We start from the raw sequence: 115343 nt of genomic DNA, 5'->3' as shown, positions 1-115343 counted from the left end.
GTGGGCACCCAGTACAAGGAGTGGCAGGACATGATGCGCCGCGTGGACGCGGGCCTCGACCCCGCCGACACCTCCGTGGAGATCCCCGAGCCCCAGGCCTCGGACACCGAGCTGGGTGCGGCCACCAACGCCCGGTCCCCCCAGGACTACGAGGGCCTGCTCGAAGGCGCCATGACCACCGACGACGTGAAGACCGCCGAGTAGGGCTGCCGGAAGTCATCCGCGAATCCCGACACACCAAAGGCCCCGACCGCATATGCAGCCGGGGCCTTTTCTATGGAGAATCTTAGCCACCCGCGCCCAATCCGTAGGGCAAGGGCCATGCCCTTGCCGCGGCGAAGGCATGACCTTCGCCCTACGGATCGGCCCCGACGGCTCGTCCGGCTCGTCCGGCTCGATTAAGCCTCGCTCACCGCCTCGTCCCCTTAGGCGGCCTCGCACTCATCGGGGGCACCGCCATCGCGCTCAGGGGATGTTGCCCGGGCACGGGCGATCAGGCGCCAGGCGGCGGCGCCATCGAGGGCCAGGTGCACGACGATGAGCGCAAGGAGCACTTTGGCCGCGGCCGCATGGAGGGGAGCCCAGAAAAAGTAGCCCTCCGCGTACCAGCCGAGGGCCGGCAGGATCGCACCCGACTCCATGAGCCCCGACAGCACCACCACGGCCAAGGCGAGCAGCAGTGTCGCATCCAACACCAACCGCGCCCACGCGCCGGCGCGACGAGGGCGCGCGAACCGCAAGGTGCGGTCGTCCGCAGACTGCGCACCCCTGTCCCCGGCAGCCTCAGCGACACCAACGGCCCTGGCGCCGGTCGCCCCATCGGCGTTGGCGACCTCAGCAGCGGCGGCATTGCGGGAACTTCCCGACGATCTGGCCGGCCGCAGCACGGCGGCCACGAAATCGTAGTGCTGCACCCCATGGACGAACAGCACGACGAGCACCGCCAGACCCAGCCACTCATGGGCGGTCACGCCGGTCAGCGTCGGCAGCGACACAACGGCGTATAGGGCGAGCGCCACCCCGTCGACAATGATCTTCCTCATGGGCGACCTCCCTTCTTCACCAGGGCCACCAGGGCCACGACGAGGGCCACGGGCATGAGGATCCACAGGTTCAGGCTGGCGTCGCTCGCCTGATGGTAGCGGCCCGTGAGCGCCTCCCAGGCGTGGCACTCCACCGAGACGCACCCCGCCTCGGGGCACGTCATCTCGGTCACGCCATCGGGCTCGGGCACATCGTCGAACCCGTGGCACGCCCCGGAGGCGCACCCGACCACGGGACACGGCGCCTCGGCGGTCACGGGGCGCACGGCCAGGACATCCGGCCGCGTCATCCCCACAGCGCCCACGACCACCACCGCCGCCACGAGGAACACCACCAACGAGGCAATGATCTTCTTCATGAAACCCCTCTCTGCAAATAAGGGCCGCCCGCCCTGTGGCAGACGGCCCATACGGAAGAGACCGAGAACCGAATTGGAGGGGTTCGGCCCTCGCTTCTCGCGCCTACTGATCCGACGGACGCAGGGGCAGGAACTTCAGGCCCAGGAAGAAGATGAGGCATCCCAAGGCCACCACGCCCAGGGTCACACCGAACTCGAGCGGCGTCGGCCAGTACACCATGCCGGCGTAGGCCTCGGTCAGGGTGCCCTCCCAGTTCGTGACGCTCATGGAGTTCATGGCGAAGGGCAAATCGAGGTTGGCGATCTGGAAGCCGCCGACTAGCAGCTGCACGCGCTTGCAGAAGATGCCGGCGATGGCGAGCAGCGAGGCGGCCACGAGCAGGCCGTTTCGGCGCAGCGACGGCGTGAGGCAGATGACGGCGCAGGCCGCGCAGCCGACGACCTCCACCCAGAAGAAGGGCGCGAGCGGGCCGGACACCAGCATGGCCACCACCTCGGCGCCCGCGCCGCCGGGGAAGGCCTCGGTCAAGAGATCGCAGCCGAAGAAGTACAGGTCCACCAGCACGAAGGCGCCGAGCAGCTTCGCGAGCTTCACCACATTGGCCTGGTCGAGGGCCAGGTACCCCGCCGCCCGCAGGCCGATGACGACGGCCATCACCAAAGCCGTGCCGCACACGAGCGCCGAGGACACGAACCAGGGGGCCAGAAGCGCGGTGTGCCACATCTCGTGGCCCTGCTGCAGGCCGAAGATCCAGGCGGTCACCGAGTGCACGAGCACCGCGCACACGAGCGCCACCACCGAGATCACGCGCAGCGCCACGGCGCTCATCTGCCCGCGCTCGGCCCTCAGCTGGGCCCACAGGTACACGCACGACAGGATGAGGTAGGTGGCCAGCACGATGATGTCCCACATGAGCGGGCTTCCCATGTTGGAGTACACGAACAGCTCCCACACGCGGAAGGGCTGGCCCATGTCCACGACCACGAGGCCAATGGCGCACACCGTGCAGGCGATGGACGAGAACACGGCCACCTTGGAAATGCCGCCGAAGCCCGCAATGCCGAAGGCCTTGGGCACCGAGGAGATGATGAGGCCGCCGGCCGACAGGCCGACGAAGAACATGAAGCCGGTGATGTAGAGGCCCCAGCTATCCAGGTTGCGCATGGCCGTCTGCACCATGCCGCCGGACAGCTGCATGGCCCACAGCACCAGGCCGATCACCGTCACCACAGCGCTCACGCCAATGGCGATGTTCAGCGCCGGGCTCTTCACGGCCGCCCGCGCACCGACCGCCTCATGGGCACGCTCGCGCTGGCGGGGCGCCGAGAAATCGAGATCGTCGTCGGCGATGACGCCGCCCTGCATATACTCAGACATAGTTCAACTCCCTTCCCGTTACACGAGGAAATACACGGACGGCTCGGTCTCGCGATCTTCCAGAAGACGCATGGAAGATCGCTCCCTCAGCTTCTGGGAGACCTCGGAATCGGGATCGTTCGCATCGCCGAAGATGCGGGCCCGCGCCGAGCAAACCTCGACGCACGCCGGCGCCAGCCCCTTCGCAAGGCGGTGCCAACAGAACGTGCACTTCTCCACCACGTGCTTCTGATGCGGCGCCACGTCTTGATCGCCAACGGGGAAATCGAGGTGATAGCTGGGTTCTTCCCAGTTGAACGAACGCACGCCGTTGTAGGGGCAGGCGCTCATGCACATGCGGCAGCCGATGCACTTGTCGTAGTCCTGGCGCACCACGCCGGTTTCGGGATCTTTGTAGGTGGCGCCCACAGGGCATACCTTCACGCAAGCCGGGTTCTCGCAGTGCTGGCAGGCCACAGTCACGTTATACATCTCCAGGTTAGGATACGTGCCAGCGGGGGCGTCCATATGCGGGCCACCGACGGTCATCACACGGTTCCACCAGATATCCTTCGGAAGGTTGTTTTCCACTTTGCAGGCGACAGCACAGGAGTTGCAGGCAATGCATCGCTTGGTGTCCACCAGCATAACCAATTTGCTCTCAGCCATGGCTATTCCTCATTCCAGACACGAACCTCGACAAGATTGTCGAAATAGCTCTCGTTTACACCGACGGGATCGTACTCGCTGGTCAAAAGCTCCGACCAGCAGCCTGCCTTATGCTGATGCTGCTGCCAGCTCTTGGGGTACACCATGCACCCGGGGCGAATACCGTCGTTGAGGACCGCACGGGCCACGCAATGGCCGCGGTCGTTGTACACCTCGACGTAATCGCCGTCGGCAATACCGCGGACCTCGGCATCGGCGGGGTTCATCTTGATAGTCGGTTCCGGATCGAGCTCGCGCAGGTAGGCGTTGTCCGACCACATGGAGTGCACGCGGAAGCGCGGACGCTCAGACAGCAGGATGAGTTTGTACTTATCCCAGGTGGGGCTGCCCTCGTAGGCCTCGGTGGGATTGAAGTAACGGGGCAGGTGCTCGCGATCCTCATCAAATTCCTGACCCACGTCGAACTGCACGGTGGGATTCTCGACATAGAACTCCATGCGGCCCGATTCGGTGCGGAATTCGGCGTTCTTCCAAGGAATCCAGGGCTTGTCCGCATACCAATACATGTCCTCGTTTTCTTTGATGGCATCGTAGGTGATGCCAAGGGCGCCAAGGCCCGGCGTGTCCACCACCTGGGACATGTACTCGTCCTCGGAAAGATCGATGAGATCCGGATGACCCATGCCAGCAGCCAAAAGCTTCAGAATCTCGAAATCGCTCTTCGACTCGTACAGAGGGTCGATGGCCTTCTCACTGTGGAGGAAGCACTGAGTGGCGGAAATGGGCACCAACTCCTGCTGCTCGAACCAATGGGCCGCCGGCAGCACGATATCGGCGTACTTCACCGTATCGGTGAAGGTGTAGTCGGCCACCACGTACAAATCCATGTTTCCAACGACGTCGTTGATGTACTCGTTAGTGTTTACCTGGTTGGATACGGGATTACCAGCGTACACATAGAGCGAGCGGATGGGATAATCCTGCCCTTTCCACTTGTCGGTACGCATAATCTCCGGAAGGGCGAGGGCCGAAATCATGGGATATTTCGCCGCAGTCATGCCCTTCACGACCGCGTTGATGCCCCAACAGGCCTTGAAGTCACCCACGCCGGTGCCCGCGCCCGGATAACCGATCTGGCCCGTCAGCGCCGCCATGGTGATGTTGGCATGGGCCGCGTGCACACCGTTGGTGTAGGAGTTGGAGCCCCAGCCCAATCGATGGGTGCAGGGGCCGTCGAGGGCAAGATGCGCCAGCTCCACAATGGTCTCGGCGGGAATGTCGCAGATCTCCTGGGCCTTCTCGGGAGCATACTCCATGATGTCTTCCAGCAGCAGATCATAGGCGGTGTTACAGGGAACGCCGTTGAAGTCGTAGGTGCCGTTCAGCTGCGGATCGACGGCTTCAGCCAAACTCTTCACCGCGCCATCGGCATCGAGCACCGCGGGATGGTCGATGATCTTCTGGACGGTCTTGGCCTTGCCCACCTGGGCGCCCTTGTTCTCGCTAGAAGCAGCGGACACCTGACCCGCCTCAACCTCAATTACCTCCGGCTCCACACCCAAGTCGCTCATGCGCAAAAACTTGCCGGTGTCGCTGCGCACGAGGAACGGAGCGCAGGTGTGATCGCGCAGGAAGGGCTTGTTCACAGCGTCCTCGTTCACCATGACGTACATCATGGAGAGCGCCAAGGCGGCATCGGTGGCGGGCTTGATTGGAATCCACAGGTCGGCGCGGGCGGCCAGCTGGGTCATAATGGGATCGATGACCACCAGCTTGGTGCCAGCATCCTGAGCATCGGCCACGAAATGCCAGTCGTGGAGTTGGGCATCGGTGATATTGGCGCCCCACACGAACAGCGTCTTCGCATTCTTGAAATCGGAGGGATCATTGAGCACCCAGTCGCCCAGGTTGCCCACCACGCGGTTGATGCCCCGGGTGTTGGCCTGGTCGCGGGCGATCTTGATCATACTCGCGTTGATCTTGTTGAAGAAGACGTTGTACATGGGCGAGGCCACACCGCTGATGGCGCCCAAGTTGCCCGATCCGCGCGTATAGGCGATGGCCTGCTCGCCATACTCTGCCTGAATACGCTTCCACTCATCGGTGATTTCCTTGATGGCCTCTTCCCAGGTAATGCGCTCCCACTCGCCGGAGCCGCGCTCGCCTACACGGCGCATGGGATACTGGATGCGGTTGGGCCCGTACACGTTGTAGACATGGCTCAGGCCTCGCAGGCAGATACGGTCGACGCGGCCGTCGGGGAACGAATTGAACTGCCGCTTCGACGTTTTGACGATCTTGCCGTCGACGACGTGCAGGTTCAGCTTGCAGGTGCCGGAGCAGTTGCCGCGGCACACGCCGCAGAATATCTGCTCACCGTCGCCCTCGGTCTGTCCTGCCTCATAGGTCGCAGCCTGGGCGAGCCCGCCCGCCGCGAAGGCACCCGCGCCTCCGGCGGCCACAGCGGCGGCAGCAACACCCGTTGATTTGAGAAAGTTTCGACGCGTGAGCCCACCGACGGGGCTGTATGCCTCTGTCATCTTTCCTCCTCGATTCGCACAGGAGTCCCGATTCGCGCTCACACTGAGCGCCATCGCGGAAACTCCCCTTCTCATGCGGGCGGATGGTTGCATCCGCCTCCCTCTCGGTAAGAATTGGCCAAATTCTCCTGGTTGTCATTTTATCGCAATGTATTGTGACAATCAAGACATTGTCGCAACTTTTTGCGACAAGTTTGCTCAGGTTTGGGCTTCATGCCAGCTTTCGCCGCACCTGCTTGAGAAAATTCTGCCTGAAGTTGCGATTGGGTCCAAAGAAACGCTAATAGGTCAAACTGACATTTTCAGTGGCATAGCGCTTCTCGGCCAATTCGATCGTACACAAGTAATCAGCTGCTTGGGCGAGGCGTTTATCTTGATGCGAAAGAGACTTGTAGACGGCTGCGTTTCGAGCGAGAGCATAATCAAAGGCATCGTGAAGGGCGGCGGTCACCGCCTCTTGTCCTCCATCGTAGTAAATTGCCACCTGATCAAAAGTTTGGAACTTCTCGAGACGGTCGAAAATGAAATCAACAATGTCCTTTCGCAGTTGCGATTGTAGTTGATCGCTATTTTTGAAAAACGCTTTGTCGTAGAAAAAAGTATGGTAGCTGATGGGAAGAGTGCGCACGAACATTGAGAACGCTACGAGCAGTCGCTTCCGCTTCTCGACGGAAAGACCCTCGTAGTCTTCGTGACCGTGTAACAAATCAACACTGTGAAAAGGAATGTCGTGTAAATCTTCTAGCTGCAAACGAGCAACATAGGAATCTATGAAGCGCTCGAACCTCTTCGACTGATCATGAAACACCAACGTTGCCATGTAATAGCCGGCATCCATATTTTGCTCGCCAGCCTCGTCGGTAAAACAGCTCAGTGTAAGCATCCCCAATTCCTCCCCAATAACAAGAACGGCGAGGGAACACCCTCGCCAATCTGGAGCCCTCGCGCTTTACGGCGTTCCGGCACATTGTTTATATCACACTGTATCAGTTTTGGGAAGATGGAACCGAAGTGAAGCAGAAAGCGTTACTTCCGGGCGCCATACCCCAGAGCGCAAAGAACACTACCCGTCTCTCGCGCTTTGCAAAGAGGCGACCTGCGGTTTCACACTTTTCCAAGGGAACTTTGCTGATAATTTAACACTTTTCTAAGGGAGTTTGTTGCCATAGTGCACACTTTTTCAAGGGAACTTTGGTGCCGCTTTCAGTTTGGGCGACTACTCCCGCATGAAGTCGCGGTGGGCGAGGCGGGCTTCTACCATGGCGACGATGTCGTCGTCGGCGAGGCCGGCGTTGGTGCAGACGCGGATCATGTCGTCGATGACGAGTTCGATGGGGGAATCGGATACCGTGTGCGCCCCCAGGTCGTGGCGCTCGGCCACGAAGGTGCCCCTCCCCTTCCGCGTGGTGATGTAGCCCTCGCGTTCCAAATCCATATAGGCGCGATTCACCGTGTTGTAGCTGATATCCAGATCCACCGCCAAGGCGCGCACCGTAGGAAGCCTATCGCCGGGGACAAAGGCTCCCGAGCCAATAAGATAGGCAATGCGGTTCTTAATCTGTATCCACACCGGAAGGCCGGAGTTGTGGTCTATAGCGAAAGATTCAAGGACGCCCATGATGCTTCTTTCTCGCGAAACGGTACTTATATCCTATCAGAGTCCTCGCCCCTCGCGTTGGACGCCTTCAGCAAAACCATCGCTTACGGCCGTGGGCACCGTGACAACAGCGCTACCGGATCCCTTCACCGTCTCGTATTGCATGAGCATGGTACGCAGCTTCAGGGCCGCGTCCTCATCCCCGTAGATGCGGGCAGCCTCAGAAAGCATCTCCGCCAAATCGGCTTCGACACTCGCCACCGTCATGCGAGCATTGCGTTCGCGGTCGGCCTGAGCCTCCAAGGACATGACGTTTTGCAGCTCCGCCGGGATCACGATGTCGCGGACCTTTACGGAGATGATGTCAACGCCCCACCCCGAGGCCTCTTTCTCGATATCGGCCTTGATCTCCTCATCCAGCTGATCGCGACGCAAGGCCACCTCCCCCACCGTTGAGCGCCCCACTGCCTCGCGCAGCGACGTCTGAGCAAGATACGATATGGCCGCGTAATAGTCCTCCACTTCCACGCAGGCCTTTTCCGCATCCCACACCACCCAGAACAGCACTGCGTCGATGTTCACAGGCACAAGATCGGCCGTCAACGTACGCTCAGCACGGAAGGGGGTGGCGATAATGCGCTGATCGACGCGAATGGTCCCATGCTCCAAAATGGGAATGGTGGCATAGAAACCAGGTCCCACCACGCGGTTCAACTTGCCGAGCCGCAGCACGACCACCTTTTCCCACCCCAGAGCAATATGCAACGAAGAAGAGGCCGCAAGTGCCGCGAGCAGAGCCGCAAGAATGCCCACGAGCGAGATGCGCCCCTCCAAAAGAAGATCGCAGACAAGCGCCGCAGCGGCCGCGGCCACGAACACGGCGACGCTGAATACGAGAGCGCCGTTGCGCGACGATTTCTTGGGCACATAGGAGGTTGCCGCCAGCATTTCCGCTTCGCTGTCGCTCCACGGGCCCAGCGCAGCTTCCCATTCAGTGCGGCGCGCTTTGCGACCCCTTGCGCTTTTCGTCATCGGTCGATCCTTCCTCTCATCTTGCTTAGCAAGTTGCCTTATTGTTCATCGTATTCCAGCGTTCCCGCTGCGACGGCACAGCTCAGCCTCCAGCTACCGCGAACGCCATACGCATCGCGAGCTCGGGGTTCTGGGAAACGTCGAAAGAGGCGAGCCCTGTCACGCAGACCCTCAGGGCCGCCCCGCCAAGGAGCACACAGACGGCAATCCAGAGGCCCTTTGTGCGCCGATCTCCTCCAGGGTAACGACACTCCAAGATAAAGGGAGCGACCAAACCGGCTAGCACGAGCACCACCCAAAACATAATCGCCTCATCACCCGTCAGAAGGGCGCAGCCCCCCGCCTCTGTTCGGATGTCAGTCAGCAAAAACGTCGCAAAGAGGGCCAGAGCCACTGCCTCTGCAATGATTATCGCACGGTCCATGTGGCTTAAGCATCGCAGCGCTGAACCGAACGGCACGCGAGAATCAACGAAAGACGCAACGCCGAAGGCCACGGCCACCCCGCATGACAGCGACGAGAGACAAAAGAGTGCCGGCACAAGCCACGACCCAAAGGCGACAACCGAGGGCAGCTGCATGAGGAGCACTCCCGTGTAGACCGCTGTGACAACTCCTGCGATCACAGCGGCAACGGAGGCGACGAGCACTACGAAGAGAGGCAATCGCGCGCCAATACCATTCGAGGCAAGAGCGAAGAAAGTCGCCAAAGCGCCCGAGGCCAGAAGCGCCCACGCACCCACCGTCACGACCGTGAAGCGAGGGGCCAGCCACAGAGAGAGCACCCGCTCGGGACGGCCGGCATCGGCCATGAGGCAAAGCGATCCCACCGCCAGCAGCACCAGGCAGAGCACCCAGCCGCGGGATAACAGCTCATGGGGCACTCGCAAGTTACTTCGCACCCACCGAATCAAACGGGGCTGCGATTTCTTTGTAGTGCGATAGGTCGCTCTCGTACCGTAGCGTCCTAAATTGGCGCATTCCAATACGCCCATAACAGCACAGGTGCCAGCCCCCGCTCCCCCGAAAAACAAGTAGGCTACGGCAAGTTCGCTGAACAACATTCTCCCCTGCCTTCCAACGCCGCCCCTACATTTCGCGAATCATCACGTGCAAGTGTATCCCCTCAATCACTTTATCGCAAGTTATTACGATAATCATTTCAAGAGCGGAATCTCCCCGTCAAGCGTCAGGATCTCAGAGCCGCGCTGCAGAAAGTCGACGACGCCGCAGTGGGTGTGGTAGATGGCGACGCGGATGTCCAGGTCGTGCTCGGCGGCAAGGCGCGCCAGCTCCGGCGAGGCGGCCAGCTCGGCTGCCGCGGCCCGGGCGTTCGCCACGCTGGCCTCGTAGGGGTCGCGCACGTCGCCCAGGGCCGCGACGATGCGCTCGGTGATGGCGGCCACCGGCCCCGCTTCCCCATCGAGGGCCGCCTTGATGGCGCCGCAGTGGGTGTGCCCCAGCACCAGCAGAAGACGGGTGTGCAAGTGCTCGCAGGCATACACGGCGCTGGCCAGTTCGATGGGCCCCACCACATTGCCCGCCACGCGGATGACGAACAGCTCGCCCAACCCGGTCATGAAGACGTGTTCGGGCACCACCCGCGAGTCGGCGCACGTGATGACGCAGGCGAAGGGGCGCTGACCGTTCTCGAACAGGTCGGCAATGCGCTCCTGGGACAGATCGCGCTCATGGTCGAGCGCCTCCACGTAGATGCGGTTGCCCTCCACAAGCCGCCGCAGCGCCTCCTCGGCTGGCACATGGGCATCCCCGTCGTAGTCGTCAGCGGTATAGCCCGCCGTCGTCAATTTCACAGCTTCATCCTCGCTCATACCGTCTCCCATCTTCCCGCGCGATTCTTTCTGATGGCTCTATAATGGCCCGAAGAGAGAATTTGGGCAAAGGGGCACATCCATGAGCGGGCCGAAGACGAGTCAATTGGAAATCGAGCGGATGATCCGGGCGCAGCTTGAGGCGCTGCGCTCCGACGTGGATCACAGTCGGGCCCGGGCGCGGCGGCGCATCGCGGCGCTCCTGAACGAGCTTCTGGACGAGGCCGAAGGTTGTGCCGAAGCCGAGGAGGCCGCTGCCTCCCTGCGGCAGCTCGCCGAGGCGGCCCTCGCGCAGCTGACAGCGGAATGCGCTTTTACGCCGGCAACGGCCATGGCGGAATCCGTCGCCCGGACCGAGCGCTGCTCGTCGCGAGCCGTAGCCATCGCTGATGCCTTCGAGCGCGAGGCGCACCCCCTGGCCGAACGCATCCAGCGAGCCCGCGCCCAAGCCGCAGCCGCGTCCGAAGCACGCGACTTCACCGCCGTGCTGGCCAAGGCCGCCAAAGAGAGCGCCACAGCGGCCGCTGTGGAGGCCGCCCGCTCTTTCATGGCCGATGAGCATTGTCTGCCGTCGGAATCATCGGCCGTCGAAGCCCAGGGCGGATCAAGATCCGCCCCTATGGAGAAGGCTGCTGCAGAGGGGACGGCCATGCAGGTTGAGCCCGTAGGGGGCAACCTCGGTCGCCCCTCGCCCGCTGCTGTGGACGAAAGCGGGACATTGATCGCCCGCAACCATGTGCAAGAGGTCGCCCGTCGGGCGCTCGCGCTCATCGCCTCCCCCTGCACCCTGCCTGCCGATCGCGCCCTGCTCCTGGAAACGACGCGCGAGCTGGGCCCGCAGGCCGCCGCGCAGCTGGCGCTTCTGCTCCCCACCATGGAATCGAACGCCGCAGCCATGGCCGATCTTATCGCCCTCATCGAGGACGCCGAGGCCGACCTGCGCGCCCAGAGCGTCCCCTTCGCGGAAGCGTTCGGCACCTTCGCTACCTTGGAGGAGGCCGTCGGCCGCCTGGAGACGCTGCGGGCCCTCCAGCTTCAAGTCGATCGCAACGCCTACCTGAAGGCCTGCATCGACACCGTTATGGCACGCCACGGCTACACCATCGCCCGCTCGGTCACTATGGGGCGCGACCTCATGGGCACCCATCGGCTCTTCGGCCGAGAAGACGCCACCGAGGGGCTGCACGCCTTCGTGTCGGATGCGGGCGACCTCATGCTGCAGGTGGCAGGGCTGCCTGGCGGCATCGAGGCAGTGGAAGACGGCGAGGTCGTGACCATGGAGGCGGCTCCTGGCGGGGCGCGCACCGAGCGACTCCTCGCCGACCAGCACGACTTCTGCGCCGTCTACGACGAGATCGCGGAGGATCTGGCCGCCTTCGGCATCACCAACACTGTGCGCTACAAGGCCGCACCCGATACCGCCTTCTGCCGCGAGATGCGAGCCGTCGCAGACGTCGAGGCGCGGGCGGGAATGGCGGAGCGCGACGGAATCCGCGCCTCCAACGAATCTCGCGGGCCAGGGCTGACCGAGGTCAGCCCCTACGGAGAAGATGCGGCGGCGAGGCGCGAAGCGCGGAAGCGCAGGCGCAGCGGCAACGCGACAAGGGAGATGAGATAGCATGCGCCTGTGCTCCTGCGGCTTCGCCAACCCCGACGATGCGATGCGCTGCGCCGCTTGCGGAGGCGCTTTTTCGCACGAAAGCGCAGGTGATACCCTGCTTTTGGAAGACGTGCGGAGCGGGGAGGTCGTCCGCATACCGGTCCCAGGCGGCATCCTTGGGCGCGCCGGCGACTTCTCGCCCGACCTCTTCTCGCCGAGGGTGTCCGGCGTCCATGCCGTGGTGGCCGTCGACAGCGAAGGGCGCTGGACCATCGAGCACACGGGCCGCAACGCGTCGGCCGTGGAGCGTGGTGGCGTCTGGTCGGATCTGCGCTGCGGCGCGCCCCAACCGCTGTTCGGCGGCGAGATGCTGAAGCTGGCCGACATGGTGTTCCGCGTGCAGGTGGGCACCCAGGCGGCCGTGGCGGACGGGGCCGCCGTGGAATCGGACGCGCAGGACGCTCCCGCCGAAACTGCCTGGTCCGTGCGATGTCCCGTGTGCGGGACCGAATATGCCGTGGAAGGCCCCGAAGGTCGCGTTGCCGCCTGCACGTTCTGCAAGGATCCGCTGGATGCCCGGCAGATCGCGCGCGTCGCGGCGCGGGCCATGTCCGGCCGGTAGGCCGCCATGTTCGTCGACCGCATCTACTTCCCCGTCACCACCTTAGGTCCCGGCGAGCGCGTCGTCGTGTGGACCTGTGGCTGCACGAAGCGATGCCCCGGCTGCGCCAATCCCGAGCTGTGGGAGACGCGCCCCGAGGCCGCCATCGAGCCCGCGCGCCTCGCTGCCGTTCTGAACGACCTTGCCGGGCGCACCGGTGCCCATCGCATCACCTTCACCGGCGGCGATCCGCTGGAACAGGCGCCGGCCCTCGCCTCCGTGCTCGCGGCTATCCGCTCCACCTTCGACGACATCCTCATCTACACCGGCTACACCTTCGGGGAGCTCACCGCCATGCCCAAATTACCGAAAGGCCTGCTTCCCCTCCCCTCCTCCCCGCAACCAAGCAGCGGCGGCCTTCCCAACGAAGGAAGCGCCGGGGCCGCCCCCAGCGCGCACCCGGAGGATGCGCCGCTCATCGACGTGCTCATCGACGGGCCCTATGTCGAGGCGGAAAACGACGGCGTCTGCGCGCTGCGCGGTTCCACCAACCAACGGGTCATCGCGCTCAATCCGGCACTGGAAACCCTGTATCATGAGGAGATGCAGAAACCGCGCTCGGTGCAGAACGCGGTGTTCGACGGCCGGGCGATATCCATCGGCATCCACGGCCGGCCCCAAACGACCCGCGAGAAGGAGTAGCCCCGTGAACATGCCTACCTGGCAGCGCGAGCTGGAGAACTTCATCGGCATCAAGCCGCTCTTCGTGCTGGAGGGCAACGTGTCCGACCTCTACCCGTGGGACTGCGAAGGGCAGACCCAGTTCCTTCCCCTCGCCCACATCCTGCCGGAGCTGTTCGCCGCGCCGGACGGCACACGGCCCTACCGGTTCCTCTACGTGGATCCGCTGCGGGGCGTGCACGATCCCCTCGGCACCGGCGAGGTGCGCGCGCTCGCCCAGGCGGCCCAGCGCGAAGCGGAACGCCTCACCGCCGAGGCCGAGGCCTTGAACCCCGGCGCCGACCCGGCGAGCCGCCAGCAGCCCTTTGCCGCCAACCGCCTCGTCCACGACTCCCTGCTCGTGCGCGCGGCCCTCTCGCGGCGGCTCGGAGAGGAAGAACCCCGCTCCGTCGCCTGCGTGTTCGACTTCGCGAGCCGGCTCGCCTCCTCGCCGGAGGACCTCACTCCCGAGGAGAACGCCGTGTTCATGAACCTGCTCCTCGGCGCGAAAGACGCCATTCGCGGGGATGGCGAGCACGTGAACACCCTCGTCCTTGTCGCCAACAAGGCCACCGACCTGCCCTCCTGGCTTGTGCGCGGCAACCCCGACGTGCGCGTCATCGCACTGCCCAGCCCCGATCGCCCGGCCCGCGAGGCCTATCTCGACATCGCCTTCCCCGACCTTGCCGCGCCCGAGCTCGACCGCCCTCGCGAGAAACTCGTCGACACCACCGACCGCATGCTGCTCACCGAGCTGGACGAGCTGCGGCGTCTGTACGCCCGCGGCGGCACGGCGCCGGAGCATGTCACCGAGCTCGTGGACCTCTACAAGTACGGCATCCGCGAGAACCGCTGGAGCGCCATGATGGACAAGCTGCGCGACGACCCCGCGGCCGCCCTGCGCCGCCGCGTGAAGGGCCAAGAGCCCGCCATCGCCAAGATCGTCTCGGTGCTCAAGCGCTCGGTGCTGGGCTTCTCCGGCATGCAGCACTCATCGGGCACCAAGCCCAAAGGCGTGCTCTTCCTCGCCGGCCCCACGGGCACGGGCAAGACGGAGATCGTGAAGGCGGTCACCGAGCTTCTGTTCGGCGACGAGCGCAGCTACCTGCGCTTCGACATGTCCGAGTACGCCGCCGACGCCTCCGACCAGAAGCTCTTCGGAGCCCCGCCGGGCTACGTGGGCTACGAGGCCGGCGGCCAGCTCACCAACGCCGTGCGCGCCAACCCCTTCTCGGTGCTCCTGTTCGACGAGGTGGAGAAGGCCCATCCCTCCATCATGGACAAGTTCCTTCAAATCCTGGAGGACGGCCGCATGACCGACGGCCAGGGCCAGACGGTGTACTTCGGAGAGACCCTCATCTTCTTCACGAGCAACGTCGGCATCTCCGAAGAGCTCCTCGACGAGCACGGGCGCACCATCGGCCGCCGCAACATCGTGCAGCCCGGCGAGCCCTACGACGTCATCTGCGCCCGGGTCCAGCAGGCCATGGCCACGCACTTCAAGCCCGAGGTCTTGAACCGCATCGGCGACAACATCGTCGTGTTCGACTACATCTCGTCTGAGGCCTCGCGCCTCATCCTGGAATCGCAGATCCGGAAGATCAACGGGAACGTGCGGAACCGCTGCGGCATCACCGTGGCCGCCGCCCAGGCCACACTCGACCTTCTGGCCGAGCGCGCGCTAGCCCCCGAGGTGCGCGAGAACGGCGGCCGCGGCATCGGCAACCTGGTGGAGGATGCGTACCTGAACCCGCTGTCCACCTTCATCTTCGACGAAAACGTGGAAGCTGGCGAAGCCGTAGAAGCCGTCGCCAGCGCCGGCGCTGTCACGTTCCGCAGGGCCGATGGGGGGGCCGGAGCCACTGATGGCTGCTAGCCCGAACATCTCGCGGGAGCCGCGGCGGGACGTGGCACCCACCATCGTGGACGCCGCTCCCACGCTCGTGGACATCGACTCCACCGCCCCCGTCCTCTCCGGTGCCGACCTTCCCTTCCAAGGCGACGGAGACCGCACCTTCACCCTGCACACCGCCGACGTCATCGGAGCCGGCGGCCAGGGCACGGTCGTCGCCGCCACCGATGAGGAGGGCCGCACCTTCGTCGCTAAGATCGCCTACCAGCCCCACGCCGTGCGCGACCGCCTCGCACGCCGGGCCGTGCTCGGCTACCTGCGGCGCCTCATGGCCGAACACCCCCTCGGTGAGGAGCACTTCCGCGAGACGCACCTCATGCCCCTGTACGCCACGGGCCAGATCAGCGACGAGGTGCCGGGGCTCGGCGAGTCCACCTACGATGTGGTCGTCATGCCCCTGTGCGACGACGCCTTCACCCGCGACGGCGCCTCCTTCGAAGAGCTGCGCGACAGGATCATTCCACAGGCCGCCAGCGCGCTTGCGCACCTGCACGACGAGGGCATTGTGCACCGCGACGTGAAGCCGAAGAACCTCTATCTTCTAGAAGGCGAGGTGGTGCTCGGCGACTTCGGCATCTCCTCGGTGCTGGAAGAGGGCCGCGATACCGGCGCCACCAAGGTGGACCGCCGCACGCCGGGCTACTCGCCCCATTCCTCGGTGGTGCAGCGCGAGAACGACTGGTACGCGCTCGGCTACACCATCTGGACGCTGTACAACGGCGGCCGTCACCCGCACCAGACGCTCATCGACGGCGACGACCTGTCGGCGGTGCTCGCCGGCGGCCGTCCCGTAGCCTTCGAGGCCCGCGCGCCCGAGCATGAGACGCTGGGCCAGCTCATCTACGGGCTCACCTACGCCCATCCCCAGGGGCGCCTCGGTTACGAGGACATCCAGCGCTGGCTGGCCGACCCGGACGCGTTTCGCTACCGCGACCCGCTGGACGCCGCCGCCATGGCGGGGCCAGCGGGCTATCAGTTCGAAGGCAAGGTCTACGAGAGTCGTGCCACCCTGGTCACGGCGCTGGCGAATAATTGGGAGAAAGCCAAGCGCCACCTGTACACCCACGGGTTGGAAGACTACTTCCGCAAACTCGGCGAGACAGATCTGGCCGTGGCTCTGAACGACATCACCGACCGCGATCCGGACACGCTGCCCGAGGACGAGAACGGCGACGAGGATCTGGGGCTTTCCCGGGCGCTTACGCTCATCGACCCGGCGCGCGGCGCTGTCTTCTGGAAGGGCGAGGCCGTCGTGCCCGGGGCCTCCGCCGTAGATGCCCTGTTTGCGCGAGCCTCGGCCACGCCGCTCGGCTTCTACCGCCTTATCGCCGACGAGGAAGCGGTGCGCGACCTTCTGGGCATCGTGGCCGTGGCCGGCTTTTCGGGCCCGGCCCGCGCCGGACTTAAGTGGCTGCGCGAGCACGAGGACGCGAATTTGGGCGAGAAGGTGGATCGCGTGTTGGCGGTACTGGAGGCCACGGCGGCCAACAAAAGCGCCGTGCGCTCCTTCGCCGCACGCTACGGAAGCGACGGCTGGGCGTTCTGGGTGCAGCGGAACCTGAAGGCCTACCACGGACGCACCGGCGCGGGCGATAGGCTTATCCGGGCCGTGGGCTCCGCGACCGTGAACACCTCGGCACCCCTGGCTGATACCGTCGAGGCCCGCGCGCGCTTGGTTCAGCGTGCCGACGATATGGCCGCCCACACCGAGGGGAGCCCGCACATCCACCACTTCGGTATTATCCGCGAGAGCGAGACGGTGGTGCCCGCCACAGCCGCCGGCTACTTCACCGCCGAGCTGTTCGGGCGCCCCGTGCCCCGGGGCTTCGCCACCGAGCTCATGGAAGCCTCCGCCGCCGATAAGGCCGCCGTGGCCTGGGCCCGCAAGCATCTGCGCGGTGCCCGCAGCGACACCCTTGCCGAGGACGCCGTCGCGGCCCTGGAGGAGGCCGCTTCCCAGATAGATGCGCTGGCCGACGCCGAGGGAAAGCACGCTCCTGTGGACGGCCTTTCCAAACCCGCCTTTTTCGGACGGCTCGTCCTCGCGGTCGCCTTCGTCCTTTTGGTGTGCTTCGTCACGCCCCGCTTCACCTTCGGAAGCTGGAAGAACGGCGTCGTGAACGCCGGCGAGCCGCTCGCCACGGCGGCCACGGTGCTCATCTCCCCCACCGGCATGGGAGAAAACTCGGTGTACCCGGACGCGCTCTGGGACATCTCGGCCGTGCCCACGGCCACCTTCACCGGAGCGGCGCTCCTCGGTTTTCTGGCGGCGGCCGCCACCGTGCTCGCCCCCAAGTTCGCCAGCGCCGCCTTCGCCATCCGCGGCGTGCGCACCCGCGGGCAGACGCGCCGGCGCGCCACGGCCCTGCGCAAGGAGGCGGCCCGCATTGCGGAAGGAGGCGGCGAGGCCGCCTGCTGGATCACCGGCAACGAGGAAGGGCCCGTCCCGGTGGCCCGAGACACGAGCGCGTTCATCGCGAAGGCCCGGGCGCGCCGGCACCCCGAGGCCACCGCCACGGCCCTTTCCAAAGGGTTTTTCTGGGGCGGGGCGCTCATCGCGGCGGCCGGCGTCACCATCGTCACCGCCTCGGGACTGGGCTATGGCGCCTGGGCCGACCTGGCCAGCGAGACCGGTTGGTACTTCCTGCAGGACCAGCTCATCTGGGGTATCGCCTACTGCGGCCTGGCCGCCCTCTCCTTCGCCGTCATCGCCGTCGCGCGGCGCGAGCATCCCACCATGGTCACGCTGACGCTTCTGACCATCGCCTGCGTCATCCCCTTCCTCGTCCTGTTCGCAGGCACCATCGGCATCTTCATCGTCGTCCTGTACTTCATCTTCTCCCTCTTCCGCCGCTAGGAGCGCCCCATGAGCACCGATACGCCTTCAACCGACACTGCCGACATAAGCTCCGCCGCCTCTCTGGCCACCCTGGTGCACCGTCGCCAGAACCTGCAGATCCTCGCCACCTTCGCCGCCCTCGTGGCGCTTGTGCTGCTGCTCAACCTCACGCCGGTGCCGGGCTGGGTGTGCTCGTTCATCGAGCTGGAGCCCGACGTTCCCGCCGACCTGCTCGGCGAGGCCTACTGGGACGACTGCTTCGGCGGCCCTCTGGGCGATTTCGCCGCCGGGTCGCTTCCCCGCCCCGAGCATTTGAGCTACGCCCCCGAGGCCGACCAGTTCCTCGCCGAACTGGAAAAGCTCGCCGCCCAAGAAGAGACCGTAGAAGCCGTAGAAGCCGTAGAAGCCGTAGAAGCCGAGCAAGCGGAGGCGGAACAGAGTGAAAAGGAGTCTTGAGAGATTCGCCCTAGTTACGCGCCTTTTATGCCCAGCCGATCAATCTGCGCCCGCGCGAACACCTCGATATCTCGCAGCTTCGAAAGGGACGCTCCCAGAGCGTCTTCCGTATCGCGCAGCACGTCGGACGCCGCCCCGCCAACACCTTCGCAAACTTCCTCGATGAGCCGCCTCACCATGCGCGGCGAAACGTCTAGCTCCTTCGCCAAAGCGAGAAAATCGTCCCGGCCAACCTCGTCGATCTTGTTGGTCGACCCGATGCGCATGGCCATACGACGGTCGAGGCCCCCATATACCACCGTCGAGGCGATGTCGTACACAGGCGCCAACGCAAACGACGACCAGTCGACGCCCCGAAGCACAGTGAGGTTCTTGAGGTGCCCGTCGCAATTTCCGAGAACGGCGTTCACCACCAGCAGGCGCACGAACGCCTCGATATCGCGCACCGGATCCGAAGAGCACTCGTAAAGCACATCCCGCACCTTCTTCGCATAGCGCACGCCCCCCTTCTCGTACTTGCGCTCCGGCAGAAGGCCGAGCACCTGGCAAAAATCCTCCTGGTGAAGCCGTTGAACCCGCTGCACTCCGCCACCAGCCCGCCGATCATCTTCGGGAAGCACCATGCGATCGAAGCGCTCAATGACGAAGAGCGGTTGACCCCCGATGGTGTCGAGGTAGCACTCGGGCACAGAAAGTCCCGCGGCCTCAGCCAGACGCAAGCAGTAGTACTCGTTCTCGCTCAACTGCCCGAACCGCCGATTCGCCGCCTTCACGATGTGCGTCGAGGCAGCAGTTCCCTGGGGTAGAAAATACTGCGGAAGAGAACCAGATGACCGATCCACGTACAGACCCATCTTCGACTGGGCACCCGCCAGTGAGAGCTTAGCTTCCTCTTGCAACTTGGCGACTCCCTCCGCCCCTGCCTCGAACGCGCGGCCCAGCTCCTCACGCGATAAAGGCTCATAACCATAGGAGTCATCTTCGCGTTCGTCCGCACTCTCCAGGACAAGGGCGCCAATGCACTCACTGCCGAGAGCATTCAGCACTTTGAGGTACGACGAGCTTTTTACCTCCAGCGTTTTCGCCACAGCGGCAAGCGCGCCCCCTTCCGGAAGGAGATTCCGGAAGAACACTCTCGTTTGACGAGCAGGAAAGGGTCCTTCCCGAAGGGGAAGCAGGACAGAGAGAGGCTGGGCGACCTCGCTTTCAAGATAGGACTCGGCGTAAGAGAACTGCTCTTCCCGTCCGGGAATCGTCTCCAAGGTTCCGACGAGGTGGCGCTCGCCAGATATCTCGCCCCACACCTTCATGCGCATGGCCTACCTCCTCTCTTGCAAAACGATATTGAGTCCGACCATGTTCGCTACGCGAATCGCCTTGTCCAGCTGGGCCGTCGGCTTTCCGTTCTCCAGCTGGGAGACGAACATCACGCCCACGTCGCACATCTCGGCAAGCTCTCCCTGGGTGTATCCGAGCCGCTTGCGTCGCTCGCGAATCGCTGTTCCAAAGTCCTTCGCGTTCCGAATAGCCATAGCCGTCCTTGCTCTTTGTATTATCTCGATCGCGATAATACCACGACTATCTCTCGCGATTATTGCGAACGCGATAATTTGTCGGGTTTTCCATCTGATTATCGCGATCAAGATAATCATCTCTAGCTCATCCTAAAAACACCGGCATCCCTTTCCTCAGCAAGCAGCGATTAGGGCCGTCCGCGCCTGTACGGCAGCGAGAGCGAGTGCGATTTGGTAGACTGAGCCGGAACAATTACCGGAGCGCGAACCCGCGCCCTGCCGACCGTCGCGAGCGAGGAGCCGCCATGCAGATCACCCCTGCCGAAGTTGCCGAGACCCTAGCCATGGTGTCCAAGCAGAACTTGGACATCCGCACCATCACGTTGGGCATCAACCTGCGTGGCTGCGTGGACGCCGATGTGGACAAGCTGGCCTCGAAGGTCTACGACCGCATGACCTCGACCGCCGAGAAGCTCGTGCCCACCGCCGAGCAGCTCGAGCGCGAGTTCGGCATCCCCATCGTGAACAAGCGCATCTCGGTCACCCCCATCGCGGAGATCTGCGCCGCGGTGACCGCCGACGACCTCACGCCCGTGGCCGTGGCCATGGACCGCGCCGGCAAGGAGGTGGGCGTCGATTTCGTCGGCGGCTTCTCGGCGCTCGTGCACAAGGGTGCCACCCGCGCCGACCACAAGCTCATGGACTCCATCCCCGCGGCGCTCGCCGCCACCGACCGCGTCTGCGCCTCGGTGAATGTGGGCAGCACGCGGGCCGGCATCAACATGGACGCCGCCTTCAAGATGGCCGGCATCATCAAGCGGGCCGCCGAGCTCACTGCCGATAAGCAGTGCATCGGCGCCGGCAAGCTCGTCGTGTTCTGCAACGCCGTGGAGGACAACCCCTTCATGGCCGGCGCCTTCCACGGCTCCGGCGAGGCCGACGAGGTGGTGAACGTGGGCGTGTCGGGCCCCGGCGTGGTGCGCGCGGTACTCGCCGACCTGCCCAAGGACGCCGACATCACTACCGTGGCCGAGGCCATCAAGGCCACCGCCTTCAAGATCACCCGCGCCGGCGAGCTCATGGCCCGGGAGGCCTCGCGCCGCCTCGGCGTGCAGCAGGGCATCCTGGATCTGTCGCTCGCCCCCACCCCGGCCGAAGGCGATTCCGTGGCCGAAATCCTGGAGGCCATCGGTGTCGGCCAGTGCGGAGGCCCCGGCACCACGGCGGCGCTCGCCATGCTGAACGACGCCGTGAAGAAGGGCGGCGTCATGGCGTCGTCTTCGGTGGGCGGCCTGTCCGGCGCCTTCATCCCCGTGTCTGAGGACGCCGGCATGATCCGCGCCGCTGAGGACGGAGCGCTTTCCATCGAGAAGCTGGAGGCCATGACGTGCGTGTGCTCCGTGGGCCTCGACATGATCGCCGTGCCGGGAGATACCACCCAAGAGGCCATCTTCGGCATCATCGCCGACGAGTGCGCCATCGGCATGATCAACAACAAGACCACCGCCGTGCGCCTCATTCCCGCCATCGGTTGCCAGGTGGGCGACCAACTGGACTTCGGGGGGCTGCTCGGCTACGCCCCGGTCATGCCCGTGAACCCCTACGCCGGCACCGTCTTCGCCCACCGCGGCGGCCGCATGCCCGCCCCCTTGAACTCGCTGAAGAACTAGCGGCTCGAAAACCATGATCTGCGCTTCCCTCGCGTCAAAATGCACCACGAATCGAGGACGGAAAATCGCCTAACCGGGGTGCGTGATTTTGTTGCCGACTATTTCCCGGTAGGTAGCTCCAAAAGACTAGCCGTGCAACTATAATAGAGGCGTACCAGCAAAGCCCGCTTCCTTCGTCATCCAAAACTCAGGTAGCACGGGCGGCGCAGGTGCAGTTGAATTAGAAGGGCCAGTTAGCGCTGGCCCTTTCTCTTTATCAACTTCAAACTGTCACTTTTTCATTTTCGTCGCAAAGTACCCTGGACACTTTCTCATTTTCGTCGCATACTAACGATAAGCTATAATCAGCGGCGAAGGAGGCATCATGCTGAAGCGAGCTGCCTACGAGCGACTTGTAAGTTGGAAGAAAGATCCCCACCACCGCGCTCTGCTTGTGGACGGCGCGCGACAGGTGGGAAAGACCTACCTCGTCCGCGCCTTCGCCCAGAGGCACTACGGCACCACCATTGAGATCAACTTCGTTGAGTCCCCCGAAGCGAAAGCCATCTTCGCGGGGAACCTCGATGCCGATACCCTCATCCCCCAGCTCTCCGCATTCAGCGGCACCGCCCTCACGCCGGGAGACACGCTCATTTTCCTCGACGAGATCCAGGAGTGCCCGCGGGCGCGCACGGCCATCAAGTTCCTCGTGGAGGACGGCCGTTTCGATTACATCGAGTCCGGCTCTCTCCTCGGCGTCACCTACGAAAACGTACCCTCCCTCCCCGTCGGCTACGAGAGCGAGCTGACGCTTTATCCCCTTTCCTTCGAGGAATTCTGCTGGGCCCTCGGAGAAAACGAGACAGCCCTCGAGATGGCGCGCGCGTGTTTCAAGGAAGAAGCCGCCGTGCCCGCCGTCATCCACCAGAAGCTCATGGAGCTGTTCAAGTACTACTTGATAGTGGGCGGCATGCCGGCCGCCGTGGCCCGATTCGCCCAGACCCGCGACATCGCCCAAGTGCAGAGCGTCCAGAAGGACATCTTAAAGCTGTACCGGGCCGACATCGTGAAGTACGCCCGCAACAAGGCCCACGTCGGCGCTATCTTCGATGCTATCCCTGCTGAGCTCAGCAAGAAGAACAAGCGCTTCAAGCTCTCCGACCTCGCAAAGTCGGCACGCAGCGAGCGCTACGAGAGCGACTTCATCTGGCTGGCCGACGCCGGCGTGGCGATCCCCTGTTACAACGTGACCGAGCTCGTGGCACCGCTGCGCCTCAACCGCCAGCACAGCGTCTTCAAGCTGTTTTTGTGCGACACGGGACTCCTCGTCGCCATGCTCGGCGACGGCGTGCCGTTCAAGGTACTCCAGGGAGAGCTTGACATCAACTGGGGCGCCATATTGGAGAACGCCTTCGCCCAAATGCTCACAGCCAACGGATTCGACGCGCTCTACTACGAGAAGGCCAAGCACGGAGAGATAGATTTCGTCGTGCAGAAGAGCGGTAAGGTGGTGCCCATCGAGGCGAAATCCGGCCGGATATTCCGCGCCCACGTCGCCCTCGACAACGTCCTGCGCGTCAAGGAGTGGGGGCTCGATTTCGCCTACGTCTTCTGCCGTGAGAACACGACGGTGGAAGTGGAAATTCCCGAGGGGCGCGACATCCAATGCGCCATCGCCTACATGCCCTGGTATATGCTCGCTTTCCTCAAACCCGACACCCTTCCCGATTCCTTCGTCGTGGAGCTTCCCTGACGGAAGGCGACCTAGGTGCTGCGCCCATTGCAGCTTCAGGACTTTGCATTTTTGCCATTTCGCCTCTTTTCAACTTTGCATTTTTGCCATATTGGCCATATCCACTTTGTCAGTTTCATCGCAAGGCACGCTCGCCCTCGGTTTTCCCGGAGCAACGCGCTAGCATAGCCCCCAGAAAGCGCCCGCTGCATGCGGGCCCAACCCCCTTCGCCCAAGGAGCACCCGATGATCAAGACGTTCAAGATGAAGCTGTACCCCGGCATGGAAGAGGAGTACGAGCGGCGGCACAACGAGCTGTGGCCCGAGATGATCGACATGATCCACGCCCACGGCGGCCGCAACTACACCATCGCGCTGGACCCGGACACGCTGACGCTGTTCGGCTACATCGAGATCGACGATCCCGAGCGGTGGGCCGCCGGCGCCGATACGGCCATCAACCGGAAGTGGTGGGACTTCATGGCCGACATCATGGAGACCAACGAGGACAACTCGCCGGTCTCGATGGACTTGCCCGTGCTCTTCCATTTGGACTAGCCTGTCGCGGGAAATGGCCAAAAGAGGGCAACCTTCACTATAATGCGTGCTGGAACCTAAGCGAAACGGCGAAAGCGAGCGAAGAGATGCATGTGCACACCCCCATCAAGGTACGGTACGGCGAGACGGACATGATGGGGGTGGTCTACCATGCGAACTACCTGCTGTACTTCGAGGACGCCCGCATCGACTTCCTGGACGCGCTGGGCTTCTCCTATGCGGAGCGCATCGAGGGGGCCGGCTACATGAGCCCCATCCACGACATCGAGATCCACTACAAGGCGCCGCTGCGCTACGGCGAGGCGGGCGTCGTGCGCACGTCGGTCGCGAAGAACCTGCCCATGCGCACGGTCTACCGCCAGCAGGTGTACCGGGCGGAAGATGTTTCGGAAGGCGAGGCGGCTGACGGGATCGAGGGCGATCCGGGCACGGAGGGCACTGCGGCAGCTTCCTGCCACGAGCCCCACCTGCGCGAGGGCGCGACCCCGCTCGTGGACGCGCTCGTCACCGTGTGCGTCGTCGAGCGCGACACCTTCAAGCCCGTGAGTCTGCGCCGCACCTTCCCCGACCTCTACGCCAAGTACGCCGAGATCGTGGAAGAAGACTAGGGAGCACAACGGCTACCGCTCGTCGATGAGGTGGATGAGTTCCTCGCGCTTGTTGACGTTGAGCTTGCGGTAGATGTTGCGGACGTGGGTGCACACCGTCGAGATGGAGAGGACGAGGGACTTCGCGATGTAGGCCGGCGTGAAGCCGCGGGCCAGAAACACGAGCACCTCGGCCTCGCGGGGAGAGAGGCCCCGGGCCGCCGCCACCTCGGCGCAGCGGGCCTCCAGAGTGCTTTGCATGCTCGACTCGGCCAGTTCGAAGGCATCGCCGGGCGCATCCGCGCGGCCGGAGGGCTCAAAGCCATCGGGAGCGCCTGCGCCCTCGGGCTCTTCTCCGCGAGCCGCGCCGGCGGTACCCCCGCCAGCGGCGTCGCCAGCACCCGATCCTGCGGCCAGAACCGACTCCTCCGCGGCAGCCGACTCGCGAGGCGCCACCAGCTCGTTCCACGACGTGCGGCCGAGAAACACCAGGAGCACCGCCACAAATGCGCCAGAGAGTACCGCAAGCCACGGGGCGAAGTCGTCGGTCACCGCGAGCACTTGGGAGAGAATCTGTCCCAAAAGCGCCGCACCCGCAGCCACGCCGCAGGCGAAGCCCGACGCCACGTTTGCCGGCAACTCGCGATTGCGCACCACGGCGAGCAGCACCGCGCACCCCAGCAGGGCGAGGACGATGTAGAACACGTAGAGGGCCACCACCGAGGCGTCCCGCGGGAACGTGCCCGCGGGAAACGCGCCCAATACCACAAACGCCGCCGCCATAAGGGGCACGAGGATGCGGTAGGACCAGGGCAGCAGGGGCGTGCGTCCCCACAAAAAGCAGACGCCGAACATCACGAGCGCCGCAACAGCTCCACCGAGAAACGACGCCTGCACGACGCCGAAGGCGCTATGGGCCATCACGTCGGTCATGAACGCGTACACGGCGAACCCCAAAAGAGGCAGCCAGGTCACCGACACGAGGCGGCGCATCGTGTCGGCGGGGCGGGCGAGGGGAAGCGCCGGGTCGCCCACGCGGGCGGCCACCGGCGGCACGACGACTCCCGCCACGAGCAGCAGGCAGAACACGGGAACGAGCACCAAAAGCGGCAGCAGCGCGAGAATCCAACCGACGAAGGATGCCTTCAGCACGACGAAAGCGCACAGGACAAGGGCCTGATCGATGGGGACGGCCACAGCGCGGGCCCATTCGGCCACCAGCAGGGGCAGCGCCGCCCCTGCCAAAAGCCCCGCGCCCACGGCTGCCGCCGGCAGCGGCGCAGGGGCGAACAGAAGCCCCAGAACGCCCATCGTGCCGAGCAGATAGGCCACCGCCGCAATGGTGGTGACCCGGGCGCGCGAGAACACCTTGCGCGGGCGCTGCAAACCGCGCAGGAGCACCACGGCAGACGAGGTAACGGCGGCGAGAAACAGCGCGAACAGAAACACGTCGGCGACTGCCTCGAACTGAGGGGCCTCGGCAAAAGCCCCCATGGTCGGCGCATAGGCGGGCAGCGTGACCACGAAAGCGACGAGGGCGAGGTGCACCGGGCGCAGGGCAAGCGGGGCGCGCGCCTCGTCGCCCGCATCGCGCAACGCAAAACCTTCCATGGCCTTTCCGCCTCCTTTCTTCGCTCAAGTGCACAGACGAGATGTGCGCACATCGCCGAGCGATCGTGCGACACAGCGCACCGAACAGGTGCGTTCCCTTCCAAACGCCGATTCTAGCATCGCCGCGAGATAGCGCCCGACGATCCGGGAACTCGTGGCCGACCTGTGATAATGCACCTGCCGGCAGTCTTTTCCGGCTCCGGCGCCGCAATACCTAAAAAGCGCGATGCCCTTACCTATAAGCGGCGATGGCGCCCGACGGCCGCGCCCCCTATAGTAGACGTCGTTCCTCTTGGAGGCGGACTCCCACAGCTTGGTCTTCTGGGGCCATTGAGACCAGGCCGCTCCGCCTTCACCAAGGGCTATGCGGGAACCCGGCGCAGCGCGCCGGGAACTCGAGGGGCGGCGGTTCTCCTTTCTGGCCGCCGCCCGCTTTCTTTACCTCGTGCTAACTCGGAACGGCTGCGTATCATCAGGGGGACCGCAGCCGGAATCGCAGGGCCGCCGCGTCGGAGAGAGGCGCAGCGGCCCTTCTTTTTTTCGGCGAGGTCGCTTTAGAACGGGCTCGCATAGAGGCGGAAGCCGTCGGGGAGGCGCACGAGCCCGGCGCCCTGAAGCCACGAAGCGGCCGGAGTGGCCAGCACGTCGCGGCCGTTGAAGTGCTCGACGACGATCTTGCGACGCGCGGCAGAGGCGCCCTCGCGCTTGAGGGCGGCGCGCACCGAGGCGACCAGGGCGGCAACGGCCGCCTCCAGCAGTTTTTCATCGGCAGAAAACGCCAGCAGCGATTTCAGGCGCGGTGCGGCCCACAGCACCGGCGCCCCGTCGGCAACGACCACGAGCGCCCCCTCGCGGCGGGACGGCCGCGCGGCCACGAGGGCGGAATCGGCCGCAGGGGCCTCGCCCGCCGCGTCCCATGCCACATCGGGCCAGGGAATGCCGGCACCGAAGAGGCATGCCGGGTCGTCGGCGGGAAGCGCGACGAGGGAGGCGGGCGCCGATGCGTCCGCAGGCTGGGCGGAGGCGCGCAGGGCCTCCACCGTCTCGCGCTGGGCGAACTGGGCCGGCCCCATGCCCTCTACGAACATGCCGCGCGCGAGATCGCCTGCCTCTTCCATGGCCCTGAGCACCGGGTACAGCGTCGAAAGGCCGCCGGGCACGCCCGCCGCTAGCGCGATGTCGCGCGTCACGACGCCGTAGCGGTCGAGCAGCGACTCCACCAGAGCCACCGCTTGCACCGTGGAACTCTGGCCACTCGGCGCCAAGGCCGACCAGCGCCCGGCGAGAGCGGCGTCGAAGGCGGTCGACGCAACCTGGCGGCCCACCACGGCCGCACGGGCGGCCCTGCGGGCCTCGCTGTGGAGCGACCGACCCCGCCGGCTGCTCGCCCGCCGCCGCGAGGGCGGCGGCGTCTGGCCGCCGGCTGCGGACACCGATGCTGCCGCGGCCAGCCCTCCGGCGCGGGGAAAGCCCAGCCCGTCGCTGGTCGCCTCCCCCTTCCACACGAGCCGCTGCAGCGCCTCGGCCACCTCGCGATCCGTGCGTGCCGCAGGCCCGGCGAGCTGCGCGGCGCCATCCGTCAAAGCACGGAACGTGAGCGGCCCTTGGGCGACCAGCACGTGGCGCACGATGGCGTCCAGCGAAGGATCCTCCAACTCCCCCGGCTCGGCCGCGGAGGCCTCCGCCACCCCGGCCTGGGCGTCAACGGGCAGCGGCGCCAGGGGCGAGTCCGTCGGGAAGAACGAGATGGGATGCGCCTCCCCCACAGTAGAGGCCGCCCACAGCACCTCGCCGGCGGCGATGAGCTCGTCCAGCATGGCCGGCCGATAGTCGGGCACGCGCGCGGGCAGCACCTCTCTCTCCCACTGTTCCATGGGAAGGGCCGCGCCCTCGAACTGCGCGATGACCTGGGCTACGCCGTCGATGCCCGCAAGCGTCGGCTCACCGGTGCGCGCGACGTCCTGGCGATCCAGCAGAAAGCGCACATAGGCGTCGGCGGGAACGGGGCGCACCGCCTCGCGGGCCCGGGCGAGGGATCGGCTGCGCAAGCGGGCGAGCACGGTGCCGTCCGCCCAGCGGTCGGGCCCGAGGCGCACGAGACGCCCCTCGGCGGCCAACCGCTCCAATGACTCCGCCGCAAGCGCCACGCCGACCCCCAGGCTAAAAGCGGCCTCTTCGCTATCGAAAGGCCCGTGGGTGCGGGCGAAGCGGGCCGCGAGGCCATCCAGGGGGCGGGACAGCTTTCCCTCCCTCTGAGCCCAGGAGGGAACCGCAATGCCGAGCACCGCGCTCAAACGCGGGCCGTCATCGGCGGCGACCCATCTTTCCGCTCCGCCGATGACGGCGGGGAAAGCCCGCCGGTCCGCTTCCAAATTAGCAAGAAGAGCAGCCGCATCAGCGCCCGCGGAAAGAGCGCCCGCCTCGCCGTTCTCAGTGCGCGCAGCGACCTCCTCCACCGTGAGCGGCCCCAACTCCCGCAGAAGATCGGCCACGCCTTCCGCGCCCCGCGCCTTCCAACCATCGGCCGTCCGCTGCAGCTCGGCCACGGTGCGCGCCACCACCTCTGTATCCAGCATATCTTCCACAGCACCGGTGCCCAGAAGCTCGCTCAGAAGCGTCGGATCCACGGACAGAAGCGACGCCTGCCGCTCGGCATGGGGCAGATCGCCCTCGTAGAGGTGCTCGCCCAAATACCCGAACACGAGCGGCGCCGCGAACGGTGACGGGGCGGCCGTGCGAACTTCGCTCATCTTGATGGAACCCGAGGCAAGACCGTCCATCACCTCGCACAGGGCCGACAGGTCGAACACGTCCTGCAGACACTCGCGCAAAGCTTCCAAGATAATGGGGAAATCCTCCTCGCGCCGGGCCGCCTCCAAAAGCTGTCCGCCCTTGAGACGCTGCTGCCATAAAGGCGCCCGCTTGCCCGGGGCCGTCGGCGACATGAGCAGGGCCCGGGCCGCGCATTCGCGGAAACGGGCGGCGAACAGGGCCGTGAACCCCACGCGTTCGCGCACGATGGATTCCAGCTCGTCGGAATCGAAACGGAACAGATCGCTTCCTGGCAGGGCGTCCTCGGCGGCGGGCACGCGCAGCACGATGCCGTCGTCAGAGGCCACCGCCTGCGGGTCGAAGCCCAGCGCAGTGGTAACGCGATGGGCCACGGCCAGCGCCCAGGGCTCGTGCACGCGGCGACCGAAGGGGGAATGCAGAATAACGCGCATATCGCCCGTTTCATCGGGGCAGGTCTCCACCACGAGTCGCCGATCCGTGGGCACCGCCCCGGTACAGGCGCGCTGGGCCTCTATGAGGGCCGCCAGGTTGCACCGGGCGTCCTCGTCCAGCCCGTCGGCCGTCAGGCGATCGCGCAGCGCCGGGGCCATGGCGCCCTCTTCCACATGCTCGACCAAGGCCTCATCCCGCTCGGCAGTGCGCGCAATACCGCCGTCGAGGGCGCGCACAAGGGCCCCCCGGGCGCGGCCCGTCTCGTAGGGGCGACCAATGGCCTCGCCGTGCCAGAAAGGCAGTCGCGCAGCGCGTCCCGGCGCCGCTTCCACGATAACCCGGTCGGCGCCGATCTCCTTGATGCGCCAGGTGCTCGTGCCCAGAGCGATGATGTCGCCCACCCGCGACTCCATCACCATCTCCTCGTCCAACTCGCCCACACGCCGACGCCCCTGACGGGCGTCGCCCTCGGGCAGTACCACCGAGAACATGCCGCGGTCGGGAATGGTGCCCGCCGCCGTTACGGCCAGGCGCTGGGAACCGGGACGCGGCGTGAGCAGCCCCGTCTCGCGATCCCACAGGATGCGCGGCGCGAACTCGGCCACCTCGCCCGAACCGTAGCGCCCGGCGAGCATGTCGAGCACCCCCTCGAAGGAGCGTCGGCCCAAATCGGCATAGCAGGCCGACCGTCGCACGCAGGCGAGCCACCCGTCGGCCGCCAAACCGTCCGGCGCCATGGCCACGGCGGCCACGGTCTGCTGGGCCAGCACGTCCAGCGCGTTGCGCACGAGACGCGTGCTCTCGATGGCACCGGCCTCCATACCCTCGGCCATGACGGCGGCATCGATGACCTCCACCCGGGTGCGCGGGAAGATGAAGCCCTGGGAGCGGCCGCCCACCCGGTGGTTCGCCCGTCCCACGCGCTGCAGCCCGCTGGCCACCGAGGGAGGAGCGGCCACCTGCAGTACCAAATCGATGGAACCCATATCGATGCCCAATTCCAAGCTGGAAGTGGCCACCACGCAGGGCAGCTCTCCTGCCTTCAGCTCCCGTTCCACCTGCAGCCGCTTCTCCTTGGAGACCGAGCCGTGGTGGGCCTTCGCGATGACCACCGCGGGCTCGGTCACCAACGCCGTGGTAGAGCCGATGTCGGAACGGAAGCTCGCCCCCGGTGCCCCCCGCATGGCATCGGAGCCCGTGGGCACGCCGCGCACCGCATCATCGCCGAAAGCCGTCGCTTCCCCGCTGCCCGCGGCCGCCCAGAAGCCGGCCACCTCGGAATGGGGCGCGTCCAGACCGAGGCGCTTCGCGTACAGCTCGTTCAGCCGCGCCGTCAGCTTCTCGCACAAACCGCGCGAGTTCACGAAGACGATGGTGGATTTATGGGCCAGCACCTCGTCGAGAATGGCCGCCTCGATATGAGGCCAGATAGAGGAGCTGCCCAGGCGGCTGTCAGGATGCGGCGCGGGCGAGGCGCCCTCGGCCATGACGGCCCGAAGCGCCCGGTCGGACTTCCACGCGTTCTCGACGGGCGCCCGGCGCGGACCGGCGCCCCGCTGCCGCGTGCCGTCGCCGGCGCCGGCAAATCCCCCGAAGGCGGGGACGGCCGTCATGTCGCGCACGGGCACGCGCACCGAAAGGTCGAGGCTCGGGGGCGCTTCGGTGGCCACCACGGTCACCGGATGCGCACCGCCGAGGAACCGGGCTACTTCGTCGCGCGGGCGCACCGTGGCCGACAGCCCGATGCGCTGGGCCGGAGCCTCCAGCAAATCGTCCAGCCGCTCCAACGAAAGCGACAGATGCGCCCCTCGCTTGTCGCCGGCCAGGGCGTGCACCTCGTCCACGATGACCGTCTCAACTGTGCGCAGCGCCTCTCGGGCCGCCGACGTGAGCATGAGGTACAGCGACTCCGGTGTCGTGATGAGAATATCAGGCGGATTACGAGCGATCTTGCGACGCTCGTCGGCGGGGGTGTCGCCGGTGCGCATGGCCGTGCGGATTTCGGGGGCCTTCGCGCCACGGCGCGCGCTCTCGACGGCCGCCAGCTCGGAGATAGCCGAAAGCGGCCCCTGCAAGTTGCGATCCACATCGGCGCCAAGGGCCTTCAGGGGCGACACGTACAGCACGCGCACGCCGCGGACCCACTTCTCGCCCGCTTCAGCGACCCGCGCCTTCTCGCCCATGAGCGCGTCGATCGCCCACAGAAACGCCGCCAACGTCTTGCCCGAGCCCGTCGGCGCTATCACGAGCGCATTCTCGCCCCGAGCGATAGCCTGCCATGCCTCGGCCTGCACCGCCGTGGGTGCCCCGAAGGCATCGGCGAACCAGCGGTGCACCGAACGGGAAAACAGCTCAAGACCGTTCTCCTCTAAGCCTTCGACGGCCCCCCTCTCAGCATCTATGCCCGCGACGGCTCTTCCCCGCGCATCCAGCGCCGCACTCACAGAAGCCCCTGCTCCTCGAAGGCGCCCAGCATCGATTTCAGCGCCAGCTTGCGCGCCGTCAGCTGCTGGTAGGTGGCCGTGCGCGTCTTGTCTTGGGCCCGCAAGCCCTCAAGAGTCGCACACACCGACTCCTGCTCTGCCAGCAGAGCGGCCAGCACCGCCTCGAACCGCGCGAGGCGCTCGCTATCGTCCATTCCCATTCCCATTCCCCTTCCACGCACGCGAAAACTTAGGCGACATCGGCAGCGGCGAGATCTTTGTCGACGAGCCATCGCAAATAGTCGGAGCGCTTCATGCCCAAGCTATCCGCCCGCTTATCCATGCGCTCGATCTTCTGCTCGGTCTCCTTAAAGCCCACGAGCCTCAAATGCTCCCCGAACTTAAGGGGTCGCCCGACGATCACCTCCCCCACCGACACGCCATCAACGCCTCCGGCATCCCATGGAGCAGCAAGAGCCTCAATCTCCTCCCGGGTTACTCCAAAATAGTCTTCAATTTCTTTTTGGGACATGTTCTCAAAATCCTTTTTGGACATTACTGCCTCCTTGCAAGTCCGAGTTCCCGGAGAACACTTTTTGTAGGCGGCGTGAAAGCATGGTATATCAGCAGTACAGCTACCTACTTTCGTTAAACGAAATTATACTGCAGGGCGAACGGCTCGGCAACAGCCATCAACAAGCGTTGCCTCGCTGAAACCGTCTGAGAAAATGTGAGGGAAAACGGCCCATGACAGCCTCCTTTACATCGGACGGCTGTCCTTCGAGCACAGAAGTTAGGGATATACCCAGCCTTTAGAACATTTGTTTTCGTTCATTATAAGGGAACGGATGTTCTTGTCAAGAGTGAGTTTTGCCAACTTGCCTATGAAGCCGAGCCGAAGTCTCTCCGGGGCGCCGCTTCTCCTTTCCGAGGACAGGCGCCCGAAGAGCCATTACAATGGAGGCGTCTAATGAAACGTGAACGACCGCAAGGGGGAAATCGGTGCATAGCAACGAGGTGGCGAAATTGGCGGGCGTGACCGTGCGCACGCTGCGGCACTACCACCAGCTGGGGCTTCTGTCCGAGCCGCCGCGGCGGGCCAACGGGTACCGCGACTACTCCCCCGCCGACGTGGCCCGCGTGCTGCGCATCAAGCGCCTGGCCGGCCTGGGCTTTCCCCTTTCGCGCATCGGAGATGTTCTGGACGAGATGGATGTCGAGGGGAACGCGACATCCGCGAGCGCCTTGGACGAGCTCGACCGCGAACTGGCCTTGGAGATCGAGCGTCTGCAAGAGCAGCGGCGCACCATCGCCGAGCTGCGCGCGGAGCACCTCGACCCCGACCTGCCCGTGCGCTTCGCCCGCATCCTGCGCATGCTCTCCGGCGTGGACACCCTCGTCGACGCCCGAGCTGCCGACCGCACCGCTCTCATCGTCGCCGGGCACCTGTACGACGACGAGGCGCTCGGCGAGCTGGAGCGCGTGGTGGAACGCATTTCAAGCGAGAACCTCGTGGAAGCCATGGAAGAGCTCGATCGCAGGCTGGACGCTCTTACGCCCGATGCCCCCGAGCGGGAGCGGGCGGCCCTCGCCGAGGATTCCCTCGCGGCACTCGCCCCCGTCATCGCCTGCTTCGACGCCGCCAACTGGCTGCGGCCCCCAACCGACCGCGAGCGGTTCCTGGACGAGATCGCCTTCGCGGACTACAACGAGGCCCAGCAGGACGTGTACGGGCGCATCGAACGCGGCATCGAGGCCGTCATGGCCGAGCGGGCGCAAAGGGAGAAGGCGGCCGCCGCCCCTTCACAAGTCATCCACGAGCCGCTTGACCCCAACGTAACGTCATAGTTTTAACTGGCCTCTCGAACCCGCGATCCCCCGTTCGAGAAAGGCCCCGCCATGACCCTCGCGTCCCCGAAATTCCGTCGGCCCCGCAAACCGTACCGGCCGCGCAAGACCGCCCCCTGCTACCTGCTTTCCTGCGCCTGTTCGCTTCTCGGCAACTCCGTGGCCGGCGTCATCTTGCCGCTTGTGCTGCTCGCCACCACGGGCGACGCCCTGGCAGCCGGCACCCTCGCGCTCATCTGCGCCGTGCCCCAGTTCGTCATCGGCCTTATCGGCGGCGCGCTCACCGATCGCTTCAACCGCCGCAACGTCTCCATCGTCTCCGACATTCTGTCGGCGGCCAGCGTGGCCCTGCTTCCCGTGGTCGACATGGTGTGGGGCCTCTCCTTCGGCTGGTTCGTGGCCCTCGGCCTTCTCGGCGCCATCGGCGACATCCCCGGCATGACGGCCCGCGACTCCCTCGTACCGGCCGTCTGCGAGCGCGACGGGCGCAGCCTGCAGAAGTTCATGGGTCTCACCCAGTCCCTCGATTCCCTCGTGGTCATTGTCGGCCCGGCCCTGGCCGCCTTCCTCATGGGCGCAGCGGGAAGCGTGAACGCCCTGTGGTTCACGGCCGCCATGTCGCTTTCCGCAGCGCTCATCACCCTCACGCTGCCCCGCTCCCTCGGCGCCGTCTGCGGCGCGGCCGCCTACGCTGCCAACCCGGCCGCCACACGCATCGGCACTGCGGGCACGCAGCCCCGACGCAGCCTTTTGCCCGGCGCGTGGAACGCCCTGCGCGACGGGGTGCGCGTGCTGTTCGCGAGCGACACGCTTCTGCGCTCGTCCATGCTCATCAGTTTCGGCGTGGTCATGGTCATGGGCTCCTTCCAAGGCCTCGTCCTGCCGGTGCACTTCACTGCCGCGAACAGCCCCGAGCTGCTCGGCTACGTGCTGTCGGCCATGTCCGCCGGCATGCTCGCTAGCTCGCTCGGCTACGCGGCGCTCGCCCACAAGCTGCGTCGCCGCACCTGGTACATCCTATCGCTCACCGGCATGGCCTTGGGAATCTTGGGGCTGGGCCTTCTGCCGTCGCTCCCGCTGCTCATCGCGAGCGCGCTCATGCTGGGTCTTTCGGCCGGCCCCATCTCGGCCCTGCTCGGCTTCTTCATCTTCGACCGCATTCCCGCCGAAAATCGAGGAAGCACCCTCGGCACGCAGAATTCGCTCACCCTGGCCGCCGCGCCCGTGGCCGTCTTCGCCACCTCGCTCGTCGTGGAGGGCGCCGGAGTGTCCGTGGCCGCCCTGGCCCTCGCCGGCTGCTGGATGCTCATCACCGTGTGGGCCCTCAACACCCACAGCCTGAAGTACCTGGACGACAAGGAGAGCCATCCCGACCCCATTCCCTTCGTTCCCGACGCCGAGCGCATCTAGCACCTCACATCGCCCGAAAGCCAGCAGTACGACCAGCTGGCTTTCGGCGTCGCAGCCATCTGGCAACGGTCTCCGAACAAGTTGCCCGCGAGCTGCGGGCGGGCGTTTTGCAGGGCCACCATGAGATCAGGAACTATCCCTCAACCAAGGAGACACCATGGCTTGCACAACGCTTCTCGTGGGCCGCCGCGCCACCAACGACGGCTCCACCATCGTCGCCCGCAACGAGGACGGCGAGGACTTCTCGTTCGATCCGAAAAAGATGATCGTGGTCATGCCGGAAGACCAGCCGCGCACCTACACCGGCGTGGCCAGCCACCTGACCATCGATCTGCCCGACAACCCTCTGCGCTACACCTGCACGCCCAACGCCGACCCGGCAAATGGCGTGTGGGCCGAAACCGGCATCAACGCGGCGAACGTGTCCATGTCGGCCACCGAGACCATCTCGGCCAACGCCCGCGTGCTCGGCGCCGACCCGCTCGTCACCTACCAGCCCGCTGTCGGAAAGCCCGGCGACGCCAACTACAAGTCCGAGGTGCCCGGCGGCATTGGCGAGGAGAACCTGCCCACCATCACGCTGCCCTATATCAAAAGCGCCCGCGAAGGCGTTGCGCGCCTCGGCATGCTCGTGGAGAAGTACGGCACCTACGAGACCAACGGCGTGGCCTTCGGCGACGCGGACGAGGTCTGGTACTGGGAGAACATCGGCGGCCACCATTGGATCGCACGGCGCGTGCCCGACGACTGCTACGTGGTGCAGCCCAACCGCCAAGGCATCGATCACTTCGATTTGGCCGACGCGCTGGGCGATCAGCACGACTACATGTGCAGCGCCGATCTGGCCCAGTGGATCCGCGAGAACGACCTGCTCATGGATATGCCCTCCCACGAGGACGATGCCGGCGAGACCGTCGAGGGACTGCCGCGCTACTTCAACGCCCGCATCGCGTTTTCCACCTACACCTGGCTCGACCAGCTGTACAACGCCCCGCGCAAGTGGTACCTGTGCAGCCGCCTGACGCCCTCCGACCCGCGCTTTGCCGGGCCCGCGCCCGAATTCGGCCCCGAGAGTCTCGACATCCCCTGGGCCATGCGCCCCGACAAGAAGCTGTCGGCGTCGGATGTGAAGGACCTGCTCGCCACCACCTACGACGGCACCGAGTACGATCCCTACGGCACCAAGGGCACGCCAGAGACGCGCCACCAGTACCGCTACGTCGGCATCGACCGCACCTCCGAGTGCTCCATCCTGTGCATTCGCCCGAACGCACCCAAGGCGCTGCGCGGCGTGCACTGGTTCGCCCCGGCGTCGGGCCCCTTCAACACCGCCGTGGCCCTGTACGCGAACGTGAAGGAGCTCCCCGCCTACCTGGACACCCCCACGGAAGTGACCACCGACAGCCTCTACTGGAACAACCGCCTGTTGGCAGGTCTTTCCGACCCGCAGTTCTTCGAGAGCTACGAGGCCATCCAGGGCTACCGCCTGAACACCATGGCCCAGGGCTACCAGTCGCTGCGCGAGACCGACGCCGCGCTTGAGAAGCTCGCCGCCGAAGGCAAGGCGAACCTGGACGATATGGACGATCCGACGGTGATCGCCGAGCTCGAGCGCGCGAATCAGGCGCTCGTCGATAGCGTGCAAACGCAGACCCGTGCCCTGCTCGGCACCGTGCTCGACCAGCGCACGGTCACGATGAAGAACGCCTTCAACATGAACGACCACTGAGAGCGCGCCGTTGCGCCCCCGAGCGCAACGCCAATGCCTGATTGGGGCCGGCCCCGGCGCCTCGCCATTCGCTGGCGACGCCGAGGCCGGCCTTTTCGCATTCACGGTTCTTTCGCATTCACGGTTCTTTCGCATTCACGACCCTTTTCGCATTCACGACCCACTCGCTCCCCTCTCCCTGCAACACAGGGCTCTTCTCGTGCAAGTGAAGCGGCGCCCCCTTGCCGTCGCTGCCCCGTCGAGGCACACTAGCGCTACGGACAGGAGACGGAAAGGAGCGCCCGTGAAGCTGACCGTGGAAGAGCGGCCCGACTTAGAAGAGGCGGAGGTCACCATCCGCTGCCCGGCCATCGACCGGCGGGTGCGGGCCATCATGGCGACCGCGAACGCAGTGGATTGCCGGCTTCTCGGCACCGACGGCACAGGCACGTTCATCGTGGAACCGTCGGAAGTGCTGTACGCGGAAACCGTCGACGGCCGCACCTTCCTCTACGGCCGCGACCGCGTGCTGGAGAGCCCGCTGCGCCTCTACGAGCTGGAAGAGGCCCTCGCCGGCACCGAGTTCGTGCGGGCCTCGAAATCTCTCATCGTGAACTTCGACCACGTGCGGGCGCTTCGCCCCTACCTGAACGCCCGGCTGGAGCTGGTACTCGATAACGGCGAATCCGTCATCGCCTCGCGCCAGTACGCCCCGGCCATCAAGCAGAAGATCGGGCTGTAGAAAGGATTCGCCATGAGAAACATCGTCAAGAGCGCCTTTGTCCGCGCCTGCATCACCTTCACCGTCGCCATGGCCCTCTGGTGCACAGCCGGCCTCATCTTCGCCGGGCCCGTCGAGGGCATCGTCATCACGCTCTCGCTGCTCGCCGCCGCCTTGGCCCTGTGCGCCCTGCAGGCATTCTGGTTTACCGAGGCGGTCATCGGGCGATTGAGCTACCCCGCACGCATCGCCGGGTTCGGCCTGACGGGCCTTCCGGCGCTCGTCCTGTGCGCCGCGCTCGGCGGTTGGTTCCCCCTGGACAACATCGGCGCCTGGGTCAGCTTCGTTGCCATCTACCTGGTCACCCTGGCCGCCATCACCGCCGGCTACACTATCTACTACCGTCGCACCGCCGGCAGCTTCGACGCCGCCCTCGCCCGCTACCGCGAAGGCCGGAAAGAGTAGGCCATCGCGACGAGAAGCGATTACGTCGGTCCTCGTCCGCGCTTTCCCCGCCCGGAAGGCCGAGTGCGCCGATTTAGTAGGAAATCTGCACTTATCAGCGTCTGGAAGGCTCCTACAGTCAATTACTATATTGTTCTACGTTAATTTCGACGGCTTTTTTCAATCCAGGACGCTGATAAGTGCAGATTTTGATACAAATTCTGACAACTCGGCGTCCGACCAATTTCGCATACTGGCTCTTAGCGGATCCAAGCGCGTCGACCCGCCACAATATAACAAGCTTGGCCAACGCGTCCGTCTCTTCCCTAGAAAGAGCTGCGGCATCGCCTCATTCCAGGCAAGTGCTGAGGCCGATTCTCCTGTACAAGCGGTACTAGTTTTGTATAGTTACGTTTATTATAATCGTGACTATACAAAACCCTTATCGGGAGCGCCGACAAACAGCGGCTGTTCCTCTTCTCGAAAAGCGGCTTTACCGACGCCTGCCGAGCCGAAGCCGCCGCCTGCGGGTGCCGCCTCGTAGCGCTTGCAGATATGGGGCTGGGGCAATAGAACCGATCCGCTTGGCCGCCCGCGCTTGGCCTAACGCAGCCGCTTCTCCCCCAGAAACGGGCTCGGTTCGTCGCGGTAGAGGACGGTCAGGGCGTGCATGGCGCGGGTGACGGCCACGTAGAGCAGGTTGCGATCGGCCTCGGTGGCGTACTGGCGGCCGTCGGCGTCCAGCAGCACCGCCTCGTCGAACTCGAGGCCCTTGGCTAGGCGCACCGAGCTGACGACGATACCGCCCGGGTAGGCGTCCGTTTCATCGGTGAGCAGCGTAAGGTCGTGATCGCGCGCAATGAGCTCAGCGTAGCGGGCGGCGAGGAAGTCCGATTTCGCGATGACTCCCAAGGTGCGCCGCCCCGAGGCACGCCACCGCTCGATGGCTTCGTCCACCGCCGCGAGCACCCCCACGGTGTCGCCGCAGCGCGCAAAGCGCACCGCCTCCCCATGGCGCTGGACGGCGACGAGACCCGCAACGGGCATCACCCGGGCGGCCAGCTCGGTGATCTCGCTGGTCGAACGGTAACTCGTCATGAGCCGCACCACCCGCGCGCCCGGATAATGGGCCGCCACCGCCTCGGGCGCCGACACCGCACGGCCGTCCACGAGCTGGTTCACATCCCCCAGGATAGTGCGATCGCAGCGGAACAGGCGGGAGATGGCCTCGTGCTGCACCGGCGTCAGATCCTGCATCTCGTCGATGACCAGATGGCGCATGGCAGAAGTGGGGGCGAATCCGTCGGGGCCCGCGAAGGCCAGGGCGCACAGCACGACGGGGAAGGCGTCCTCCCATTCCACCACGCCCTTGGCCGGCGCCTTAAACAGGGCGCTCTGGCCCGTGTCGGCTAAAAAGCGCTTGTACAGCGCCAGCGGGTTCTTGGCCCGCATCATGCGCAGGAGCCGCCCGCGCAGCTCGCGGCGCGTCGGCATGGTGTGGACATAGCGGCCGAAGGTCTTGCCATGGGCCAACTCCAACGCGTCGCCGGCGATAAGGTCGAGGCGCTCATCGAAGGGCACCGGCGCGTAAGCCGCAAAGCGCTCGGCGAGCCAGGACGCCTCGGCCACGTCGCCCCCGACGGCCAAGTCGCGCGGCTCGAAGAGCTCCGATGCCGCCACCTTCCCATCGCCGGAGCCCTTCTCCCCCAGCTGAGCGCCGAGCCACGCCGTCAACGAGGCAGCGAACGCCTCGGTGCCCTTGGCGGCAGCACGGGCCGCCCGAACCGGGTCGGCCTCATCGGCAGCCGACACCGGGAGCGCCACTTTCGTGATCCCTTCCAAAAGGAGGGCCGCCAAGTCGTGCAGGCTCCACTGCCGCACTGGCTCCTCGCCCAGCTCCGGCAGCACCCCGGAAATGTAGTCGGAGAACACCCGGCTCGGCGAGAGGATGGCCACCGACTGCGAGGTCAGCCGCTCTTTCTGGCGATACAACAGGTAGGCAACCCGGTGCAGCGCGATGGAAGTCTTGCCCGAGCCGGCCACGCCCTGAATGATAAGCGTGCCGGGCGCCTCATCGCGAATGACGGCGTTCTGCTCGCGCTGGATGGAGGAGACGATATCATGCATCTTCGCGTCAGACGTGCGCCCGAGAACCGTCGCGAGTACCTCGTCGCGCACGCTGGAGCTGGAGTCCACCGCGTAGCGCAGCTGCCCCTCCTCGATGGAGATCTGCCGCTTGAGCGCGAGCGTTCCCTCCCGGCGCCCGGCCGGTGCCTCGAAGGCGGCCGGCCCCGGCTCGAAGTCGTAGAACAGCGCGGCCACCGGGCTTCGCCAATCGGAGATGAGCGCCTGGTTCTCCCAGGTGAGGGCGAAGCGCCCGAGGTAGGTGATCTGGCGTGCGGCCGCCGTCTCGCCTTCGGCCGAACCGGCAGATGAGGACGCCCCTTCCTCGCCTTCGACGAAATCGACCCGGGCGAAGTAGGGCGAATCGAGCAGCTTCTCCAACCGGCCTCGGGAGCGATGGGCCAAAGCGGCCTGGGCGTCCATGCGGTTCAGCTCATAGGCAGAAAGATGCGCCTCCTCCGGCGCCAATTCGCCACGCGAGGCCGCCAGCTGCGCCCCCGCCTCGCGATGGCTCGCCTCCGTACGCTCGGCCAACCCGCGCGCTCGATCGACGGCCGCGCGCACCGCACCCAACACCTCGTCAAGGTGGGCTTGCTCTTCCGCTTCTATGCTAGGGGATCCTCCATCGGTGTCCGCATCGGCATCTGCGTCTGCAGACCGAAGCAGGGCTTCGTCATGTTCCGCATCCACAGCCTTCTCCTTCCTCGTCCAGATTTCGCGAAACGCGGACGGCTCGGCCCTCGCTGAGCCCCGTCCGGGAAACCTGAGAGGTCGAAGCCGTGAGATGCGCCGACGTCAAGGGGAAACGCTATGCTAGCGGCCCCGCGCCTGAGCACCAGTCGCCACCGCACCGACCTCCACAAAATTCGCGCAACTTCGCTTCCCATGCTAAGACGGTATGGCTGTAGCGAGTCGTTTACCGTTTGATGCCAAGGGGCAGCAGCCAGACGTCAGCAGGGACAACTTCCCTTAGCATGGAACTCAGCGTTTACGTGGCGTCAAAAGCGTCGCCGACTGCGGCGCCCGATGCCGCTGTCGACCGCGGCGCTCGACGCCGCCGACCCCGAGACAAGGAGCGCTCATGCCCATGAACCCCGCCGTCCAAGCGGTCATCAAGGCCATCACGCGCCTGCAGCCCGACGTGGCCAATTCCTGGAACTCCCAGCGCAAGGTGGAGGACGCCGCCGGCAAACTCACCATTGCCGACCCGCGCTGCCGCATCGACAAGATCACCGCCACAGCCGACGACGGCTACGAGATTCCCTTGCGCGTGTTCACGCCCCTCGACATCGACTTCTCCCTGAAGCGGGGCCTGCACGTGAACGAGGATCACCGCGGCACCATCCTGTACTTGCACGGCGGCGGCTGGGCCAACGGCGACGTGGAATTCTACAGCGACGCCTGCATGCGCACGGCGCTGAAGCTCGAGCGCCGCGTCATCGCCGTCGACTACCGGCGCAGCCCCGAGCACCGCTTCCCCACCGCGCTTGAGGACTGCTACGCCGTGGCGCGGCAGCTGTTCGCCGGCACGCTTATCCGCGACGCCGATCCCGGGCGCATCGTGCTCATGGGCGACTCGGCCGGCGGCAACCTCACGGCGGCCGTGAGCCTTCTCGCCCGCGAGCGCGGCGACTTCCGCCCGCGCACCCAGATCCTCTTGTACCCGCTCGTGTACAACGACCACTCCGAAACGACGCTGTTCGATTCCGTGCGCGACAACGGCGAGGACTACATTCTCACCCGCCAGGCCATCGTCGACTACATCGAACTGTACCTGCGCACGCCCGCCGATTTCCACGACTCCCGCTTCGCGCCGCTCATCGCGACGTCGCTGGCCGACCTGCCCCGCACGCTCGTCATCACCGCCGAGTACGACCCTTTGCGCGACGAGGGCGAGGCTTTCGCTGCGCGCCTGGATGCGGAGGGCAACGAAGTGGCCTGCTTCCGCATGAACGACGGCGTCCACGGCTACTTTTTGTACCCCTCCGTGCTCTCGCTCGTGCGCGACACCTACCGCCTCATCGCGCACTTCCTCGATGGCGACCCGCTCCCGAAACCCGGTGACCGGCCATGGCTGACGCTTCTTGGTACCGACTAGACAACGTCGGCAAGTTCTACGCCGCCCAGGCGGGAAGCCCGAACCAGACCATCTTCCGCTTGGCGGCCACCATGGCCGACGAAGTGGATGAGCAGGCACTGCAGCGCGCGCTGGATGCCACTGTAGCGCAGTTTCCCGGTTTCAATGTGTCGCTGCGAAGCGGCATGTTCTGGCATTACCTGGAACCTTCCGGCACCTCGCCGCGCGTGATTCCCGAAAACCTGCCCATCTGCTACGGCCTGCATGCCGGGCCCCAAAGCGTGCTCTTCCGCGTGAGCTACTATCGCCGGCGCATCAACGTCGAAGTGTCCCACATGATCTCCGACGGGCGCGGGGCCCTGGAGTTCCTAAAAGCGCTGCTCGGCGCTTACGTGGCCGAGCGCTACGGGTTGCCCGAAGCCGCCGCCTGCGCTTATGCGGGCACCGAGGCGCAGAAGACCGAGGACAGCTTCACGACCAACTACGACCGCTCCGCGGCGGGAAAGGCGAAAAAGCCGCGCGTCTTCCATCTGACGGGCCTGAAGACCGACGCCGACCCGCTTTACCTGGAATACCACCTATCGGCCAGCGCCGTGCATGCCGCCGCCAAAGACGCCGGAGTCAGCGTCACCTCCTACCTCATCGCGGCGGTCATCTGCGCCGTGCGCGCCACGATGACCGCCCGCGACCGGCGCCGGGCCATCCACCTGGACGTCCCCGTCGACCTGCGCAGCCTCTTCGGCTCGGCCACCCTGCGCAACTTCTTCGGGCTCGCCTTTATCACCTACACCCCCGGCGATGCCAATGCGCCCCTGGTTGAAGTGGCCGCCGAGGTGCAGCGCCAGCTGACCGCCGGATGCGAGCCCGCCTCCCTGAAGCGCCGCATGATGGCCATGATCAAGCTGGAGAAGAACCCACTTCTGCGCGCGGCGCCCCTCATCGTGAAGGATGCGGCGCTGGCCGTCGCCGACGCGCGCGCCGCCCGCGAGGTCACCACTACCGTCTCGAGCCTCGGCCGCGTGGCGCTGGACGAATGCACGGCCCCCTACGTGGAAGGCATCAGCGCGCTCACGTCCACCTCCGGCCTCAACTTCATCGTGTGCACCTACGGCGACGATCTATCCATCGGCATCTCCAGCCGCTTCCTCGGCCAGAAGGTGACCCGCGCCCTGGCAGAGGTTTTGGAAGACGAGGGGATGCGCGGATATCTGAACGCAAACCGCGACGCGCCGGCGTTCCACCGCCCCGGTCCGCTGGCGGCCGCCCGCAAGGCGGCTCCCGTGCCATCGGTGTTCCCGCCGAACTCCTTCGAGCGCAAGAGCACCCGCGTCCGCACGGTTCTGGCGGTGCTCACCCTTATCTGCATCGCACTTATCGCGCTTTTGGGCGGCACTGCGGGCGGCAGCGCGCTGGCCGTGGGGGCGCCGTGTGCGGCCGTGGCCCTGAACTGGCTGTTCGTGCGGAACATGATCGTGCACGCCCCCGACTTCATCCGCGTGGTTGAGCGCTACTTCCTCGTGCTTTTGGCCGTGGCGGGGCTGTGGTTCGCATCCACGGGAAACCTCATCGTCACCACCTACGTGGTGCCGGGCCTGTGCATGCTGGCCCTCGCGTTCAACGCGGTGCTCCTCATCGCCTTCAGAGGATCGTTCGTCACCGGCTACGCGAAGTACCTCATCTACGAGATGCTGCTCGGTCTCGTTCCTTTGGCGCTTCTAGCCGCGGGCCTTATCACCTGGCCTCCCTTGGCCATAGCCGCCGGCACCGCCGCTGCGGCCCTGCTGGCCATCCTGCTCCTGGTCGGCCGCAAGCAACTGGCCGCCGAAGCCCGCAAGCTGTTCTCGCTGCGGTAGGCCACCCGCCTCCAGTCCCTACCCCACCACTGCCAGCGCGATGGCGGCGGCCAGCACCGCCACGCACACGGCCAGGGCCACGAAGTCCTCGGCATGCAGCGGGTAGTCCCTATAGCCGCTCGTGCGCGTACGCAGGTTGAAGCCGCGCACTTCGGCGGCGATGGCGGCGGAGTTCGTCTTGCGCACCGAGCTCACCAGAAGCGGCACGCACAGCGGAATCATGAGCCGCACCTTCTTCGCAAAGGAGCCGTCGAATTCCACGCCGCGAGCCGTCTGGGCCTCCATGATGCCGGCCATGTCGTTCATGAACACGGGGATGAAGTGCACCGTGCTCGTGAACGTGAACGCGTACTTGTAGGGCACGTGCAGCTGCTTGACGGCCGCGTTCGTCAGGTCGTTCATCTTCGTGACGTAGAACACGAGGAACAACGGGATGGCCGCCGCCATGAGGCGCACGACAACCGTGAGGGCCGCCAGCAGGCTGCCGGTGCCGATGTATCCCCAGGGCAGAGGCACGAGCGGCATACCGTGGGGCGTCGTGAGCAGGATGACCACGGCCAGAATGAGCGAGAACGCGAACACCGCCTTGCACAGCCCCGCTGTCTCGCGGCCCAACCCGCACGAGGCGGCCATGACGAGCGCGGCGGCCAGAAGGATCAGCAGAAACACCAGGTTGCTCGTCACGAAGCAGGCAATGGCGATGAGTACCGCGCCGACGAGCTTCACGCAGGGGTTCATGCGATGCAGGAAGCTCTCCCCCGGCACATATTCCAGAAACTTGGCCATTAGTCGATCGCCTCCACTTCCACGTCTTCGACCTCCCTATCGCATGCCTGAGCTACCGCCGTCACCATTTGGGCCACGGTGTTCGCCTCGGCCACCGCCGCCGGGCAGCCTGCCTCGCGCCCGAGAATGAGCGACACCTCAGTCACCTGGGGCGGCAGGATGTGCGCCTCCTTCAGCACGCGCCCGTCGCGCAGCACCTCGAAGGTGGGGCCGTCGGCCACCACGCGCCCGGCCGTCATGGCAATGACGCGGCGAGCGAAGTCTCCCACCACTTCCATGTCGTGGCAGACCATAATGACCGTGGTGCCGTTCTCGTTCAGCTCGCGCACCACGTCCATCACCTTCACGCACTCGCGGAAGTCGAGGCCCGTGGTCGGCTCGTCCAGAATGATGGTGGGCGGCGCCAGCACGATGATAGAGGCCAGGGCGAGCAGCTGCCGCGTACCGCGGTTCAGCAGGTAGGGCTCGGCATCCGCGTCGAAGCCGAAGCGCTCGATCATGGCGTCCACCCGCGCCTCAGCTTCGGGCCCTTTCTCGCCGAGGGCCGCAAATCCGAACATGAGCTCCTCGCGCACGGTGTTGCAACAGATCTGCCGATCGGGGTTCTGAAAGAGGAAGCCGATGCGCCGGGCCAGCTCGCTCGTCTTCAGAGAGGTCGTGGGCACGCCATCGATGAGCACCTCCCCGGAGGTGGGCTTCAGAAGCCCGTTGGCCAGGCGCATCGTGGTGGACTTCCCCGCCCCGTTGGTGCCGACAAAGGCCACGAAGTCGCCATCGTTCACCGTGAAGCTCACGTCGGCGAGCACCGCCAGCTCGCCGTCGTAGGACGCCGATACGTTCTTGAACTCGATCATGCGAGCACCTCCTTCAGCGCTGCGGCCGCCCCGGCCACGTTGCGCACCGTGGGACCGGCGTACAGGCCCTGGGCGGAAAGCGCGTTCATGAGCGTCGTCGAGCGCGGCACGTTCACACCGAGCGCCAGCAGCTCCTCGGAGTGGGCCAGCACCGCATCCGGCGTATCGGCGAAGCGGATGCGGCCCTCGTCCACGATGACGAGCATGTCAGCATAATCGGATAGAAGCGCGATCTTCTGCTCCACCACGACGACCGTGGTGCCGTGTTCCCGGGCGTAGCGGGCCAGCAGATCGAACACCGTCACCGACGAGGCCGGGTCCAGCTCGGCGGTAGGCTCGTCCAGCACGAGCACCTTGGGATGCAGCGCCAGCACCGAGGCCACGGCCACCTTCTGCTTCTGGCCGCCGGACAGGCTGTCGATGGTGCGGTCGCGCAAATCAGCGATGCCCATGGCGTCAAGCGCCTCGTCCACGCGCGCGGGAATCTCCTCACGTGGCACCGCGAAGTTCTCCAGGCCGTAGAGAATCTCGTCTTCCACCACCGTGGACACCATCTGCGAGTCGATGTCCTGACACACACTGCCCACCAGCCGCGACAGGTCGGTGAGCGAGGCGTCCACCGTGTCGAGGCCCTCCACCGTGACCGAGCCGTAGAAATCGCCCGGATAGCAGTGCGGAATGATGCCATTGATGGCGTAGGTGAGCGTGGACTTTCCGCTGCCCGCCGCCCCGGTGATGCCGACGAAGCAGCCATCGGGAATGGCGAGCGTGATGTCACGCACCACGGGCTCGACCCCTTCCCGATACCGAAAACTGAACTCATTGAACTCGATCATGATGACCTTTCTTGCTCGCGCCGAACCAGCAGTTTAGCGCTTCAGTACCTTCTTCAGGGGCGTCGCCAGCACCTCGACGAAGATGCAGTTGAAGGTGGCGGTGCCCAGCACGATGGCCACGTAGGCCGCCATGGCCACGGCGAAGTCGCCGCCCACGGACACGACGTTGATGTAGGCGGACAGCGCCGCGAAGGTGAAGCCGGACACGCAGGTGGAGACGAAGGTGTTCACAAGCGGGTTCACATCCAGCTTGCCGATCTTCATGGGCACGCGGATGAGCAGGCCACACACCAGAGCACCCAGCAGCTCCGAGGGGATGTTGAGCAGCGGCGTGGCGTTCAGCATCGGAATCTGGCACACGAGCCCGGCGATAAGGCCGATGACGAGCGACTGGGCGATCGTCGGGCGAATGAGAATGATAGCCAAGCAGTAGGCGGCGATGATGAAGTTCGGCTTCATGCCGAAGGAGGCGAGAAGGCTGCCCACCGTGAGCTTCAGCACGGCACCGGCAGCCAAAAGCACCGCTACCAGAATGAGATCCTGAATGGCCAGCCCCTTCTTCTCGGATGCGGCCACGGTGCGCTTGGCGCCAGCGGCGGGGGTCGCGGCTTCAGCGTCGGCGGTCATACGGAGTTCTGCCATGTCGATCAGTCCTTTCTCGGGCGGTTCCTCACCGCCCCTCGTGCCCGCGCCTGCGGGCGTCCTCTTCCGTAGCAATTGCTCCTTCGCCGACGCCTTTCGAGAGGTTCCCAGCCGACCCCAACAAAAAAGGGATCTGTCCTTCGCTTAAAGGACAGATCCCTTGATCTGCGGTGCCACCTTTAATTGATTCGCACGATGCGAACCCTCTCATGAACGGGCCATCACCCATTCTGCCTTTAACGCAGGCTCACGGTCCAGATACTCGGCCTCATCGGAACAAACGACGGCGGGCCTTTCCCCTTTCCCTCGGCGATCCATTTACCCTCTGGCGTTCTGCGGGAATCTCAGCTGCGCCCGCTCTCTGTGAGTGCCCGGATGGCTTGACTTTCGCCTCATCGGTTTAAGGTATATTCAATTGCTGGTTGCGTACTTTAGCACAGAATCCCGATCGCGCAACCCCTCAATTCGGCAACCTGCCAACGAACCGGCACATCGGGCTCTAGTTTTCACCCGTTGCGCCGACAAAGAACTTTGCCCAAGCAGTAGAGCGAAAAATGTGCAAAACGGGGTACTTCTCGTAGTTTTACCAGACTCCAGGATCAGCTCAACTTCAAAACGGAACCATTTTCCCAGGTCGAAATTGTCCGCGTCGCCCCATCTAGTCCAAATGGCTACGAGAAGTGGGGCATTTTGCACAAAACGAGGCACCTCCTCGCAATGCGAGTACCGCTTCGCAGATCGTCGCCGCCCGAAACCGACAAGCCATCGCGGTTCGCAGCCAACAGATCGCCTCGGTCGCGCTCGACAAGAACACCCCGAGACAGCCGCCGCTCAATCCCAGGCAGATCCGTCCCAGATACAATCTTCCAATCCGCTTTCGGAGTTCTGGACGCACTCCTTCAACCCGCCTTCGGAAACCTCCCCCTTCAGCCATTCGCGACGATGGTAGGCCCTCAGAGACCATCCTGTCGCATACAGTTTCCTCTGAGCGTTCCCGAAACTCTTGGCGCGAATTTGAATGCGCCTGCTCATGCGAGATCCCGCCTCGTGGGCCACGCTGCGCATCTCACTGCGATCGCACAGCTGTCGTGTCGTCACCGATATCACCTTGTAGCCATCGGCCTCCAACGCCAACCGCTTCGAGGAATCCTTCGCGATCTGTCGCGAAGTAAGATGCTCGGCATTCGAATCGTACTCGATCGCCAGGCGCGACTCGCTGTGACAGAGGTCGGGGACGAGTGTTTCCCTTTTGGCGATCTTGCGCGCTTTTTTGCTCGGCCTCACGCGTCGATTCATTTCCAATCCGGGGAGGGCATAGCCGCCATAACGATGGGGAATGCTCAGCACGGACCAAAGAAACGCCTCTGGCGGTGAAGCGGCATTATCCGCCACGAATCGCAGCGCCGACTTCGCTGCCGCCGATCCACGCAGCCCAGCGTTGCGGCGGACAAACGACTCGATGCGACGTTTCGAGGTCAAAGGCGTTCTACTGCCCAGTCCGTTGCGCGATGACGGGTCGACGAAGAACGTCCCGCACAGGGCATCGCCCGCTTTTAAAAGCTCGTGCAAAGGAAGAACAAGTGCGAGCTGCACGAAGCACAACTCGGGGCAACTTGCATACACGCCGTCAGCGATGCGAACGAACGGCTTTTCCCGATAGGGATAAATCGACACATGAGTTACTGCCTGGGGAACGGTGCTTTTGCGATGATCGGGTACGAGCGCGTGATAAGGCTGCGGAATCTGAGGGAAAATCTTCTCCAGATAAGCAACCGTCCGCGCCGTCGGGACACACCGCTTCAATGCATTTGTTCCCACAGCGCTCTTTGACGACGGCCGGCAAGGGGCCGACAGCCAATACGAGAATGAGGATGTGCCGTAGAGAACGAATCGCATGCAGGGCAGTTTAACGGCCCAGGCGTATCGAGGACGCACGAACGGCAGATTCACCAACTCTCCGCTGTGCCAACCGTTTCACTCATGGTTGCGGCCTCTGGGGTTGCACCTCCGCAGTCGGCTCGCCCGCGTCTGCAACCGCCCTATGCGCTGTCGGCTCCAAATGTGCAAAATGGGGCACTTCTCGTAGCCCAAAAGTGGACGCTTTATCCTCGCGATGACACTGAACAGGGATTTCTCGTTCAGTCCGTCGAAGGAGAGCACCCTTGCTTCCTCGAAAACTACGATAAGTGCCCCGTTTTGCCCATTTCGCACACGAAGCACCGAGGGGCTTGGCGCAGGCCCTCGCAAAAAAAAATGCGCGCAGAACCTCTCGCCCGTCCCCGCAACGCTCTCGTGACAGACGAGGGCAGCGACTCTTTCGACCTCCTCGCTCCCCTATACTCGAAGATGCGCGGCGCTCTGCGGCGCCGTCGCATTGCCCGCCGGCCGTGCCGCCCATGCGACGCGCGCAGCACGGCGGCCCATTCGCAGCGAGACAAAGGAGCGCTCATGGATAACGTGGTTTTGGTCACCTTCGAAGACGAGGGGAAGGCCTACGAGGAGTTCAACCGACTGAAAGACAACGAGGCGACCGCCGACTTCACCATTTTGGAGATGGCCGTGGTGAAGAACGTCGACGGGGCCATCATGGTGCCCGACGGATACCAGGACGGCTACGACGAGACCGACAACACGGCCTTCGGTGGGGTCATCGGCGCCGTGGTCGGCCTGCTCGGCGGCCCGGTCGGCGTGCTTCTGGGCGCCGGCATCGGTCTTGTAGCCGGCATGGCCATGGATGACAAGGACATCGATGACGACGATTCCCTCATGGAATACTGCGCGAGCGAGCTTACGCCGGGCGCGACGGCGCTCGTGATGCTCGCCAAGGAGGACAGCGAGGACGCTCTGGACGCCCAGTTCGACGAGACCTGCATCATCTACCGCTGGGACGCCGACGAGGTGAACGCGGAGGTGGAACGCGGGGAGGCTCTGCGCGACTCGTTGGCCGCCGAGACTCGCAAGCAGCTCCGCGAGGCCCGCAAGGAGGCTCGGAAGGCCCGTCGCGAAGCTCGCAAAGACAAGTAGCGCGCCGAGCCCGCTCAATGCGCTCGGCCCACGTCGAGCCCCTAAGCACAAAGCGGCCGCCCTCCACTCGGAAGGGCGGCCGCTTCCATTCCAGAAGGCGGTCGAAGCGTCTTAGACGATCTTCTTGCCCAGGCAAGCCGCCAACTCGCGCAGCTCGGCGACAAGCTCGCGGAACTGGGCCGGCGTCAGCTGCTGGGGACCGTCGGAAAGCGCCACCGGCGGGTTGGGGTGCACCTCGATCATGAGCGAGTCGGCTCCGGCAGCCACGGCGGCCTTCGCCAAGGCCGGCACCAAATCGCGCTGGCCGGCCGGATGCGACACGTCGATGCACACCGGGTACAGCGACTGCTTGTGGATGACCGGCACGGCGGCGATGTCCAGCGTGAAGCGCGTGGCCGTCTCGAAGGTGCGGATACCGCGCTCGCAGAGCACCACGTTGTCGTTGCCGCAATCGGTGATGTAGTCGGTGGCGGCGAGCCACTCGGCAATGGTGCCGGCGAAACCGCGTTTGTACAGCACCATCTGATGCGTATCAGCGGTCACCTGGCCGATCTTCTTCAGCAGGCTGAAGTTCTGGAAGTTGCGGGCGCCCACCTGCAGGCCGTCCACATAATCGCTCACGAGCTGGCAATGGGCCGAGTCCATCACCTCGGTGAGCGTCTTCAGGTTGTACTTATCGCCGGCGGCCTTCATGATCTTCAGGGCCTCTTCGCCGAGACCTTGGAAAGAATGCGGGTTGGTGCGCGGCTTGAACGCGCCGCCGCGAATCCAGTGCAAGCCCAAATCGGCCACGCACTCGGCCACTTCCTCGAACTGCTCGGCAGATTCCACCGAGCAGGGCCCGGCGTAAATGGTGATCTCGTCCGTGCGCTGGCCGAGATCGGGGATGGGGGCAATCTTCACTTCGCTCATACGGACGGCGTCTCCTTCATGATCTTCAAGATGGTAGCGTAAATCTCCCGGAGGTTCTCGTTATAGAGCGGCCCCTCGTTGTAGCTATCCACCCGCGCGAAGATTTCCTCCTCGCGGCGCGCGTCGTACAGACCCAGATGCGCACCGGGTTTCAGACCACGGATGACCAGCGAATGACCGGCGCGCTTGTTCAGAAGCGCGACGATCTCGCGGTCGATCTCATCGATCTGCTCACGATGCTTCTGAATCTCGGCAAGATTGCTGTTCTCTTCAGACATCGCTTTTCCTTTCGTGTACCAAAAACTTGAACGAGCCTGGCCGCACCGCCCTAAAGCGCCGCCGCCCTCGCGTGGCGTTCATGATAGCAAAGACCCCCGTCCGCACGGGGGTCGCAAGGGAAAACGGATATAGAAGCCCTTAATGGGCAGGCATCGGCAAAAACGAAGGGCGTGTCCAACGCGTCGGCGCCGAGGGTGTAGACGATCCCGACCTGCGCGATTTGCCACGCTGCACGGCGCCGAGGCGGCCCAGGGGCGCGCTGTCCCGCGAGGTGCTCGCCCCGCAGCAGAGACGTCTACCGGCGCGAAATCCCGCCGGCCTTCTTCTCAGAATCGCGGGTGTACCACTCGATGAACAGATCTACCGCGCCGTTGACGATGAACGTCGCGCCCAGCACGAGCACGAAGGTCATGGAGGCGCCCCACGGGTTCACCACGATGAGCACGCCGCCGATACCCACCAGCACCGCCGTCGCCAGCACGGCAATCCAGATGCTGCTGCCGAAAGCGCGCAGCCCGAAGGCGCGCACCACGTTCACGATAGCGAGCAAAATGAGCACCACGCCGAGCACCACCGAAAAGAACCCGGCGATCACTTTCGGAAAGATAAACGCAATGAGCGCGATGATGACGTAGAACACCGCCGACATAAGGGTGCCCGAATCGCGGTAGCGCACACTGCGCTGACGGAAGTACGACACAAGCCCCGCCGCGCCCATGACCGCGAGCGCCACGCCGAACAGCAAGATGATACCCTGCACGGTAATGGACGGATAGATCATCAGAAACAGACCGAATGCGATGCAAAGCACCGCCTGCACCATGTTATTCGATCGCACCAAGTTCAGAAACTTCTCCATGACGCTGCTCCTATCGCCCGACCCGTACGGCGTTCTCGCCTCGATCCGATACCGACGGGCGCCGGCCCCTCCCATGGCGCACTCGACATCGAAGCTATCTCCTATGGGCGTCATGGTAAAGCGAGCGCACAAAACCAAGCCCGTCGGGGGCTCCTTGAAAACAATCGGTTGAACAGAGATGAAGCTTGCCACCATTCCGTCAACAAGAGCACCCGCGCGAAATAATGCTGTTGCCATCTTGTTAACAGCGGGGATAGCTCTAGCGTCGCGCAGACTCCAGCTCCAGACCCAAGTCATCGCAGTACGCCTGACAACCTTCTAGCAACTTGGGAAAGTCCCCTTGCACCACATCCCAGACAATATCGGTGTCTACATCACCATAGGCGTGGGCAAGCCGATTGCGAACGCCCTTGATAGCCCGGCGCTCGAATTCGTAGTGCGCAAGGGCTTCGTCGCTGAGCGAACCGGCTTCCTCAGTCACCCGGAGCACCCGATTCATGATGGCCTCCGAGAAAAGCCGATCCGCATCAGTAGCGGGCCTTTTGAAGCGCTCCTCGGTGATGCCCAAACGCTCAATTTGCCCTTGGGTCTCCGTGATGAGATCGAACATTTCCTGAATGCGGGCGAGATCAGTGGCCTTAGCGCTCATAGACCAGCACCTTCTCCCGCTCGATGGCCGCGGCGAGGTTGGGATTCTTTATCTGCTTGGCCGTCACCACGTCGACGGCGCGCCCGCAGGCACGTTCGAGGTGCTTTTGGAACTGGGACACCTCGAACAGGGTGAAGGGGGCCGCCCCATCGTACTCGAGGCGAACATCCACGTCGCTTTCGGCAGCGAAATCCCCGCGGGCGAACGAGCCAAACACGTAGCCCTTCGTGATGGCGGCGAAACGGGCACACTCAGAGGCGACAGCTTCAAGCACATGCGCCCTTTCGGTCTCGCAGACCTCGCGCGCCATGCCAAAATGGGACACGCAGTCCTTATTCGCGGCCTCGTTCAACCGCTTAGCCTCGCTCGCGTCGCCCCCGTCCACGGCCGTGCACGCCCGTGCGTCTTCGAACTTAATCACATGAGGGCACACGGCAGCGTAGCGCTCGACCAGCGCCTCACCCTCGTAGCCTTCGGCGATAAGCCGGCGCAGCACGTCAAGGGACATTCCCTCGTCCTCCACGTTCAGCGGCTTGATGAGCAGTCCCTCGTCGGTTTGCTCGATGAGAGCGTACTCGGTGAAGCCCATATCCTTGTAAGCTTTTGCCGGAATAGTGATCTGCCGCTTGCTGGACACCTTGATCCGCTGCGGCGCCATGCGAGCCGCCTCCGCCATGCTTTCCTCCTCACCAAGCGCTTGGTACCAAGCTTCCAAGCGAGTATAGCACAAGGAGACCCGCCAGCTATTGACGGGTCGCCCAAGATTAATGCTGCTATCTACTTGTGGCTTATGCGGTCAGCGGCTCGAAGTCGCTATCGGGCTCGACCGCTGCAGCGGCGCGAGAGGAGACGCGCTCGGTCTCGGTCGCGGGCACGAGCAGCTTCGAGCCCAGGGCCATGAATCCCAGCGTGCCCACCGACACGACGCCCAGCACGATCAGCACTTCGGGCACCGTCGGTGCGTAGGAGCCGAGAAGCGCCCAGCCGCCGTCGGACATGATGCCCGGGGCGCCCTCCACGTTCGGCACGATGAACGAGGTGAACAAAAGCCACAGGCGCTTGCAGAGCACGCCGGCGATGACGAGCACGCTCGCCCCCACCACGAGCCCCGTGCGCTCGCGGTTCTTTGCGAACACCAGCACAAGGAACGGGACAACCAAGCCGCCGACGATCTCGAACCAGAAGAACGGCGACGTAGGCCCGCTCGTCATGAGGGCCAGCGTCTCAGCACCGGCCGCCCCAGGATAGGCCATGGTCAGTACCTCACAGAAGATGAAGAACGCGTCTACAGCGATGCAGGTGGCCAGAAGCCCAGCCAGCGATGCCATAAGCTCGCGGGAGGTCTCGAACAGGCGCGCCTTCTTCAGCGCGGCCAGCACGCACAGCAGAAGCGCCAGGCCCGAGTCCATGGCCGAGGCCACGAAGATGGGCGCCATAATGGCCGAGTACCAGCCCTCCTTAGCAATTTGCAGACCGAAAATCCAGGCGGTCACCGAGTGCACCAGAATGGCGCAGGGCAGGGCGAACCGCGAGATAACGGACACCGCGTGGTCGTTGCCACGGCGCATGTTCACCAGGTACAGCACGTTGATCACCAGATAAAGCGTGATGACGCAGATGTCCCACACCAGAGGCGAGGTGGGATTGGGGCCGGTCACAATACGCCAGATGCGCTGGATGCCGCCCAGGTCGATGAGGACGAACATACCCGCCAGACAGATGCACACCGTCGACAGGATGATTGCCGGCATAGCCACAGCCTTGAAGCGCTTGATGCGGAACACGCTCGCCGAGGAGGCCACGATAAGACCGCCGGCAGAAAGCCCCACGAAGAACATGAACATGGTGATGTACAGGCCCCAGGATACGCCGTTGGACATGCCCGTCACCGCCAAACCGCCGGCCAGCTGGAAGATGTAGGCTCCGATACCCGCCACCGACAGCACCGCAAGTACCGCCGTGAGCAGCTTGTTCTTGGTTAGAAATTCCATTTCTCGAACCTTTCAGAATGAGGGAGAGAAGGCGGGGCGCCAGCCACAAGGGGCCACACTTCCCCAGGGGGCCTCGTCAAACCCCCGAAAAGAGCTGCCGAACCGGCTTATCAGGCCGTCGGCGCAACCGCCCCGCCGCGCATTGATCGCATTAATCGAAGTAGTAGACCTGCGGACGCGTGCCCTGCTCTTCGAGGAGCACGTGAGCCTTGCGCTCGACGACGGCCTTCGACACCTCGGAGGCCGGATCGTCCAGGTCACCGAAGATGCGGGCATGGGTCGGGCAACACACGACGCACATGGGCTCCTCGCCGCGATCGGTTCGCTCGCGGCACAGCGTGCACTTCTCGGCCACGCCGCGCGGACGCACCGGCACTTCCGCATCGCCGTAGTTGAAGTCCACGTCGCGCACCGGCTCTTCCCAGTTAAAAGAGCGCGCATTGTAGGGACAGGCGGCCATGCACATGCGGCAGCCGATGCACTTGTCATAGTCGATCTCCACGCGGCCCATCTCGTCCTTGTAAGTGGCACCCGTCGGGCACACGCGCTGACAGGCAGGATTCTCGCAATGCTGGCAGGCAACGGGGAGGAACGTGCGCGTCAGGTTCGGATAGGTGCCGACGGCCCCGTCGATCACATCGCACCCTTCGGTGGTCACGCGGTTCCAAAGCATTCCCGTGGGCACGTTGTTCTGCATTTTGCAAGCGTTCGCACAGGTATGGCAGCCAACGCAACGCTCGAGATCGATGGCAATTCCCAGTTTCGTCATGGTAGTCACCTTAAGCCTTTCGCACTTCCACTAGCGTGTCGTTGAAGGGAATGGGGGCGCCGGTAAGAAGGTCGGCGTCGCGTTCGTTCACATGATCGTTCGTCACGTTCTGCGGATTCCCCGAGATGCAATCCTTCGACCACGCGGCTTCGTAAATGCGCGCGGAGGTGGGGCGAATGGCGTTGTTCCCGAAAGCCTGGCAACTGAACGATCCGCGATCATTGAAGACTTCCACGGCATCGCCATCCTCAAGTCCGCGCTCGGCCATCGCCTGCGGATTCAGCTCGATACGCGGCGTGTAGAACTGCGCGAGCCACGCCGCACCGCGGAAATGGGAGTGCACGAAGAATCGCGTGCGGGTTTGGGCAAGCTGCAGCGGATACTTTTCCATAAGCGGATTGCCGTCGAAGACCTCGTTGTTCTCCTCCCACTGGGGAAGCGCCTGACCCGAATGGTGCTGGGGCTCGTAGTAGATCTCCATACGCCCCGTTGACGTGGGGAATTGGAGATCGGCGTACCCGATGCGCGGCTCCTCGATTCCCGCCAGGGGCATCGTATTGTGGTTCTGCACGAGAGCGTCGAAGGTGATGCCGGCCACCAGCGGATCGGTCGCCTCATCGATCTGGAAGCGGGCCAGTTGCTCGGCGTCTTCGGGAAGCACCGATTCGAGACCCACCGATTTGGCGATAAGGTACATGACATCGTAATCGGGCTTCGACTCGAAAAGCGGATCAATGCATTTCTGCGACAGCTGAATATGGTTGTAGCCGCCTCGCACAATGCTGTGCTCCACCGTGTCCTCGAACTTCGAGCATACCGGCAGCACCACATCGGCAAAAGCCGCGGAATCCTCGTCGTACATGCCCACATGCAAAATGAAGTCGAGCTTCGGCAGCCATTCGCGCGTCTTGTTCATGTTCGCGTAGTACTGCTGCAAGGTGTTGCCGAGCGATATGATGACATGCACGCCCGCGTCCGCATCGGCGAAACGATCGGCACGCACGGGAATGTCTGCCGGCACCATATCTTCCGGCAAGGGCCACGCCGCCAGCGCCGCCCCATAGCCCTGACCGCCGCCGGGGTGCCCCAAAGCCGCACCAGGCTTACCAATCTGCCCCGTGAGCGCCGTGAGAATTACCATGGCGTGACCCTGGATATCGGGGTTCGAGAACTTGTCCGAACCACCGTAGCCGAAGCACAGATAGGCAGGACCGCCGGTAGCGTACTTTTCCGCCAGCGCCTCGATGACCTCCTGATCGATATCGCATTTCTCCGCGGCCCAGGCGGTGGTGTAGTCTTTCTGACTGGCCTTAAGCTGCTCGAACACCGGAACGACTTTCTGGCCTGCGACCTCATAGATACCTTCAAGCGCGGCAGAAACACCGGGAGCGTCATAGGGAACAGCCACATTAGTCGCCGTGTCCCATACGAGATAGTCGGCGGGATCGGCGGCCTCGCCGGTGGCAGGATCGATCTCGGGCGTCTTTCCGCTACGTAGCAATTCGCCGGTAGCCGGATCCAAGAGGAACGGCATAGAAGTATGGGCGCGCATATAGTCCTCGTTGTACCATTTGTTGTCGATGATATGCGAGATCATCGACAAGTACAGCGCGCCATCAGTTCCGGGCTTGAGAGGAATCCACTGATTTGCCTTCGATGCCGTAGTCGAGAAATGCGGATCCACGACAATGATTTCAGCGCCGGCTCGTTTTGCGTCGAAGAAATCATCGGAACGCATGAGTGAGGTCTCCAGGAAGTTGATACCGCTCAAGATAATAGTCTTCGCGTTCACCCAGTCCCGCGTCTCGTTGGAGCACGACGCAAAGCCACCGCCGCCAATGGCAGGATCCACACCGTTGCCGATACCTCGATCGATACCCGGCTCCACACCTGTGCCGGCACCCAGAATCGAGGCGAGCATGCCAAAGCGCGGTTCGTTAGAGGCGGAAATGTAGACCGACTCCTTGCCGTAAGCGTCCCAGGCGCGCTTGAGCTCGGTGCCGACGATCTCCATAGCCTCGTCCCAGCTGATCTTCTCGAACTTACCTTCTCCACGTTCGCCAACGCGCTTCAGGGGCGTTTGCAGACGCAGCGGACTATACACATGCTCTATCTCGGAAAGACCCTTCATGCAGCAGCGCCGATATTTCGGATCAACGGCATCGCTCGGTTCGATCTTCGCCAGATGGCCGTCGCGCACCGTGCACTTGATGGAACAATTTCCCTGGCACATGAACTGGTGCAGGGTGTAAATCGTTTTCTCGCCGGCGTCAGCTGTGGCCCTCGCCGGTGCCAGCGCGCCGCCGCCAATGGCCACGCCCACAGCGCCCGCGCAGGCGAGGCCCGCGGCTGCGGCGCCGGTGGTCTTCAAGAAACCGCGTCGAGTGAGTCCGCCCGTGGGATGGGTTGCTTCGGACATCTCTCCTCCTTTGAATTCCCAGGGATCGAGCCGTGGGACGCCACGCGCACCTGCGGCGAATGCATGCGCCGCGAATGGATTGCGACAATGTCGCCGCGCCAGTGGGTCTTGGACTCTTTGCGCCTGCGTCTCCTCAACTGCGCAGGTCGCTATCCCCTCTTCTGGTAATCCTTGAGAATTGGCCAAATTCCACGGGAAGCACTATAGCAAATTGTCCTATGACAATGCAAGGATTATCATAGGACAATTTTCAAAGCAGATTATCTATTTTGAGGATAGTTTATCTATTGAGCCGCGCGCTGGTGCACTAAGCCCACTACATAGACCAAATCCTGCTCAGCAAAATAGCGGTAGATTATATCGAAGGGGTCTACAACGACTTTGCGAACCGTGTCGCCGAAGCGTCGCTTGATTGAAGTGGGCAGTATCCTCGACCCCATCTCGGGCGCAAACTCAAGAAGAGATACCGCATACCATATCTCCTCGCGCTTTGAGTCCATGTATACCTGGGTCATATCCTCAACAAAGCCTTCAGAGACCTCGACTTTAGCCACGACCAAGCCTCTTTTCGACTTCGGCTCTTGCTTCCGCTACGCCATGGAATACACGCCCGGCCGCAAAATCGGCCTCTCCCCTCTCGAGCACTTCCATAACTCTTCGCTCGTACAACGCCTCCTCTACAGCACGCGCTTTTTCTTGCGCTAAAACATCCTCGGAGCAAAAGATGTAAGCAGCATTGCCGTTCTCGGTAATGTGGACCACTTCTTCAGCAGCCCTGTCTTTAATTTCTCTTTGCTTGGTTTTCAAGGCGGCAAAGGAGTAGATAGGGGTAGCCCTTGGTGCCTCATATGCAGGAACTGGCATGGCAATCTCCTTAAAGTTCTTAGTTAGGTATCTATATAGTACTCAAAATCGATACCTTATTCAATATCAAATTCAGTTCCATAGATCAACGGATTCTGATTTGCGCTTCTGCCGCTTCTTCGGCCTCACCGATGGCTACTGGCTTCGCGCCCAGGAAGCCTACGACCTGGAAGTCACGAGGCGCAAGCCCGCCCCCGAACTCAAGCGAATCCGTCCCTTCAACCAAGCTGCCTGCCTGTAGGAATCTAGAATCCCATCGCCTTCAACCGCTCCAAAGCGGGCGCGGCGTGGCGGGCGCCGGCTTCGGGATACAGCTCGGAGGCAATCGCGATGCCGAGGCGAACATCTTCCGCCGCCTTTCCAAGCACTTCGTCTACGACGCGAGCAGGCAGGCCCCATGAGCGGGCCTCAGCTACAATATTCTCTCGCTCGATCCTATCGATGCGAATGCGGCCATCGATGCGCAAGCCCATGAACAGCACGTTCGGCGTAATCTCAAGGGCTGGCACGACGTCATAGAGCGGCGCGAGGCACACCTCGTCGCCCCCGTGGAGCAGCGCGTAGTTCTTGGCGTGAGCGTCGGTATTTCCCAGAACGGTGTTCACGAAGAGATGCCGCAGCAGCCGCTTGCGCTCTTCCAGCGAGTCGGCGGCATAGCGGGACAGCAGCTCGGCAATGCCCTTATAGGTTGGATCGCTTTTCGTGGGCGTCGCCGTTGCCGCGTACTTGCGTCCCGGCTCTATGCCGAGAGCCTGCGCGCAGTCTTCTTGATGCAGCCGAACGAGCCCCCTTTCGGTTTCAACTCGGTCGAAGCGTTCCACAACCAGCGTAGACGGCGCGTCGGGCAAATCGAGAATGGCTGAGCCAGCCGTCTCCGTCACATGTCGTGCGACTTCCATTCCCCATGCTTCCGCTTCGACCAATCCCGCAAGCCGACCCTGGGGCTGCGGCTTCAATATATGCGTCGAAGGAGCCCCGTCCAAAGGAAGCGCCGCGGAACTTAAGGCCCTGTGGCCTGGCTCAGCCGCAGCCCAGTCTTCTGGTCTCGCAGTCACGCACAGCTTCTCCTGAAAGCCGCCAAGCGACACCCGCAGAGAAGATGCGTCATCGTAAGGGTGCGACGGCAATGCCGCCAGACGTGCCGACAGTTCCTCGGGAGTCAATCGCTTCTCGCGCGGCAGCTCCTGGCTCGCACGCGCCAACGCCCAATCTTCCGAGGGCATCACCTCAACGGCGCCGGCGCACTCCCAGCCAATCTGGGCGAGCAATCCAAAATAGTCGCCCTCGGCAACACCGTAGAACCGCTGCAGCTCATCGAGCCTCGCGTCTTCGGGCAAAAGCCCCGAGAACCAGGAAAACGTCCGCTGGGCATCGAAGGGTTCCTCTTGCACGCAGAGCGCCGTTGAGAGCAGAGGCGAAAAGGGATGCGCCGAGGCCACCTCTTCCGAGAACGCGAAACGAGCGCCATTCTTCGTGCGAGCCAGATGCCCAATCTTCTCGCCGCCGAGGCGAACCTCAAGGGTCTCGGAATTCACTGTTGACCCCCTTCTTGGCGCGAGCGCAGAAGCGACACCACCGACGCAGGGGCATCATGCACTTCGGCTTGAGCGCCCTTGGGGAGCACCACCAGCTTCAAGCCCAAATCGCTGATGGCGCGCATGAGGGTCTGGGAGCTGACGCCCTTGCCGTTTTCGAGAGCCGAGAGTGTGGCGTGGGAGGCACCGATGATCTCGGCGAACTCATCTTGGGTGTACCCCTTTTCCTTGCGGGTTTTCTGGAGAAACGACCCGAGCTGGTCAAGGCCGTACACATTGGTCCACTTCATCGTACATCTCCCATCGGATATCAATTTTTCTTGATATTAGCCGATATCGGGAAAATGTCAAATATTCTTGATAGATTGGAAAACGAGGTGATTGTCAAATATTTTTGACAGTTAGCCCTTGAGCAGGTCGCCCAGGCCCTCGTTGAAGCCCTCGGCGAAGGCGCTAGGGATGACGACGGTGCCCTTGCCCTCGCGCAGCGACTCGTTCAGCAGGTGCATGGTGCGCAGGCGCGAGACCGCCTCGTGGTCGCCGATGAGCCCTTCCATTTCGTCCAAGATCTCGTAGATGTCGTGCTCCGCTTCCATGAGGATGATGCGGGCCTTCTTGCGTTGCTCGGCCTGGGCCTCCAGACTCATGGCCTCCTGCAGCTCCTTCGGCAGCAGAATGTCGCGCACCTCCACCGAAAGGATGGTCACACCCCAGGGCGCCACCTTCTCCTCCAGCACCCGTTTGAGCTCCCGATCCAGCTGCTCGCGACGGATGGCCACCTCGGCGGCGCTCGCCCGCCCGATGGCGTCGCGCAGGGCCGTCTGGGCGGCCATCTCCACAGCACGGGTGAAGTCGCCCACCTCGGTGCAGGCCGCGGCGGCGTCCCACACGTGCCAGAACAGCACGGCGTCCACGTTCATGGGAACCAGGTCGGCCGTCAGCGTCTCCTCGGCGTAAAAGGTCGTCACCCGCGTGCGCGTGTCCACCCGCATGGTGTTCGACTCGATGACGGGGATGGTCCAGAACAGCCCCGGCCCCGACACGCGGTTGAAGCGCCCGAGGCGCAGCACCACCACGCGCTCCCACTGCTGGGCGACATGGCAGCAGCCGATGGCGAGCAGCGCCGCGAGGGCCGCCACCACGATGACCTCCAACGTCACACGGCCGACCGTAAGCCAGCCGATGCCCAGCACCGCAGCGAGCACCGCGACGAACAGCACGGCGGAGAACAGCAGCACGCCCGTCGAGGACGCACGCTCCCCCACCACCTCCGTGGCCGCATCGGGCGCCACGCGGAACCGGCGCTCGCCGGAAGACTTCTCCTTGCGGGACATTTAGGCTCCCTTCTCGGCCCGGGCTCCGGGCTTCTCGAAATCGATGATGCGGGCAGACACCTCGCCGCGCTCGCGGGCCTCATCGTACTTCAGGCGCTTGATCTTTCGGCTCATGGCGCGCTCGATGTCATCTAGCCCCATGCCCAGCTCGCGGCACGACGCGATGCACTCGTCTAGCACCGCATCGGCCTCACCCTCCCCTTCCGCACCCATCTTCGCACCCAAATCGGTCACGAACACGCCACGACCCCGCGTCGATTCCAGGTACCCGTCGGACACGAGGCTCAGGTAGGCCTTGTTCACCGTGTTGTAGTTGATGGAGATCTCCGAAGCCAGGCCGCGCACCGTGGGCAGCTTGTCGCCGGGCGCCAGGGTGCCGTCGTTGATGAGGTAGGCGATGCGGTTGCGCAGCTGCACCCACAGGGGCAAGTCGCTTGTCGGATCAACTTCGAAGGGAAACATGGACGACCTTTCTCTCAAGGACTAGAAGGGAACGGAAACAACGGGCAGCATCCCGGCCGCCACTACGACCGCGCGCAAACAGGCGCCGCCAACAAGAACGCAACCGGCGCTGGCGAGCAACGCGCGCGAGGCGAGAGACGCCTCGGCGACGTCCTTACTCGCATTGCAACGCGCGAGGACAGCCTCTATCGCAAAAGGAGCAACAAGGCCAACGAGCACAAGGCCGCCCCAGAACGGCAGAGAGCACGCACCGTTCAATACGGAGGCCACCGATGCCAACGCGGCCGCATCGGTAGGCGTTGCCCCCGAGGAAGCCGAGCCGCCGTGTTCCAGCCACGCTGCACCGAGCCACAGCGCCACGACGACCGCCTCCAGGGCAAGGAGAACCATATCGGCGCGAACGACTTGCCGCATCGTTCGGCCGAAAACCGTCGCCATTCCCGAAAATACTGCCACCATGCCCACAAGCGCCACTCCGCACGAGAGAGCCGAGATCGCGAACAGCCCCGGCAGCCACGGGCCGAACCACAACGGCACCGACGGCATACCCGACAGCAACAGTCCCGTATAGATCACCGCGACGAAAGACACCGCCGCAAGCAAGACAGCGAGCGCTCTGAATAGAGGCAGAGACACCGACGGCACCCCGAGCCACACAAGAAGCATGGCTGCCGCCAACGTGCCACAAAGCAAAAGTGCCCAGAATCCTACGACCAGATAATTCGAAGGGGATGAAACCGCCAGCAAAAGGATGCGATCGAGGCGCCCCACATCAGCCGCAAGGCACAGGGCCCCCAGCACTAAGACTACCAGCGAGGCCACGAGTATCGGCACGAACAGTCGGCGATAGGCAGCGCTTCCGTTGTCTCTGAAGCGCACAACCACTCCGCGGCTCACGGCTCTCTCGTCAGCGAGGAGCATCAGCACTGCGGCAATCAAGAGCGCGCCCGCCCCTGTCCCTCCCAGAAAGAGGTAAGCAACCACCAGTTCGCTGAACACGACTCCTCCTCTTGCCCTAGACAATGCCTACGGAACCCACCGACCCCGCATTCCGGCGTTAAGATTATCATAAGACAATCGAAGAAGCGATGCGTCCGTCAGGAAAGATTCAGGGAGAGCAGCACCAAGAATTTCGAGTTGTTAGACATCCAACGCGCTCGCAGGTGATTGCCTGCTTCCATCTTGTCTTCTCATATATCGTATTTTATTACTTTTCTTACACATTTTGTTCTGCCACAGTTTTTGAGCGAACCATCGCGCGTACCTAAAGTCTAACAACTCGAAAAAACAGCCCGAATCCGACGGCAAGCTTTTCCGAGAAGGCCTTCGTTCCCGATTCGCACGGTTAATTCACGTTGAAATCGCGCCGCTTTTGCGTCGGCTACAGCAACACCTTCACGCCGAAGTAGGCGAGCACCACCAAACCCACGATGATGCGGTAGACGCCGAACGCCGTGAAGTCGTTCTTCTTGATGTAGCCCATGAGGAACTTGATGGAGATCACCGACACCACGAATGCCGTCACGATGCCCACCACGAGCACGGCGATCTCGGTGGCCGTCATGGCCAGACCCACGGCCATCAGATACTTGATGAGCTTCAGCACGCCCCAGCCGAACATGACGGGAATCGCGAGAAAGAACGTGAACTCCGCCGCCGCCGTGCGCGAGCAGCCGCAGAGCATGCCGCCGATGATGGTGGAGCCCGAGCGCGACGTGCCGGGGATGATGGCGAGCATTTGGAAGCAGCCGATCTTCAGCGACGTCTTCCAGTCGATCTCGTCCACGGTGCGCACGCGGAACAGGGCCATCTCGGCGTCGTCGCCATCGTCGCCCGGACCCACCTCGGGCACGGGACGCGCATGGGCGCCGCGGGGACGCCGGGGGGCGCGACTGGCCAGATAGGCTGCCTCGCGCCGACGGTTGCGACGCTCCAGCAGGATGAACACGACGCCGTAGACGATAAGGGCGATGGCCACCGTCCACGCGTTGTAGAAGTACTCGTTGAAGAAGTCGTCCAGCGTAAGTCCGATGGCCGCCGCCGGGATGCAGCCGATGGCCACCATGCCCCACAGCCGCCACGTGCCGCGCTTCTCGGCCGACGTCTTCTTCGGCGAGAACGGGTTCAGCTTATGGAAGTACAGGATGAGCACGGCCATGATGGCGCCCAGTTGGATGACCACTAAGAACAGCTCCAGGAACTCCGCCGACACGTTCAGCTTCACGAACTCGTCCACGAGAATCATGTGGCCCGTGGAAGAGATGGGCAGCCATTCGGTGATGCCCTCCACGACGCCGATGAAGAACGCCTTCAGAACTTCGATGAACATGTCCACAGAAACTGCCTCCGTACGATTTGCTTGTCTGTCGGCCCAAGCGGCGAGCGGCAACCCAGGCCAGAGCGCGCCGCCAACACGAGGAAAAGCGCACAAGGGGCACTCCCTCTTTCGAGCCTCGGAAATGCTATCACGGCACTGCGAATCGTCAGGATTCCTACGGAGAAAGTCCACGTTTGTCACTTTGGTCTACCGAGGCGCCGGCCAGCCCAGCGTTCGCAGCGCGCGACACAACCCGTCGTGTCGCGCGTGCCGCCCATTCCACCATGGCTTGTGCACGTAGCCGATTTCATGTCAGATACAACATAGCAAGCAGGTTCGTTTTCCCTGCTCAAATCCTCTTTTCGAAAGCAACGATGCGCCAACGAACACCAAGCATCGTGGTAATAAAACTATCGAAGATCGCACTTTTACCAACGATGTCAGTTCCATTGGGGTATCATGGGACACCCGCGAGAGACCGGAAGCGAAATGTTTTTCCGGCCCGGCAAACGCAGCTTTCAACTCAACAGGCCTCGCCCTCTTCCTGGCGCTCAGGCGCACTGCGGCACAACCCGCGGCGCACGGACGTCCTTGCCTCATCACGGATGCGCCCACCAACCGAAGGGTCTCCCCCTTCCGACAAAAGGATACTATCATGCTGAAAGCTGCCCACCCCGGCGGTCTGATCCCGCCCATCCTCCATCCCTCCCCGCTCAACCGCGAAAACACCGGCGAGCGCACCGACCGGACGGGCGCGCTCCTGTTCGCAGGCGCCGTGGCTTCCTTCGGGCTAGCTCTCGTGCTCATCGGCGCTGCCGTTTCGTTCGCCGCCGGAGCGCCAGCGCCGGCGAACCTCGACCAGTCGACCCTCGTGTTCGGATCCTTGGCAGCGGCCTGCGCCCTGGCGGCACTCGGCATGATGCTGGCCTTGCGGGAGAGAAGCCTGCGCACGCAGCAAATGCGCCGCGTCACCCGTGCCGAGCAGATCCAGGGAGAGCTGGACAGTCTGGGCCTCACGCCCAAGGAGATGCCCATTGCCAAGCTCATCCTGCAGCATCAAAGCTATGCGACCATCGCCGCCGAGCGGCACCTGGCCGTGCGCACGGTGCAATTCCATGCCACGAATATCTTCCGGAAGGCCTATGTCAGCAATCGGCGCGATTTCGAGCGTGTCATCCTGGCCGACGAGCGCAACGACGACCGGAGCGACGGGGGCCGCCGCGACACTCCCTGCTGCCGCAGCAACCAAACGACACCGCCCGACGGCCGAGGCGCCGCGCGCCCCGGATGCGCCCTCTGCGGCCAAAATACCTGCTTGCCCGGGGGCGGCTCCGACAACCCGGCGACGGGCCTCCCCGCGCAAAACCCTGGCAGCGAGCAAGAGCGCGGAGATCCCGACCGTCCCGCTGGCAGCCCCACGACCCTCCGCAGCAGGGCGGCCCTGCGCCACGGCAGGCAGGAGGGAGGACGGCCATAGCCAGCGCCGTTCGCTAGCGCGCCCGCACATCTGGTAGGCGGCGCCGGCACTCGCAGGCGCGTCCGCGAGAGGTCATCATTGGGGAAACAGGCGCCCGCGCGCCGCCTTCGTCGTGGTGCCCGCGTGCTACCGTGAACCCATGAGCAACTTCGCCGACATAGCGTGCCCTGCATCGCCGCAACTCGAAAGCGCAACGACCGCCTCCCCTGACGGCCGCCCGAAAGACTCGGCAACATTTGCGGGAAGCCGCTCTCGAAAGACGCCCGACGTCCCCGAAGGCGAGATGCACGGCCACGGCTCCGGCGGCCCCAAGGACGTCTGGACGCACAACGTGGAAGCCACCGCGTCCCTCCTCATCGCCTTCGGCACCCTCATCACCACCTGCAGCGCCCAGGGCCTTTTCACCCCCTCGACCGCCAGTCGGTGGATTCTCGAGTACCTCGTTCCCTTCCAGCTGCCGATTTTCTACTTCTGCCTGGGCTTTCTCTACCAGCGCTACCGCACGACGCGCACCCCTCGCGCCTGGGGCCAGAACCTCCGCCGCGAGCTGGCGCTCATGGGCATCCCCTTCGCGGCGTTCACCGTGCTCGTGCTGCTCACGAACTCGGCCGTCGGCGCGAAGCCGCCTCTGTCGGTCGCCGATCTCCTCCGCGCGCTCTTCATCGAGCCCGTCATTCCCGTCGGCTACTTCTATACCTGCCTCATCATTTACGCCATCACCCCCACCGTGAAGAGCCGCCGCAACGCCAGCGGCCTCCTGTTCGCCGCCGTCGCAGCGAAAGCGGCCATCGTGGCGCTCGCTTCGCTGCCCGCCACCGCCGAGATGGCCACGCGCCTCCCCTACGCCGTCACCTCCGTGGCCGAGAACTGGATCTGGGTCGCCGGCGGCATGGCCATGGCGCTCTACCGGGGCCTGCCCCTCGTGCGCGGATCCGAGAAGGCCTGGGCCCTCGGCGCCCTGTGGGTGGCCACCAGCGTGATCGCCTTCTACGCCGGCTGGACCGGCGAGACGTCCCACGCCGTTCTGGACGCGCTCGGCGTGCTGTGGGCGACCTCCCTGTTCTCCACCGTGTTCCGCAGCGGGCGGCAGAACCGCTTCTACGACTTCGTGACCCGCTACACCATGGCCATCTGGCTCTTCCACGGCATCTGCCTCGCTCTGTACTTCCATCTTTGGAAGGCGGCCGGCATCTCCGTCACAGCAGCACCGTGGATGGCGGCCGTGGGGGCGGCGCTCGTCTGCTACGGCATGCCGGTGCTGATCATGGCCGTCCTTTCGCGCCTTGGGAAGGCCGGCATCATCGTGTATCCGGCCCGCTATCTGCCGCCCGCGCCGGCCACCATGCTCCGGAAGACGCCGCACTAACGTATACTAGGGCCCATGAACAAGTCGCAAACATCTTTCCTGGCGGGGGGCGACCCGTATCTGGCGCCGTTCTCGTCTATGACCGACGGGCAGCTGCGCGACCCCAAGCAGCTCGTGGGCCTGGCCCGCGCCATCGACCCGGAGGGCGCGCCGGAGCGCTTGGCGTCGGGCCTGTTCGTCGCTGAGTCCGTGAACGTCATCGACCGCGCCCTTAACGCCGGGTGCGTCCCCTTCGCCGTGCTCACCGATGCGCGCTGGCTCGCCGCCTCCGAAGTGCTCTTGGAAAAGGTGCACACGGCCAATCCGGCCGCCCCCGTGGCCGTGGTCTCCTCGGAGGAGATGCGCTCCATCACCGGCTACGAGGTGACCCGCGGGCCCTTGGCCGCCTTTCACCGGCCGCCCGAGCCCGACCTGGCCGCCCTGCTTACTGGCGCCCACCGCGTCGCCGTGCTGGAGGACGTCACGAACTACACCAACATCGGGGCCATCTTCCGCAGCGCCGCCGCCCTCGGCATCGATGCGGTGCTGCTCACGCCGGCCTGCCATGACCCGCTGTTTCGCCGCGCGTCGCGCGTTTCCATGGGTACGGTGTTCCAAGTGCCCTGGGCCCGCATCGGCAGCGCGCGCGATTGGGCGTGCGAGGGCGTGGCGCGCCTGCGCGACGCCGGCTTTGCCACAGCCGCCCTGGCCCTGGCCGACGACGCGCTTTCCATCGCCGATACGCGCCTGAAGGCGACCGACAAGCTGGCCCTCGTACTGGGCACGGAAGGCGACGGCCTGGCCGCCTCCACCATCGCCGCCTGCGACTGGACCGTGCGCATCCCCATGCACCACGGGGTCGATTCCCTGAACGTCGCCGCCGCCAGCGCCGTCGCCTTCTGGGAAACCCGCCGGGAAGGCTAGCGTCGCGCAGCCACATCCCGTAGCTGGGAAGACTAGCGTCGCGCAGCCTCATCCCGTAGGGGCTGACCTTGGTCAGCCCTCATCAGGCAAGGTTATCCCTCTTGTGAGGGGCGACTGAGGTAGCCCCCTACGGATGGAGCGGAAGCTCGGCCCCCTACGAGCCGGTCGGAAGTCCCATGGCGTTCGCGATCGCCATCGTCACGCCCACGGCTATCACGCCCACGACAACCAGCGCGATGCCCAAGATTCGCAAACGAGCTCCCTGCAGAAGGCGAAGCCTCGGAGCCGCCCGACGTAAAACGCGGACGTCGGTCAAAATGAAAAGAAAGCCCGTGAAGAACGGAATACCGAACGTCCAATACTGAAAGGCGAGCAGCCAGAACGGCCAGGTGGCGTAACGTTCGTCGGGCGTGAACGGCATTGCGATGAGAACTGCCATGAACAGCAGCCACACCACCAAGAGGGCGACATCGACCACGAGCCCTGCCGTCTCACCGGAGGAGAGCGTCGAGAAAGCACGCCTTACCCGAGAAACGACTACGCCATGCGGTCTGTCATCGATCGGAGCTGCGGCACTCACCGCCGTCGCGGCCCAATCCGCAGGGGAAACCCGACCCGCGCCGGCGACCTGGGTCACAACGACACCCCGGTCTGCAGGAGAAGCCCCGGCTGGGGCGAGCGCCGCGAGGAACGCCGCCTTCAGGTCGCGCACCGTCTGGAAGCGGGCCGCCGGATCAAAGGCGCAGGCGCGCTGGAGCACGGGGCGCAGCGCGAAAGGCACTTCCGGCCCCGCGAATCCCGCCGCAGCCACCGACGGCGACGGATCGCGCTCGGCCAGCAGGTAGTAGAGCAGCATTCCCAGCGCGTACACGTCGCTGCGCTCGTCGGTCTGCCCGTAGCCGAACTGCTCGGGCGGCGCGTAGCAGCGCGTGCCGAAATGAGCCGTGTCCCCGTCGGCCCCCTCGCGAAAGACCCGGGCGATACCGAAGTCGATGATCGTAAGGCCCGCATCGCTCACCACGATATTGGTGGGCTTCAAATCGCGATGGATCAACGGCGGCGAGAACTGCTCGTGCAGCTCCATCACCCCGTCGCACAGGAGCGGGAACCACTGCGCCGCCAGGGCGAGCGATCCGTCGCGCTCGTACACCTCGTCCCGCAGCGTGCGCCCTTGGATGTATTCCATGACCACCACCAGCTCGTCGCCGGTGGTATGGACGTCGTAGATGCGCGGCAGATGCCGGAAACGCCGCCCGGCGCGCTGCGCTCGGAACAAGTGGCCGTAGGCATCCCCCATGGCCGCATCAACCGCGATGCGCTTGCGGACGAACGGCCCGAGCTCCGCCGCATTGGCCCCCACGAAGTACACCACTTCGGTCGTCTCGTGGGGCACCGTCTTCAACACCTCATCGACGCGATAGCAATCATCGCGGGCAAGGGCGGCGAGGTATGCGGCAAGCGGGTCGTTTTCCATAGATGCCATGGTACCAAAGTTAGCTGATGGTCGCCTCGTCGAACCGGTAAAGCTCCTCCTCGGTTTTCTGCAGCGTGTAGCCATGGCTGATGGCGAAGATGACGATGGCATCCCGCCGATTCTTGCAGTACAGCTCGTTGGCGCCTCCCGCCTGCAGAAGGCGGTTCGCCTCGCGCAGCGTGCATCCCATGGCGAAGGCGATCTTCAGCAAGTTGTCCCGGGAGGCGCGGCGGGCGCCGGTGAATATCTGGTAGCCGAAGGTCTCGTTGATGCCCGCCTCGCGCACCACGGCCGCACGCTTCAGACCCTTCTCCGCCAGAAGCGCGTTCAGGTACTCCGCCAGACTACGCTCGCCCACCTCGCGCCGCTTGATGAACGCCCGCGGATCCGGCGCATCCAAGAGCTCGGCCAGCATGTCCTCTGTCAGCGGTTCCTCCACGCGCTTCTTTCTCCTTCGACCCATATCACGAAGCCCCTATTGTAGCGCCCCGAGCGCCCGCCTTCGAAGACGGGCGCCCGAGACATGCGCCATCGGGCACGCTAGCTCAGCGAGAACGTCTGCTCGGCGATGAGCTCGTCGCTGAAGCTGAAAAGCTCTTCCACCTCGACGGTAAGATCGCTCATGTCGGCGAGCTCGTAAGCCGACTCGTAAGTGATGGAGGAGCCAGGCTTCACCTCGTTCATCGACTTGCCGGACTCCTCGGCATCGGCGACCACAGCCAGCTCGAGCTCGGTTCCGTTCTGGAAAGCTTTGGCGTGAACCGCCACTGCGGGGCTGGTCGCCTCGTCGGAGTTGTTCGTGAAGGTGTAGGTCACCACGGCAGCTGGATTTCCCCGATAGTCCTCGGTCACGCGGCAGTCGTCGATGGTGACGCCGTAAGCGGCCTGCGTCGCCTCGCTCTGCTCGGCCGCCTGGGGCTCGGCCGCAGATCCGGAATCTCCGGCCGCTACGCCTTGCGCCGTCGCCGTATCAAGCCCGCTCTCCTCCATGGCCTGGTCGAGGGCGGCGCTGAAGGCGCTCTGCATCACGAGCACAAGGATGAAGGCGATCACAGACAGCACGAGGCCGGCGACGCCTAAGCCCTTACCGCTCTTTTTCCCTTTCGAAACGCCCACCAACCCGACGATGGCGAAGACGATGCCGAGGATGGCCAAAAGGAAGGAGAGGTTGTTGATGATCGGCAGAATCGAAGTGACCAGTGCCACGATTCCCAATACGAGAGAAGCCACGGCCATGGCCGAGCGAGGTTGCGTTTCCATAGATGATTCCCTTCTTCTAAACGCGCTATTCCTAACGGACAAGGAAGAAGGGTATCCGTTCTCGTTAACCGTTTCATTAGCTGCCAGCTAAGGCAACGGCAATTTTTCCCTAGCTCAGATCGACCTTGGCGCGCACGAGGTAGGCGGACAGGGCGACGCCGCCCGCGGCCACGGCAAGGTTCACCACCGTCTGCATGACGGACACCGTGCCGAGCATGAACGATGCCGTGCCCGTGTCGCCCATCATGGCCAGCACGCCAACGATAGAGAACAGAAGAGAGATCACCCAGCCAATTCCCACATACAGCGCCACGGCCGCGGCCACCTTATGCCGCCGCGCCCACCATGCGCCCAGCGTCAGCGAGAGGAACGCCAGCCCCACGGTGTAGGCGGCGGACACGAGCGCGTTCGCCACGCCTATGACCGACGAGGCCACACCACCGCTGCCCGTCAGCGCCGACCAACCGCCCAAAAGCGACAGCACCACCGACACCATGTCCCCATCGCCGTCGGAGATCGCGAGCACGGCCAATGAGGCGAGCGCGCAGGCCGCAAGCGTAAACACCGCCGCCAGCAGGAAGGCGGCGCAGAATTTCGCCGTCACCAGCGCGCCCGTGCGCACCGGCAGCGTGAGCGTGAGATAGCCCTCGTCGGTGAACATCGTGCGATAGAAGCGCATGGCGATGAACACGTAGACCGCCACGAGGCTGGCCCACACGAGAAAGGCGCAGAACAGCGCCGCCATCACGAGCACCACGGTCAGGTTGGAAGCGGCCGACGCCTCGTTGACATAACGGGAGGCGAATCCCGCCGCGCGGCTCACGGCGTCGGTGGCCTCGATGCAGCCGATGCCCACCACGCCAGCGACGACCATAATGGCCAGCATGATGGCCGCAGGCTTCACAAGCGCCCGCATTTCCTGGGCGAAGAGCTTTCCTAGCATCGGAACTCCTCTCGGAAGAACGCGTCCAGCGTCGTGCCCTTCCCCTGGGTCACGTAGGCCACGGGCGCGTGCAGAAGCATCTGGCCATAGCGCAGCAGGATGAAGTCGTCCAGAAACGCCTCCACGTCGCGCACGAGGTGGGTGGAAAGGATGATGGACGACTGCGGCCGATAGGCGCGAATAACCGTTTGCAGGATGTAATCGCGGGCCGCCGGATCCACGCCGCCGATGGGCTCGTCCAAAAGATACAGCGCCGCGTGACGGGCCATGACGAGCGTGAGCTGCACCTTCTCAACGGTGCCCTTGGAAAGCGCCGCGCACGGGGCGCCCTCGGAAACGCCGAGCCGAGCAAGCATGTCCCGGGCCAAGGCGGCGTCGAAGTCCTCGTAGAAGTCGGCGAAGAAGGCGATCATCTCGCGCACGCGCATGGAACGGGAGAAGTAGAGCCGCTCGGGCAGGTAGGAGACGAGCGCCTTCGATTCCGGGCCCACCTCATAGCCCGCCACGCGAATGTCGCCCGCCGTCGGATGGGCCACGCCGGCGATCATCTTCAGCAGCGTGGTCTTGCCCGAGCCGTTCGGGCCGAGCAGCCCTACGATGCGGCCGGCGGCCAAGCTGACAGTAAAGCGGTCGAGCGCCACCGTGGCGCCATAGCGCTTAGTGAGGTCGCGGCACTCGAGCAAGGGCGGCGGCGCGACTTCGGGGACAAAGGCATCCACGGGAAGCCTCCTCATCGTTCGGAATCACTGGCTCCATCCTAGCACGGACGCCAACGGCCAAGCGGGAACCCCATCGAATGAGCGAATCGCTCCCGCCGCATAGGCGCATGGACCTTCCCACCGCATGGACGCATGGACGAATCAGTCATGCAGCGCGTTTCCGAAGGCATCGACAATGCACCCTCTTGTTTTGAGAAAGAATTTCGAGTTGTTAGAGTTCGCGCGCAGAAAACCAGCCGCTCCAAATCAGCAATTCAGGCAAAACCGCCATCAAAATGGCGAGATCGCCCTCTCATTCGCTCGACTAAGTCTAACAACTCGAAATTCTTGCCAAAAAGAGGGAGGCGCTTTGCTCCAAAAGCGAAAACCCTGGAAGCGCGCCGTCCCGCCCCCGTTAAACCCGCTCGAAGGCCCAGAGGTTGGCACATTGGGCGAGCACGCGCTGAACGTCCCAGGTGCGGGCGCTGTTGGCGGGGCTGTTGGGGTCGTGGATGACCAGCTCGCCGTTGTCGGCCACGCCGGCCACCACGAGAAAGTGTCCCGTGTCCGTGAAGTCGCCGGGGCGCACGCTGCAGATGACGGGATGCCCCTCAGCGAGCTCCGCCGCAAGACGCCCCGCGTCCGCCGGCACCTCATGGGAGGAAAGACCCAGCTCGGCCGCGCCGTCGGTCATGAGGCGCCAGGCGGTGAGTCCCCCTTCCACGTAGCCTTCGGCCTCGCTGAAGGCGGCCATGGCGGCGGGATCCTTGTCGGTCTTCCCCGTCAGCGCGATGTAGACCATGGCCAGGCTCGTCGGCCCGCAGCCGGCCTCCCGCACCGTGGTACCGGCATAGGGCGCATCGCGGTACTGGGGATCGGTCTGGTAGAGGAAGGGCAGATGGCCGCCGCGCCACTCGTCACGCGGGGTGCTGGCAGGATCGTCCGCCTCGTCCGCGCCCGCGGCGGCCGGAGCGGTATCCGCCGTGGGCGAGGCGATGCCCGGTCCCGTAAGCCCCAGCCCTTCGACGTACAGGTTCGCCATTTGGAAGATAGCGACCAGCACGAAAATGGAGAGCGCCGCCACGCTCAGCACCGACCACAGATGCCAGCGCCGTCGCCCAATGCGGCGGCCACGCGCGGCGCGGCCCGTGCGGGCCAGACCGCCCAGCATGGCCCTCACCACGCCCGGCACGGCAGCCGAAGCCGCGAACGCCCGCGCCGACCCGCGAGACGGCCGCCGCTGCGGCGATGCACCCTGGGCGGTTTTCGAACCCGCGCTACGAGCCGACCGACTCCCCGCGCCCTGCGGCCGCGCCCAAGCGTCCCGCCCGTAGGGATTGGGGGCAACCCTCGAAGCACCCGAAGAGCCCGAAGCGCCCGCCCTTCCGGCGCAGCTTAAGGGCGCGTCCCCTTCGTACAAGTTTCCCTCGTCGAAACGGTAGGCAGCAGTGTCCATAAATCTCTCCTTACGTTGCACCTCCACCTTACCGACGAGCCGGCTTACGCGTCCCATAGCGAAATCTGACATTTCCGGCAGGGCACCTTAACTTTTCCTGAAGCTGTCACGGGATGGCACGCCTGTTGGCAAAACCCGGGGCGAATCGCGTACAATAGCCCTTATGGAAAAACGCGCGCACATACTGGTGGTGGACGACGAGCAGGCCATTGCCGATCTGGTTGTCAACCTGCTCGTGGCCGAGGGCATGGACGCGCTGGCCTGCTACAGCGGACAGGCGGCCTTGGACATGCTCGCCCGCACGCCGTTCGACCTGGCCATCGTGGATATCATGATGCCGGGCATCGACGGCTTCGAACTCTGCGTTCGCATGCGCCAGATGCGGGACATTCCCGTCATCTTCCTCTCGGCGAAAGACGAGGAGGCCGACCAAGTCGTCGGCTTCACCCTGGGCGCCGAGGACTACGTCACCAAGCCCTTCCGGCCCCGCGAATTGGTGGCCCGCGTGAAAGCGCGCCTACGCCGACGCCAAGCAGCGCCCCAGGCTTCCTCGACCCTGCTTTCCGCCGGCGCCATCGAGGTGGACTTGCGCACACATCTAGCCACGCTCCACGGCGAGCCTTTGCACCTCACCCCCAAGGAGTTCGCCATTCTGGCGATTCTGGCCCAGTCGGTCGGCTCACCGGTCTCGGCGGCCGATCTGTTCGAAGGGGCCTGGCACGAGCGCTTCGACGACGCGGCGGCCAACACGGTCATGGTGCACATCCGCCGCCTGCGCAAGAAGCTCGCCGATATCGACGCTTCCACGACGTTCATCGAAACCGCCTGGGGCGTCGGCTACAAGCTGCGCGGCGCGCCCGGCGACACCGGCCATGGCGCTTAAAAGCGAGCAGGCCCGCGTCCTGCGCCGGCGCGTGCTCGGCGGCCTCATTCGCAACCTGCTGCTGTTCAGCGGGGCCTTCGCCCTGGCTTGCTTGGTCATCGAGACCTTCATGGTGCCTTCGATCGCGAACTGGGTAGCCGACTCAACCTCGTCCTGGCGCACCCTGAACTCCTCCGAGCAGTTCCAGCAGATCCTCACCGACCAGGGACTGCTCGACGATGCCAACCTCTTCGACCTCTGGGTCAACGAGGCCGTCGAGAGCGGCTACTCCAACGATGCGGGCACTATCGCCGAGGTTCAAGGCGAAGTGAACGAGATGGAAGACGCCCTGGCGGAGTATGCAAGCATGATGGCCGACTCGCCCGAGAACGCCGAGGCGGCCGCGGCCTACGCCAAGGAACGGGCTGAGAAGCTCGGGGCGGATGTGGCCGTCGCCTCGGGCACCAACGCCGCGGCCATCGGCGACACGAGCACCTTCATCGATGACGTGGCGCCCCTCGATGCCGAGACCGACGGCGCCCCGGACGACAAGACCCTCTGGGCCGTTCCCCTCCTTCCCTATCAGACCATTCTGACGGCCGAGGGCATTTTCACCGACGAGGCGAGCGCCGCCCATGCCATGGCGGCGCTGCGCGTATCAGCATCCCTGCAGGAGCTGGGGCTTTCCCTGCCCGAGGCCCAAACGTTCATGCCGCCGGAGACCACGGTGGACGTGGCCACGCGGATTCTCGTCAGCGCCGCCGTCCTGGGCTACGATCAGCCAACGTTAAACGACCTTCTGCAAAGCGCCTTTCGCCAATCCCAGGAGCAGGCCTACAGCGCCTGGCTCGACCTGACCTCCGCCGAGGAGGCGCGGGCGCTGGGCGTCTCCGACGAGAACCCGGTCTGGCAAATCCAGTACGGCGAGGACGGCGTCTACCGCATGCGCGACGTGGCCACCTACACGTTCGTCAAGTCGTTCAAGCTCCCGCTGGCTCTACTCGTCTTCGTGGCCGGCTGGCTCGTCATCATCCTGCGGGCCCTGAACCGGTCGCTGCGCTACTTCGACGAGCTGTCCGGGGCCGTGGGCCGCTTGCTCGCCGACAAGGACGCCCCCATCGAGCTGCCGGCCGATCTGTCCATCGCCCGCAACGAGCTGGCGGTTATCCGCTCGCAGTCGCTGGCCGACGAGCGCGCCGCCCACGCCGCCGAGCAGCGCAAGAACGAGCTGGTGGCTTACTTGGCCCACGACATCCGCACGCCGCTCACCTCGGTGCTCGGTTACCTAGACCTGCTGCGCGAGACAACCGATCTGCCCCGTGAAACCCTGCGCAAGTACGCCGACATCGCCTATTCGAAGGCCGAGCGCCTCGAAAGCCTCATCAACGAGTTCTTCGAGATCACCCGCTACAACCTGTCAGCCATTCCCATCGAGCGGGAGACTGTGGGAGTGCGCCTGTTCTGCCAGCAGGTGGCCGAGGCGTTCTTCCCCGAGGCCGCCGCCCGCAACATCCGCATCACCGTGGACGCCGCCGGCGCCGGCCAGTTCTTCATCGACCCGGACAAGCTCGCCCGGGCGCTGGGCAACGTGCTGCGCAACGCCGTGGCCTACGCCGACGCGAACTCCGTCATCGCCATCGCCGCGCGCCAGGACGCCCGCACGACCACCATCACCGTAGCCAACCGCGGACGCGAGATATCCGACGCCCATCTGGAGACCATCTTCGAGAAGTTCTACCGCGAAGACGGGGCGCGCTCGTCGAAGAAGGGCGGTGCGGGGCTGGGGCTCGCCATTGCCAGGGAAATCGTCGTGGCGCACCACGGCGACATCGAGGCGGCAAGCGAGCGCGGCGTCACCGTGTTCACCCTGCGCATTCCCACCCAGGGGGAGGAGATTGAAGGAGCAGCCGCCGCGCCGCGCATCCCGGGCGCGCCCGAGGGCCTCCAGCGGCCGGTTGCGCCCGTGCCGCCCCGCACCGCGCGGCCGGCGGGCGTGCGGGCAATTTCCACGCCGCCTTCCGCGACGACGCGCCGCGGGGCCTCCGCCCGTCCGAATCCGCAGCACCCCGTCGGCGAACGGACGCACGCGCCGCGCCAAGGTACCTCTCCGTTAAATCCTCGTAACGCTCGCCATGGACAGGTTCCCGCGCGTAAGACGGTACGCGATAATGATGCGACACCCCGGCGGCGCGGCCTGTCCCGCTAGCTTCAAAACCAAAGCGAGCGTCAGCCCGAAGCGCCGTTTTCCTACTCAGCGAACACCCAAGGAGGCACCATTGAACCCCATCCGCATCGGCATTCTCGGCTATGGCAATCTCGGCCGCGGCATTGAACTGGCCGTCGCCGCCAACGACGATATGGAACTGGTGGGCGTGTTCACCCGCCGCGACCCGGCCACCGTGCATCCGCTCGGCGAGAACGTCGCCGTCTGGCCCGCCACGGAGCTGGCCGCCCATACCGACGACATCGACGTGCTCATGCTCGCCGGCGGCTCCGCCACCGACCTGCCCGAGCAGACCCCGGCAGCCGCTGCGCTCTACAACGTGGTCGACTCCTTCGACACCCATGCCAACATCCCGGCGCACTTCGCCGCCGTCGATGCGGTGGCCCGCGAGACGGGGCACGTGGCCGTCATCTCGGTGGGCTGGGATCCGGGCATGTTCTCGGTCTCGCGCGTTTACGCCAACGCCATCATGCCCAACGGCGCCGACTACACCTTCTGGGGCCGCGGCGTCTCCCAGGGGCACTCCGACGCCATCCGCCGCATCCCCGGCGTGGCCGACGCCCGCCAGTACACGGTGCCCGTGCCCGAGGCGCTGGAGGCCGTGCGCTCCGGTGCCAACCCGGAGCTGACCACGCGTCAGAAGCACACCCGCGAGTGCTTCGTCGTGGCCGAAGAGGGTGCCGATACGGCTGCCATCGAAGAGGCCATCGTCACGATGCCGAACTACTTCGCCGACTACGACACCACGGTCACCTTCATTTCTCAGGAAGAGCTCGACCGCGATCACGCCGGCATTCCCCACGGCGGCTCGGTCATCCGCACTGGCACCACGGGTGCCGCCGGCGAGAACACCCACGTGATCGAGTACTCGCTGAAGCTCGATTCCAACCCGGAGTTCACCGGCAGCGTGCTCGTCGCCTGCGCCCGCGCCTGCTGGCGCATGGCCTGCGCGGGCGAGACGGGCTGTCGCACCATCTTCGACATCGCGCCTGCGCTGCTCTCGCCCATGACCCCCGAGGAGCTCCGCGCGAAGATGCTGTAAGGCCGCGCGCCCAACAGCGCCAGCGAACACGCGCGCTCATTAACAAGCGGACCGCCCACCGGGTGGTCCGCTTTTTCATCGCCCGAGACAACTTGCCCCTCAATTTGGGGGCATATTTTCGAGTTGTTAGACTTCTACGCCCTGCAAGACAAAAGAAAAGGACTCAATACGAGTCCTTTTCCTGCCTTCCGGCCCCTTCTCGGTCTGTCTTTCCACCCTGGTTCCCCAAACCGCCCCCGACCATGTCTAACAACTCGAAATTTTGCACCCAGAACGGCACAGAGATTGTCCCAGGCTGAGCAAGACGCGGCAGAGGTGGCTAGAACTTCGCGAAGCGCTCCTGGCGTTGGCGGACCAGCTCGTCGGGAGAAAGATCGGCCAGCTCCTTGTAGGCGCCACGCACGTAATCGCGCACAGCAGCGACGGCCTCTTCCGGGTTCTCGTGGGCCGGGCCCTCCCCTTCCGAAATGACCGCATCGATGATGCCGCATTCCAGCACCGAGGCGGCGTCCATCCGCATGGCCTCGGCGGCCTCGGGCGCGCGGGTGCGATCCTTCCACAGGATGGAGGCGAAGCCCTCCGGCGAGAGCACCGAGTACACCGCATGCTCCTGCATGGCCACGCGGTTGCCCACGGCCAGCGCCAAGGCGCCCCCGCTTCCGCCCTCGCCCAGAAGCACGCTCACCACCGGAACGGTAAGGCCCGCCATGGCCACCAGATTGTCGGCGATGGCGTTGCCCTGGCCGCGCTCCTCGGCCTCGGTGCCGCAGAAGGCGCCCTGGGTGTCAACCAAACAGAGAATCGGCCGGCCGAACTTCTCCGCCTCGCGCATGAGGCGCAGCGACTTGCGGTAGCCCTCGGGCTGGGGGCATCCGAAATTGCGGGCCACGCGGTCGGCCAAGTTCACGCCCTTCTCCTGGGCAATGACCGTCACGGGATGCCCCGAGATCCACCCGATGCCGGCGAGGATGGCCCCGTCGTCGGCGAAGGCGCGGTCGCCGTGCAGCTCGATGAAGCCCTCCACGATGCCGTCGAGGTAGCGTCGGGCCGTGGGACGGCGCACGTTGCGGGCGATCTGCACGGACTCCCAGGCGCTGCCCGAAGCGGCCTCGCAGCTCACCCCGGACTTGCGGGCCTCGCGCCGGGCATGGCGCTCCAGCTCGCGGCGGGACGCCTCCTCGGCTTCCTCGGGGGTTTCCGGGCGCCCGATGAGCTCGCCCACCACCGGCACCGACTCGGCCAGGCTGCGCCACAGCCCCGCGGCCTCCTCGTCGCGGATGCGCTCGCCAACGGCTCGGGCCTCGGGCGCCACGTCCACCGAGCCGTAGGCGTCCGCGCCCACCGACAGCGCGTCCATGACGCTGTGGTAGGTGACGATGCGCCCCGGGTCGTCGGCCGGGGCGTGCAGGGCCAGAAGCTGGGCCAGCACGCTGCGCATCTGGGAGCGCTCCACGATGGCGTCGACAAGCCCGTGCTCGAGCGCGAACTCCGCCGTCTGGAAGCCCTCGGGCAGCTCCTGCTTGATGGTGTCGCGGATGACCCGCTGGCCGGCGAACCCGATGAGCGCGCCGGGCTCGGCCAAGACGATATCGCCCTGCATGGCGAACGACGCCGTCACGCCGCCGGTCGTGGGGTCGGTGAGCACGGTGATGAAGGGCAGACGGGCCGCCCCCAAACGCTCCACGGCGCAGGACACTTTCGCCATCTGCATGAGCGAGATGAGGCCCTCCTGCATGCGGGCGCCGCCGGAGGCGCAGAACACGACGACGGGCAGCCGCTCGGCGATGGCGCGATCGATCATCGCGGCCACCTTCTCGCCCACCACGTGTCCCATGGAGCCCATGAAGAAGCCGGACTCCATGACCCCTACGGCCAAAGGCAGCCCCGCGATGGTCGCGCGTCCCGTGCGCACCGCTTCCTCAAGGCCACTCTTCTCGCGCTGATCGGCGATCTTCTCCGGGTAGCCCGGGAAGTCCAGCGGGTTGGAGTCGGGCATGACCGCGTTCCACTCCTCGAACGAGCCGGCGTCCACCGTGGCGGCCAGGCGCTCGTCGGAGCGCAGGCGCTGCAGGGTGCCGCAAGCCGGGCAATAGCCGCCGAGCTCGATGATCTCCTCCTTGTCGAAGAAGAGCTTGCACTTGTGGCAGCGGCGCCAATGGGTGGGGCCCTCGTCGTCGTCCGCCACCCGAGCCGGCTCGTTTTCCCAGGGCGCCTCGGAGGGCGACGCCGCACCGAGCGCGGGCGCGACGCCGGCGGGCAAAAGCTCCACCCAACCGGTGCGCAGAGTGCCCTCGGTGGCCGGGGCGAACACGCGCAGGCCGCGCTTGGCGGCGTGACGCAGGAAATAGGCGTCCTCCGCGAGCGACGCCTTGGCGCTGTCGAGGAAGATGAGCGAGGCACCGCAGGCCTTGGCCGCCGAGAGCACTGTGTAGATGTTGGCGGAAAGCGTGTCGGCGTCCACGTCGGCCGTGGTGCTGCCCAGGTTGTAGGTGGGCAGCATGCGCCGGGCGAAGCCGTCCAGCGAGCGGTTGTCCACCGTGGCGAAGACCACATCGAGGCCCGCCTGCTCCATGGGCACCACGAAGGCCCGGGCGTTCTTGGCCGAGGCGATGACGAGGGCCCGGGGCTTCTCGGCGGTTCGCGCCGCATCGACGGCGAAGTCGTCGCCGATGGTGGATCGAACGTGCTCGGAGACGTCGGCCACCTTCTCCTCCGGGTCGCGATGGGACGCGCCGGCACGGACACCCACCAGGGCCGCCGCCGTGTCCGGCAGGGTGCCGGCCGCTTCCACGATGGCGTCCAGGGCGTAGGAGATCGCCGATTTCAGCGAGCCGTCCTCGGTCGCCTCGGGGGCCGCAGAGCCGTCCTCAAGCTCGGAGACGAAGTTCCCCGCCGTGTCGAAGCTGATGTACTTGGAAGCCGCTTTGGCCATAGTTACTCCTTGGGTGCGAGCACGTACTTCTGGGTGGCCGTGGCGCAGATCTCGCCGTCCACGGACGCCTCCACCTCGGCCACCACGAGGCGGCGCGACGACTTCACGATGGTCGCGCGCAGCGTCACGGTGTCGCCCGGGGCCACCTGACGGCGGAACTTCGCCGCGTCTATGCCGGTGAGAAAGCCGATGCAGCCGCGCAGCTCGGGCGATTGCAGCACCGCGATGGAAGCGCATTGGGCGAGCGCCTCCATGATGATGACGCCGGGCAGCACCGGATGGTCGGGGAAGTGCCCGCGGAAGATATCCAGATCAGCCGGTACGTCCAGCTCGCCTTCGATGGAAGCGCCGGGCTCGATGGCCACAATGCGGCTCACCCACACGAACGGATCGCGATGGGGCAGAATCCCCTCGATGACCTCGCGCCCCCAGGGCAGCGGCGCCATCGCGTTCTCCTCAGTCATACGTTTCTCCTTGCAACAATCTTTCGATCCTCATCTCGCCTTCCGTAGGGGCCGACCTTGGTCGGCCCTCGTTCGCGAGGACGTCGGCGCTTCACGTCAGCCCCATCGGGCTCCGATCCCAGGGCCGACCAAGGTCGGCCCCTACGGGGATCAACCCACCGAGAAGGCCCCTCGCGGAGCGACCTAGCCGCGATACGGCGAGAAGGCCAAAGCGGCGTTGTGGCCGCCGAAGCCCAGCGAGGTCGACAGGGCCACCTTCTGCGGGTAGTCGGTCATAGCCTCGGTGACCACGGCCACGGGGCAGTCCTCGGCGGCCTCGGCGAAGCCGGCCGTGGGGGGCACCGCGTCGCGGGCCACGGACAGGGCGCACACGATGGCCTCCACCGCGCCGGCGGCGCCGAGCATGTGGCCCGTGGTGCCCTTCACGGAGGTGACCGGCACCGAAGCAGCCGCTTCCACACCGCCCATGAGGTTCGCGAGCGCCTTGGACTCGGTGGCGTCGTTGGCCGGCGTGCCCGTGCCGTGGGCGTTCAGGTGCCCCAAATCGGCCGGGGTGAAGCCGCCCTCGGCCAGAGCGGCGGCCATGGCGGCGGTGATGGCGGTGGCCTCCGGGTCGGGCGCGGTCATGTGATAGGCGTCGCCCGTGCTGCCGAAGCCGATGATCTCGGCGATGGGCGCAGCCCCGCGGGCGAGCGCGCTTTCCAACGACTCGATGACCAGGGCCCCCGCCCCCTCGCCGGCCACGAAACCGCCGCGGCGGGCGTCGAAGGGCAGCGAGGCCTCTTTGGGATCCTCGGCGCGGGTAAGGGCCGACAAATTCGTGAAGCCGGCGATGCAGATGGGGCTCACGGACTCCTCCGTGCCGCCCACGAGCGCCGCGTCGATGTAGCCGTGGCGGATGTCGCGCAGCGCCGTGCCGATGCAATGGGCGCCGGTGGCGCAGGCGGTCACCACGTTCAGGCACTCGCCGCGCATGCCGTAGCGGATGGCCAGGTTGCCCGCGGCGATGTTCCCGATCATTGTGGGAATGAACAGGGGGTTCACGCGCTTGGGGCCCTTCTCCTCCAAGGTGGCGAAGCTCTTCTGCAGCTCGTCGATGCCGCCGATGCCGGTGCCGAACACCACGGCGATGCGATCGCGGTTCTCGTCGGTCACTTCCAAGCCGGACTGGGCCAGCGCCTCGTCGGCCGCCACGATGGCGTACTGCACGAAGCGCTCGAAGCGGCGCGCCTCCTTCTTGGTCAGGCCGTGCTCGGTGCCATCGAAGTCGCGCACCTCGCCGGCGATGTGCACCTCGTACTCGCTCGTATCGAAGCGCTCGATGGGCGCGATGCAGCAGCCGCGCTCCATGAGCGTCTCCCACAGCGCCTCGGCGCCCACACCGGCCGGCGTCACCGCGCCCACGCCGGTGATGACGACGCGATGGGTGCCGTCGGGCCGCCGGGTCTGGATGCTCTCGTTCTCGCTCATAAAGACATTCCTCCGTCCACGCAGATGACCTGACCGGTAATATAGGACGCCTCGTCCGAGGCGAGGAAGCGCACCAAATGCGCGATGTCGTCCGGCTCGCCCAAGCGCCCGCTGCCGATGCGGCTCACGATGGCCTCGCGCTGGGCATCGGAAAGCGCGTCGGTCATGTCAGTGGCAATGAAGCCGGGCGCCACGGCGTTGGCCGTGATGTTGCGGCGCGCAAGCTCGCGGGCGAGCGACTTCGTGAGCCCGATGACGCCGGCCTTGGAGGCGGCGTAGTTCACCTGGCCCGCGTTGCCGTACACGCCCACCACGCTGGACATGTTCACGATGCGACCCCAACGCTGCTTCATCATCAGCTTCGCGGCGGCGCGGCAGCAATGGAAGGTGCCCTTCAGGTTGATGTCGATGACGGCGTCGAAGTCGTCGTCGGACATGCGGGCGGCCAGGCCGTCGCGAGTGATGCCGGCGTTGTTCACGAGCACGTCCACCCGCCCGTTGGCCTCGGCCGCAGCGGCGATAAGCGCGTTGGCCTCCTCTTCTATGGCCACGTTGGCGGCCACGGCCAAGGTTTCCACGCCGAACTCTTCGGCGATCTCGGCGGCTACCGCCTCGGCGGCGGGCAGGCTGCGCTCAGAAGAGCTGTTCACCACCACGTTCATGCCGGCGGCCGCCAGCTCGCGGGCCACGGCGCGTCCGATGCCGCGGGTGGAGCCGGTCACCACGGCGCAACGGCGATTCTCTGATTCGGTCACATCTATTCCTTTCCGAATTCCTCGACGAAGGCGTCGAAGGAGGGGCGATCCTGAATGGCAGCTCGGGGCGCGCTGCGGTCGATGCGCTTCACGAGATTGGCGAGCACGCCGCCGAAGCCCACTTCCGCGAACATCTTCGCGCCGACCGCCTGAAGCTTTGCCACGCTGGCCTCGAACTGCACGGGCGACACCAAGTGCGCCACCAGCTCCTCGCGAGCGCCGGCGACGTCAAGCGGCGCGGCGTGCACGTTGCCGATGACCGGCACCACCGGCTCGCGGAACTCCACCTTCGCCAGGTAGTCGGCGAAGGGCGCCTGCGCCGGCGCCATGAGCGGGCTGTGGAAGGCACCGGACGTGGCCAAGCGCGAGAAGCGGCCCTTGCTCGCGGCCCACGCCTCCTCGGCGCGGGTCACCGCCGCCGGCGTGCCGGCGATGACGATCTGGCCGCCGCCGTTCAGGTTCGCGGGCACGAGCACCTCGTCCTCGGCGCACTGAGCGCACAGTGCCTCGGCCTCGGGCAGCGTGATCTTCAGAAGCGCGCTCATAACGCCGGGATTCGCGTCGGCCGCCTCCCCCATGAGGCGCGACCTTTCAGCGATGAGCGCGAAGGCGTCCTCCTCGGCGAGCATGCCGCCGAGCACCATGGCGGAAATCTGCCCGAGAGAGAACCCGAGCAGCGCGTCCGGCTCGATGCCGCGCGCCTCAAGCGACCGCCCCATGCCGACCGACAGCGCCGCGATGGCGATCTGGGCGTTGCGCGTGTCGTTCAGCTCTTCGGGCGACGCGTCGCGCACCAGCGCTGCCACGTCGCGGCCGAGCACGTCCGAGGCGCAAGCGAACACGTTCGCCACCTCGGGGATGTCCAACAGATCGGCGCCCATGCCGGGCTTCTGGGAGCCCTGGCCCGAGGCCATGAACACCAGGCCAGCCGGGCCCAAAGGCGCCAAGGGGGTCTCATCAAGCATGGCGGCCTCCTTACACGCGCGCCCGGCGGCTGTTCAGCTCGGCCAACTCGCCCAATGAGCGGCCGGCCAGGGCCTCGGCCTCGCGCACCATATCGGCAATGACGCCGGCCGCCGTGCCGCGCTCGGTCACCAGCGCAGCCACCTGGCCCGCCATGACCGAGCCGTTTTCCACGTCTCCCGCCACGGCCCGGGCGAGCGAGCCGGCGTACATGCCCTCCAGCTCTTCCCCGGAGGTGGCGGCCATCTCGATCTTGCGGCATTCGCGGGCGAACTTGTTCTTCAGGCCGCGCACGGGATGCCCCGTGCCGCGCCCGGTGACGATGGTGTCGGAGTCCTTCGCCTTCAGCACCTTCTCCTTCCACGCCTCGTGCACGCCGCATTCCTCCACGGTGAGGAAGCGCGTGCCGCACTGCACGCCCTCGGCGCCCAGCGCGAAGGCGGCGAGCATCCCCCGGCCGTCCACGATGCCGCCGGCGGCGATGACGGGAATGGAAACCGCCGCACACACCGACGGCACAAGGGCCATGGTGGTCAGCTCGCCGATATGTCCGCCAGCCTCGGTGCCCTCGGCCACCACGGCATCGGCGCCGAGGCGCTCCATGCGGGCCGCCAGCGCCGAGGAGGCCACCACGGGCACCACCTTCACGCCCGCTTCCTTCCACATCTTCATATAGTTGGCGGGACTGCCGGCGCCGGTGGTCACCACTTCCACGCCCAGCTCGCACACGAGCTCGGCCACCTCGCTCGCGCGCGGATCCATGAGCATGACATTGATGCCGATGGGCTTGCTCGTAAGGGCGCGGGCGCGGGCCACCTGCTCGCGAATCCATTCGGGCCGGGCGCCCCCGCAGGCGATGATGCCCAAGCCGCCGGCTTCGCTTACGGCGCCGGCCAGCCCTCCGTCGGCGATGCGGGCCATGGCCCCTTGCACGACGGGATATTCAATGCCCAAAAGCTCTGTGATACGGGTCTTCATGAAAGCAGCTCGTCCTCTCTTTCGCTGCGGCAACACGCGCCTTGAGATAAACTATCTGAGAAATCTTAAGGAATTCGCCCCAAAAACTGACCGCGCGTTTAAAATCTTCACCAAACATCTCATCGTTGAGCAGAAAACTTGGCGATATGGGGCATCATAGAGCAGGTTGAGGCATCACTTACGGAAAGGAACGGCTTTGGGCAGCGTCATCATCGGATCGGGCAGAGCGCTGCCCGCGCGCATCGTCACCAACGACGAGCTCTCGGAAATCGTAGACACCACCGACGAGTGGATCGTCCCGCGCACGGGCATTCACACCCGCCATGTCGCCATCGAGGAGACCTGCACCGATCTGGGCGCCCAAGCCGCGCTGCGAGCGCTGGGGCTTGAGGAAGGCGGTTGGCAGCGCGAGGCGGGAGCGATCGAAGCTGCCAGCCTGGACATGATAATCTGCCCGACGCTCACCGCCGACACCCACTTCCCCTCCGAGGCCGCCCGCATCCGCGAGCGCATCGGTGCCACAAACGCCGTGTGCTACGACATGTCCTGCGCCTGCTCCGGCTGCGTCTACGGGCTTTCCACCGCTGACCTCATCATGGCCGGCGCCGCCTTCGCGCGCCAGGAAGCCGCCCGCACCGGGACGCCTCTGCGCTGCAACGACGTGCGCCGCGTACTCGTGGTGGCCGCCGAGCGCCTGAGCAAGCTCGTCGACTGGGAAGAGCGCGCCACGTGCATCCTGTTCGGCGACGGCGCCGGGGCCGTGGTGCTGGAATGGCGCGACGAGGCGGAGACCGGTGCTGCCGGCGCCGATGGCGCTGCCGGAGCCGCCGGAGCTGCCGGAGCCGCCGGAGCCGATGCGCCCGGCATCCTCTCCTCGTACATGGAAAACACCGACGACGTCGACCGCACCCTCTGGTGCGACAGCGCCTTCGCCTCCCGCGAGGTGCCCTTCGCCGCCGACGGCACGACCGCTGCTGCCGGCACCTCCGCCACCGCTGCCCCGCGCCTCGCCGCTGCCGATGCGGAAAGCGACCCCTATATGCGCATGGCCGGCCAGGCGGTGTTCAAGTTCGCCACCTCCGCCATGATGCGCTGCACCGAGGAGGCGCTTACCCGCGCCGGGCTGACCACCGACGACGTCACCTTGTTCACACCGCACCAGGCCAACGAGCGCATCATCCGCTACGCCGCCAAGAAAATGGACCTGCCCATGGAGCGCTTCCAGGTGATCATCGACCACGTCGGCAACGTCAGCGGCGCGAGCGCCCTCATCGCCCTGAACGAGGCGCTTTGCGAGGGCAAGCTGCAGCCGGGAGACATCGCCTGCATGACCGCCTTCGGCGGCGGCCTCACCGCCGGCTCCTGCGTCATCCGCATTTAGCCCGCAACCCCAGCAACTAAGGCTCAGTAGGCCGCGAGAAGGCGGAGGGGTGCCGCGCGCAGTTCTTTCTATGGCATAACGAAATGTCGGCAGCTCCCGACGAACCCTGCCATAGAAAGCTGTTTGAGCACGGCGCCCCTCCGCCTTCTCGCGGCCGGACAGGTTAATCGATGCTTTAGGAGGCAGCCGCAATGCGGTCGGCGGCTTCTTGCACCTTCGCGTCGATGCGGGCCTTCTCATCCCCTTCGGCCAGTACCGGCTGGTAGGTGTTGCGGTCGGTCTCCGTGGAAACCGAGGCGGCGATGAAATCCACGTCGTCGTTCTTGGCCACCTCGTCACCGGTCACCGTGAACGTTTGCTGGAAGATGAGGCAATCTTTGTCGTCGGGGTTGGTGTTACCGCCGAAGCAGAAGTTGCCGAGGCTGTAGACAATGTAGCGGCCCTGATACACCTCCCAGCCCTGCACCACGTGCGGGTGCGAGCCCACCACTACATCGGCCCCCGCATCAATAGCGGCGCGCCCGGCGGTCTGCTGCCCCTCGGTGATGTCGTACTCGTGCTCCTGGCCCCAGTGCACGTACACGATCACGAGCTGGGCGCCCTCGGCGCGGGCCGCGGCGATGTTGTCGGTCATCTCCTTGGTGTTCTCGGCGCTGTCCTCGGGGAAGTACGACCCGATGAGCGCCACCTTCACGCCCTTCACATCCAGATACGCGATGCGGTCGTAGCCGAAGCTTTGCACCCCCTCGGCGTCCAGCGCGGCAATGGTGTCGTCGTAGCCCGTCTGGCCGTAGTCCTGGGAGTGGTTGTTGGCCAGCGTCGCCGCCTCTACCGAGGCGCTGGAGAGGATCTTGGCGTACTCCGGCTTGCCGCGGAAGGCGAACTTCTTGTCGGCCCGCTCGCCGCCCTCGGTCAGCGCACCCTCCATGTTCACCACGGTAAGGTCGTCGGAGCCGAACAGGTCGGCGACGTTGCGCAAGAAGTAGGTGGCATCGCCCTCCTCGGCCTGCCAGCGGCTGTTGAAGGACCGCTCGTTCTCGTAGTTGATGTCGGTACCGAGCGTGCAGTCGCCGGCGAAGGTGACGGTCAGCGTCACGGGCTCGGAAGACGCCTTGTCCCCGCCGGCCGTCTCTCCGCCGTCAGAGGCAGCCGGAGCTGCCGGCGTGTCAGTTGGCGCCGGAGTCGTCGACGCCGAAGCTTCGACGGCCGAGTCCCGACCCTCGGAGGCACCGGCACGGCCAGCGAGCAAGAGCCCAATAGCCGCAAGTTCGACAACAATAACAACAACGAGAAGGATCTTCAGCGGAGTCGGACAGGTCGGTTTCGCGTACATGTAATGCCTTTTCTAGAACCCTTAGAACACTAAGAGGCAAACGATCACAACAAGAAGAACGACGATCAGGGGAACGGCGATCTTGACGAACATCGGCACCCCGGAGCCGCCCTGGGTGCCGCCGTAGTTGGCCCGGCCGCTCATGACGCCGGCGAATCCGACGTCGGAGGCGCTCGAGCCGCGCGGACGACGCGCGGGCGCCGGAGCGCCGGGAGCCCCCTCGGCGGGCGCGACGAAGCCCTGCCCAGCCCGGGAATGCCAGGTGCGGTTGTCCATGACATCGATCATCGGGTCGTGGCGGTCGCGGTCGTCGCGGGAGTAGGCGGAAATCTGGTGGCTCTCGTTGAAGGTGCGCGAGTCGATACTGCCCCGGCCGTCGATGACCTCGCGGTTGAGCGCGCGGCCCCGCCGAGCTTCCGACAGGGCATCGCGAGAGGCGCGGGCGCGCTCGTAGCTTTCCATGGAGGAGCGGGTGAGGTCGTAGCTTTCCTGGGAGGACAAAGGCGGCACCACGCGCGTTCGGCGCTGGCCGGCGCGCTGGGCCGGGGTTGCGGGTGCGGGACGCTGCTGGGCGGCGCGACGAGCCTCCTGCTCGCGCTGCTGGGCCGCAAGGGCCTCGCGCCGGGCCGCGCGATCGGCATCGCGCTGGGCGGCGCTGGCCGTATAGGCGCGGGACGCCTGCTGGGAGCGCAGGCGCGCGTCACGGGCGCGCATCTCGTCTTGGGTCGCGTAGGACTGCAAAATGCTCTCTCGCGAGGGGCGCGTGGTGATCTTGCCCCGCGAGCCCTGGGGTCCCCGTCCGGCCGGAGCCGGCGCATCGGGTCGCTCGGGGCTGCGGCCGTAGGCATCCCCTCGGGGGTCTTGGTTCATTCCCATGGATGATCAACCTCGTGTTCGTTTCCGTCGTGCGTTTCGCGTGTTCGTTTGGTGGCAGCACGCCGGCCGCCAAAGCAGCTTGCGTGCGGTTGTGTCCATCGAAATACAGGTGGGCTCATTATAGGCAAAATATCGCCTTGCGACCTCCCCTCTTCGCGAAAAGCCCTCAGACCTCAACAATCGGCAGCGGCGAAAACCTCAACACGTGCAGCAAGGGGCGACCAACATCGCCCCCTACGGGAGCCAAACGGCAGCGGCCCCCACAACTTCTGCGCAACCCGCGCCGTTTCCGCTTGCATGCCGTCAACAATGGCGACGGGATGGAAACGGGCGTATTTCAAGGCGGCTTCTTTCTTCCGAACAAGTTCTCTTACGCATACGCGATTCCAACAATGCCCAGTTCAGAGCCTATTTGTGACCTGGACACCCTAAGATAGGCACTGTCAAGTTCCATTCTTGGCCCTTACCGCACGAGAGGGTTCGCCTCGCAAAGAAGAAGCCCGTCCGCGACTCCGTCGATAGGCCTCGTGAAAGGAAGAAGCGTCATGAAGGCATCGAAACTCATAGCCGCCGTTGTTTCCGGCGCCGCCGCGCTCGCCCTGGTCGGCGGCATCGCCTACGCCATGGAGCCCGATCATGATCCGGCGACCCTGCCCATGCCCGAGGCGGCCCAGGACACGTCCATCGTCAAGCAGGTGGCCTCCATCATCGTCTACGAGGATCAGGAAGAGGCGGTGGCCATGGCCTCCGAGTTCGACGACATCCACGACGAGCTGGCCATGGACGCGGTTTCCAGCCGCGCCTCCCTGTCCGCCAAGCACAGCGCGAGCCACGATGCCACAGCCAAGACCGCCGCGAGCGCTGCCGGCGAGACACCCGAAGGCTCCGACGATTCCATCGACGTGGAGGCCGTCGACGTGACCGAGCCCCTCGAGACCATCTCCCCCGAAGGCGATGAAATGGTAGCGGACTCCATCGACGTGAACGGGGACATCGTCACCTACGTCCCCTCCTACGAAAGCGCCTCGGCTCCCGCCTCCGGTGCGGGACTGTGGATGGGCTCCGATAGCACCACCGATGGCAGCTGGGGCTACTTCATCGGTCACAACCCCGGCGACTTCACCTGCGTCATGACCCTGAAGAACGGGGATCCCGTCACCGTGTGCGACTCCGATAGGAACACGCGCACCTACTCCGTCGTCGACGAGTTCATCGTGCCCGACGACACCTACTGGGAGGACATCCAGTCCCGCGTGACCGACTACGGCGAGTCGATCATTCTGCAGACATGCTGCGGGGACAACGCCCATTACCGTGTGGTCATCGCCGCCTAGCGACGAGCGCGCGACCCGCCCCCCCCTCTTTCGAGCCGCCCGGTCATACCGATCGGGCGGCTCTTTGCCGGCAGGTTGCGCTACCCTAGGGAATCACTGCGGAATGCACCCTCGAGAAAGGACCCTCATGGCACGCCTCGGCGTTATCGACCTCGGCTCCAATTCGGTTCGCCTGGTCGTTTACGAGACCAAGCGGGAAGATGCCGCCAAGCCCTTCCGCACGTTGGTCGACGAGAAGAAGATGGCCGGCCTTGCCGCCTACGTGACCGACGGGGCCCTCTCCAGCGCGGGCATCGCACGAGCCGTAACCGTGCTGGGCGACCTGCTGAAGCTGGCCGACAACCTCAACTGCGCGCGCGTCGATATCTTCGCCACCGCCGTGCTGCGCAACTGCGCGAATTCCGAAGCGGCGACTGCGGCCATCGAGACAGCCATCAACCATAGGGTGCGCGTGCTCTCCGCCCGCGAGGAGGCCCACCTCGGGTTCGTCGGCGCCTCCATCGGCACACCCCTTGCAGCAGGCACGCTCATCGATGTCGGCGGCGGCTCGACGGAGCTGACGGCCCTTGCGGCCGATGGCGACCATGCGGGGATCTCGATACCTTTCGGCTGCGTGCTCGCCTACGCGAACTACGTGCGCTGCGTCATTCCCACCCCGGCCGAATGCCGCACCATCGCCGACGCGTTCCGCAAAGAACTCCAGGCGCTACCGAATTTGGAGGGGTACCGAAGCGAGCGGCTCTACGGCATCGGCGGATCGGTGCGCGCCCTCGCGAAGATGGTCGCCGCCGTGTGGGGCGACGACACTCGGCCCAAGAGCATCAGCCGCAAGGACATGGAAGGGCTCGCCGATCTCCTTCAGGGCGACGTCTCCGTTTTCGCCCATCGCGCCGTGAAAGCCGCCCCCGACCGCGTTCACAGCCTCGTTCCCGGCATGATCATCGTGCGCACACTCGCAGAGGAGCTGGGCGCCGCCGAAGTTATCCCCTGCAAATACGGCATCCGCGAGGGCTACCTCGTCACCCACATGCTTTAGGGCCCCGCCGGTTTACCCTGTGGAGCCGGTCAACCTCGCTTGCCTCACATCCCGTAGGGGCTGACCTTGGTCAGCCCTCCCAACCGGAATGATGCCCCCTACGGATCGCACTTGCAGGGCTCTACAACAGCTCGGCGGCCAAGCGCCGGGCCTTCTCCATCACTTCGCGCTCCAGATCGGCAATGGCCGGCGGCGTCCAGCTGACGGCGTCGGCCCCGGCCGCAATGGTGGCGCGGATGGCGTCGTCGGTCGGGCCGCCCGTGGCGATGATCGGCAGGTCGGGATATTCCCGGCGCAAAGCCTCCACCACCTGGGGCGTGCGCGAGCCGGCGGCCACGTTCACGATGGAGGCGCCAGCCGCAATCTGGCGGCGCACCACGTCATCGGCGGCGCAGGCCGTCACGCACACGGGCACGGCCACCTTCTCCACGAGCGCCGAGATGGACTCCACGGGAATGGACGTGTTCACCACGACGGCGGCCACGCCGGACATCTCGGAGTGCAGGGCCGCCTCCACGCAGCGCTCGCCCTGGGTGATGGAGCCGCCGACCCCGTTGAACACCGGGCGCTGGGACGCGGCCACGAGCGCCTGGGTGATGGCCGGCTGGCAGGTGAAGGGGTACACCGCGAGCACCGCATCGGCGTCACAGTGGCAGATGACGGCCAGATCCGTCGAGAACACGAGCGAGCGGATCTTGCGTCCCTGAATGGCGATGCCGGGGGCCGTACGCATGACCTCGGGCACGGAAAGCACGCTCTCGTGGGCCCGCGCCCGCTCCGCATGTTCTCTCTTGATGACCTTGGTCACAGCCGTACTCCTCGCCCTTGCCGCCTTCGGCGCCGCACCGACGCCTTCTTTTTGGAACGCCCAGTATAGCAAGAGGGGCGCCCGCGCTACCGCTGAAGTCGCCCCCTGCGCCATCTTTCCGCTTCCGAGGCGGCAAGGCGCCTTCAGTGGGGTACGCTTCTGCCGACGAAACCCTGCGGCGCGCAGGCCTTAAGCCCCGGCGCCGCCCACGGAAGGAGTGCCCTATGAACGTCGTATGCCTCGATTTGGAAGGCGTGCTGGTTCCCGAAATCTGGATCGCCTTCGCCGAGGAAGCCGGCATCCCCGAGCTTAAGCGCACCACCCGCGACGAGCCCGACTACGACAAACTCATGAAGTGGCGCCTCGACATTCTGGCCGAGCATGGGCTGGGCCTGCCCGACGTGCAGGCGGTCATCGCCAAGATCGACCCCATGCCCGGCGCCCGCGCGTTTTTGGACGAGCTGCGCAGCCTCACCCAGGTCATCATCATCTCCGACACTTTCGAACAGTTCGCCAAGCCCCTCATGGAGAAGCTCGGCTGGCCGACGCTGTTCTGCAACGAGCTGGTGGTAGCCGCAGATGGCGCCATCACCGACTTCACGATGCGCTGCCCCGAAAGTAAGCTCACCACGGTGCGCGCGCTGCACTCCTGCGGCATCGAAACCATCGCCGCCGGCGACTCTCATAACGACCTGGGCATGATCCTGGATTCGAAGGCCGGCTTTCTGTTCCGCACCACCGATGCCATCAAGGCCGAGTACCCGGAGCTGCCGGCCCTGGAAACCTACGACGAGCTGCTGGCCGCCATCAAGGCCGCCCTATAGTTAGTTCCGTTCGCCCTAACGAGACGAACGGATCCGTCGACGCTGCGGTTCCGACAAGCGCCTGCCCTTTGCGTTCAGCGCTTTCCCTCACGGCCCAAAGGCCGCCCGGCCGCGCTTCAAGCGAATTGCAGGCACCTGTCGGAACCTCGCTGGCTTCCTTGGGCGAACCTGGTATCTTTTGCATTCTTATGGAAGAAGCACTCTTAGAAATAATCGCTGCTCTGGAAGCAGGCGAGGATGTTGACGCCGCGTGGCTCGACAAGCTCGTGCGACGGTACAACCGCGCCGCTCACGACGGCACGCGCCAGGTAGCCAAGCGGCGGCTCCTCCCCTTCTACCTGCGCGTGAAGGCCGAGGAGCCCGAGCGGTGGGCGGCGTGGAAGGTGAGCGAGGCGACCGACGCGGCCCTCGTGCGCCTTCTGCAGGCCAAGCCCCGGCGCACCGCCTCAGGCGTGGCCACCATCACCGTGCTCACGAAGCCCTGGCCGTGCTCGGGCGCCTGCGTGTTCTGCCCGAACGACATCCGTATGCCGAAGAGCTATCTTTCCGACGAGCCGGCCTGCCAGCGGGCCGAACGATGCTGGTTCGACCCCTTCCTCCAAGTGGCCGCGCGCCTGCGGACGCTGACCGCCATGGGGCACGTCACCGACAAAGTGGAGCTTATCGTGCTGGGCGGCACCTGGAGCGACTACCCCGAAAGCTACCAGCGCTGGTTCACAGGCGAGCTTTTCCGCGCCTTGAACCTTTCCGACGAGGAGCGCGTCCGCGAGGCGACTGAGCGCCGGACATGGTACGAGAGACGCGGCCTCCCCCGCGACCGCGATGCCCTGGCCGCCGCGGCAGCCCCGCTTCAACAGCGCATCGACGCCGGAGAGCTCACCTACAACGAGGCGTGGCGGGAGGCCTACAGCGAGGAAGAGGTGCCGCAAAGCTGTTCCTGGGACGATCTTTTCGCCCTGCATCGCGCCAACGAAACGGCACCGAAGCGCGTCGTCGGGCTGGTGGTGGAAACGCGCCCCGACCTCGTCACCGCCGAGGCCTGCCGCACTCTGCGCGCGCTGGGCTGCACCAAGGTGCAGATCGGCATCCAAAGCCTGAACGACGAGACGCTCGCCGCCAACGGCCGCGCCATCACGTCCGCGCGTATCGCCGACGCCATGGCCCTGCTGCGGCAGTTCGGCTTCAAAAGCCACGTGCACTTCATGGTGAACCTGCTCGGCGCCGACCCCGCTGCCGATGCCGCCGACTATCGCCGCCTCGTCACCGACCCGGCGTTTCTGCCCGACGAGGTGAAGCTGTACCCCTGCTGCCTTGTGGAAAGCGCCCGGCTCACCGACTATTTCGAAGACGGCTGCTGGCGCCCCTACACCGAGGAAGAGCTCGTGGAAGTCCTCGTCCAGGACGTGCTGGCCACCCCGCCCTGGACACGCATCTCCCGCATGATCCGCGACATCTCCGCCACCGACATCCTCGCCGGCAACAAGAAGACCAACCTGCGCCAAGTGGTAGAAGCCGCCGTTGATGCCACAGACGAGGAGGTTGCCGAGATTCGCTCCCGCGAAATCTCCGTGGAAGGCGCCACCGTGGGCGACCTTTCCCTTCAGACCATCGCCTACCAGACCGCCGCCACCGAAGAACACTTCCTTGAGTGGATCACCCCCGAGAACAAGATCGCCGGCTTCTGCCGCCTGTCGCTGCCGACGCCACTTCCCCGCGACACCGCCAACGAGCCTGCTACCCCTCCCATCAAGAGCGAGCAAAGCGAGGCGAGGGGTTCCTCGCCTGCTTCCCCCTCCGCACCGCAGGAGGCCATGATCCGCGAAGTGCATGTGTACGGGAAGGTGGCCGCCCTGCACCGCACCGGCGAGGGCACCCAGCATCTGGGCCTCGGGCGGGCGCTCGTGGAAGAGGCCTGCGCCCAAGCAGCGGCGGCCGGGTACACCGCGATTAACGTCATCAGCGCCGTGGGCGCCCGCGTCTACTACCGCAACCTCGGCTTTAAGGACGCCGGGCTCTATCAGAAGCGGCCGCTGCCATGAGCATCGCCGACGAGCAACGCGTTTCCGCATCTGGAGCAACGACCACGCAGAGCGCCTCGCAACCCGGCGCCTACTCCCCCCAGGTCATCCGCAAGCTGAACGCCCTCACGAGCGACTTCTACGCCCGCGAGGCCGCCTCGTTCTCGGCCACGAGACAAGCCCCTTGGCATGGCTGGGAGAAGGCTTGGGAGCTCATCACGGCCCACGATGCCGTGCAAGGCCCCTTCCCCAGCCACGCCGCCCGCGTCCCCGATGACAGTGCCGGCGATTCCGGGGCGCCCCTCACCATCCTCGACCTTGGCTGCGGCAACCTCCGCTTCGAGCGCTTCCTCGCCGAACACACGAACGCCCCCCTGCGCATCACCGCCCTCGACAACTGCCCCGATCTGGCATCTCCCGCAATCGGCGCCCTATCTGCCGCCTTTCCGCACAGCCCTAGCAGCTCCTCTGCTGCTTCCAAAACGAAAGGAGGGGATGCTTCAGGACAGGGCACGAACCTCCCCGAAAAGACCACCGTAGATCTCCGCGCCCTCGACATCGTGGAATCCCTCCTCGACGGCACCTTCGCCGATCGTCTCCCGCGCAACTCCTGCGACCTCGCTGTCGCCTTCGGACTCATGCACCACCTGCCGACAGGCGCCCTGCGGGCCCGGGTTCTCGAAGGGCTCCTTAGTTCCCTGAGGCCCGGCGGCTTCGCCATCGTGTCGTTCTGGCAGTTCCTGAACGATGCGCGCTTGGCCGCCAAGGCCGCCGCGGCCACTGCCGAGGGCCGCGTCGCCCACGGCTTGCCCACCTTCCAAGAAAACGACTTTCTCCTCGGTTGGCAGCACGCAGAGGGCGTCTACCGCTTCTGCCACCATACGCCCGAGAAGGAAATCGATGCCCTCCTCGCCCCCATCCGCAACCCCAGCGCACCTTCTGCCAGCAGCTGCGCGTCCACCGCCTCCCTCCCCTTGCGTGAGGTCGCCCGCTTCTCCGCCGACGGCAAGCAGGGCAACCTCAACCGCTACCTCATTTTGCAGCGCCTCTAGCCCAGACGCACCCTCGTCCCCACCGTTTTCCAGCCGCGAATTCACGGTCTTCCCGTAACAAGCGTCAATTCGTGACTGACCGGAGACCAAAACAGCCCCGTTTGAGAGAAATGCAGCCGCAAAATGACGCTTGTGACGTCAACATCGTCATTTTGCGGCTGCTCGCTCTTTTGGCGAAAGTTTGAAGGAGCTAACAAGAACGGCACATCAGCGGGAAATCTGCTAAAGTGCGCACCATGGCAAGAATACCTGACACCCCCAAAGTCGCTCGCCGCCGCGAGCGCGAGAAGCGCACCATCTCGAACATGGTGGCGATTTATTGCGCCGGCAACCACGAGGCGACCGCACGCACCGAGACCAGCCATGCCGGCGAGGCGCTCTGCCCCGCGTGCAAGGCCATCGACGACTACTGCGTCCTGCGCACCGAGCGCTGTCGGTCCATGGCCCACAAAACAAGCTGCGAGGAATGCGGCAACCACTGCTACGCCCCCGCCCAGCGCGAGCAGATCCGCGCCATCATGCGTTACGCCGGTCCGCGCATGATCACGCGCCACCCAATCGCTGCCATCCGGCATCTGCTAAAGAAATAAGGCCGACGCCCTCTCGTCCCTCGGCGAGACTACATCCCCAAATACGCCAGCAGCCCCTCGCAGCCGTCGCGCACGTCGGCGTAGGTAGTCTCGAAATCACCCGTGTACCAGGGGTCGTCGACGCTGCGGCTGGTGCCGGCGAATTCCAAGAGTTTGAGCACCTTGCCGTCCGGGTCGCCGCCGAGGATCCAGTTCATGTTGCGAATATTGGCCGTGTCCATGCCAATGATGAAGTCGAAGGCGTCGTAATCGGCGCGGCGCAGCTGGCGGGCGCGCTTGCCTTCGAAGCCGCCGATACCATGCTCGCGCAGCACCACCGCCGTGCCCGGATGCACCGGGTTGCCGATCTCCTCGGTGCTCGTCGCCGCCGACTCGATGTGGAACTGCTCGGTAAGCCCCCGCCGCGCCACCATGTCCTTCAACACGAACTCGGCCATAGTCGATCGGCAGATGTTGCCGTGGCAGACGAAAAGGACACGAATGGGAGACTGGGTCATGGGGAAAGCCTTTGCAAGGAGACCGATTGTTTAAAAGATACGGTGCATATTATCTCACAGCAACCCCCATCGCCCTAAGCCACAAGTCGCGGTTTTCTTCCAGTATCGCGAAGGCGCCATAGCACCCGTCGGTTACTTCTGGGAAAATACCGCCCAAGCATTGGACGGCTCGCTCGGAGCAACGGCCTTCCCGTACGCGCCTCGCGCTGCGAACCGAGGAACCGAGCAGAGGGAACAGGAGCATCATGGCAGAGTTCATCTACCAAATGTACAAGGCCCGCAAGGCGGTGGGCGACAAGGTTATTCTGGACGACGTTACGCTGTCGTTCTACCCCGGCGCGAAGATCGGCGTCGTGGGGCCCAACGGCATGGGAAAGTCAACCCTGCTGAAGGTCATGGCCGGCCTCGAGGAGGTTTCCAACGGCGAGGCGCGCCTGACGCCCGGCTACACCGTGGGCATTCTTCTGCAAGAGCCGCCGCTTGAAGAGGACAAGACCGTCCTCGAGAACATTCAGATGGCCTTCGCCGATGTGCTGGCCAAAGTGGAGCGCTTCAACCAGATCGGCGAGGAGATGGCCGCGCCCGACGCCGACTTCGACGCGCTCATGGACGAGATGGGCAAACTGCAGGACGAGATCGACGCCGCCAACGGGTGGGACCTCGACTCCCAGCTCTCCCAGGCCATGGACGCGCTGCAGTGCCCCGACCCGGACGCGCCCGTGAGCATCCTTTCCGGCGGCGAGCGCCGTCGCGTGGCGCTGTGCCGTTTGCTTCTGGAACAGCCCGACCTGCTGCTGCTCGACGAGCCCACCAACCACCTGGATGCCGAATCGGTGCTCTGGCTCGAGCAGCACCTGAAGACCTACCCCGGCGCCGTGCTCGCCGTCACCCACGACCGCTACTTCCTCGACCACGCCGCCGAGTGGATCTGCGAGGTGGACCGCGGGCAGCTCTTCCCCTACAAGGGCAACTACTCCACCTACTTGGAGACCAAGGCCGCCCGCATGGCCGCCCAGGGACAGGCCCAGGCCAAGCTCGCCCGCCGCATGGAGCGCGAGCTTGAATGGGTGCGCAGCTCGCCGAAGGCCCGTCAGGCGAAGTCGAAGGCGCGTCTGGCCAACTACGACGCCATGGTGGCCGAGGCCGGCAAGGCGAAGAAGCTCGACTTCGCGGAGATCCAGATTCCCGCCGGCCCTCGTTTGGGCTCGAAGGTGCTCGTTGCGAAGAACCTGCACAAGGAGTTCGACGGCCGCGTGCTCATCGACGACTTGTCCTTCGAGCTGCCCCGCAATGGCATCGTGGGCGTGATCGGCCCCAACGGCGTCGGCAAGACCACCCTCTTCAAGACCATCGTGGGCCTAGAGCCGCTCGACGGCGGCGAGCTGGAAATCGGCGAGACGGTGAAGATCGCCTACGTCGACCAGAACCGCGCGGGCATCGATCCGGACAAGAAGCTGTGGGAAGTCGTCTCCGGCGGCACCGACTATATGATGGTCGGCGAGACGGAAGTGCCCTCCCGCGCCTACGTGGCCGCCTTCGGTTTCAAGGGAGCCGACCAGCAGAAGCCCGCAGGCGTGCTCTCCGGCGGCGAGCGCAACCGGCTGAACCTGGCGCTCACCCTGAAGGAGGGCGGCAACCTGCTCCTTCTGGACGAGCCCACCAACGACCTGGACGTGGAGACCCTCTCCAGCCTGGAGGCGGCGCTGCTCGACTTCCCCGGCTGCTCGGTCGTGGTCAGCCACGACCGCATGTTCCTCGACCGCATCGCCACCCATATTCTGGCCTGGGAAGGCGACGACGAGAACCCGGGCCGCTGGCACTTCTTCGAGGGCAACTTCGAGGCCTACCAGGCCGACCGCGAGGCACGCCTCGGCAAGGAAGCCGCCAAGCCCCACCGCCTCCACCGCAAACTAACCCGCGACTAGGCGCCGACAGTGGCCCTGGGGCCGACGAGGGCGCACTTATCATATTCCCCCATCGAAGAGTGCGGTCTCACAGGGATCGCCCTCTTTCTATCTTTTGATTGATATGTTGCTGAGTTTTTCTCTATCATTTTCTCGAATCCATGTCGAATATGTCCTAATCTAACTGATATAATACCCCTATTAGGCAATCTATAGATTGGATAATCATGAGAGAACACGACATGTCCCAGCAAATTAAGGAGATCCGGAAGCACTACGGGCTCTCCCAACAGGCCTTTGCGCGGCTGCTCGGCATCGGCGAAGCCAGCATCACCCGCTACGAGAAGGGCATCGCCCCCACCAAGGCCAACGCCAACCTCATTCGCGCCGCCATGATTCCCGAGTTCATGGTCGGCTGCCTCGAGCGCGACGGCGACGTGCTCACTCCCAAGCAGCGCGCATCGGTCGAGAAGATCGTCTACGCGGAAGTGACCTTTGACGAGGAAGGAGACATCATGACCATGACGGAAATCTACGAGATAACGTTGCAGCAGGAGGTGTTGAACGAATCCGCCTGGGATATCATGGCGCAAATCTCCCGAGCGCGCGCCGACGCGAAGCTCAAAGGCAACGACGAGCTGACGATAATCTATGACGACATCGAGCAACAGATCGCTCGGCTCGTACCCGAAATTCTCTCGGAGTCGGCGGCCAATCAGCATACTATCGACGAGATACGGGGGCAGCTGAAAGGCTTTCAGCAATTCCTCTCGACCCAGCTCGCAAAGGCGGCCTAACTATGAGTGACGAAGAGAAGTACACGAAGAGGGAGTTCAGCGAAAAGTTCGAAGAGCTGCGCTGGAATCTCCTGAACGCCTATCGCCCTACCCTTGAATCGCCACCTCAGGCTTTTTTGCTCGGGGGCCAGAGCGGGGCAGGGAAAACCACGCTCCACAAGATCATCCATCGCCGACTGGACGGCGATGGCATCAGCATCAACGGGGACGACTATCGAAAGTTCCACCCCCGTTTCTTGGAACTCCAACGCATTTACGGAGACGAAGCCGTTAATTACACTGCGCCATGGGCAGGACGCATGACCGAGGCGCTTATCGACTCGCTTTCGCGCATCGGGTACAACCTCGTCATCGAGAGCACATTGCGCACGGCGGAAGTGCCCCTGAAGACAGCGGAGCTGCTGCGCCAGCGCGGTTACGGGGTGTCCCTCGCGCTTATGGCCGTAAAGCCGGAGATCTCGCTCGTCAGCTGCCAGATACGCTACGAGGAGATGCGCGTAGCCGGCACGATGCCCCGGGCCACCGACCCGGCGCACCACAACAAGATCATCGATCAGATCGTCTCCAACCTCGGCGTCCTGGAAGCAAGCGGAATGTTCGACGAGATCGCCCTCTACGACCGAAGCCAAACGCGCCTATTCCCGCGCGAAGGAGCCGGCGATAGCGCCGAGGAAGCTTTGCGCACCATCCTCTTCGGCCCCTGGACCTCTGAGGAGCGGCGCCACTACAACGAACTCAAGGCCAAGCTAGAACAGCTGCGCAGGAAGTAGGATACCACGGGATAGTCGCGCCCTGTCCCTCGATGCGAGAGCCAGGGCGCGGGTCAATCCCGTACAAGCACACACCTCCGAGCCATGGGAAGGAGGTGAAACCGAGGAGGGAGTTTTTCACCTCAGTGCTTGCGGGTGTCGCGTCCGCAGTCGTCTGGGAAACGATCAGGTGGGTTTTCGCGTCCATAAGGGCGCAAAAAAGCCCGCCGATCCTGACCAGGCCAAGCGGGCTTGACACCCTGCGGGGGACGGTTCGGTTCCGTCCCTCGTAGTTTCGCATTGTATCATAGAGCGTATATCTTTTCAGTCTAAAGATGCACGATTCGTCATGAACGCTCTGTAGCCGACTCTTCTTCCCCAGTGTCGTCAACTGGCTTGGAATCGTCTATCGCCTCGAGCCCATCGGCCGGCTCGGGATCGCCAGGCTCTTCGGCGTCGCCGGACTCTTCGGCCTCCCCGGCTTCTGCGGCGAGGGCGGCGTCTTCGGCCAGAAGGCGGTTGAACTCCTCCACGTCGTAGAGCTCGCCGGTGTCGCTCAGCTCGTCCACCACGGGAATCTCGCCGGTGTCGTCCGCATCGCCGGCAAAGTTCTCGCCCCAGCCGTCCGCAACGCCGTAGTCCTTCATGCCGAAGCGCGCACGACCGCAGCTCACCAGGCGCGGCTCGAAGCCTTCCGCCTCATCGTCGCCCACAGCATCGGCGTTGTACCAGTGGTACTCCTCCACCGGCACGGCGGCCACTGCAGCAGCTGCGGCGGCGGCCGGTGTGGCGCCCTTCTTGGAACGCAGGGCGTTGCGGCGGCGCAGAGCGGCCTGAAGAGCGGTCTCTTCCACGACCTCGCGCGCATCGCCATCGGTACCCTCCCCGCCTTCGATATTCTCCTCGTCGAGCAGCGGATTGAAGGTGCCCGCTGAAGCGGCGGCCGCCTCGGCCTCGGCAGCGCGCTGGCGCGAGGACTCGACCGCCAACCCCGCCACGGCGCCCACAGCGGCAAGGCCGAGGACGCCCACGGACACAGGACCGGCCATCTTTACGGCATCGAGCCATTCCACCTCGCCGGTAGACGCCAGCGCCTCGTGCATGGAGCCGCCCACGCCGTACTTCATCACCTGCACCACGTGGTGTCCGCCCTGCTCGCTCACGCCGAGCACCGAGGCTGCGGCCCAGCCGCGCTCGCGCAGCGCCGCCGCGCGCTCATTGGCCCGGGACACAATGGCATCGCGCTCGTCGAAGGCCAGAGCATCCAGCGGGCAGGCGGCCACGCAAGCGGGCACGCCCCCCTCGGACACCTCGGCCGCGCACCCGTCGCACAAAAGCACCTCACCGCGCTCGCCCCGATGACGCGGGGCCGCGGCCGAACACACCATGGAACACAAGTGGCAGCTCACGCAACGCGCCGCGTCCAACGCGACGAAGCCCGTTTCCCCGTTGAACGCCACAGCCCCCGTGGGGCACACCTCCGCGCAAGGCGCCTGGGCGCAGTGCACGCAGCCAGCGCGGGCCGCTTCCCAAACCACGCCTCCATCGGCCAGCGTGCGCTCGAAGCGCGCCACGGCCAGGGGCGCCTCCTCGTCCAGCACAGCCGCTCGCCCGAACGCGCGCGCCGTCTCGTTCTCTGAAGACGAATCGGACGCGGAGGGCGCCAAGCCGAAGCGGCCTTTGCAGGCAGCGACGCACGCCTGGCAAGCAGAGCACCGACTGCTATCGAAAAGAATTGCCTTGTCAGCCATGATGCCCCCTACGCCTTCTCGATATCGACCAGGAAACCCTTGACGTCGCGGGCCGCCCCCACGGGGCTTTCCGCCGCAGGGGCCAAAACGCCCCACACGGCTGCCGCAGCGCCCTCGTCGCCGAGGGTCATGCCGTTCAAGCACACATAGTGGCCCTCGTTGTCCTCGCATTGGAAGGGGCGGATGCGGTCGGTGACGAGCACCGGCGCCTCCACGGATCCGCGCTCGTTGAACACGCGGACCCACTCCCCCGTGGCCAGGCCGCGAATGCGAGCCAAGCTCGCCGACATCTCCACGAAGCAGCCGGGCTCCGCGGCAGCCAGCGTCTCGCTCAGGGCGCGCCGGGCGCCGTCGCGGCCGTCCGCGCCGTTGATGACCGCCGCAATGGGATAGGCCGCGCGATCCGCCTGCATAGAGGAGTAGTCCGGCGCCAGCGCATCGGCCACGGCGGCATCCACCGCCCCGTCATCGCCTGCGGCACCGGGCATCTTCGCGGCGGCCGCCAGCAGCACCGGAGAGGCGTAAGCCCCGTTCAGGCGATTGTTCAACGGGGACTCCAACGGTTCGTAGTGCTCGGGCACAGGCCCGTCGCCCAGTCGATCGGACACCAAAAGGCCCACCTGTTCCCAGGTACCGGGGAAGGCCTGGTTGTCCGGCTCGAGCCATCGTCCGTCGCGCAGAATCGGGAAGTCGGGCGCGTCGATGCAGGCCCAGCTCTCCCCCTCCCAAGTAAGGAGATTGCGCTCGCGCACCCACGGCTGGCCCGCCAAATTCGCGCTCGCCCGGTTGCCGCGCACCCGCACGTTGCCGGGCCACGTGAAGCCCCAGCCGAGGAAGAGCCCCAGACCGCTCTCGTCGGCGCCGTCGCGACGTCCCACGGGTTGCTCGGCCGCATCGGCCGCACTGGCGCCGTTCGACCACAGCCCCGCCAGGAAAGCCGCGCCGCAAGCCGTCGAGCCGTCGGCGCGCAGCCCGTCGGCGCCTTCCAAAAGCACCAGCTCGCCGCCGCCCCAGTCGCTGTCCTCGACGACATAGCCGTTCATCGCCCAGACCACCTTCACCAGATCGATGCTGTCGGACGTCACGTAGTCCCAGCGGGCCTTAAGGATCGGATCCGTCGCCGTACCGCCCTTGGTGTCGTACAGGTTGAACACGCGCTCCCACATATCGCCAATGATGGCAGCGTCCGTGCGGCTCTCGCCCGTCGGCTCAACCGCCGCCGCAGCATGCTGCAGAAGGCGGCCGCCGCTCGCCCGGATGCCGGCCTTCTCGAAGCCGAGGACGCTTGGCAGCTGGAACACCGTCGTCTGCTGCTGGGAAGGATCCTCCACCCGTTCCCAGAACGTAGCCGTGAGGTTCGGCGAGCCATCGGTCACAACGAGCCACGCTAGACGCCCCACGTCGTCGGCCGTAACGCCCGAAGACGCGCTCCCCACCAGATCGGCGCCCCACAGGAAACACCCCTGCAGCAAGCCTGTGCACAGCGCCTCGCTGAACGACACACCGCCAGCCGGTGCCTTGGGCAGCCAATCGTAGCCGTAGTCGTTGTCGAAGGCCGCCTCCTCGCCCCACCACTCGCGCAGGGCCGACACCAGAGCGCGAGGTCGCAGCGAGCCCGCGCCGGCCGGCTCGGTATGGGCCTCGAGCCACGCCTGAAGCGTCGTCTCGCTTTCAGTGGGCCAGGGAAGATCGCCGCCGAACATGTCCGGCGAAAGCCCTATGGCGTCGGCCAGCCCCTCGTTCGCGGCGCCCCCAGGTAGGAGATGCCGCCCCCGGGCACACCGATGTTGCCGAGCAGCAGCTGCACCACGGCGGCCGCGCGCGCCGCCTGGGCCCCCGTGCCGTGCTGCACGAGACCGGGCCCGGCCAGCACCTTGCCCGCCCCCTCCACCGCGCCCGTGGCCGCGAAGGCCCCATAGGCGCGCTCGAGCAGCGACCGCTCCACGCCGCACACGGTGGCCACCGTGTCCAAGTCGTAACGGGCGAGAAACTCCTGCAGGCGCACCCAGGCGCAAGCCGGGTCCTGCAGCGTGATATTGCGCTCGCAGCGCGGCTGGGACGGCACGGCCCAGGCAGGGACGCCCTCGCCGCGCACCCAGGAGAACTCGCCGTCGAAGCGCATGTTCCACGTGTCGAAGCCGTCGGTCTGGTAGCCCCAGCTGGTTTTGTCGTAGGTGCCGGTCATGGGATCCCAGCCGAAGAAGGCGCCGGAGGACGCATCGAAGGAGAAGGCGGGGTCCATGAGGTAGGAGGCGTTGGTGAAGTTCAGCACGTACTCGGGCTGCCACAGGGAATTGTCCATAGCGTACTTGGCCAGCCCCCCGAGAAACGCGATGTCGGTGCCGGGCCGGATGGGCACGTGGATGTCGGCCATCTCGGCCGATGCCGAGCGCAGCGGGTCCACGACGATCCACAGCGCCCCCGCGTCCCGGGCGCGCTCGATCCAGCGCAGGGACAGCGGCTGGCTTGTGGCAACGTCGGCACCCAAGGTGAGCAGACAGTCCGTGTTCGCGATGTCGCTCCACAGCCCGTCGGGCTCGGCGATGCCGAGGGTGGCCGCCACGCCCGCGGCGAAGGCGCGCCGCCCGAAGGCCGCCTCGGAATCGATGTTCACCACGCCCCAGGATCGCAGCGCCTTGGCGAGCAGGAACTGCTCCTCAGCCACAAGGCGCGCGCCGCCGAAGCTGCCGATGGCCCGAGTGCGCATGACCGGCACGCCGCGGGGACGCTTCCGGGCGCTGTAGTCGTTATCGCCGTAGCCATCGTCGCCGTAGCCGCCGCGATCGCTCCAGTCCCATTCGTCGAAGCCCGTCTCGCCCTGCGTCTCATCGTCGGCCTCCGTGCCTTCGATGCTCTCTTCGAAGGTGGCGTCGCGAGTATCCTTCACCAGGTTGGCGATCTCGTCCAGCGCGCGATCCCAGGAGATGTCCTCCCACGCATCCGACCCGGCGCGCCGCACCCGGGGCGAGGTCAAGCGCCCGGGACTGGTCGTCGTCGCGCCTTCGCTCGCGGCGTCGTTGCCGCCCGCGCCATTGCCACTATCGTCATCCGCGTCGTCCTCGGTCGTCCCCTCGGGCGCCTTCCACAAGTCGGTCAGCGCCTGAGCGCGCAGGCAGAGCCGCCCTTCAGAGAACGGATTCGCGCCGTCGCCGTGCACGGCCGCCACCCGCCCGTCCTCCACATCGAGCACCAGCGTGCAGGCGCCCGGACACTCCTCGCAGACGACGACCGGCCCCGCAGGGGCCGCAGGCTCTTCGGCCGGCGCCTCGTCGGTGCCGGCGGCCTCTTCGGCGGCCTCTTCGTCGGCCCAGGCTCGATTCGGATCCAAACCCCATGCCGCGCTTCCAACCGCCACCGCGCCGGCGCCGGCCAGAAAGCCTCTCCGCGTCAATTTCATGGACGAACGTCTCCTTCGCACAGGCCCGCGTCCTGCTAGCGCAAGCCTATTCACACCCTGTCTCTTAGAGCCTTCATTTTCACACAAGAGACCGTCGTGCGTGCGCTCAAAAACCCCGAGCGCGCACCGTAGGCGAGATGCCCACAAATTGTCCACGATTACGGCGCTGATCTGCCCATTGATGAGGTTTCTCCTTGTCTTTTCCCATTGGAAACATTCGCCCCCTAACCTAAGCGCATCAGAAAACCGCACCATGAAGGAGGCCCCATGGCCCGCATCAATCGCAACTACGAGAAGCTGCCCGGCAGCTACCTGTTCTCGGAAATCGCCCGCCGCACCGCCGCCTACCAGGAGGCGAACCCCGAAGCGCGCCTCATCAAGATGGGCATCGGGGATGTCACCCGCCCGCTCGCCCCGGCCGTCGTCGCCGCCATGCATGCCGCCGTAAACGACCTCGCCGCTGCCGAAACCTTCCACGGCTACGGCCCCGAGCAGGGCTACGCCTTTTTGCGCGACGCCATCGCCGAGCACGATTTCGCCGCGCGGAACATCGCCATCGCCCCTGACGAGATCTTCGTCTCCGACGGCGCCAAGAGCGACTGCGGCAACATCGGCGATATCTTCGCCGAGGACAACATCGTGGCCGTGTGCGATCCGGTCTATCCTGTCTACGTGGACACCAACGCCATGGCCGGCCGCGCCGGCGACTACGATGCGGATACCGAGCGCTGGACGAACATCGTCTACATGCCCACCACCGCCGAGAACGACTTCACGCCGGCCCTGCCCGACGTGCCCGTCGACCTCATCTACCTCTGCTCGCCGAACAATCCCACCGGCACGGTGCTTTCCCGCGAGGCCCTGCAAAGATGGGTCGACTTCGCCAACGCCACCGACGCCGTCATCCTCTTCGATGCCGCCTACGAGCGCTTCATCGCCGATGCCGCCATTCCCCACTCCATCTACGAGATCCCCGGTGCGAAGACGTGCGCCATCGAGTTCCGCAGCTTCTCGAAGACCGCCGGCTTTACCGGGGCCCGCTGCGGATACACCGTGGTGCCGCGCGATTTGGTGCGCGAGGGACAGAGCCTAAACGCGATGTGGAACCGCCGTCAAACAACGAAGTTCAACGGCGCCTCCTATGTCATCCAGCGCGGCGCGGCGGCCATCTACACCCCCGAAGGCGCGGCCCAGGTGGACGAGACCATCGACTTCTACCGCACCAACGCCCGCACGATCAAGGAGGGCCTGGCCGCTGCCGGCCTTGAGGTGTACGGCGCCGACAACAGCCCATACGTGTGGTGCCGCACTCCCAATGGCACCGACTCCTGGGGCTTCTTCAACCGCCTTCTGGAAGAGGCGAACGTCATCACCACCCCCGGCGCCGGCTTCGGGCCGGCCGGCGAGGGCTATATCCGGCTCACCGCCTTCGGCGACGCCGAGGACACCAAGGAGGCGGTCGAGCGCATCAAGCGGATGCTCGATGCCGAGAGTCGCGACTAGCCGAAGCGCACCACGGAATCGGCGCTCAGTCGAGCCCGCGCGCCGATTGCTGACGCTTGTCAACAATCGCTCCACAATTGATCGTCGACCGCGCAACTCAACAATACACCGCTATACTGGTCGCATTGCATCGTCCCCGATCCAAGGAGATCACCATGAACACCAACCATGCTAAGGCCATCAAGGGCATGAGCATCGCCAATATCGTGCTCGCTGCCCTCGGCATTCTCGGCATGCTCATCGCCTGGGCAGGCCTCGGCGTCGGCGGCGCCGCCATTTCCGGCTCCGGCTACGACTACTTCTACACCGAAGACGGCCTCTATTTCACCACCGATGACGTGTCGGCGCTGCTCGGCATGCTGGGCTTCCTCGTCTTTCTCGTGATCGTCTGCGCCGTGCTCATCCTCGTCGCTGGCATCCTCGGCGTGCGCGGCGCGGCCAAGCCCGAGAAGCTGCGCGGCATCATGATCTGGAACATCGTCGCCGCCGTGGTGAGCCTCCTTTCCTGCTGCTGGGTGTCGCTCGTGCTCTGCATCATCGTGGCCGTGTTCGCCAACAAGGACCGCGCCCTGTACGCCGCCCCCGCTCCGGCCGCTCCCTACGGCTACGCCCCGGCCGCTGCGCCTGTCGCACCGGTAGCCCCGCAGCAGCCCGTGCAGCCCGCAGCCGCTGCGCCCCAGCAGCCTGCCGCCCCGGCCGCCGCTGTTCCCGTGGCCGCTGCCGTGGCCGCCGAGGCCGTTGCCGGCGCAGTGATGCCCGCCACGGCCGCTACGGCCCCTGCGGCAGAAGTCGTCGCCACCGAACAGGTCGTCGCGGCCGAGCCAGCAGCAGACGAACCCGTAGCTGCCGTCGCAGAGGAGACGGTCGCCGAGCCCGTCCCCGCCGCCGTGGTGGAAACGGTCGAGGAGGACACCTTCGCCCCGGCCGAGACTCCCGAGGAAGCCGCCGAGGCCGCAGCCGAGCCGGCCATCGTCCTGCCTGACAACTACATCGAAGACGCCCAGGCCGGCGTAGCCGTCGTCGAGGAGATCTCCTCCGACGCCGACACCGCAGCCGCCGACACTGCGACCGACGACGCCGACAACGACAAGCCCACCGCCTAACTTCGACTCGCGGGCAAGCCACATCGCTGCCGCCATCACCCGCCACGAAGGCCCTCCCACTCTATAGCCGGAGGGCCTTCTCTTTCTTGGAACGATCTTCTCTCTTTTTTTCTCTCTCTTTCTTTCTCTTTCTCTTTCCCTTTCTCTTTCCCTTTCTTTCTCGAACCGATCTCCTCTTGCCCCAAATCGGCGCATATACCCCATCCACCCGCAGAGCACCGTTCGCTAACCCGTAGCACGAGAGGGGTTTTTGCCAGGCCACCGCAGCTTTCCCGACAAAAAGCCCCCTCTGGCTGCGGGTCGAAACTCAAAAAGGGGCAAAAACCCGTAGCCAGACGTGGGTTTTTGCCAAAGCAGCATAGCCCGAGGGCCCAAAATGTCGCAAACGGGAAACGGCGATGGCAGAAAACCGTCTCAGGCTACGGATGGGTGCGCAACCGCAGGCGGTCAACGCCGTCTGCTTGCCTTCCCATCTTCTCTGCCAAAGCGCCCGCAATCGGCGGCGGCGAGCAGGATAGTTACCGAACTGCTTCGGAAAGGCTACGGGGCGGGGACTTGCCCACCTGGAGAGAGACCTATAATCGACCCATGAGATAACGCGCGCCCGCGCCAACGGCACCAGTGGCGGCGTCAACAGCCGCGCCGGTGGCGGCACCAGCGGCGGCATCGGCGCCAGCGCAGCAGCCACATCAACGGCCGCACCAGCAGCAACGGCGCCCATAACGCAGCGAGGCACGCCGACCCAAGAGGCACAAGCGCAAACCATCAGGGGTGAGAGTCATGAACCGCGAGAGGGAAATCGTCAAAGCGAGCGTATACGGCATTATCGGCAATGTGCTGCTCGTCGCCTTCAAGATGGCCGTCGGGTTCATGTCCCACTCCATCGCCATCATCTTGGACGGCGTGAACAACGCCACCGACGCCTTGTCCTCCATCGTCACCATCGTGGGCACGAAGCTCGCCGGGCGCCGGCCCGACCGCCACCACCCCTTCGGCTACGGCCGCGTGGAGTACCTCACCAGCGTCGTCATCGCCATCATCATCCTCGTGGCCGGCTTCATCTCCCTGCGCGAATCCATCGACAAGATCATCCACCCCGGCGCGCCCAGCTACTCGACCATCACCATCATCGTCATCGTGGTGGCCATCCTCGCGAAGATCGCCATCGGCATCATGTTCAAGCGCTTCGGCGATAAGACGAACTCCGAGGCCCTCATCGCTTCGGGCATTGATTCCAACTACGACGCGGTGCTCTCGGCCGGCACGCTCGTGGTAGCGGCGGCCCAGAACTTCTGGGGCCTGAACATCGACGGCGCCGTGGGCCTCATCATCTCGCTTGTGGTTCTGAAGGCCGGCTTCGAAGTGCTCGGCGACGCCCTCTCGCCGCTTATCGGCGGCCCGGAGGACAAGAAGCTCGTCGACGACATCATCGCCTACACCAACAGTTTCCCCGATGTGAGCGGCACCTACGACGTGGTGCTGGACAACTTCGGCCCCAACGAAGTCTTGGGCTCGGTGCACATCGAGGTGCCCGACGATATGTGCGCCCGCGACATCCACGCCCTCACCCGCCAGATCAGCGAAGGACTCACCGAGAAGTTCGGCATCCTCACCACCGTGGGCATTTACGCCGAGAACACCACCGGCGCCTTCGCCCCTCTGCATGCCGACCTCGACGCCCTCGCGAAAAGCGACCCGGCGATCCTGCAGGTGCACGGCTTCTACGTAGACGAGAAAACCTCGACCGTCTACTTCGATTTGGTCATAGGCTTTAAGGCCGACGACGACGCCATCCGCGACAAAATAATCGCCCATCTGAAGGAAAAATATCCCGATTACACCTACAATGTCGTCATCGACCACGATTACGAAGACGATCAGCCAACGTAGGCGATCGTGGGGAAAGGGGCGCACGATGGCGGGCGAGAGCCAGAAACTGAAGCTGCTCAACCTCGCCAAGATGCTCTACGAGCGCACCGACGAGAGTCACGGCCTCACCTGCCCCGAAATCATCGCCGGGCTGGCTGAGGCGGGCATCGAGGCCGAGCGCAAATCGGTGTACCGCGACTTGGACGCCCTTCGCGACTTCGGTCTCGACATCGCGAAGCTTCCCACGCACCCGGTCAGCTACGCCCTCGTCTCGCGCACCTTCACCGCCGCCGAGCTCATGCTGCTCACCGACGCCGTGCAGTCCTCGCGCTTCCTCACGGTTCGTATGGCCCATCGCCTCACCGAAGGGCTGGCGTCTCTGGGCTCCTGCCACCACGCCGCCGCGCTTTCCAAGAACGTGCACGTGGAAGGCCGCATCAAGATGCAGAACGAGTCGGTGTTCCATCACGTGGACACGCTGCACGAGGCCATCCGGCGCCGCCGCCAGGTGGCCTTCCGCTACGTGAAGCACGACGTGAACAAACAGCCGCGACCCCAGGGCGACGGCCGCATCTACCGTGAGACGCCGGTATGCCTCATTTACTCCGAGGGCTGCTACTACCTCATCGCCTACAACGAGAAGCACGACTCCTTCCCCAGCTACCGCGTCGACCGCATGCAAGGGCTGCGCATCACCGACGACGCGGCCGTGCGCAACGAACGCATCGCCACCTTCGATGCAGCGACCTACACTTCTCGCACGTTCTCCATGTTCGGCGGCGAGACGACGCCGGCGACGCTGCTCGTGGAGGAATCGGTCATGAGCGCCATTATCGACCGCTTCGGCAAGGACGTGGAAAGCGCGCCGGTGGATGCGACCCATGCCCGCGTGCACGTCACCGTGGCCGCCAGCCCCGTCTTCTTCGGCTGGCTCGCCCAGTTCGGCACCGCCGTGCGCCTGGAGGCCCCTAAGGCCCTCGCCCGCCAGTACGCCGACTACCTCAGGGACATCGCCGACAGCTATTAGCCCCGTCGCGCGCACCCGGACGGGGCAATCGCGCCTTCCCCGTAGGGTCTGACCTTGGTCAGCCCTCTGCAAGCGGGACAATTATGCACGACAAAACAGGGGCGACCAAGGTCGCCCCCTACGGGCGTATCTTAGTGAACGACCTTCTCGATGAGGGACTGAAGACGGTGCACGTCGAGCGGCTTGGGAAGATGCGCATCCATGCCACTTTCCAGGGAGCGCTTGCGATCCTCGGAAAACGCGTTGGCGCTCACGGCGATGATGGGCAGCGATGCGCGCAGCGGGTCGGGCAGCGCGCGAATGGCGCGGGTGGCGGCATAGCCGTCCATGACCGGCATCTGAATGTCCATGAGCACCAAGTCGTAGGCGCGCGCATCGGCCTCCTCGATCATCCCCAGGGCCACCTCGCCGTTTTCCGCCGTGTCCACCGCATAGCCCGCATCGTCCAGAAGGCAGCAGGCGATCTCGCGGTTGAGCTCGTTGTCCTCCACGAGCAGAATGCGGTGCACCGGGCCCCGCCCGCGGCTCGGACGCGGCGCCTCGGCGGCCACGTCGGCGGGAGCCTGGCGGAAGGTGATGTCCACGGTGAAAGTGGAGCCCTCCCCCGGCGCGCTTTCCACGGCGAGCTCGCCTTCCATAAGATCGAGCACGTTGCGCACGATGGTGAGCCCGAGTCCCGTGCCCTGAACGCCCGAAGCCGTGGTGTTGCTCTCCCGTTCGAAGGGCATGAACATGCGCTCCATGAACGCGGGCTCCATCCCTACGCCCTTATCGGCCACGACGAAGCGGAAGCTGGCAAAGCCCTGGGGCGCGCCGGCGTTCTCGGCCACGCTGATGCGCACGGTGCTGCCAGCCGGCGAGTACTTGATGGCGTTGTCCACCAGCTGGGTGAGCACGTGGGACAGGCGCACGGCATCCACGAGCACGCGATCGTGGGCCAGAGGCTCAATGTCGCAGGCCAGGGTGACGTCGGCGCGGTCCGCCAGATCCACCATGTCCATGCGCGCCTGCAGAACCAGCTCGGAAAGAGAGCATTCCGCCTCGGCCAGCTGCACATGGCCCGCCTCCATGCGGCTGATCTCCAGCGTCTCGTTCACCACGTCGAGCAGCTGCTCGGAAGCGGCCAGCACTTTGTCGCTGTAGGCGCGCACCCGCTCGGCCTCGCCACCATGGGCCGAGATGAGCGACGCGTAGCCCACCACGGCGTTCAGCGGCGTGCGGATGTCGTGGGACATATTCGAGAGGAACGTGTTTTTCGCCACGTTGGCGGCCTCGGCCTCGGAAAGGGCGTTGCGCAGCATGGTGCGGTGCTCGAGCTCGCGGACATAGGCCTCGCGCAGCTGGGCGTTCACCGCCTCCAGCTCGTCGGCCCGCTCGCGCAGCTTGTCCGTGGCGTCGTTGATGAACACGTAGAAGAACTCGCCCGCGTCCAACGTGACGTGATGGCCGTAGTCCTCTATCCAACGCACCGAGCCGTCACGGCGGATGATGCGGTACTCCACGTAGTCCATGGAGTACCGGTCGGCCTGAATCTGACGGCTGATGGAGTGTTCCACGGCCTCGATGTCCTCGGGGTGCACCATGCCGGGGAAGGTGCCGCCCGTCAGCGCGACGAACTGCTCCTCGTCAGCGCAGCCGAAGATGCGCAGGCAGGCCTCGTTGACGTAGACCACCGCCTCGTCGCCATCAGCATGGTAGATGAAAAAGCCGCCTGGCATATGAGCGAGAACGTCGCCGATGTCGAGCTGGGCTAAAGCGGGGAATATGGAGGGCGCCGAGGTTGCCATGTGCTGCTTTCTTCTGTCGGTCGAAAAGGTGCTTTCCGTATGCTACCACGGCCGTTGCCCAGCGCCCCCGAAGCTGTCGATGAGCCCACGAATTTGTAACGAAAGAGAAACGTGGAGGGCTTACGAGAAATCGAACATGGCCGTGGAAAGGTAGCGCTCGCCCGTGTCGGGCAGGATGACGACGATGTTCTTGCCCACGTTTTCGGGTCGGCGCGCCAACTTCGCCGCCGCCGCCACGGCCGCGCCCGAGGAGATGCCCACGAGCAGTCCGTCATGGGCAGCCAGCTCGCGCCCGGCCTCGAAGGCCTCCTCGTCTTCGATGGCGATGACCTCGTCGTAGATAGCGGTGTCCAGCGTCTCGGGCACGAACCCGGCGCCGATGCCCTGAATCTTGTGGGCGCCGGCGCGGCCCTCGGAGAGCACGGGGGATCCGGCCGGTTCCACGGCCACCACCTGGATGGCCGGGTTCTGCGCCTTCAGATAGGCCCCGGTGCCCGAAAGCGTGCCGCCGGTGCCCACGCCGGCCACGAGGATGTCCACCACGCCATCGGTGTCCTCCCAGATCTCCGGGCCAGTGGTACGCTCGTGCACGGCCGGATTCGCCGGGTTGGAGAACTGCGAGGGAATGAACGAGTTCGGAATCTCCGCCGCCAGCCGCTCGGCCTCCTCGATGGCGCCCTTCATGCCCTTGGCGCCTTCGGTGAGCACCAGTTCCGCCCCAAAGGCGCGCATGAGGTTGCGCCGCTCCACGGACATGGTCTCGGGCATGACGATGATGATGCGGTTGCCCCGCACGGCGGCGATGGCAGAAAGGCCGATGCCGGTGTTGCCGGAGGTGGGCTCGATGATGACCGTCTCGTCGTCGAGGACCCCGGCCTCCACGGCGGCGTCGATCATCGATTGGGCGGCGCGGTCCTTCACCGAGCCGGTGGGGTTGAACGACTCCACCTTCCCGATGAGCGTGGCGGGCAGCTCGTGGGCGCGCTCGTAGTTGGTCAGCTCCACCAACGGCGTATGCCCGATCAGCTCGGTGATGTTCTCGTGGACGGTCATGGGAAATCCTTTCTGGCTGAAACAAAGCCGGCAACCGGTCGGAGACGTGGGGTGTTCTGACCGAGCGAGTTCCGCAGCGAACGAAACAGTCCAGTGGACTGTTTCGCAGAGCGAGGACTGTCTGAGCGAATCAGAATACCGCGCGGCTCCGACCGACGAGGAGATGCATTGCCCCCATCCTACTGAATAGCCCCACTTCGTCAACGGCCCGCGCCATAGCGGTTTCCGATGGCGAGGCGGCCGAGAAAACCGTGGCGCACCGTCAAGTTCTCCCTTCCATCGCCGCCCGACGGTCGTATAATGCCTAGCAGTTCCCTAGACTTGAATCCTAACCCGCCATAGGAGCTTCCCATGACCCTGCAGCAACTTCGCTACCTCATCGCCATCGCGAACCACGGCTCCATCTCGGCGGCGGCGCACACGCTGTACGTCTCGCAGTCAAGCCTGTCGGTGGCCGTGCGCGACATCGAGCGCGAGACCGGCGTCACCATCTTCGAGCGATCCAACCGCGGTATCACGCTCACGAGCGATGGCATCGAGCTTTTGGGCTACGCCCGCCAAGTGGTGGAGCAGGCCGACCTCATGGAGCAGCGCTACTCCGGCCGCGGCGGCGAGGCGGCGCAGCGTCTATCCATCACTTCCCAGCACTACGCCTTCGTGGTGGAGGCGTTCCTGGAACTGGCCGAGGAGTACGAGGGCGCCGGCTACAACTTCAGCCTGCGCGAGACCCGCACCTCCGAGGTCATCGAGGACGTGCGCGACTTCCGCAGCGATCTGGGCGTGCTGTACCTCTCCACCTTCAACGAGAGCGTCAT

General features: G+C 65.1%; 99 protein-coding genes and 2 pseudogenes (2 of these 101 cut by a window edge). 40 read left to right on the top strand and 61 right to left on the bottom strand.

Translation table 11 applies throughout. From position 1 onward, the window contains the following. Positions 1-204 carry the 3' end of an LCP family protein gene (locus ACW4QM_RS00950; RefSeq protein WP_455798096.1) on the top strand. It extends 1173 nt beyond the left edge of the window, so 204 of the gene's 1377 nt are visible here — the last part of the coding sequence; its start codon lies off the left edge, out of view; it ends in the stop codon at positions 202-204. 221 nt (positions 205-425) lie between these two features. Here the strand turns inward: ACW4QM_RS00950 and ACW4QM_RS00945 are convergent, their stop codons facing one another. The 10 genes from ACW4QM_RS00945 to ACW4QM_RS00900 all read right to left on the bottom strand — a co-directional run bounded on the left by ACW4QM_RS00945 (position 426) and on the right by ACW4QM_RS00900 (position 10410). Continuing rightward, positions 426-1043: a DUF4405 domain-containing protein gene (locus tag ACW4QM_RS00945; RefSeq protein WP_302404364.1), complete on the bottom strand. Its 618-nt coding sequence runs from the start codon at positions 1041-1043 to the stop codon at positions 426-428. Then, positions 1040-1402, bottom strand: a complete 363-nt coding sequence (locus tag ACW4QM_RS00940) for a hypothetical protein (RefSeq protein ID WP_452040241.1) — start codon at positions 1400-1402, stop codon at positions 1040-1042. Before ACW4QM_RS00940 ends, ACW4QM_RS00945 begins: the two co-directional genes overlap by 4 nt. 103 nt (positions 1403-1505) lie before the next feature. Further along, entirely contained in the window at positions 1506-2780 is a 1275-nt protein-coding gene (nrfD, locus tag ACW4QM_RS00935; protein ID WP_241521395.1) for an NrfD/PsrC family molybdoenzyme membrane anchor subunit, read from the bottom strand. A gap of 18 nt (positions 2781-2798) precedes the next feature. Continuing rightward, positions 2799-3428: a 4Fe-4S dicluster domain-containing protein gene (locus tag ACW4QM_RS00930; protein ID WP_114549392.1), complete on the bottom strand. Its 630-nt coding sequence runs from the start codon at positions 3426-3428 to the stop codon at positions 2799-2801. 2 nt (positions 3429-3430) lie between these two features. Further along, complete coding sequence (locus tag ACW4QM_RS00925) at positions 3431-5968, bottom strand: molybdopterin-containing oxidoreductase family protein (protein WP_302683401.1); 2538 nt, start codon at positions 5966-5968, stop codon at positions 3431-3433. A gap of 280 nt (positions 5969-6248) precedes the next feature. Beyond that, positions 6249-6851 (bottom strand): DUF3800 domain-containing protein, encoded by a 603-nt coding sequence (locus tag ACW4QM_RS00920; protein ID WP_114549390.1) that lies wholly within the window; start codon positions 6849-6851, stop codon positions 6249-6251. A 333-nt stretch (positions 6852-7184) separates the two neighbouring features. Beyond that, entirely contained in the window at positions 7185-7586 is a 402-nt protein-coding gene (locus tag ACW4QM_RS00915) for a GntR family transcriptional regulator (protein WP_114549389.1), read from the bottom strand. 36 nt (positions 7587-7622) lie between these two features. Then, on the bottom strand, positions 7623-8597 hold the full coding sequence (locus tag ACW4QM_RS00910; RefSeq protein WP_452040240.1) for a slipin family protein: 975 nt from the start codon (positions 8595-8597) through the stop codon (positions 7623-7625). A gap of 82 nt (positions 8598-8679) precedes the next feature. Next, the gene (gene nrfD, locus ACW4QM_RS00905; RefSeq protein WP_452040239.1) at positions 8680-9660 is read right to left on the bottom strand and encodes an NrfD/PsrC family molybdoenzyme membrane anchor subunit; all 981 of its coding nucleotides are present in this window, start codon (positions 9658-9660) and stop codon (positions 8680-8682) included. Between the two features lie 93 nt (positions 9661-9753). Further along, positions 9754-10410 (bottom strand): carbonic anhydrase, encoded by a 657-nt coding sequence (locus ACW4QM_RS00900; RefSeq protein WP_452040238.1) that lies wholly within the window; start codon positions 10408-10410, stop codon positions 9754-9756. Positions 10411-10510: 100 nt separating this feature from the next. On the opposite strand from ACW4QM_RS00900, the gene ACW4QM_RS00895 reads away from it, so the two are divergent. From ACW4QM_RS00895 to ACW4QM_RS00870, 6 genes are read left to right on the top strand one after another with little or no spacing between them, the layout of a single operon-like run. Further along, a complete protein-coding gene (locus ACW4QM_RS00895) occupies positions 10511-12046 on the top strand; it encodes a hypothetical protein (RefSeq protein ID WP_452040237.1) in 1536 nt (511 codons plus the stop codon). Between the two features lies 1 nt (position 12047). Further along, the gene (locus ACW4QM_RS00890; protein WP_452040236.1) at positions 12048-12650 is read left to right on the top strand and encodes an FHA domain-containing protein; all 603 of its coding nucleotides are present in this window, start codon (positions 12048-12050) and stop codon (positions 12648-12650) included. A gap of 6 nt (positions 12651-12656) precedes the next feature. Beyond that, entirely contained in the window at positions 12657-13331 is a 675-nt protein-coding gene (locus ACW4QM_RS00885; protein ID WP_452040235.1) for a 4Fe-4S single cluster domain-containing protein, read from the top strand. Between the two features lie 10 nt (positions 13332-13341). Beyond that, positions 13342-15225 carry an AAA family ATPase gene (locus tag ACW4QM_RS00880; RefSeq protein WP_455798123.1) on the top strand — a complete coding sequence of 628 codons (1884 nt, stop codon included), beginning with the start codon at positions 13342-13344 and terminating at the stop codon, positions 15223-15225. After that, positions 15215-18118, top strand: coding sequence for a protein kinase domain-containing protein (locus tag ACW4QM_RS00875; RefSeq protein WP_452040234.1), 2904 nt, complete (start codon positions 15215-15217; stop codon positions 18116-18118). The genes ACW4QM_RS00880 and ACW4QM_RS00875 overlap by 11 nt, the downstream gene beginning before the upstream one ends. A gap of 9 nt (positions 18119-18127) precedes the next feature. Further along, complete coding sequence (locus ACW4QM_RS00870) at positions 18128-18556, top strand: hypothetical protein (protein WP_452040233.1); 429 nt, start codon at positions 18128-18130, stop codon at positions 18554-18556. Between the two features lie 14 nt (positions 18557-18570). Here the strand turns inward: ACW4QM_RS00870 and ACW4QM_RS00865 are convergent, their stop codons facing one another. The 3 genes and pseudogenes from ACW4QM_RS00865 to ACW4QM_RS00855 form a co-directional block, all read right to left on the bottom strand. Next, complete coding sequence (locus tag ACW4QM_RS00865) at positions 18571-19455, bottom strand: HipA domain-containing protein (RefSeq protein ID WP_455798122.1); 885 nt, start codon at positions 19453-19455, stop codon at positions 18571-18573. Positions 19456-19569: 114 nt separating this feature from the next. Beyond that, positions 19570-19866: pseudogene (locus tag ACW4QM_RS00860) on the bottom strand (HipA N-terminal domain-containing protein); the annotation flags it as partial. A gap of 9 nt (positions 19867-19875) precedes the next feature. Further along, positions 19876-20088: a helix-turn-helix domain-containing protein gene (locus ACW4QM_RS00855; protein WP_117284656.1), complete on the bottom strand. Its 213-nt coding sequence runs from the start codon at positions 20086-20088 to the stop codon at positions 19876-19878. A 287-nt stretch (positions 20089-20375) separates the two neighbouring features. Here ACW4QM_RS00855 and ACW4QM_RS00850 point away from each other — a divergent pair, with 287 nt between their 5' ends. From ACW4QM_RS00850 to ACW4QM_RS00835, 4 genes are all read left to right on the top strand, one after another. Next, positions 20376-21740, top strand: a complete 1365-nt coding sequence (locus ACW4QM_RS00850; protein WP_452040232.1) for a DUF711 family protein — start codon at positions 20376-20378, stop codon at positions 21738-21740. 364 nt (positions 21741-22104) lie between these two features. After that, positions 22105-23472: an ATP-binding protein gene (locus tag ACW4QM_RS00845; protein ID WP_288219798.1), complete on the top strand. Its 1368-nt coding sequence runs from the start codon at positions 22105-22107 to the stop codon at positions 23470-23472. A gap of 225 nt (positions 23473-23697) precedes the next feature. Then, a complete protein-coding gene (gene rhaM / locus ACW4QM_RS00840) occupies positions 23698-24009 on the top strand; it encodes an L-rhamnose mutarotase (protein ID WP_157012567.1) in 312 nt (103 codons plus the stop codon). Between the two features lie 86 nt (positions 24010-24095). Beyond that, complete coding sequence (locus tag ACW4QM_RS00835) at positions 24096-24617, top strand: acyl-CoA thioesterase (RefSeq protein ID WP_237974402.1); 522 nt, start codon at positions 24096-24098, stop codon at positions 24615-24617. Between the two features lie 12 nt (positions 24618-24629). On the opposite strand, the gene ACW4QM_RS00830 is transcribed toward ACW4QM_RS00835, so the two are convergent. The 4 genes from ACW4QM_RS00830 to ACW4QM_RS00815 form a co-directional block, all read right to left on the bottom strand. After that, a complete protein-coding gene (locus ACW4QM_RS00830) occupies positions 24630-26207 on the bottom strand; it encodes a helix-turn-helix transcriptional regulator (RefSeq protein ID WP_237974403.1) in 1578 nt (525 codons plus the stop codon). A 554-nt stretch (positions 26208-26761) separates the two neighbouring features. Next, positions 26762-31876 carry a DEAD/DEAH box helicase gene (locus ACW4QM_RS00825; RefSeq protein ID WP_237974404.1) on the bottom strand — a complete coding sequence of 1705 codons (5115 nt, stop codon included), beginning with the start codon at positions 31874-31876 and terminating at the stop codon, positions 26762-26764. Further along, positions 31873-32076 (bottom strand): hypothetical protein, encoded by a 204-nt coding sequence (locus ACW4QM_RS00820; RefSeq protein WP_161127944.1) that lies wholly within the window; start codon positions 32074-32076, stop codon positions 31873-31875. Before ACW4QM_RS00820 ends, ACW4QM_RS00825 begins: the two co-directional genes overlap by 4 nt. Before the next feature lie 29 nt (positions 32077-32105). Beyond that, the gene (locus tag ACW4QM_RS00815; protein WP_237974405.1) at positions 32106-32411 is read right to left on the bottom strand and encodes a hypothetical protein; all 306 of its coding nucleotides are present in this window, start codon (positions 32409-32411) and stop codon (positions 32106-32108) included. A gap of 446 nt (positions 32412-32857) precedes the next feature. On the opposite strand from ACW4QM_RS00815, the gene ACW4QM_RS00810 reads away from it, so the two are divergent. From ACW4QM_RS00810 to ACW4QM_RS00790, 5 genes are all read left to right on the top strand, one after another. Then, a complete protein-coding gene (locus ACW4QM_RS00810) occupies positions 32858-33703 on the top strand; it encodes a MerR family transcriptional regulator (RefSeq protein ID WP_161127946.1) in 846 nt (281 codons plus the stop codon). Between the two features lie 51 nt (positions 33704-33754). Continuing rightward, positions 33755-35113: an MFS transporter gene (locus ACW4QM_RS00805; RefSeq protein WP_161127947.1), complete on the top strand. Its 1359-nt coding sequence runs from the start codon at positions 33755-33757 to the stop codon at positions 35111-35113. Positions 35114-35270: 157 nt separating this feature from the next. After that, positions 35271-36842, top strand: a complete 1572-nt coding sequence (locus ACW4QM_RS00800) for a C69 family dipeptidase (protein WP_161127948.1) — start codon at positions 35271-35273, stop codon at positions 36840-36842. A 283-nt stretch (positions 36843-37125) separates the two neighbouring features. Beyond that, entirely contained in the window at positions 37126-37563 is a 438-nt protein-coding gene (locus ACW4QM_RS00795; RefSeq protein WP_114539250.1) for a LytTR family DNA-binding domain-containing protein, read from the top strand. Between the two features lie 12 nt (positions 37564-37575). Next, positions 37576-38007: a hypothetical protein gene (locus tag ACW4QM_RS00790; RefSeq protein ID WP_114549142.1), complete on the top strand. Its 432-nt coding sequence runs from the start codon at positions 37576-37578 to the stop codon at positions 38005-38007. Between the two features lie 582 nt (positions 38008-38589). Here ACW4QM_RS00790 and ACW4QM_RS00785 read toward each other — a convergent pair. After that, positions 38590-40800 carry a HelD family protein gene (locus ACW4QM_RS00785; RefSeq protein ID WP_161127734.1) on the bottom strand — a complete coding sequence of 737 codons (2211 nt, stop codon included), beginning with the start codon at positions 40798-40800 and terminating at the stop codon, positions 38590-38592. A gap of 391 nt (positions 40801-41191) precedes the next feature. Between ACW4QM_RS00785 and ACW4QM_RS00780 the strand changes: the two genes are divergently transcribed. Together ACW4QM_RS00780 and ACW4QM_RS00775 are read left to right on the top strand one after the other, a co-directional pair. Then, positions 41192-42208 (top strand): alpha/beta hydrolase, encoded by a 1017-nt coding sequence (locus ACW4QM_RS00780; RefSeq protein ID WP_114549144.1) that lies wholly within the window; start codon positions 41192-41194, stop codon positions 42206-42208. Further along, positions 42181-44040 (top strand): DUF6320 domain-containing protein, encoded by a 1860-nt coding sequence (locus ACW4QM_RS00775; protein WP_455798095.1) that lies wholly within the window; start codon positions 42181-42183, stop codon positions 44038-44040. The genes ACW4QM_RS00780 and ACW4QM_RS00775 overlap by 28 nt, the downstream gene beginning before the upstream one ends. A gap of 18 nt (positions 44041-44058) precedes the next feature. Here ACW4QM_RS00775 and ACW4QM_RS00770 read toward each other — a convergent pair whose 3' ends face one another. The 5 genes from ACW4QM_RS00770 to ACW4QM_RS00750 form a co-directional block, all read right to left on the bottom strand. Next, positions 44059-44826, bottom strand: coding sequence for an energy-coupling factor transporter transmembrane component T family protein (locus tag ACW4QM_RS00770; protein WP_161127736.1), 768 nt, complete (start codon positions 44824-44826; stop codon positions 44059-44061). Beyond that, positions 44826-45680, bottom strand: a complete 855-nt coding sequence (locus tag ACW4QM_RS00765; RefSeq protein ID WP_161127737.1) for an energy-coupling factor ABC transporter ATP-binding protein — start codon at positions 45678-45680, stop codon at positions 44826-44828. The genes ACW4QM_RS00770 and ACW4QM_RS00765 overlap by 1 nt, the downstream gene beginning before the upstream one ends. Continuing rightward, a complete protein-coding gene (locus tag ACW4QM_RS00760) occupies positions 45677-46516 on the bottom strand; it encodes an energy-coupling factor ABC transporter ATP-binding protein (RefSeq protein WP_161127738.1) in 840 nt (279 codons plus the stop codon). The genes ACW4QM_RS00765 and ACW4QM_RS00760 overlap by 4 nt, the downstream gene beginning before the upstream one ends. Positions 46517-46549: 33 nt before the next feature. Continuing rightward, positions 46550-47158, bottom strand: coding sequence for a hypothetical protein (locus ACW4QM_RS00755; RefSeq protein WP_237418840.1), 609 nt, complete (start codon positions 47156-47158; stop codon positions 46550-46552). 831 nt (positions 47159-47989) lie between these two features. Continuing rightward, positions 47990-48976, bottom strand: coding sequence for a hypothetical protein (locus ACW4QM_RS00750; RefSeq protein WP_161127739.1), 987 nt, complete (start codon positions 48974-48976; stop codon positions 47990-47992). Between the two features lie 630 nt (positions 48977-49606). Between ACW4QM_RS00750 and ACW4QM_RS00745 the strand changes: the two genes are divergently transcribed. Continuing rightward, the gene (locus tag ACW4QM_RS00745; RefSeq protein WP_161127740.1) at positions 49607-50182 is read left to right on the top strand and encodes a DUF1269 domain-containing protein; all 576 of its coding nucleotides are present in this window, start codon (positions 49607-49609) and stop codon (positions 50180-50182) included. Positions 50183-50293: 111 nt separating this feature from the next. Here ACW4QM_RS00745 and aroF read toward each other — a convergent pair whose 3' ends face one another. The 16 genes from aroF to ACW4QM_RS00665 all read right to left on the bottom strand — a co-directional run bounded on the left by aroF (position 50294) and on the right by ACW4QM_RS00665 (position 64584). Beyond that, positions 50294-51094 carry a 3-deoxy-7-phosphoheptulonate synthase gene (gene aroF / locus ACW4QM_RS00740; RefSeq protein ID WP_117284740.1) on the bottom strand — a complete coding sequence of 267 codons (801 nt, stop codon included), beginning with the start codon at positions 51092-51094 and terminating at the stop codon, positions 50294-50296. Further along, complete coding sequence (locus ACW4QM_RS00735) at positions 51091-51372, bottom strand: chorismate mutase (RefSeq protein ID WP_022739332.1); 282 nt, start codon at positions 51370-51372, stop codon at positions 51091-51093. Before ACW4QM_RS00735 ends, aroF begins: the two co-directional genes overlap by 4 nt. Positions 51373-51668: 296 nt before the next feature. Then, a complete protein-coding gene (locus tag ACW4QM_RS00730; protein WP_022739331.1) occupies positions 51669-52232 on the bottom strand; it encodes an HdeD family acid-resistance protein in 564 nt (187 codons plus the stop codon). Positions 52233-52491: 259 nt separating this feature from the next. Beyond that, entirely contained in the window at positions 52492-52881 is a 390-nt protein-coding gene (locus tag ACW4QM_RS00725) for a HepT-like ribonuclease domain-containing protein (protein ID WP_117284742.1), read from the bottom strand. Further along, positions 52871-53557, bottom strand: coding sequence for a nucleotidyltransferase domain-containing protein (locus ACW4QM_RS00720; RefSeq protein WP_161127741.1), 687 nt, complete (start codon positions 53555-53557; stop codon positions 52871-52873). The genes ACW4QM_RS00725 and ACW4QM_RS00720 overlap by 11 nt, the downstream gene beginning before the upstream one ends. Before the next feature lie 112 nt (positions 53558-53669). Beyond that, complete coding sequence (gene nrfD / locus ACW4QM_RS00715; RefSeq protein ID WP_161127742.1) at positions 53670-54872, bottom strand: NrfD/PsrC family molybdoenzyme membrane anchor subunit; 1203 nt, start codon at positions 54870-54872, stop codon at positions 53670-53672. Between the two features lie 151 nt (positions 54873-55023). After that, positions 55024-55641 (bottom strand): 4Fe-4S dicluster domain-containing protein, encoded by a 618-nt coding sequence (locus ACW4QM_RS00710; RefSeq protein WP_161127743.1) that lies wholly within the window; start codon positions 55639-55641, stop codon positions 55024-55026. Between the two features lie 10 nt (positions 55642-55651). Beyond that, a complete protein-coding gene (locus ACW4QM_RS00705; RefSeq protein WP_161127744.1) occupies positions 55652-58060 on the bottom strand; it encodes a molybdopterin-dependent oxidoreductase in 2409 nt (802 codons plus the stop codon). A 284-nt stretch (positions 58061-58344) separates the two neighbouring features. Further along, positions 58345-58614: a hypothetical protein gene (locus ACW4QM_RS00700; RefSeq protein WP_022739325.1), complete on the bottom strand. Its 270-nt coding sequence runs from the start codon at positions 58612-58614 to the stop codon at positions 58345-58347. After that, positions 58607-58924 (bottom strand): hypothetical protein, encoded by a 318-nt coding sequence (locus tag ACW4QM_RS00695; protein WP_223900591.1) that lies wholly within the window; start codon positions 58922-58924, stop codon positions 58607-58609. Before ACW4QM_RS00695 ends, ACW4QM_RS00700 begins: the two co-directional genes overlap by 8 nt. A 245-nt stretch (positions 58925-59169) precedes the next feature. Then, positions 59170-60459 (bottom strand): HipA domain-containing protein, encoded by a 1290-nt coding sequence (locus tag ACW4QM_RS00690; RefSeq protein ID WP_455798094.1) that lies wholly within the window; start codon positions 60457-60459, stop codon positions 59170-59172. After that, a complete protein-coding gene (locus ACW4QM_RS00685) occupies positions 60456-60749 on the bottom strand; it encodes a helix-turn-helix transcriptional regulator (protein WP_022739321.1) in 294 nt (97 codons plus the stop codon). Before ACW4QM_RS00685 ends, ACW4QM_RS00690 begins: the two co-directional genes overlap by 4 nt. Positions 60750-60860: 111 nt before the next feature. After that, positions 60861-61793, bottom strand: coding sequence for a slipin family protein (locus ACW4QM_RS00680; protein WP_455798093.1), 933 nt, complete (start codon positions 61791-61793; stop codon positions 60861-60863). Then, complete coding sequence (locus ACW4QM_RS00675) at positions 61794-62255, bottom strand: GntR family transcriptional regulator (protein ID WP_114539269.1); 462 nt, start codon at positions 62253-62255, stop codon at positions 61794-61796. It lies immediately after the preceding gene. A gap of 21 nt (positions 62256-62276) precedes the next feature. Then, positions 62277-63254 carry an NrfD/PsrC family molybdoenzyme membrane anchor subunit gene (gene nrfD / locus ACW4QM_RS00670; protein WP_173114072.1) on the bottom strand — a complete coding sequence of 326 codons (978 nt, stop codon included), beginning with the start codon at positions 63252-63254 and terminating at the stop codon, positions 62277-62279. Positions 63255-63636: 382 nt separating this feature from the next. Further along, positions 63637-64584, bottom strand: coding sequence for an undecaprenyl-diphosphate phosphatase (locus ACW4QM_RS00665; RefSeq protein WP_041714865.1), 948 nt, complete (start codon positions 64582-64584; stop codon positions 63637-63639). A gap of 643 nt (positions 64585-65227) precedes the next feature. Between ACW4QM_RS00665 and ACW4QM_RS00660 the strand changes: the two genes are divergently transcribed. The 3 genes from ACW4QM_RS00660 to ACW4QM_RS00650 all read left to right on the top strand — a co-directional run bounded on the left by ACW4QM_RS00660 (position 65228) and on the right by ACW4QM_RS00650 (position 68318). Further along, positions 65228-66049: a helix-turn-helix transcriptional regulator gene (locus ACW4QM_RS00660; RefSeq protein ID WP_114539271.1), complete on the top strand. Its 822-nt coding sequence runs from the start codon at positions 65228-65230 to the stop codon at positions 66047-66049. A 283-nt stretch (positions 66050-66332) separates the two neighbouring features. Beyond that, positions 66333-67415 carry an acyltransferase family protein gene (locus ACW4QM_RS00655; RefSeq protein WP_114539272.1) on the top strand — a complete coding sequence of 361 codons (1083 nt, stop codon included), beginning with the start codon at positions 66333-66335 and terminating at the stop codon, positions 67413-67415. 15 nt (positions 67416-67430) lie between these two features. Continuing rightward, positions 67431-68318: a TrmH family RNA methyltransferase gene (locus ACW4QM_RS00650; protein WP_114539273.1), complete on the top strand. Its 888-nt coding sequence runs from the start codon at positions 67431-67433 to the stop codon at positions 68316-68318. 154 nt (positions 68319-68472) lie between these two features. Here ACW4QM_RS00650 and ACW4QM_RS00645 read toward each other — a convergent pair whose 3' ends face one another. From ACW4QM_RS00645 to ACW4QM_RS00620, 6 genes are all read right to left on the bottom strand, one after another. Then, positions 68473-69801 (bottom strand): serine/threonine protein kinase, encoded by a 1329-nt coding sequence (locus tag ACW4QM_RS00645; RefSeq protein WP_161127751.1) that lies wholly within the window; start codon positions 69799-69801, stop codon positions 68473-68475. Positions 69802-69811: 10 nt separating this feature from the next. After that, a complete protein-coding gene (locus ACW4QM_RS00640) occupies positions 69812-70231 on the bottom strand; it encodes a helix-turn-helix domain-containing protein (RefSeq protein ID WP_161127752.1) in 420 nt (139 codons plus the stop codon). A 101-nt stretch (positions 70232-70332) separates the two neighbouring features. Continuing rightward, positions 70333-71052, bottom strand: a complete 720-nt coding sequence (locus ACW4QM_RS00635) for a DUF5067 domain-containing protein (RefSeq protein ID WP_157012597.1) — start codon at positions 71050-71052, stop codon at positions 70333-70335. A gap of 109 nt (positions 71053-71161) precedes the next feature. Further along, positions 71162-71995: a hypothetical protein gene (locus ACW4QM_RS00630; RefSeq protein WP_157012598.1), complete on the bottom strand. Its 834-nt coding sequence runs from the start codon at positions 71993-71995 to the stop codon at positions 71162-71164. Then, positions 71989-72714 (bottom strand): ABC transporter ATP-binding protein, encoded by a 726-nt coding sequence (locus ACW4QM_RS00625; protein WP_455798092.1) that lies wholly within the window; start codon positions 72712-72714, stop codon positions 71989-71991. The genes ACW4QM_RS00630 and ACW4QM_RS00625 overlap by 7 nt, the downstream gene beginning before the upstream one ends. Positions 72715-73108: 394 nt before the next feature. Further along, positions 73109-74149 carry a C39 family peptidase gene (locus tag ACW4QM_RS00620; RefSeq protein WP_452041071.1) on the bottom strand — a complete coding sequence of 347 codons (1041 nt, stop codon included), beginning with the start codon at positions 74147-74149 and terminating at the stop codon, positions 73109-73111. Positions 74150-74312: 163 nt separating this feature from the next. Between ACW4QM_RS00620 and ACW4QM_RS00615 the strand changes: the two genes are divergently transcribed. The 3 genes from ACW4QM_RS00615 to ACW4QM_RS00605 all read left to right on the top strand — a co-directional run bounded on the left by ACW4QM_RS00615 (position 74313) and on the right by ACW4QM_RS00605 (position 78277). Then, positions 74313-75032 (top strand): response regulator transcription factor, encoded by a 720-nt coding sequence (locus ACW4QM_RS00615; RefSeq protein WP_041714355.1) that lies wholly within the window; start codon positions 74313-74315, stop codon positions 75030-75032. Then, positions 75022-77217 carry a sensor histidine kinase gene (locus ACW4QM_RS00610; RefSeq protein ID WP_455798091.1) on the top strand — a complete coding sequence of 732 codons (2196 nt, stop codon included), beginning with the start codon at positions 75022-75024 and terminating at the stop codon, positions 77215-77217. Before ACW4QM_RS00615 ends, ACW4QM_RS00610 begins: the two co-directional genes overlap by 11 nt. Positions 77218-77287: 70 nt before the next feature. Beyond that, the gene (locus ACW4QM_RS00605; protein ID WP_161127754.1) at positions 77288-78277 is read left to right on the top strand and encodes a diaminopimelate dehydrogenase; all 990 of its coding nucleotides are present in this window, start codon (positions 77288-77290) and stop codon (positions 78275-78277) included. A 319-nt stretch (positions 78278-78596) separates the two neighbouring features. Here the strand turns inward: ACW4QM_RS00605 and ACW4QM_RS00600 are convergent, their stop codons facing one another. From ACW4QM_RS00600 to ACW4QM_RS00575, 6 genes are all read right to left on the bottom strand, one after another. After that, positions 78597-81209 (bottom strand): acetyl-CoA carboxylase carboxyltransferase subunit alpha, encoded by a 2613-nt coding sequence (locus ACW4QM_RS00600; protein ID WP_237974313.1) that lies wholly within the window; start codon positions 81207-81209, stop codon positions 78597-78599. 2 nt (positions 81210-81211) lie between these two features. Next, complete coding sequence (gene fabZ, locus ACW4QM_RS00595) at positions 81212-81673, bottom strand: 3-hydroxyacyl-ACP dehydratase FabZ (RefSeq protein WP_237418844.1); 462 nt, start codon at positions 81671-81673, stop codon at positions 81212-81214. A gap of 183 nt (positions 81674-81856) precedes the next feature. After that, a complete protein-coding gene (gene fabF / locus ACW4QM_RS00590; RefSeq protein WP_161127755.1) occupies positions 81857-83143 on the bottom strand; it encodes a beta-ketoacyl-ACP synthase II in 1287 nt (428 codons plus the stop codon). Next, positions 83140-83898, bottom strand: coding sequence for a 3-oxoacyl-[acyl-carrier-protein] reductase (gene fabG / locus ACW4QM_RS00585; protein WP_114548700.1), 759 nt, complete (start codon positions 83896-83898; stop codon positions 83140-83142). The genes fabF and fabG overlap by 4 nt, the downstream gene beginning before the upstream one ends. A gap of 2 nt (positions 83899-83900) precedes the next feature. After that, positions 83901-84863: an ACP S-malonyltransferase gene (locus ACW4QM_RS00580; RefSeq protein WP_161127756.1), complete on the bottom strand. Its 963-nt coding sequence runs from the start codon at positions 84861-84863 to the stop codon at positions 83901-83903. Positions 84864-84873: 10 nt separating this feature from the next. Continuing rightward, positions 84874-85839 (bottom strand): nitronate monooxygenase, encoded by a 966-nt coding sequence (locus ACW4QM_RS00575; RefSeq protein ID WP_157012603.1) that lies wholly within the window; start codon positions 85837-85839, stop codon positions 84874-84876. 196 nt (positions 85840-86035) lie between these two features. On the opposite strand from ACW4QM_RS00575, the gene ACW4QM_RS00570 reads away from it, so the two are divergent. After that, a complete protein-coding gene (locus ACW4QM_RS00570) occupies positions 86036-87220 on the top strand; it encodes a beta-ketoacyl-ACP synthase 3 (RefSeq protein WP_157012604.1) in 1185 nt (394 codons plus the stop codon). Between the two features lie 175 nt (positions 87221-87395). On the opposite strand, the gene ACW4QM_RS00565 is transcribed toward ACW4QM_RS00570, so the two are convergent. Further along, a complete protein-coding gene (locus ACW4QM_RS00565; protein ID WP_114548696.1) occupies positions 87396-88553 on the bottom strand; it encodes a CapA family protein in 1158 nt (385 codons plus the stop codon). Between the two features lie 21 nt (positions 88554-88574). Beyond that, positions 88575-89429: a hypothetical protein gene (locus tag ACW4QM_RS00560; protein ID WP_147270647.1), complete on the bottom strand. Its 855-nt coding sequence runs from the start codon at positions 89427-89429 to the stop codon at positions 88575-88577. A 545-nt stretch (positions 89430-89974) separates the two neighbouring features. On the opposite strand from ACW4QM_RS00560, the gene ACW4QM_RS00555 reads away from it, so the two are divergent. Both ACW4QM_RS00555 and ACW4QM_RS00550 read left to right on the top strand, forming a co-directional pair. Beyond that, a complete protein-coding gene (locus ACW4QM_RS00555; protein ID WP_114548694.1) occupies positions 89975-90763 on the top strand; it encodes a sortase domain-containing protein in 789 nt (262 codons plus the stop codon). A gap of 127 nt (positions 90764-90890) precedes the next feature. Beyond that, a complete protein-coding gene (locus tag ACW4QM_RS00550) occupies positions 90891-91799 on the top strand; it encodes a Ppx/GppA phosphatase family protein (RefSeq protein WP_181815527.1) in 909 nt (302 codons plus the stop codon). Between the two features lie 121 nt (positions 91800-91920). On the opposite strand, the gene ACW4QM_RS00545 is transcribed toward ACW4QM_RS00550, so the two are convergent. Then, entirely contained in the window at positions 91921-92607 is a 687-nt protein-coding gene (locus tag ACW4QM_RS00545; protein WP_231699511.1) for a beta/alpha barrel domain-containing protein, read from the bottom strand. 224 nt (positions 92608-92831) lie between these two features. On the opposite strand from ACW4QM_RS00545, the gene thrH reads away from it, so the two are divergent. The 4 genes from thrH (at position 92832) to ACW4QM_RS00525 (ending at position 97091) form a co-directional block, all read left to right on the top strand. Continuing rightward, a complete protein-coding gene (thrH, locus tag ACW4QM_RS00540; protein WP_114548692.1) occupies positions 92832-93431 on the top strand; it encodes a bifunctional phosphoserine phosphatase/homoserine phosphotransferase ThrH in 600 nt (199 codons plus the stop codon). Positions 93432-93619: 188 nt separating this feature from the next. Further along, positions 93620-95470 carry an elongator complex protein 3 gene (locus tag ACW4QM_RS00535; protein WP_455798090.1) on the top strand — a complete coding sequence of 617 codons (1851 nt, stop codon included), beginning with the start codon at positions 93620-93622 and terminating at the stop codon, positions 95468-95470. Beyond that, positions 95467-96501: a class I SAM-dependent methyltransferase gene (locus ACW4QM_RS00530; protein WP_114548691.1), complete on the top strand. Its 1035-nt coding sequence runs from the start codon at positions 95467-95469 to the stop codon at positions 96499-96501. The genes ACW4QM_RS00535 and ACW4QM_RS00530 overlap by 4 nt, the downstream gene beginning before the upstream one ends. Before the next feature lie 236 nt (positions 96502-96737). Continuing rightward, positions 96738-97091 (top strand): nitrous oxide-stimulated promoter family protein, encoded by a 354-nt coding sequence (locus ACW4QM_RS00525; RefSeq protein ID WP_114548690.1) that lies wholly within the window; start codon positions 96738-96740, stop codon positions 97089-97091. 29 nt (positions 97092-97120) lie between these two features. Here ACW4QM_RS00525 and ACW4QM_RS00520 read toward each other — a convergent pair whose 3' ends face one another. Then, positions 97121-97588 carry a low molecular weight protein-tyrosine-phosphatase gene (locus ACW4QM_RS00520; RefSeq protein WP_114548689.1) on the bottom strand — a complete coding sequence of 156 codons (468 nt, stop codon included), beginning with the start codon at positions 97586-97588 and terminating at the stop codon, positions 97121-97123. 245 nt (positions 97589-97833) lie between these two features. Here ACW4QM_RS00520 and ettA point away from each other — a divergent pair, with 245 nt between their 5' ends. The 3 genes from ettA (at position 97834) to ACW4QM_RS00505 (ending at position 101059) form a co-directional block, all read left to right on the top strand. Then, complete coding sequence (ettA, locus tag ACW4QM_RS00515) at positions 97834-99513, top strand: energy-dependent translational throttle protein EttA (protein WP_114548687.1); 1680 nt, start codon at positions 97834-97836, stop codon at positions 99511-99513. Between the two features lie 221 nt (positions 99514-99734). Beyond that, a complete protein-coding gene (locus ACW4QM_RS00510; RefSeq protein ID WP_452040206.1) occupies positions 99735-100289 on the top strand; it encodes a helix-turn-helix domain-containing protein in 555 nt (184 codons plus the stop codon). A gap of 2 nt (positions 100290-100291) precedes the next feature. Continuing rightward, on the top strand, positions 100292-101059 hold the full coding sequence (locus ACW4QM_RS00505) for a zeta toxin family protein (RefSeq protein ID WP_452040205.1): 768 nt from the start codon (positions 100292-100294) through the stop codon (positions 101057-101059). Positions 101060-101385: 326 nt separating this feature from the next. Here ACW4QM_RS00505 and ACW4QM_RS00500 read toward each other — a convergent pair whose 3' ends face one another. The 4 genes and pseudogenes from ACW4QM_RS00500 to ACW4QM_RS00485 form a co-directional block, all read right to left on the bottom strand. After that, on the bottom strand, positions 101386-102789 hold the full coding sequence (locus ACW4QM_RS00500) for a 4Fe-4S dicluster domain-containing protein (RefSeq protein WP_455798089.1): 1404 nt from the start codon (positions 102787-102789) through the stop codon (positions 101386-101388). Between the two features lie 8 nt (positions 102790-102797). Continuing rightward, on the bottom strand, positions 102798-104492 hold the full coding sequence (locus ACW4QM_RS00495) for a molybdopterin dinucleotide binding domain-containing protein (RefSeq protein ID WP_455798088.1): 1695 nt from the start codon (positions 104490-104492) through the stop codon (positions 102798-102800). Positions 104493-104506: 14 nt separating this feature from the next. After that, a complete protein-coding gene (locus tag ACW4QM_RS00490) occupies positions 104507-105640 on the bottom strand; it encodes a molybdopterin-dependent oxidoreductase (protein WP_455798121.1) in 1134 nt (377 codons plus the stop codon). A 249-nt stretch (positions 105641-105889) separates the two neighbouring features. After that, positions 105890-106186 (bottom strand): annotated as a pseudogene (locus ACW4QM_RS00485) (twin-arginine translocation signal domain-containing protein); the annotation flags it as partial. 267 nt (positions 106187-106453) lie between these two features. On the opposite strand from ACW4QM_RS00485, the gene ACW4QM_RS00480 reads away from it, so the two are divergent. The 4 genes from ACW4QM_RS00480 to ACW4QM_RS00465 all read left to right on the top strand — a co-directional run bounded on the left by ACW4QM_RS00480 (position 106454) and on the right by ACW4QM_RS00465 (position 111688). Further along, complete coding sequence (locus ACW4QM_RS00480; protein WP_157012622.1) at positions 106454-107689, top strand: LL-diaminopimelate aminotransferase; 1236 nt, start codon at positions 106454-106456, stop codon at positions 107687-107689. 155 nt (positions 107690-107844) lie between these two features. Next, entirely contained in the window at positions 107845-108792 is a 948-nt protein-coding gene (locus tag ACW4QM_RS00475) for a hypothetical protein (protein ID WP_302384259.1), read from the top strand. 780 nt (positions 108793-109572) lie between these two features. Next, a complete protein-coding gene (locus ACW4QM_RS00470; RefSeq protein ID WP_302808984.1) occupies positions 109573-110682 on the top strand; it encodes a cation diffusion facilitator family transporter in 1110 nt (369 codons plus the stop codon). A gap of 25 nt (positions 110683-110707) precedes the next feature. After that, complete coding sequence (locus ACW4QM_RS00465; protein ID WP_455798087.1) at positions 110708-111688, top strand: helix-turn-helix transcriptional regulator; 981 nt, start codon at positions 110708-110710, stop codon at positions 111686-111688. Between the two features lie 131 nt (positions 111689-111819). Here ACW4QM_RS00465 and ACW4QM_RS00460 read toward each other — a convergent pair whose 3' ends face one another. Together ACW4QM_RS00460 and cysK are read right to left on the bottom strand one after the other, a co-directional pair. After that, positions 111820-113475, bottom strand: coding sequence for an ATP-binding protein (locus ACW4QM_RS00460; RefSeq protein WP_455798086.1), 1656 nt, complete (start codon positions 113473-113475; stop codon positions 111820-111822). Positions 113476-113595: 120 nt separating this feature from the next. Then, positions 113596-114528, bottom strand: coding sequence for a cysteine synthase A (gene cysK / locus ACW4QM_RS00455; protein WP_455798085.1), 933 nt, complete (start codon positions 114526-114528; stop codon positions 113596-113598). 351 nt (positions 114529-114879) lie between these two features. On the opposite strand from cysK, the gene ACW4QM_RS00450 reads away from it, so the two are divergent. Further along, positions 114880-115343 carry the 5' portion of a LysR family transcriptional regulator gene (locus ACW4QM_RS00450; RefSeq protein ID WP_114548675.1) on the top strand. It continues 463 nt past the right edge of the window, so only the first 464 of its 927 coding nucleotides appear in the window; it begins with the start codon at positions 114880-114882; its stop codon lies beyond the right edge, outside the window.

It is taken from the genome of Adlercreutzia sp. CNCM I-6207 (assembly GCF_977072305.1).
This window is presented reverse-complemented; position numbering and strand designations above follow the sequence as displayed.

Excerpts from the sequence above, each read along its gene's own strand:
- ACW4QM_RS00945 (WP_302404364.1), bottom strand. The coding sequence starts at position 1,043 with ATGAGGAAGATCATTGTCGACGGGGTGGCGCTCGCCCTATACGCCGTT.
- ACW4QM_RS00940 (WP_452040241.1), bottom strand. The coding sequence starts at position 1,402 with ATGAAGAAGATCATTGCCTCGTTGGTGGTGTTCCTCGTGGCGGCGGTG.
- nrfD (WP_241521395.1), bottom strand. The coding sequence starts at position 2,780 with ATGTCTGAGTATATGCAGGGCGGCGTCATCGCCGACGACGATCTCGAT.
- ACW4QM_RS00930 (WP_114549392.1), bottom strand. The coding sequence starts at position 3,428 with ATGGCTGAGAGCAAATTGGTTATGCTGGTGGACACCAAGCGATGCATT.
- ACW4QM_RS00925 (WP_302683401.1), bottom strand. The coding sequence starts at position 5,968 with ATGACAGAGGCATACAGCCCCGTCGGTGGGCTCACGCGTCGAAACTTT.
- ACW4QM_RS00920 (WP_114549390.1), bottom strand. The coding sequence starts at position 6,851 with ATGCTTACACTGAGCTGTTTTACCGACGAGGCTGGCGAGCAAAATATG.
- ACW4QM_RS00915 (WP_114549389.1), bottom strand. The coding sequence starts at position 7,586 with ATGGGCGTCCTTGAATCTTTCGCTATAGACCACAACTCCGGCCTTCCG.
- ACW4QM_RS00910 (WP_452040240.1), bottom strand. The coding sequence starts at position 8,597 with ATGACGAAAAGCGCAAGGGGTCGCAAAGCGCGCCGCACTGAATGGGAA.
- nrfD (WP_452040239.1), bottom strand. The coding sequence starts at position 9,660 with ATGTTGTTCAGCGAACTTGCCGTAGCCTACTTGTTTTTCGGGGGAGCG.
- ACW4QM_RS00895 (WP_452040237.1), top strand. The coding sequence starts at position 10,511 with ATGAGCGGGCCGAAGACGAGTCAATTGGAAATCGAGCGGATGATCCGG.
- ACW4QM_RS00890 (WP_452040236.1), top strand. The coding sequence starts at position 12,048 with ATGCGCCTGTGCTCCTGCGGCTTCGCCAACCCCGACGATGCGATGCGC.
- ACW4QM_RS00885 (WP_452040235.1), top strand. The coding sequence starts at position 12,657 with ATGTTCGTCGACCGCATCTACTTCCCCGTCACCACCTTAGGTCCCGGC.
- ACW4QM_RS00880 (WP_455798123.1), top strand. The coding sequence starts at position 13,342 with ATGCCTACCTGGCAGCGCGAGCTGGAGAACTTCATCGGCATCAAGCCG.
- ACW4QM_RS00875 (WP_452040234.1), top strand. The coding sequence starts at position 15,215 with ATGGCTGCTAGCCCGAACATCTCGCGGGAGCCGCGGCGGGACGTGGCA.
- ACW4QM_RS00870 (WP_452040233.1), top strand. The coding sequence starts at position 18,128 with ATGAGCACCGATACGCCTTCAACCGACACTGCCGACATAAGCTCCGCC.
- ACW4QM_RS00855 (WP_117284656.1), bottom strand. The coding sequence starts at position 20,088 with ATGGCTATTCGGAACGCGAAGGACTTTGGAACAGCGATTCGCGAGCGA.
- ACW4QM_RS00850 (WP_452040232.1), top strand. The coding sequence starts at position 20,376 with ATGCAGATCACCCCTGCCGAAGTTGCCGAGACCCTAGCCATGGTGTCC.
- ACW4QM_RS00845 (WP_288219798.1), top strand. The coding sequence starts at position 22,105 with ATGCTGAAGCGAGCTGCCTACGAGCGACTTGTAAGTTGGAAGAAAGAT.
- rhaM (WP_157012567.1), top strand. The coding sequence starts at position 23,698 with ATGATCAAGACGTTCAAGATGAAGCTGTACCCCGGCATGGAAGAGGAG.
- ACW4QM_RS00835 (WP_237974402.1), top strand. The coding sequence starts at position 24,096 with ATGCATGTGCACACCCCCATCAAGGTACGGTACGGCGAGACGGACATG.
- ACW4QM_RS00830 (WP_237974403.1), bottom strand. The coding sequence starts at position 26,207 with ATGGAAGGTTTTGCGTTGCGCGATGCGGGCGACGAGGCGCGCGCCCCG.
- ACW4QM_RS00820 (WP_161127944.1), bottom strand. The coding sequence starts at position 32,076 with ATGGGAATGGACGATAGCGAGCGCCTCGCGCGGTTCGAGGCGGTGCTG.
- ACW4QM_RS00815 (WP_237974405.1), bottom strand. The coding sequence starts at position 32,411 with ATGTCCAAAAAGGATTTTGAGAACATGTCCCAAAAAGAAATTGAAGAC.
- ACW4QM_RS00805 (WP_161127947.1), top strand. The coding sequence starts at position 33,755 with ATGACCCTCGCGTCCCCGAAATTCCGTCGGCCCCGCAAACCGTACCGG.
- ACW4QM_RS00800 (WP_161127948.1), top strand. The coding sequence starts at position 35,271 with ATGGCTTGCACAACGCTTCTCGTGGGCCGCCGCGCCACCAACGACGGC.
- ACW4QM_RS00790 (WP_114549142.1), top strand. The coding sequence starts at position 37,576 with ATGAGAAACATCGTCAAGAGCGCCTTTGTCCGCGCCTGCATCACCTTC.
- ACW4QM_RS00780 (WP_114549144.1), top strand. The coding sequence starts at position 41,192 with ATGCCCATGAACCCCGCCGTCCAAGCGGTCATCAAGGCCATCACGCGC.
- ACW4QM_RS00775 (WP_455798095.1), top strand. The coding sequence starts at position 42,181 with ATGGCTGACGCTTCTTGGTACCGACTAGACAACGTCGGCAAGTTCTAC.
- ACW4QM_RS00770 (WP_161127736.1), bottom strand. The coding sequence starts at position 44,826 with ATGGCCAAGTTTCTGGAATATGTGCCGGGGGAGAGCTTCCTGCATCGC.
- ACW4QM_RS00765 (WP_161127737.1), bottom strand. The coding sequence starts at position 45,680 with ATGATCGAGTTCAAGAACGTATCGGCGTCCTACGACGGCGAGCTGGCG.
- ACW4QM_RS00760 (WP_161127738.1), bottom strand. The coding sequence starts at position 46,516 with ATGATCGAGTTCAATGAGTTCAGTTTTCGGTATCGGGAAGGGGTCGAG.
- ACW4QM_RS00755 (WP_237418840.1), bottom strand. The coding sequence starts at position 47,158 with ATGGCAGAACTCCGTATGACCGCCGACGCTGAAGCCGCGACCCCCGCC.
- ACW4QM_RS00745 (WP_161127740.1), top strand. The coding sequence starts at position 49,607 with ATGGATAACGTGGTTTTGGTCACCTTCGAAGACGAGGGGAAGGCCTAC.
- aroF (WP_117284740.1), bottom strand. The coding sequence starts at position 51,094 with ATGAGCGAAGTGAAGATTGCCCCCATCCCCGATCTCGGCCAGCGCACG.
- ACW4QM_RS00735 (WP_022739332.1), bottom strand. The coding sequence starts at position 51,372 with ATGTCTGAAGAGAACAGCAATCTTGCCGAGATTCAGAAGCATCGTGAG.
- ACW4QM_RS00730 (WP_022739331.1), bottom strand. The coding sequence starts at position 52,232 with ATGGAGAAGTTTCTGAACTTGGTGCGATCGAATAACATGGTGCAGGCG.
- ACW4QM_RS00725 (WP_117284742.1), bottom strand. The coding sequence starts at position 52,881 with ATGAGCGCTAAGGCCACTGATCTCGCCCGCATTCAGGAAATGTTCGAT.
- ACW4QM_RS00720 (WP_161127741.1), bottom strand. The coding sequence starts at position 53,557 with ATGGCGGAGGCGGCTCGCATGGCGCCGCAGCGGATCAAGGTGTCCAGC.
- nrfD (WP_161127742.1), bottom strand. The coding sequence starts at position 54,872 with ATGGAATTTCTAACCAAGAACAAGCTGCTCACGGCGGTACTTGCGGTG.
- ACW4QM_RS00710 (WP_161127743.1), bottom strand. The coding sequence starts at position 55,641 with ATGACGAAACTGGGAATTGCCATCGATCTCGAGCGTTGCGTTGGCTGC.
- ACW4QM_RS00705 (WP_161127744.1), bottom strand. The coding sequence starts at position 58,060 with ATGTCCGAAGCAACCCATCCCACGGGCGGACTCACTCGACGCGGTTTC.
- ACW4QM_RS00695 (WP_223900591.1), bottom strand. The coding sequence starts at position 58,924 with ATGCCAGTTCCTGCATATGAGGCACCAAGGGCTACCCCTATCTACTCC.
- ACW4QM_RS00685 (WP_022739321.1), bottom strand. The coding sequence starts at position 60,749 with ATGAAGTGGACCAATGTGTACGGCCTTGACCAGCTCGGGTCGTTTCTC.
- ACW4QM_RS00680 (WP_455798093.1), bottom strand. The coding sequence starts at position 61,793 with ATGTCCCGCAAGGAGAAGTCTTCCGGCGAGCGCCGGTTCCGCGTGGCG.
- ACW4QM_RS00675 (WP_114539269.1), bottom strand. The coding sequence starts at position 62,255 with ATGTTTCCCTTCGAAGTTGATCCGACAAGCGACTTGCCCCTGTGGGTG.
- ACW4QM_RS00665 (WP_041714865.1), bottom strand. The coding sequence starts at position 64,584 with ATGTTCATCGAAGTTCTGAAGGCGTTCTTCATCGGCGTCGTGGAGGGC.
- ACW4QM_RS00660 (WP_114539271.1), top strand. The coding sequence starts at position 65,228 with ATGCTGAAAGCTGCCCACCCCGGCGGTCTGATCCCGCCCATCCTCCAT.
- ACW4QM_RS00655 (WP_114539272.1), top strand. The coding sequence starts at position 66,333 with ATGCACGGCCACGGCTCCGGCGGCCCCAAGGACGTCTGGACGCACAAC.
- ACW4QM_RS00650 (WP_114539273.1), top strand. The coding sequence starts at position 67,431 with ATGAACAAGTCGCAAACATCTTTCCTGGCGGGGGGCGACCCGTATCTG.
- ACW4QM_RS00645 (WP_161127751.1), bottom strand. The coding sequence starts at position 69,801 with ATGGCATCTATGGAAAACGACCCGCTTGCCGCATACCTCGCCGCCCTT.
- ACW4QM_RS00635 (WP_157012597.1), bottom strand. The coding sequence starts at position 71,052 with ATGGAAACGCAACCTCGCTCGGCCATGGCCGTGGCTTCTCTCGTATTG.
- ACW4QM_RS00630 (WP_157012598.1), bottom strand. The coding sequence starts at position 71,995 with ATGCTAGGAAAGCTCTTCGCCCAGGAAATGCGGGCGCTTGTGAAGCCT.
- ACW4QM_RS00620 (WP_452041071.1), bottom strand. The coding sequence starts at position 74,149 with ATGGACACTGCTGCCTACCGTTTCGACGAGGGAAACTTGTACGAAGGG.
- ACW4QM_RS00615 (WP_041714355.1), top strand. The coding sequence starts at position 74,313 with ATGGAAAAACGCGCGCACATACTGGTGGTGGACGACGAGCAGGCCATT.
- ACW4QM_RS00610 (WP_455798091.1), top strand. The coding sequence starts at position 75,022 with ATGGCGCTTAAAAGCGAGCAGGCCCGCGTCCTGCGCCGGCGCGTGCTC.
- ACW4QM_RS00600 (WP_237974313.1), bottom strand. The coding sequence starts at position 81,209 with ATGGCCAAAGCGGCTTCCAAGTACATCAGCTTCGACACGGCGGGGAAC.
- fabZ (WP_237418844.1), bottom strand. The coding sequence starts at position 81,673 with ATGACTGAGGAGAACGCGATGGCGCCGCTGCCCTGGGGGCGCGAGGTC.
- fabF (WP_161127755.1), bottom strand. The coding sequence starts at position 83,143 with ATGAGCGAGAACGAGAGCATCCAGACCCGGCGGCCCGACGGCACCCAT.
- ACW4QM_RS00580 (WP_161127756.1), bottom strand. The coding sequence starts at position 84,863 with ATGCTTGATGAGACCCCCTTGGCGCCTTTGGGCCCGGCTGGCCTGGTG.
- ACW4QM_RS00575 (WP_157012603.1), bottom strand. The coding sequence starts at position 85,839 with ATGAAGACCCGTATCACAGAGCTTTTGGGCATTGAATATCCCGTCGTG.
- ACW4QM_RS00565 (WP_114548696.1), bottom strand. The coding sequence starts at position 88,553 with ATGTACGCGAAACCGACCTGTCCGACTCCGCTGAAGATCCTTCTCGTT.
- ACW4QM_RS00560 (WP_147270647.1), bottom strand. The coding sequence starts at position 89,429 with ATGGGAATGAACCAAGACCCCCGAGGGGATGCCTACGGCCGCAGCCCC.
- ACW4QM_RS00555 (WP_114548694.1), top strand. The coding sequence starts at position 89,975 with ATGAAGGCATCGAAACTCATAGCCGCCGTTGTTTCCGGCGCCGCCGCG.
- ACW4QM_RS00550 (WP_181815527.1), top strand. The coding sequence starts at position 90,891 with ATGGCACGCCTCGGCGTTATCGACCTCGGCTCCAATTCGGTTCGCCTG.
- thrH (WP_114548692.1), top strand. The coding sequence starts at position 92,832 with ATGAACGTCGTATGCCTCGATTTGGAAGGCGTGCTGGTTCCCGAAATC.
- ACW4QM_RS00535 (WP_455798090.1), top strand. The coding sequence starts at position 93,620 with ATGGAAGAAGCACTCTTAGAAATAATCGCTGCTCTGGAAGCAGGCGAG.
- ACW4QM_RS00530 (WP_114548691.1), top strand. The coding sequence starts at position 95,467 with ATGAGCATCGCCGACGAGCAACGCGTTTCCGCATCTGGAGCAACGACC.
- ACW4QM_RS00525 (WP_114548690.1), top strand. The coding sequence starts at position 96,738 with ATGGCAAGAATACCTGACACCCCCAAAGTCGCTCGCCGCCGCGAGCGC.
- ACW4QM_RS00520 (WP_114548689.1), bottom strand. The coding sequence starts at position 97,588 with ATGACCCAGTCTCCCATTCGTGTCCTTTTCGTCTGCCACGGCAACATC.
- ettA (WP_114548687.1), top strand. The coding sequence starts at position 97,834 with ATGGCAGAGTTCATCTACCAAATGTACAAGGCCCGCAAGGCGGTGGGC.
- ACW4QM_RS00510 (WP_452040206.1), top strand. The coding sequence starts at position 99,735 with ATGTCCCAGCAAATTAAGGAGATCCGGAAGCACTACGGGCTCTCCCAA.
- ACW4QM_RS00505 (WP_452040205.1), top strand. The coding sequence starts at position 100,292 with ATGAGTGACGAAGAGAAGTACACGAAGAGGGAGTTCAGCGAAAAGTTC.
- ACW4QM_RS00500 (WP_455798089.1), bottom strand. The coding sequence starts at position 102,789 with ATGGCTGACAAGGCAATTCTTTTCGATAGCAGTCGGTGCTCTGCTTGC.
- ACW4QM_RS00495 (WP_455798088.1), bottom strand. The coding sequence starts at position 104,492 with ATGTTCGGCGGCGATCTTCCCTGGCCCACTGAAAGCGAGACGACGCTT.
- ACW4QM_RS00480 (WP_157012622.1), top strand. The coding sequence starts at position 106,454 with ATGGCCCGCATCAATCGCAACTACGAGAAGCTGCCCGGCAGCTACCTG.
- ACW4QM_RS00475 (WP_302384259.1), top strand. The coding sequence starts at position 107,845 with ATGAACACCAACCATGCTAAGGCCATCAAGGGCATGAGCATCGCCAAT.
- ACW4QM_RS00470 (WP_302808984.1), top strand. The coding sequence starts at position 109,573 with ATGAACCGCGAGAGGGAAATCGTCAAAGCGAGCGTATACGGCATTATC.
- ACW4QM_RS00465 (WP_455798087.1), top strand. The coding sequence starts at position 110,708 with ATGGCGGGCGAGAGCCAGAAACTGAAGCTGCTCAACCTCGCCAAGATG.
- ACW4QM_RS00460 (WP_455798086.1), bottom strand. The coding sequence starts at position 113,475 with ATGGCAACCTCGGCGCCCTCCATATTCCCCGCTTTAGCCCAGCTCGAC.
- cysK (WP_455798085.1), bottom strand. The coding sequence starts at position 114,528 with ATGACCGTCCACGAGAACATCACCGAGCTGATCGGGCATACGCCGTTG.